General features: G+C 64.8%; 87 protein-coding genes, 1 tRNA gene and 1 other annotated feature. Of the genes, 35 read left to right on the top strand and 53 right to left on the bottom strand.

Annotation, left to right across the window (positions count from 1 at the left end; translation table 11 throughout):
* From B2V90_RS02470 to B2V90_RS02455, 4 genes are all read right to left on the bottom strand, one after another.
* Positions 1–483 (bottom strand): hypothetical protein (locus B2V90_RS02470; RefSeq protein WP_293919562.1); only part of this gene is annotated, 483 nt, incomplete at its 3' end.
* 157 nt (positions 484–640) lie between these two features.
* On the bottom strand, positions 641–1288 hold the full coding sequence (locus tag B2V90_RS02465; protein WP_228220488.1) for a glutathione S-transferase family protein: 648 nt from the start codon (positions 1286–1288) through the stop codon (positions 641–643).
* A gap of 64 nt (positions 1289–1352) precedes the next feature.
* The gene (locus B2V90_RS02460; protein WP_228220489.1) at positions 1353–2843 is read right to left on the bottom strand and encodes a SulP family inorganic anion transporter; all 1491 of its coding nucleotides are present in this window, start codon (positions 2841–2843) and stop codon (positions 1353–1355) included.
* 68 nt (positions 2844–2911) lie between these two features.
* Positions 2912–2967 (bottom strand) — a sequence feature (sul1 is cis-regulatory element that is thought to sense ions involved in sulfur or methionine metabolism; They are found in Alphaproteobacteria).
* A gap of 59 nt (positions 2968–3026) precedes the next feature.
* Positions 3027–3797 (bottom strand): sugar phosphate nucleotidyltransferase, encoded by a 771-nt coding sequence (locus B2V90_RS02455; RefSeq protein ID WP_228220490.1) that lies wholly within the window; start codon positions 3795–3797, stop codon positions 3027–3029.
* Positions 3798–3915: 118 nt separating this feature from the next.
* Between B2V90_RS02455 and B2V90_RS02450 the strand changes: the two genes are divergently transcribed.
* Complete coding sequence (locus B2V90_RS02450; protein ID WP_228220491.1) at positions 3916–5229, top strand: lipopolysaccharide biosynthesis protein; 1314 nt, start codon at positions 3916–3918, stop codon at positions 5227–5229.
* Here the strand turns inward: B2V90_RS02450 and B2V90_RS02445 are convergent.
* From B2V90_RS02445 to B2V90_RS02375, 15 genes are all read right to left on the bottom strand, one after another.
* The gene (locus tag B2V90_RS02445) at positions 5226–6008 is read right to left on the bottom strand and encodes a nucleotidyltransferase family protein (protein WP_228220492.1); all 783 of its coding nucleotides are present in this window, start codon (positions 6006–6008) and stop codon (positions 5226–5228) included. The genes B2V90_RS02450 and B2V90_RS02445 overlap by 4 nt on opposite strands.
* Positions 6009–6050: 42 nt before the next feature.
* Positions 6051–7619 (bottom strand): M23 family metallopeptidase, encoded by a 1569-nt coding sequence (locus B2V90_RS02440; protein ID WP_293919560.1) that lies wholly within the window; start codon positions 7617–7619, stop codon positions 6051–6053.
* 139 nt (positions 7620–7758) lie between these two features.
* Complete coding sequence (csgH, locus tag B2V90_RS02435; protein ID WP_228220494.1) at positions 7759–8091, bottom strand: curli-like amyloid fiber formation chaperone CsgH; 333 nt, start codon at positions 8089–8091, stop codon at positions 7759–7761.
* A gap of 26 nt (positions 8092–8117) precedes the next feature.
* Positions 8118–8861 (bottom strand): hypothetical protein, encoded by a 744-nt coding sequence (locus B2V90_RS02430; protein WP_228220495.1) that lies wholly within the window; start codon positions 8859–8861, stop codon positions 8118–8120.
* Positions 8862–8879: 18 nt separating this feature from the next.
* The gene (locus B2V90_RS02425; protein WP_228220496.1) at positions 8880–9536 is read right to left on the bottom strand and encodes a hypothetical protein; all 657 of its coding nucleotides are present in this window, start codon (positions 9534–9536) and stop codon (positions 8880–8882) included.
* 66 nt (positions 9537–9602) lie between these two features.
* Complete coding sequence (locus B2V90_RS02420; RefSeq protein ID WP_228220497.1) at positions 9603–11012, bottom strand: hypothetical protein; 1410 nt, start codon at positions 11010–11012, stop codon at positions 9603–9605.
* 71 nt (positions 11013–11083) lie between these two features.
* Complete coding sequence (locus tag B2V90_RS02415) at positions 11084–12676, bottom strand: beta strand repeat-containing protein (RefSeq protein ID WP_228220498.1); 1593 nt, start codon at positions 12674–12676, stop codon at positions 11084–11086.
* A gap of 224 nt (positions 12677–12900) precedes the next feature.
* The gene (locus B2V90_RS02410; RefSeq protein WP_009821190.1) at positions 12901–13911 is read right to left on the bottom strand and encodes a CsgG/HfaB family protein; all 1011 of its coding nucleotides are present in this window, start codon (positions 13909–13911) and stop codon (positions 12901–12903) included.
* Positions 13912–13933: 22 nt separating this feature from the next.
* Positions 13934–14356, bottom strand: coding sequence for a curli assembly protein CsgF (locus B2V90_RS02405; RefSeq protein WP_228220499.1), 423 nt, complete (start codon positions 14354–14356; stop codon positions 13934–13936).
* 150 nt (positions 14357–14506) lie between these two features.
* Complete coding sequence (locus B2V90_RS02400) at positions 14507–15445, bottom strand: helix-turn-helix transcriptional regulator (protein ID WP_228220500.1); 939 nt, start codon at positions 15443–15445, stop codon at positions 14507–14509.
* A 314-nt stretch (positions 15446–15759) separates the two neighbouring features.
* Positions 15760–16794 (bottom strand): tRNA preQ1(34) S-adenosylmethionine ribosyltransferase-isomerase QueA, encoded by a 1035-nt coding sequence (gene queA, locus B2V90_RS02395; RefSeq protein WP_228220501.1) that lies wholly within the window; start codon positions 16792–16794, stop codon positions 15760–15762.
* A gap of 26 nt (positions 16795–16820) precedes the next feature.
* Positions 16821–17567 carry a peptidylprolyl isomerase gene (locus B2V90_RS02390; protein WP_228220502.1) on the bottom strand — a complete coding sequence of 249 codons (747 nt, stop codon included), beginning with the start codon at positions 17565–17567 and terminating at the stop codon, positions 16821–16823.
* Between the two features lie 117 nt (positions 17568–17684).
* Positions 17685–18197: a pantetheine-phosphate adenylyltransferase gene (coaD, locus tag B2V90_RS02385; RefSeq protein ID WP_228220503.1), complete on the bottom strand. Its 513-nt coding sequence runs from the start codon at positions 18195–18197 to the stop codon at positions 17685–17687.
* A gap of 4 nt (positions 18198–18201) precedes the next feature.
* The gene (locus tag B2V90_RS02380; RefSeq protein ID WP_228220504.1) at positions 18202–19110 is read right to left on the bottom strand and encodes a polyprenyl synthetase family protein; all 909 of its coding nucleotides are present in this window, start codon (positions 19108–19110) and stop codon (positions 18202–18204) included.
* Between the two features lie 5 nt (positions 19111–19115).
* On the bottom strand, positions 19116–19367 hold the full coding sequence (locus B2V90_RS02375) for an exodeoxyribonuclease VII small subunit (protein ID WP_228220505.1): 252 nt from the start codon (positions 19365–19367) through the stop codon (positions 19116–19118).
* Positions 19368–19546: 179 nt separating this feature from the next.
* Here B2V90_RS02375 and B2V90_RS02370 point away from each other — a divergent pair, with 179 nt between their 5' ends.
* Complete coding sequence (locus B2V90_RS02370; protein ID WP_228220506.1) at positions 19547–19930, top strand: hypothetical protein; 384 nt, start codon at positions 19547–19549, stop codon at positions 19928–19930.
* Between the two features lie 82 nt (positions 19931–20012).
* Here the strand turns inward: B2V90_RS02370 and B2V90_RS02365 are convergent, their stop codons facing one another.
* Positions 20013–20447 carry a DUF805 domain-containing protein gene (locus tag B2V90_RS02365; protein WP_228220507.1) on the bottom strand — a complete coding sequence of 145 codons (435 nt, stop codon included), beginning with the start codon at positions 20445–20447 and terminating at the stop codon, positions 20013–20015.
* Between the two features lie 101 nt (positions 20448–20548).
* Here B2V90_RS02365 and purL point away from each other — a divergent pair, with 101 nt between their 5' ends.
* Positions 20549–22726: a phosphoribosylformylglycinamidine synthase subunit PurL gene (gene purL, locus B2V90_RS02360; RefSeq protein WP_228220508.1), complete on the top strand. Its 2178-nt coding sequence runs from the start codon at positions 20549–20551 to the stop codon at positions 22724–22726.
* Positions 22727–22847: 121 nt separating this feature from the next.
* On the opposite strand, the gene B2V90_RS02355 is transcribed toward purL, so the two are convergent.
* Positions 22848–23384 carry a GNAT family N-acetyltransferase gene (locus B2V90_RS02355; protein WP_228220509.1) on the bottom strand — a complete coding sequence of 179 codons (537 nt, stop codon included), beginning with the start codon at positions 23382–23384 and terminating at the stop codon, positions 22848–22850.
* Positions 23385–23421: 37 nt separating this feature from the next.
* Positions 23422–24198 (bottom strand): methyltransferase domain-containing protein, encoded by a 777-nt coding sequence (locus B2V90_RS02350; protein ID WP_228220510.1) that lies wholly within the window; start codon positions 24196–24198, stop codon positions 23422–23424.
* A gap of 57 nt (positions 24199–24255) precedes the next feature.
* On the opposite strand from B2V90_RS02350, the gene B2V90_RS02345 reads away from it, so the two are divergent.
* The 3 genes from B2V90_RS02345 to bfr all read left to right on the top strand — a co-directional run bounded on the left by B2V90_RS02345 (position 24256) and on the right by bfr (position 26334).
* Entirely contained in the window at positions 24256–25476 is a 1221-nt protein-coding gene (locus B2V90_RS02345) for a DUF418 domain-containing protein (RefSeq protein ID WP_228220511.1), read from the top strand.
* A 60-nt stretch (positions 25477–25536) separates the two neighbouring features.
* Positions 25537–25707 (top strand): (2Fe-2S)-binding protein, encoded by a 171-nt coding sequence (locus B2V90_RS02340; RefSeq protein ID WP_009821176.1) that lies wholly within the window; start codon positions 25537–25539, stop codon positions 25705–25707.
* Between the two features lie 147 nt (positions 25708–25854).
* Positions 25855–26334: a bacterioferritin gene (gene bfr / locus B2V90_RS02335; protein ID WP_009821175.1), complete on the top strand. Its 480-nt coding sequence runs from the start codon at positions 25855–25857 to the stop codon at positions 26332–26334.
* Positions 26335–26394: 60 nt separating this feature from the next.
* On the opposite strand, the gene B2V90_RS02330 is transcribed toward bfr, so the two are convergent.
* Complete coding sequence (locus tag B2V90_RS02330; protein WP_228220512.1) at positions 26395–26802, bottom strand: (deoxy)nucleoside triphosphate pyrophosphohydrolase; 408 nt, start codon at positions 26800–26802, stop codon at positions 26395–26397.
* 84 nt (positions 26803–26886) lie between these two features.
* Between B2V90_RS02330 and B2V90_RS02325 the strand changes: the two genes are divergently transcribed.
* Both B2V90_RS02325 and B2V90_RS02320 read left to right on the top strand, forming a co-directional pair.
* Entirely contained in the window at positions 26887–27072 is a 186-nt protein-coding gene (locus B2V90_RS02325) for a Flp family type IVb pilin (protein WP_228220513.1), read from the top strand.
* Between the two features lie 139 nt (positions 27073–27211).
* On the top strand, positions 27212–27397 hold the full coding sequence (locus tag B2V90_RS02320) for a Flp family type IVb pilin (RefSeq protein ID WP_228220514.1): 186 nt from the start codon (positions 27212–27214) through the stop codon (positions 27395–27397).
* A 70-nt stretch (positions 27398–27467) separates the two neighbouring features.
* Here the strand turns inward: B2V90_RS02320 and B2V90_RS02315 are convergent, their stop codons facing one another.
* The 5 genes from B2V90_RS02315 to B2V90_RS02295 all read right to left on the bottom strand — a co-directional run bounded on the left by B2V90_RS02315 (position 27468) and on the right by B2V90_RS02295 (position 32945).
* Positions 27468–28940 (bottom strand): M48 family metalloprotease, encoded by a 1473-nt coding sequence (locus tag B2V90_RS02315; protein ID WP_228220515.1) that lies wholly within the window; start codon positions 28938–28940, stop codon positions 27468–27470.
* Between the two features lie 76 nt (positions 28941–29016).
* The gene (locus B2V90_RS02310) at positions 29017–29961 is read right to left on the bottom strand and encodes an acetyl-CoA carboxylase carboxyltransferase subunit alpha (protein ID WP_009821170.1); all 945 of its coding nucleotides are present in this window, start codon (positions 29959–29961) and stop codon (positions 29017–29019) included.
* An 11-nt stretch (positions 29962–29972) separates the two neighbouring features.
* On the bottom strand, positions 29973–30905 hold the full coding sequence (locus B2V90_RS02305) for a tyrosine recombinase (RefSeq protein ID WP_228220516.1): 933 nt from the start codon (positions 30903–30905) through the stop codon (positions 29973–29975).
* A gap of 1 nt (position 30906) precedes the next feature.
* Positions 30907–32751 carry a hypothetical protein gene (locus tag B2V90_RS02300; protein ID WP_228220517.1) on the bottom strand — a complete coding sequence of 615 codons (1845 nt, stop codon included), beginning with the start codon at positions 32749–32751 and terminating at the stop codon, positions 30907–30909.
* A gap of 5 nt (positions 32752–32756) precedes the next feature.
* The gene (locus B2V90_RS02295; RefSeq protein WP_009821167.1) at positions 32757–32945 is read right to left on the bottom strand and encodes a hypothetical protein; all 189 of its coding nucleotides are present in this window, start codon (positions 32943–32945) and stop codon (positions 32757–32759) included.
* A 95-nt stretch (positions 32946–33040) separates the two neighbouring features.
* Here B2V90_RS02295 and B2V90_RS02290 point away from each other — a divergent pair, with 95 nt between their 5' ends.
* Both B2V90_RS02290 and aroB read left to right on the top strand, forming a co-directional pair.
* A complete protein-coding gene (locus B2V90_RS02290; RefSeq protein WP_228220518.1) occupies positions 33041–33589 on the top strand; it encodes a shikimate kinase in 549 nt (182 codons plus the stop codon).
* Complete coding sequence (gene aroB / locus B2V90_RS02285) at positions 33580–34692, top strand: 3-dehydroquinate synthase (protein WP_228220519.1); 1113 nt, start codon at positions 33580–33582, stop codon at positions 34690–34692. The genes B2V90_RS02290 and aroB overlap by 10 nt, the downstream gene beginning before the upstream one ends.
* A gap of 11 nt (positions 34693–34703) precedes the next feature.
* Here the strand turns inward: aroB and B2V90_RS02280 are convergent, their stop codons facing one another.
* Entirely contained in the window at positions 34704–35861 is a 1158-nt protein-coding gene (locus B2V90_RS02280) for a GNAT family N-acetyltransferase (RefSeq protein ID WP_228220520.1), read from the bottom strand.
* A gap of 150 nt (positions 35862–36011) precedes the next feature.
* Between B2V90_RS02280 and B2V90_RS02275 the strand changes: the two genes are divergently transcribed.
* Entirely contained in the window at positions 36012–37082 is a 1071-nt protein-coding gene (locus B2V90_RS02275; protein ID WP_228220521.1) for a fatty acid desaturase family protein, read from the top strand.
* Positions 37083–37246: 164 nt separating this feature from the next.
* Here the strand turns inward: B2V90_RS02275 and lptG are convergent, their stop codons facing one another.
* Together lptG and lptF are read right to left on the bottom strand one after the other, a co-directional pair.
* Positions 37247–38347, bottom strand: a complete 1101-nt coding sequence (lptG, locus tag B2V90_RS02270; RefSeq protein WP_009821161.1) for an LPS export ABC transporter permease LptG — start codon at positions 38345–38347, stop codon at positions 37247–37249.
* Between the two features lie 3 nt (positions 38348–38350).
* On the bottom strand, positions 38351–39559 hold the full coding sequence (lptF, locus tag B2V90_RS02265) for an LPS export ABC transporter permease LptF (RefSeq protein ID WP_009821160.1): 1209 nt from the start codon (positions 39557–39559) through the stop codon (positions 38351–38353).
* A gap of 129 nt (positions 39560–39688) precedes the next feature.
* Here lptF and B2V90_RS02260 point away from each other — a divergent pair, with 129 nt between their 5' ends.
* Positions 39689–40183: a DUF2141 domain-containing protein gene (locus B2V90_RS02260; protein WP_228220522.1), complete on the top strand. Its 495-nt coding sequence runs from the start codon at positions 39689–39691 to the stop codon at positions 40181–40183.
* Between the two features lie 9 nt (positions 40184–40192).
* On the top strand, positions 40193–41161 hold the full coding sequence (locus tag B2V90_RS02255) for a diacylglycerol/lipid kinase family protein (protein ID WP_009821158.1): 969 nt from the start codon (positions 40193–40195) through the stop codon (positions 41159–41161).
* A 9-nt stretch (positions 41162–41170) separates the two neighbouring features.
* Here the strand turns inward: B2V90_RS02255 and B2V90_RS02250 are convergent, their stop codons facing one another.
* The 7 genes from B2V90_RS02250 to B2V90_RS02220 form a co-directional block, all read right to left on the bottom strand.
* Positions 41171–41689 carry a DUF2239 family protein gene (locus tag B2V90_RS02250; RefSeq protein WP_228220523.1) on the bottom strand — a complete coding sequence of 173 codons (519 nt, stop codon included), beginning with the start codon at positions 41687–41689 and terminating at the stop codon, positions 41171–41173.
* A gap of 67 nt (positions 41690–41756) precedes the next feature.
* Entirely contained in the window at positions 41757–42533 is a 777-nt protein-coding gene (gene xth, locus B2V90_RS02245; RefSeq protein ID WP_228220524.1) for an exodeoxyribonuclease III, read from the bottom strand.
* A 76-nt stretch (positions 42534–42609) separates the two neighbouring features.
* Positions 42610–42936, bottom strand: a complete 327-nt coding sequence (erpA, locus tag B2V90_RS02240; protein ID WP_009821155.1) for an iron-sulfur cluster insertion protein ErpA — start codon at positions 42934–42936, stop codon at positions 42610–42612.
* 80 nt (positions 42937–43016) lie between these two features.
* Positions 43017–43745 carry a M23 family metallopeptidase gene (locus B2V90_RS02235; protein ID WP_228220525.1) on the bottom strand — a complete coding sequence of 243 codons (729 nt, stop codon included), beginning with the start codon at positions 43743–43745 and terminating at the stop codon, positions 43017–43019.
* Positions 43746–43851: 106 nt separating this feature from the next.
* A complete protein-coding gene (locus tag B2V90_RS02230; protein ID WP_228220526.1) occupies positions 43852–44661 on the bottom strand; it encodes a ferritin-like domain-containing protein in 810 nt (269 codons plus the stop codon).
* Positions 44658–45119: a thioredoxin-dependent thiol peroxidase gene (gene bcp / locus B2V90_RS02225; RefSeq protein ID WP_037542581.1), complete on the bottom strand. Its 462-nt coding sequence runs from the start codon at positions 45117–45119 to the stop codon at positions 44658–44660. The genes B2V90_RS02230 and bcp overlap by 4 nt, the downstream gene beginning before the upstream one ends.
* Positions 45119–47809 carry a bifunctional [glutamine synthetase] adenylyltransferase/[glutamine synthetase]-adenylyl-L-tyrosine phosphorylase gene (locus B2V90_RS02220; RefSeq protein ID WP_228220527.1) on the bottom strand — a complete coding sequence of 897 codons (2691 nt, stop codon included), beginning with the start codon at positions 47807–47809 and terminating at the stop codon, positions 45119–45121. The genes bcp and B2V90_RS02220 overlap by 1 nt, the downstream gene beginning before the upstream one ends.
* A 347-nt stretch (positions 47810–48156) precedes the next feature.
* Here B2V90_RS02220 and B2V90_RS02215 point away from each other — a divergent pair, with 347 nt between their 5' ends.
* Positions 48157–48510: a hypothetical protein gene (locus B2V90_RS02215; protein ID WP_228220529.1), complete on the top strand. Its 354-nt coding sequence runs from the start codon at positions 48157–48159 to the stop codon at positions 48508–48510.
* 49 nt (positions 48511–48559) lie between these two features.
* Here the strand turns inward: B2V90_RS02215 and ypfJ are convergent, their stop codons facing one another.
* Positions 48560–49432 (bottom strand): KPN_02809 family neutral zinc metallopeptidase, encoded by an 873-nt coding sequence (gene ypfJ, locus B2V90_RS02210; RefSeq protein ID WP_228220566.1) that lies wholly within the window; start codon positions 49430–49432, stop codon positions 48560–48562.
* A 147-nt stretch (positions 49433–49579) separates the two neighbouring features.
* On the opposite strand from ypfJ, the gene B2V90_RS02205 reads away from it, so the two are divergent.
* From B2V90_RS02205 to B2V90_RS02190, 4 genes are all read left to right on the top strand, one after another.
* The gene (locus B2V90_RS02205; protein WP_228220530.1) at positions 49580–50773 is read left to right on the top strand and encodes a patatin-like phospholipase family protein; all 1194 of its coding nucleotides are present in this window, start codon (positions 49580–49582) and stop codon (positions 50771–50773) included.
* Positions 50770–51561 carry a 3-hydroxybutyrate dehydrogenase gene (locus B2V90_RS02200; protein ID WP_009821148.1) on the top strand — a complete coding sequence of 264 codons (792 nt, stop codon included), beginning with the start codon at positions 50770–50772 and terminating at the stop codon, positions 51559–51561. The genes B2V90_RS02205 and B2V90_RS02200 overlap by 4 nt, the downstream gene beginning before the upstream one ends.
* Positions 51562–51923: 362 nt before the next feature.
* Complete coding sequence (locus B2V90_RS02195) at positions 51924–53432, top strand: S10 family peptidase (protein WP_228220531.1); 1509 nt, start codon at positions 51924–51926, stop codon at positions 53430–53432.
* A 77-nt stretch (positions 53433–53509) separates the two neighbouring features.
* Positions 53510–54877 (top strand): amidohydrolase, encoded by a 1368-nt coding sequence (locus B2V90_RS02190; protein WP_228220532.1) that lies wholly within the window; start codon positions 53510–53512, stop codon positions 54875–54877.
* Positions 54878–54911: 34 nt separating this feature from the next.
* On the opposite strand, the gene bdcA is transcribed toward B2V90_RS02190, so the two are convergent.
* Positions 54912–55625 carry an SDR family oxidoreductase gene (gene bdcA / locus B2V90_RS02185; protein ID WP_228220533.1) on the bottom strand — a complete coding sequence of 238 codons (714 nt, stop codon included), beginning with the start codon at positions 55623–55625 and terminating at the stop codon, positions 54912–54914.
* 72 nt (positions 55626–55697) lie between these two features.
* On the opposite strand from bdcA, the gene B2V90_RS02180 reads away from it, so the two are divergent.
* Positions 55698–56297: a TetR/AcrR family transcriptional regulator gene (locus B2V90_RS02180; RefSeq protein ID WP_228220534.1), complete on the top strand. Its 600-nt coding sequence runs from the start codon at positions 55698–55700 to the stop codon at positions 56295–56297.
* On the opposite strand, the gene B2V90_RS02175 is transcribed toward B2V90_RS02180, so the two are convergent.
* From B2V90_RS02175 to B2V90_RS02155, 5 genes are all read right to left on the bottom strand, one after another.
* Positions 56294–57283 carry a nucleotidyltransferase domain-containing protein gene (locus tag B2V90_RS02175; RefSeq protein ID WP_228220536.1) on the bottom strand — a complete coding sequence of 330 codons (990 nt, stop codon included), beginning with the start codon at positions 57281–57283 and terminating at the stop codon, positions 56294–56296. The two genes, B2V90_RS02180 and B2V90_RS02175, sit on opposite strands and share 4 nt — an antisense overlap.
* Entirely contained in the window at positions 57280–58143 is an 864-nt protein-coding gene (locus B2V90_RS02170) for an HprK-related kinase A (RefSeq protein ID WP_228220537.1), read from the bottom strand. The genes B2V90_RS02175 and B2V90_RS02170 overlap by 4 nt, the downstream gene beginning before the upstream one ends.
* Entirely contained in the window at positions 58140–58448 is a 309-nt protein-coding gene (locus tag B2V90_RS02165) for an HPr-rel-A system PqqD family peptide chaperone (protein ID WP_228220538.1), read from the bottom strand. The genes B2V90_RS02170 and B2V90_RS02165 overlap by 4 nt, the downstream gene beginning before the upstream one ends.
* A 43-nt stretch (positions 58449–58491) precedes the next feature.
* On the bottom strand, positions 58492–59652 hold the full coding sequence (locus B2V90_RS02160; protein WP_228220539.1) for a glycosyltransferase: 1161 nt from the start codon (positions 59650–59652) through the stop codon (positions 58492–58494).
* 115 nt (positions 59653–59767) lie between these two features.
* Positions 59768–60208, bottom strand: a complete 441-nt coding sequence (locus tag B2V90_RS02155) for a hypothetical protein (protein ID WP_009821139.1) — start codon at positions 60206–60208, stop codon at positions 59768–59770.
* 101 nt (positions 60209–60309) lie between these two features.
* On the opposite strand from B2V90_RS02155, the gene B2V90_RS02150 reads away from it, so the two are divergent.
* The 7 genes from B2V90_RS02150 (at position 60310) to phoB (ending at position 67635) form a co-directional block, all read left to right on the top strand.
* Complete coding sequence (locus B2V90_RS02150; protein ID WP_228220567.1) at positions 60310–61602, top strand: sensor histidine kinase; 1293 nt, start codon at positions 60310–60312, stop codon at positions 61600–61602.
* A gap of 102 nt (positions 61603–61704) precedes the next feature.
* Positions 61705–62757, top strand: coding sequence for a substrate-binding domain-containing protein (locus B2V90_RS02145; protein WP_414711569.1), 1053 nt, complete (start codon positions 61705–61707; stop codon positions 62755–62757).
* Between the two features lie 10 nt (positions 62758–62767).
* Complete coding sequence (gene pstC, locus B2V90_RS02140; RefSeq protein WP_228220541.1) at positions 62768–64162, top strand: phosphate ABC transporter permease subunit PstC; 1395 nt, start codon at positions 62768–62770, stop codon at positions 64160–64162.
* Positions 64159–65418 carry a phosphate ABC transporter permease PstA gene (gene pstA, locus B2V90_RS02135; protein ID WP_228220542.1) on the top strand — a complete coding sequence of 420 codons (1260 nt, stop codon included), beginning with the start codon at positions 64159–64161 and terminating at the stop codon, positions 65416–65418. The genes pstC and pstA overlap by 4 nt, the downstream gene beginning before the upstream one ends.
* 8 nt (positions 65419–65426) lie before the next feature.
* Entirely contained in the window at positions 65427–66215 is a 789-nt protein-coding gene (pstB, locus tag B2V90_RS02130) for a phosphate ABC transporter ATP-binding protein PstB (RefSeq protein WP_228220543.1), read from the top strand.
* 20 nt (positions 66216–66235) lie between these two features.
* Entirely contained in the window at positions 66236–66931 is a 696-nt protein-coding gene (gene phoU / locus B2V90_RS02125; protein WP_009821133.1) for a phosphate signaling complex protein PhoU, read from the top strand.
* A 2-nt stretch (positions 66932–66933) separates the two neighbouring features.
* Positions 66934–67635 carry a phosphate regulon transcriptional regulator PhoB gene (phoB, locus tag B2V90_RS02120; protein WP_009821132.1) on the top strand — a complete coding sequence of 234 codons (702 nt, stop codon included), beginning with the start codon at positions 66934–66936 and terminating at the stop codon, positions 67633–67635.
* 81 nt (positions 67636–67716) lie between these two features.
* On the opposite strand, the gene def is transcribed toward phoB, so the two are convergent.
* Complete coding sequence (def, locus tag B2V90_RS02115) at positions 67717–68247, bottom strand: peptide deformylase (protein ID WP_228220544.1); 531 nt, start codon at positions 68245–68247, stop codon at positions 67717–67719.
* 60 nt (positions 68248–68307) lie between these two features.
* The gene (gene recR, locus B2V90_RS02110) at positions 68308–68904 is read right to left on the bottom strand and encodes a recombination mediator RecR (RefSeq protein ID WP_228220545.1); all 597 of its coding nucleotides are present in this window, start codon (positions 68902–68904) and stop codon (positions 68308–68310) included.
* Between the two features lie 54 nt (positions 68905–68958).
* Between recR and fmt the strand changes: the two genes are divergently transcribed.
* Positions 68959–69867, top strand: coding sequence for a methionyl-tRNA formyltransferase (fmt, locus tag B2V90_RS02105; protein ID WP_228220546.1), 909 nt, complete (start codon positions 68959–68961; stop codon positions 69865–69867).
* 92 nt (positions 69868–69959) lie between these two features.
* Positions 69960–70700 (top strand): tRNA pseudouridine(38-40) synthase TruA, encoded by a 741-nt coding sequence (truA, locus tag B2V90_RS02100; RefSeq protein ID WP_293919533.1) that lies wholly within the window; start codon positions 69960–69962, stop codon positions 70698–70700.
* On the opposite strand, the gene B2V90_RS02095 is transcribed toward truA, so the two are convergent.
* Positions 70691–71419 (bottom strand): queuosine precursor transporter, encoded by a 729-nt coding sequence (locus tag B2V90_RS02095; RefSeq protein WP_228220548.1) that lies wholly within the window; start codon positions 71417–71419, stop codon positions 70691–70693. The genes truA and B2V90_RS02095 overlap by 10 nt on opposite strands.
* 67 nt (positions 71420–71486) lie before the next feature.
* On the opposite strand from B2V90_RS02095, the gene B2V90_RS02090 reads away from it, so the two are divergent.
* Positions 71487–71563, top strand: a tRNA-Arg gene (locus B2V90_RS02090).
* Between the two features lie 20 nt (positions 71564–71583).
* Here B2V90_RS02090 and B2V90_RS02085 read toward each other — a convergent pair.
* The 3 genes from B2V90_RS02085 to fsa form a co-directional block, all read right to left on the bottom strand.
* The gene (locus tag B2V90_RS02085; protein ID WP_228222000.1) at positions 71584–73497 is read right to left on the bottom strand and encodes a BCCT family transporter; all 1914 of its coding nucleotides are present in this window, start codon (positions 73495–73497) and stop codon (positions 71584–71586) included.
* 156 nt (positions 73498–73653) lie between these two features.
* On the bottom strand, positions 73654–73992 hold the full coding sequence (locus B2V90_RS02080) for an antibiotic biosynthesis monooxygenase family protein (RefSeq protein WP_228222001.1): 339 nt from the start codon (positions 73990–73992) through the stop codon (positions 73654–73656).
* A gap of 78 nt (positions 73993–74070) precedes the next feature.
* Complete coding sequence (gene fsa, locus B2V90_RS02075) at positions 74071–74724, bottom strand: fructose-6-phosphate aldolase (protein ID WP_021225378.1); 654 nt, start codon at positions 74722–74724, stop codon at positions 74071–74073.
* Positions 74725–74845: 121 nt separating this feature from the next.
* Between fsa and B2V90_RS02070 the strand changes: the two genes are divergently transcribed.
* From B2V90_RS02070 to B2V90_RS02060, 3 genes are read left to right on the top strand one after another with little or no spacing between them, the layout of a single operon-like run.
* Positions 74846–75493: a DUF2490 domain-containing protein gene (locus B2V90_RS02070; RefSeq protein WP_228222002.1), complete on the top strand. Its 648-nt coding sequence runs from the start codon at positions 74846–74848 to the stop codon at positions 75491–75493.
* 46 nt (positions 75494–75539) lie between these two features.
* Complete coding sequence (locus B2V90_RS02065; protein WP_228222003.1) at positions 75540–77711, top strand: primosomal protein N'; 2172 nt, start codon at positions 75540–75542, stop codon at positions 77709–77711.
* Positions 77711–77911 carry a DUF1289 domain-containing protein gene (locus B2V90_RS02060; protein WP_228222004.1) on the top strand — a complete coding sequence of 67 codons (201 nt, stop codon included), beginning with the start codon at positions 77711–77713 and terminating at the stop codon, positions 77909–77911. The genes B2V90_RS02065 and B2V90_RS02060 overlap by 1 nt, the downstream gene beginning before the upstream one ends.
* Here B2V90_RS02060 and B2V90_RS02055 read toward each other — a convergent pair.
* Positions 77847–79349, bottom strand: a complete 1503-nt coding sequence (locus B2V90_RS02055) for a hypothetical protein (protein ID WP_293919529.1) — start codon at positions 79347–79349, stop codon at positions 77847–77849. The genes B2V90_RS02060 and B2V90_RS02055 overlap by 65 nt on opposite strands.
* Before the next feature lie 69 nt (positions 79350–79418).
* A complete protein-coding gene (ada, locus tag B2V90_RS02050) occupies positions 79419–80474 on the bottom strand; it encodes a bifunctional DNA-binding transcriptional regulator/O6-methylguanine-DNA methyltransferase Ada (protein WP_228222005.1) in 1056 nt (351 codons plus the stop codon).
* 112 nt (positions 80475–80586) lie between these two features.
* Between ada and B2V90_RS02045 the strand changes: the two genes are divergently transcribed.
* The 3 genes from B2V90_RS02045 to atpA all read left to right on the top strand — a co-directional run.
* Positions 80587–82158, top strand: a complete 1572-nt coding sequence (locus B2V90_RS02045; RefSeq protein WP_228222006.1) for a S1C family serine protease — start codon at positions 80587–80589, stop codon at positions 82156–82158.
* Positions 82159–82333: 175 nt separating this feature from the next.
* Positions 82334–82888 carry a F0F1 ATP synthase subunit delta gene (locus tag B2V90_RS02040; protein WP_037542558.1) on the top strand — a complete coding sequence of 185 codons (555 nt, stop codon included), beginning with the start codon at positions 82334–82336 and terminating at the stop codon, positions 82886–82888.
* 10 nt (positions 82889–82898) lie between these two features.
* Positions 82899–83926 (top strand): F0F1 ATP synthase subunit alpha (gene atpA, locus B2V90_RS02035; RefSeq protein ID WP_293919528.1); only part of this gene is annotated, 1028 nt, incomplete at its 3' end.

The raw sequence follows: 83926 nt of genomic DNA, 5'->3' as shown, positions 1-83926 counted from the left end.
GGCGCTGTCCGGCCCGCTTCGCTTGCGCCCCTTGGCCGCGCGGATCTGCGTCACGCGGGCACGGTGATGCTGCAACAGCCGCAGCCCAACGGCAAGGTTCGGCGCGCGCTTGACCTTGCGGGTCTTCACAGCCCCATCGCCATCCATGACGATCTCCTCGCTCTCGCTGCCGAACAGCGACGCGCGCATCAACATCATCTCCAGCTCGCAATAGCCTTCCTCCAGCGCCGCGTCCCAGGCGCGGGCAAAGGCGATCCGGCGCTTGCGCCGCGCATAGGCGCCCTGCCGGCATTTGCCGATCGACCGCGCTGCCTCGCTGACATTGCAATATTCCGCCAAAGCCAACAGGAAGTCGCGCTCCTCTTCCAGCGTCCAGCTGTCCTTGCGCGCCTGTCGCTGCTGCACGCGCGCGCCGTCCGCCCTCGCCTGCCGCTGCGGCACCAGCCGCGTTTCGATCCCCGTCCCAGTCTCCATCCCCGCCATCGCCCGATTCCCCCACCCCATCCGCCCGGCACGAAAAAGGCCGGCCCCGCTTTCGGAACCGACCTGCTCTCGCGCCGCCCTGGCGACTCACATTTTCCCAATATCGACCTATCTGCCGGAACAGCGTGACGATGTCAAGAGAAAAGTGCCATATAGGTTAATTCTCCAGCATGGCGCGAACCGCCGGCGCTTCTTCCTCCAACGCCGCCGCCATGCTCGGCCGCGCCTTCACCGCCGCCAGCCACGCCGCGACCCTGGGCCAGCGCGCCGCGTCCAGCCCGTCCGAACAATAGCCCACATTGATGATCGGGCACGCCGCCGCCAAATCCGCCAGGGTGAAGCGATCCTCCACCAGCCAGCCGCTCTCCGGCAGCACCTTCTCCAGATAATCGTAGATTTTCGGCATTTCCTCGGCTTCTGCCAAGTCCGCCGCCGCTAGGTCCGGTTCGCGCTTCAATCGCTTCGCCACTGCCCGGTTGAAGAATATCTTCTGCCCCACCTGCTGCGCGATCGTATCGCCAAATTCCTCGAACCAGATTGTGCGCGCCCGCGCTTTGGCCTCGGTCGGGATCAGATTGGGTTCGGGATGCAACGCATCCATATAGGTTATGATCGCGGTCGAATCGCACAGCAGAAAGTCGCCATCCTCCAGCGCCGGGATCTTGCCAAAGGGCGACCCGTCCAGATAGCCCGGATCGCCGCGACCGAACCCGGCCATCCGCGCCTCCGTTTCGATCCCCTTTTCGCTCGCGAAAACAAGCACTTTACGTACGAAGGGCGATACTCTGGCGCCATGAATGATCATCGGTCCGACTCCTCTCTTGCTTGGAGCCGGACCATGTCACATCAGTAGTTGAACGCAACCCTGTTCAATGCGGCACAACGCCCATCTCCACCCCGGTCTTGTCGTGCAGCGCGAACCGGTCGATGAGGTCGGCGCTCGCCCGGTTATAGCCGACCACCTCCACCGCCACGCCTTGCGCGCGCAGCTTCGCCACCACCTTGTCCAGCGCGCCCACGCCCGAAATGTCCCAGAAATGCGCGGCTGACACGTCGATCAACACTGCTTGCGTCCCGCTCTCGTCCTGAAAGGCGCGGGTGAAGCGATCGACCGACGCGAAGAATATCTGCCCCGTCACCCGATAGGTCGCCCGGCCTGCGTCCTCGCTCCGCTCCACGCCGAACATCCGCTGCACCTTGCCGGCAAAGAAGATGCCCGACAGCAGCACGCCCGCCAGCACGCCCAGCGACAGGTCGCGCGTCGCTACCACGACCACCACCGTCACCAGCATGACCACCGACGATGTCGGCGGATGCCGCCGCAAATTGGGGATCGAATTCCAGCTGAAGGTGCCGATCGACACCATGATCATCACCGCGACCAGCGCAGGCATCGGCACCCGCCCGACCCACGGCCCCAGCACCGCCAGCAGGAACAGCAAAAACGCGCCCGCGACGAATGTGGACAGCCGCCCGCGCCCGCCCGACGTCACATTGATGACCGACTGCCCGATCATCGCGCACCCGCCCATGCCGCCCAGCATGGCCGACACGATGTTCGCGCCCCCCTGACCGAAACATTCGCGCTTCTTGTCGCTGTCGCTGTCGGTCATGTCATCGACTATCTGCGCGGTCAGCAGCGATTCCAGCAGCCCCACCGCCGCCATCGTCACCGAATAGGGCGCGATGATGCGCAGCGTTTCCCAGGTCAGCGGGACTTGCGGCAGCGCCAGGCTCGGCAGCCCTTCGGGCAGCTTGCCCATGTCGCCGACCATATTGACCGGCAGGCCCAAGGCAATGCTGATCGCGGTCAGCACCAGGATCGCGACCAGCGGCGACGGCACCGCCGCCGTGATCCGGGGAAACCCATAGATGATCGCCAGCCCGCCCGCGACCATGGCGTAGGTTTCCCAGCCGACATTGGTCAGCTGCGGCAGCTGCGCCAGGAATATCAGGATCGCCAGCGCATTGACGAAGCCGGTGATGACGGATCGCGAAACAAACTGCATCAGCAGGTCCAGCCGCAACAGCCCGGCAACCGCCTGCACGATGCCCATCAGGATCGTCGCGGCAAACAGATATTGGACGCCATGCTCGCGCACCAACGGCGTCACCAGCACGGCGACGGCGGCGGTCGCGGCCGAAATCATGCCCGGCCGCCCGCCGATCAGCGCGATCGTCATCGCGATCGCGACCGAGGCATAGAGGCCGACGCGCGGATCGACGCCCGCGATGATGGAAAAGCCGATGGCTTCGGGGATCAGCGCCAGCGCGACGACGATGCCCGCCAATATGTCGCGGCGCGCACCCGCGCCGCTGCTGAACCACTCCTGCCGGTAGCGGATGAGATTATCTGTCATGATGTCTGAATGTCCACAACAAGGCACATGACGCGGATCGCCCGCGCAGTCTGAAAAATCATGTGTGATGTTGTCCGGCGGATCGGCGGCCGGAATAGCCACCCGGAATTGCACCGGGTCCATGCGAATGCGCGCCCCTTAACCCAGCGCCCTGCCGCAGGCAAGCCCGCCGGCCCCCGCCCGTTATCGCGCGTAACGTCCTTCCGCGATCCACTTGGCCGTCAGCGCCTGCGCCGCTTCCACATCCTGGGGGAAGTCGACCTCCTGCCACTCCAACCCCTCGATCGACACGGTGCCCACGCGATTGCCCTTGGCGATGATGTCGATCGCGCGCAGATACCAGCGTTCGACGCCCTCGGGCGTGCGCATCATCTGGTCGATCTGGTTGCGGAATATCGCCGGCCCTTCGCCGGTGAAGGCCAGCATGCCGATCGATTCCGCATTGGTGTCGGGCGGCAGCAACCGCTTGCCGATCGCGTGCAGCCGCCCATCCGCGTCGCGGCTGACCTTCATGTCATCGTCGTCATAATCGCCCTGCGGCTTCACATCGACGGTGACGGTGATCGCGTCCTTCGCGCCGGTGACCAGCTTTGCGACGATCTCGTCCGACACGATGGTGTCGCCGTTCAGGATGATGAAGTCCCGGTCCATCTCCTCCCGCACGATCCAGCAGGTGCCCAGATTATCGGCCACCTGGAAAAAGGGGTTGAACACGGTGCGGATGCGCGCGCCGGTGTCGCGATACAGCTGCAACGCATGGTCCTCGACGCGCTCGGTGCGGAACCCAGTCACCACCACGATATCGGTCACGCCATTGGCGACCAGCGCGGCGACCTGCCAGCTGATGAGGCTCCGCCCATTGAAATCGATCATGCATTTGGGCACGTCGCGCGTCAGCGGCAACAGGCGCGATCCCTGGCCGGCGGAAAGGATGATGGCTTTGCTGATCGTCATGGCGCGCGGCTTTAGCCCGCAATTGGGCCGAAAAAAAGGCGGCTTCAAACCGGCCGCCTCAGCCCCTAGATAGGCTCCGCCGGACGACCGGCTGGGGACAGGAAGGGCCGGCACTCAAGTGATATTCAAGCGCGGATCAGGCGCGGCGGCCGACGCCTTCGCCCGCATCCTGGCCAATACCGGCTGGCTGCTGGGCGGCAAGGGCGTGGGCGCGGTCCTGAGCCTCGCCTATCTCGCCATCGTCACCCGCACGCTGGGCGTCGCCGATTTCGGCCGTTTCGCCCTGGTCTTGAGCGCTGCCAACGTCATCAAGACGCTGGTCAGCTTCGACAGCTGGCAGATCGTCGTGCGCTATGGCCAGCCGCATCTGGCCTCGGGCGATGGCGACGCGCTCAACCGCGTGCTGCGCTTCTGCATCCTCATCGACCTGGCCTCGGCGGCGGCGGGCGCGGCCATCGCGGCGAGCGTCATCCTCTTTGCCGGCCCGCTGCTGGGGCTGGAGCCGGACATGGGGCTTCAAGTCTGGCTGTTCGCACTTTTGATGATGATCACCATCCGCTCCAGCCCGACGGGCGTGCTGCGCCTGTTCGATCGCTTCGATTCCGCCGCCTTTGCCGAAACCATGATCCCGGTCGGTCGCATGGTCGGCGCATTGGTCGCCTGGGCGGTCGCACCCGGCATCACCGCCTTCCTGCTGGCCTGGGCCTTTGCCGAACTGCTTTGCGCGGCAAGCTACTGGTTCCTTGCCCTGCGCGTGGGGGGAGCCCAAATCGGAAGCTGGCGCGCCGGCCGGGCGCTGGACGCGCGCGCGGAAAATCCCGGCATCGTCGGCTTTCTCACCGCCACCAATCTCCAGACGAGCCTGTCCTCGGTCGGGCAGCAGGTGGCGGTGCTGATCGTCGGTGCCTTTGTCGGCCCGGCGGGCGCGGGCCTTTATCGACTCGCCAACCAGCTCGCCAATTCCCTGACCAAGATTTCCAGCCTTCTCTCGCGCAGCATCTTTGTGGAACTCTCGCGCACCACGGCGCAGGGGACCGAAGCGCTGGGCGCGCTGTTCCGCCGCACCAACCGGCTGGCGCTGATCGCAGGCGCGGTGATCATCGCCATCATCCTCACCATCGGCCGCCCGTTGCTCGGCCTCATCGCGGGCGAAGAATTCCTGCCCGCCTATCCGCTGCTGCTGATGCTGGGCGTTGCCGCCTGCATCGACCTGGCCGGGGTCAGCTACCGCCCGCTGCTCATGGCCACCGACCGCACCGGCCTGTCGCTGCGGATCAGCGTCGTCGCGACGCTGCTGCTGCTCGGCCTGCAATCGGCGCTCCTGCCCCTCTACGGCACGCAGGGTGCGGCGATGGCGAACATCCTCTCCTCGCTCGCCGCCTTCACGATGATGGGCCTCGCCAGCCGCCGCGCGGTCGCTACCAAAGATTAGCGCGCGGCCAGGATCGCCTCGATCAGCGTCACATCCTCGGCCTTGTCCGCGTCGATGCACGCCTCCGGGCTCGCCATCGCCACCAGCCGCGCCTCCAGCCCCAGCCGCCGGCCCGCCCGCGCCATGCCACCGCGCAGCGTCGATATCCGCAGCAATGCGCCGATTAGCGCCAGCGGCCCGAACGCCGCCAGGATCTTCCACCCCTTCTTGCGGTCCTGCTCCACCTCCTGCCACAGCGCGATCGCGCGGCGCGCCCGATCGCTGCCGATCCAGAAGAGGTTCGCGCCCGACCATCCGCCGTCCCGGAATTTGAGCCAGGTTCGCCGCGACTGCGGATAGCGCGCCACCAATGTCGCCCGCTCGACCATGGCGACGGCGATGTCCGCCCCCTGCGCCTCCCCGACAAACTGGTCCAGCATCGCCCGGTCCAGCAGCACATGGTCCGCCGTCGTCAGCAGAACCGGGAAGGCCAGCGCCCGCGCCTCCATCATCGCCAAGAGCGACGATGCGATCCCCTGACCGCCCGTCTCGAACCGCACACGCGGATGATCCGCCAGCCACGCGGTCGCCGGCTCTGCGGCATAGGCATCGGGCCGCTGCGTCAGGATGATGACCTCGCCGATCGCGGGATGATCCAGCAACGCCCGCGCCGGGCGATTGATCATCGGTTCGCCCGCCACCGGGACCAGCGGCTTCACCGCAACACCCGCGGCCTTGGCCAGCGGATCGGGAATGGGACGCGCGCCTGCAAGCAGGATGGCGGTAACGGTGCCTGTCATCCCCGCCCGTTAGCGGAAGGACGCATCGGCGAAAAGATCAGATTACCGGCCCCTGCCCACTGGCGCGGCAGCCTGCGCCGGGTCCTGCTCCGCACCTTGGGCGAAGCGTTGATGCGCACCGACCGCCAGCCCCTTATAGGCCGCGAGTTTCGCCCGGAACTCCGTCAGCTCGCGGCCCGCCAGCTGCGCCGTCGTCGTGAACTTCACCGACAGTGGATTGACCGTCTTGCCATTGCGATACAGCTCATAATGCAGATGCGGCCCGGTCGACAGGCCGGTCGATCCGACATAGCCGATCACCTGCCCCCGCCGCACCCGCTGCCCGGATGCCGCCGCGATCCGGCTCATATGCGCATAGCCGGTCGCCAGGCCGCCGCCATGCTGGATGCGCACATAATTGCCATGCCCGCCATGCCGCCCGGCAAAGGATACGACGCCATCGGTCACGGCATAGATAGGCGATCCGTAGCGCGCAGCGAAATCAACGCCGGCATGCATCCTTGTATAGCCCAATATCGGATGCCGCCGCTGGCCATAGCCCGACGACATGCGCCCGGCGACCGGCGCCGACAACACGCCGCGCCGCTCGCCCACGCCTGACGCCTCATACCATTCGGTGCGGCCATTGCTGGTCCATTTCACCATGTCGATATCCTTGCCCCGCGCGCGCTTCAGACCCGCATAGAGCAATTCGCCCACTTCCACGTCGCCGGTTTCGGCCTGCCGATATTCGGTGACGATGTCATAGCGGTCGCCCGCCGCGATGGAGCCGAGATCGACCTGCTTGGCGATCACGCGCAGGAACGCCTGCACCGCCTTGGGCGGCGCGCCGGCCGCGCGGGCGGAACGATAGATGCTGTCCCCCACCACGCCCTGAATGCGCAGCGGCGTATTGTCGACGCGGATCGGCACGCGCTGCACCGACAGCACGCCGCCCAGCCGCTCGAACGTCATGTCCAGGTCCAGCCGCGCGCGAAACGCCAGTTTGTCCAGCGGCCGCGGCCGATCCCGGCTCGCGCGGCGGCCCAGCACGATATTGAGCCGCGTCCCCGGCTTTACCCCGCCCGCAATGTCCGCGCCCGCCATCCCGACGACGGCGGCGACATCGGCGCTGCTGACGCCCGCGCGCGACAAAGCGCGCGCCAGCGTATCGCTGCTGCCGACCTGGGCGCTCAGCTCAATCTGCGGCCGCTCGGGCGTCTCGCGCAGCGGCTGCACCGCGTCCGTCGATCCCATGCGATGGCCGCTGTCCCCGCCCAGCGCCAGCGGCGTGATCATCTGGCTGCGCACCTCGTCATATTGCGCATCGCTCAGCGTCGGGCCGGGTGCGCCGGGCACGGGCTGGAAACCGGGCGAGAGGTATAGCGCGCTGGCGCAAAGCCCGAAACAGGTCGCAAGGCCGCGAAACCAGGTGCGACTGCCGATCCGCTGGCCAAGGTCGGGGACCAGTTCCACATCCTCGGCCCAGTCGCGCAGGCGCATGCGCCAGTCGCGCGTCGGGATGGGCACGCCGCGCCGCAGCGACTCCGCCATCCACAGCGACATGGGCGCGCCGCCCTGCTGAAACCCGACCTGGTTATCCTGAAACAAACCCGCGACCCCCAAGGGCATCTGTCCGCCGCGACGCCCGCCAACCGCATATGCGCCCGCACCGCCCTTGTGAAGCAAGTGAGGTTAAAGCCGCCTTAAGATGCCATGACCCGGCCCGCATCCGCGACGAACGGCGCTTGAAACGGTCTTTTCCGGTTGGTCAACGCTCGGGCGTGATCGCCTGCTCGTAGGGCGGCTGGCCATCGATGCTGATCCTCAGGCGCGCCGTTCGAAACTGGTTGACCCGCAACGTCACGAATGTCGCGGGCCTGTTCGCGGCCAGGTGAATACGCCCCTTCTGCACGGCATGATTGCCCGACCGGGCGCCTGACACCACGTCCAGTTCATACGAGCCCGAAACCGCGACCGGCGACAGGCCGCGCACCGTCAGCACGTCCGCACCATCCGCCGCCGTCAGCACCGCTTCGACCGGGTGATCGGCCATGTCCTGCGCCTGCATCGGCGTCCCTCCCATCGCAGCCAGCATCATCATCAGGCTTCCTGGCATCACCACCCCCGTCATCGCGGCGTCAGGATGTCGACGACCGCGCCGATCGCTGCATTCTGCAATGCCTCGGCCTGCGCGTCCTTTTCCTCATCCACCGGCTTTTGCGCCGCACTGGCGGGCGCGTTCTGCAAGGCAGCGGCGGCGGCAATCCGCTGATAGTCGGGATCGTCCGCATCGGATCGCGTCGCGATCCGGCGATCCGCAGAGACCGGCTCGCCACGAATGCGCCCGTCGACCAGCAACTTCTGCTCGGGCGACAAGGCGGTAGGGGACGGCTTGGCAAATTCGGCGGAGCGCGTCTCGATCACCTGCGCGCAGCGCCCCGGCGTCTCCCTATCGGCCGCGCCAGGATCGCAACGGTCCCGTCCCTCGACTGCCTCGACCGCGCCAGTGCGTCCTTGGGCGGGCGAAGACAAAGGCGCGCTGGGCTGGGCGGTCCGCCCGCCGCGATAGAGTTGCGTGACCGGCTCATCATCCTGCACTGGGCCGAGCTGGCGTACGGATTGCACCGAATCCCGGCGGTCCTCCGTCCGCACCGGGTCCGCCAGCACGCCCGCCCCCTCATCACGCCAAGTCACGATATCGTCGGGCGGCAGCAGCGACCCCGCCCGCGCATCCTTGTCCCCGATCTGCTCAACCTCTCCGGCCGCCCGCGCGGGTTCGCCATCGATCACGCTCACCTGCGCGGCCACGCCAGACCCAACCAGCATCAGCGGCGCGATCAGCATCCCGGATAGTATTCGACAGCCCATCATCGCCGCCTCTCCATGGCGTTATTTGCCGCCGACGCCACCGCTCTGATGGATGGCGATGGCGCTGCCGCCCTGCTGCTGCACGCCCAAGTCGGCATTGTAATTGCCCTCCTGCGTCCAGGTCAATTGATTGCCCGCGCCGGTCTGGCTGGCGGTCATCGCATTATTGTCGCCGGTCTGCGCCAGCGTAGCCTGATTGTCGCCGCCATCCTGCGTCAGCGCGACCTGATTGCCATTGCCCGTCTGCGCGATCGTCGCCTGATTGCTGCTCGCCGCCACCGCACGCTGCTGCACCACAGCGCTGTTGCCATGGCCGATCTGCGCCAGCGCCAGCATATTCTGTCCTGCGCCCTGCTGCGTCACCCGCGTAGCATTGTCGTCGCCCCGCTGCGTCACGGCTGCGGCGGCCGCTTCGCCGCGCTGCTCGACATGGGCGATATTACGTGCGCCATCCTGCGCGATCCGGGCCGCCGCGCGCGGCGCGCTCTGCACGGCCGTGACGCGATTATAGGAGCCAACCTGCTCGATATAGACGCTGCGGCCATTCGATGCCGGCACCTCCAGCATATAGGGCAGGCTGGGGGCAGGGATGCCGGGTTGCGCTTCGCTGGCCTGCGCGGCCATCGCGCCTGCCAAAGCCAGCGCCAGCAGCGCCGCCATGCCGAATTTGCCCATCATCGCCTCCTTCACACAAAAAGATACCCGCCGGCCCGCCCGTCTGGGGCGGGCCGGCGGGCCGTGCGCTTACATCGCGCCGGCCGAACCCTGGACGACCGTGGCGCTGTGGCCATTGCCGCTCTGGTTGACGAAGCTGTTGTTGAGGTCGCTCGTCTGCGTAACGGTCGCGCTGCTGCCGCTGCCCGACTGGATCACCGACGAATAATTGTCGGTGCCGTCCTGCGTCACTTCAGCCAGATGATCCGATCCCGACTGGTCGATGAACGACTCGTTCGACAGACCGCCCTGCGTCAGCTCGGCCCGCTGATCCTGGCCGCGCTGGGTGATGGTCGACATGCCATCGTCGCCATTCTGCGCCACCGACGCATATTGGTCCGATCCATTGAGCGCGGTGCCCTGGTCGATCGAGGACGTGTTGCCATCGCCCACCTGGTCGACATAGGCGGCCTGGCTCCAGCCATATTGCGTGACGGTCGAGCTGTTGTCGTTCCCGCTCTGATCGACATCGGCCAGATGCGATCCCAGCACGCCCTGCGTGACCGTCGAATCATTGTCGTTGCCGCTCTGGTCGACCAGCGCGTCGGACAGAGCGCCCGCCTGGCTGATGACCGATCCGTTGCCATTGCCGCTCTGGTCGACATCGGCATAATGCGCCGCGCCCAGCGATCCGCCCTGGGTGATCTGCGAATCATTGTCGTCGCCGGTCTGGCGCACCGCCGCATCCTGCAAGCCGCCCGACTGGCTGATCTGCGAGCTGTTGCGATCGCCGCTCTGGAACACGCCGCGCACGGTCGCATCGTCGCCCGCGTCATTCGCGATGCCGCCCTGCGTGATCTGCGAGTCATTATCCTCGCCGGTCTGCTCGACATTGGCGGTGTTGAGGCCAAGGCCGTTCTGCAAGATCGACGATTCGTTCAGCGACCCTTCCTGCGTCACGATCGCGACATTGGCGCCGGAGCTCTGGATGATGCCCGACTGGTTGGTATCGCCGCTCTGGCTGACATTTGCGTCATTGCTGTTGCCCGACTGCGCGATGGTGGACGTCAGGTCGCTGCCCTGCTGGTCCACGAATGCGTCGTCATTGTCGCCGGTCTGCAAGATGTCGGAGCTGTTGCCATCGCCATTCTGCGTCACCTGCGCGTCGGCATTGTCATTATACTGGCGGACGCGCGAATAGGAGTCGCCGGTCTGGTCGATGGTGGCGCTGTTATTGTCGTCGCTGGCATTGCTGCCGCCGCCCGTGCCATTGTCCTGCAGAACGATGGATTCAGCGCCATTGCCCGACTGGGTCACGGTCGCGGCATTATTGTCCCCACCCTGGGTCACGGTGGAGGCCGCGGCGGAGCCGGATTGGGTCACGGTCGCGACGGCGTCCGTGCCGGTCTGCGTGACGGTGGAGTCATTGTCCTGGGCCAGGGCCGGAACCGCGGCCAGGAAGGCAAGCGCCGACGCGCTCGCAAGAAGGATGCGCTGCATGATCTTATCCCTTTATCTTGTGCGAAAGGGGGACCAGCGCCGCCGTGAAGCAGCGCTGATCCCCTTTCCAATCACATGCCCTGCGTGACAGTGGCCGTGTTGTTCATGCCGGTCTGGTTGACGACCGAATTGTTCATGTCGGTGCTCTGCGTGACGGTGGCGGAGTGACCCGAACCGGCCTGCGAGACCCAGGACTCGTTGCCGTTACCGCTCTGATCGACCATGGCCTCGTTCAGCGCGCCGTCCTGCATCACAGTCGAGATGTTGTCGTTACCACCCTGGTCGACGCTGGCGAAGTTACCCGAGCTTGCACCCGCAACCAGCGTATTGGTCTGCGAGATGGTGCTCTGGTTGTTGTCGCCGCCCTGGCTGCTGCTCGCTTCCATCAGACGCGCGCTGATGGTGGCGCTGCCGCCGAACTGGTCGATTGTGCTGCTGTTGTTGCTGCCATCCTGCGAGATGGAAGCGGTGGCAACGCGCGGATCGGGACCGCCCGGAGGGTTGGGCGCATTGCCGACGCTCTGATCGATCGACGCATAGTTGTCGTCGCCGATCTGGTCGATCATGGCATCGGACAGCTGGCCCGCCTGGGTCACATAGGCTTCGTTGCTGTTGCCCTCCTGATTGACACCGACCATGCCGGTATTGTCACCGGCCGAATTGTCAAAGCCCGACTGGACCACATCCGACAGGTTGTTGTCGCCTGACTGATTGACATTCAGGTCGCCCGACGAGCCGCTTTGGGTCGCATAGGACTGGTTATTGTCGCCGCCCTGCGTGATCAGCGCCTGCTGGCCATTGGTCTGGAACGGATTGCCGTCATTGCGTCCCTGGTTCAGCACCGACAGGTTGCCCGAGCCGGACTGATCGACGGTCGCGATCGAACCGTTCGACGTCTGATTGACGGTCGAATCATTGCTGTCACCGCTCTGCGTGACGGTTGCCGTGCCACCGGCGTCGTCAAGCTGAGACACATCCGACGTGTTGAGATTGCCGCTCTGCGTCACATCGGCAATGCTGTCGGCGCCTTGCTGATTGACCGAGGAATAGTTGACATAGCCGCTCTGAGTAACGGTGGCGTCATTGCCGCCGGTGCCGCCCTGCGTGACATAGGAGGTATTTTCATAAGTGGTGCCGGCCGAACCGCCTTCAGGCGCGCCGTCGACGCCCTGGCTCACATTGGCGATATTGTTGTCCGACGTCTGGTAGAGGCTGGAAAACTGGCCATCATCCGCCTGCGAAACCGCAGCGACGTTGCTGCTGCCCGACTGGACGACCGTCGAATCGTTGGTCGTGCCCAGGAAGGACGAGGTCTGCGTCTGCGTGACGGTCGCATCATTGTCGCTGCCGGTCTGCTGGACTTCGGACGTCTGCGTCGGCGCTACGCCAGTGCCATCGTCATCCTGCGTCACCGAAGCGGTGTTGCCCGCGCCGGTCTGAAGGACGTTTGAATAGCTGCCGGTCGCCCCGGCCTGCGACACGGTGGCGTCGTTATCCGCGTTTTCCTGCGTCACGAACGACACGTCGTTGGCGCCGCTCTGCGTCACCGATGCGGTCTGGCTGTCACCCGACTGGGTCACGGTCGAATCGTTGCTTTGCGCGAAAGCCGGGGCTGCTGCCAGCAGCGCCAGGGCCGAAACCGAAGTATAGATGGTCCGTTTCATGGTTGTCATTCCTTTTGAAAAGGGCGATAACCATGCTGTCCCGAAGTAAGCTTACTTCAGGGCCGCATGATTGGTGGCACATTCATTCACTCATGCTCGCCCGTCGGAGCTTCCACCTCCGGCGGGCGACTGTTCGCCTGGTTCTTGTCATGGTCCGGGGAACACCAGGCGGTCCTCCGAACCTTTTGAAACGCTGACTGCCTGATGGCGGTCAATCGTTTCGTTTAACGACCCACGCCCGGCCCTCCCTGCTTGGCTTTACTGGAGGATTTGGGCATTTCCGTCATCGGCACCGCGCGTGGCTTCATCTTCATGGGCGCAGCCTTGCGCGCGGTATCCATTGCCGCTTCCACCTGCTTGGGCGTGAAGACGCCATCGCGCTCCTGACGGTAGCGCCACAGCATCGGCCAGCCCGCCTGGGTGTCCGCGAAATTCCACAGGTTCAGGTCAATGCCCTCCATCACGAGGCCATAGACCGCCTTCTCAATCGCCTGTTGCAGGGCGATATGATCCGGCTCGTTCGTCGTCATGCCGACTTCCGCCTCCAGCAGCTCCTTGAAGCCGACAAAGCGGAAGGCCGACGCGCCCAGCGACTGGGACGCGATCGTCTTGGACGCAGTGACGGTCGTCAGCACCTCGCCGGTGCGCACCGAAATGGCGCGCAAATAGACCGTCACTGTATCCTGCCGATATTGCGTGCTTGCGCCGATCCCCAGGAAGGATGCACCCGCGCCGCCCGTCACCGTATTGGTGTCGAAACTGATGATCCCGCCTTCCAGCAGCACGCCGGCGAACAGCATCGCCGGCAGCGCCTGCGGGTTGACGTTATTTTCACCCAGATAGCGTTCGCGCATCTCGCGGATGATCTGCCGTTCGTTCAGCAGGTTGCGCAGCTGCTCGCGCTCGACGATCGTGAACCATTTGCGGTTGCCCGCATCCTGCAACGCCCGCACCAGGATCGACGCCGCGCCCTGCGTCACGGCGCGCGACAGCGTCTGCGTTCCCCCTTCGCCGACGCGATACTGGCCGGTCTGGTCGGAGAAATTATAGACGGCGATCGCCACCGGCCGCTGCGGCGGCGGCAAGTCCATCAACTGCCGCTGGGCCTGCGTATAGCGGGGATAGACCGCCATCGGGTTCATCGAGGGGATATCGTCCCGCCCCGTCGTCGCCAGCGAATTGCATCCGCCCAGCAGCAGCGCCGCGCCCGAAGCCAGGAAAATCTGCCGTATCATGCAAAGAGCCCCCGCCCCTTCTTCAGTTCACATCGACGAAGGTCGGCACCACGATCGTCGTGGTTTCGCCTGTCGCCTCGGTGAAGATGTTGATCGTCACCTCTTCCAGCCCGCGCACGAAATCGATCGTCTGCCCGCCAAAGCTGATCGTCCCGCTTTCCTGCGGGTTTTCGCCAAAGATCGCGTCGACCAGTTGCGAAGACAGGGCCGACAACAGCCGGGACTGCAACTGGCGCGCGAAAATATCCGCCTGTGACGAGGATGACGTCGCCTTTGGATCGCGATAGTCATTCTGCGCGTTGGCCGTGCCCAGTATATGGGCCGAATTGAACGGATTACCCCCGAAGGTTGGGCTGATGGGCGAATGAACCAGATCCTGTGCGAAAGACGCACAGGGATACCCCAGGCACAATAGTGCCAGTGTCGAGACTACTACCTTATACACGCCCCACTCCCACGAAAGGCTATGAAGTAACTCGACCCTGTTATTAAGGCTTCGTTAAGCCTCTGCGGCGCGAGTCGCATCTCCCATTTGGTATATCCCTCTTGAAATGTGGCGAGCTGTTTCAGCTTGGGGCAGTTTGTTCCCAGATATTTAACTTTTCTCGGTTTTGCGGGGCGGGCAGATGATCGGGATGGACAGAATGCGCCGGACGATGTCGATCTGCCGCGTGCAATCCATCTTGGCGGCGATCGACTTCACCTGATTACGGACCGTCCCGATGCTGGTGACGCGAAGCTCGGCAATAGCTTCCAGATCCAGGCCCTTCGCCAGCGCGACAGCAATCTCCGCCTCCGCCCGGCCCAAGCCATATAATTCGCGCAGCATGTCACCGGCGACCGTCACGCGCTGGTCAGGATCGCTCACCAGCGCAACCAGCGCCTCGTTGCGTCCCAGCAGACATCGCGTCAGCACCATCACATAGGCCGACCCACCCTGCCGCTCGATGCGCGTCATGCCGACGGATTGCACATCCGCCGACGCCATGCGCCCGAAGAGATGGCTGATGCGCGCGACATTATCGGGCCGACTGGCCGACAATTTGCCGCCTCCGATCTGCAAGTCGCCGCCTTCCGCCAGCATGTCCTCCCCATAGCGATTGGCGAAGACCAGATGGGCGTCGATATCGAATATGAACATGCCTACGCACGTCATGTCGAGTATGCCCAGCAATGCCTCATGGCCTTGGCAGATCGCCTCAAGGCCCTCCAGGACCGGTGCCCAGTCTTCATGACCCGGTGCCATGCGCCCCCCAGTGTCCTCAGCCCCGCCATCCTCGATCGGCATCGCCAGGGGCAAGGCCATCGGATCGGGTGGCACGCGACCGAAGAAAAGCCGGTTGATGCCGCGCGGTTCGCTTACATATTTGCTGTCGACCGAAGGCCTGTCGGCGGCGGTGTCCCCACGCCGAGCCGAAAATTGATGCTCCAGCAAATCTGCCAGATCGCCAATACCAAAATGCGCCTTGTTCGCAGACGCCGCGCGCGCAGACGCGTCCGCCAAAAGGCGCCCGACCCTCGACATGTCAGGCACGCCCACTTCTCCCCTAAATCTGGATCAAGACTTGTCTGCCACCTGCGCCCGCAGCGGAAAGTCTTGACGAGAACCGACCCCACCGGCCCCTCTACTGTCGAAATCTTCTACATCGCCAAGACGAATCGTCAATTGTTCCTTTCGACAGCACGATTTTACTGATCGGGAACCATTGTCGCTCATCCGTTTGCGGCCACGGCCATATTGCCGGCCGCACCTGCATCTATCAGGACGCCGCGTCGGCACGTGATCCCAGCAGGCGGTGTCGGATCCCTGTTAGCAGCAGGGATGGCAAAAAACGGAAACGGCTTTCCCTATTTCTCGGGCAGCAGCAGGCTCGAATCGCCATAGCTGTAGAAACGATAGCCCTGCGCGATCGCATGGGCGTAGATCGCCTGCATCCGCTCGCGGCCCATCAGCGCGCTGACCAGCATGAACAGGGTCGACTTGGGCAGGTGGAAATTGGTCATCAGCCCATCGACGGCCCGGAAACGGTAGCCCGGCGTGATGAAGATACGGGTTTCGTCGGCGAAGGGGCGGATCACCCCATCTTCGCCCGCCGCGCTTTCCAGCAGCCGCAGCGACGTGGTGCCCACCGCGATCAGCCGCCCACCCGCCGCGCGCGCGGCGTTCAGCCGATCGGCCGCCGCCGCGTCGATCCTTCCCCATTCGGCGTGCATGCGATGATCGTCGGTATCCTGCGCCTTGACCGGCAGGAACGTGCCCGCCCCGACATGCAGCGTCAGCGTCTGAGTCAGCACGCCGGCCGCCGCGATCGCGTCCATCAGTTCTGGCGTGAAGTGCAAAGCCGCGGTCGGCGCCGCCACCGCCCCATCCTCGCGCGCGAACATCGTCTGATAATCGCTGCGATCCTGCTCGTCGGTCGGTCGCTTGCTGGCGATATAAGGCGGCAACGGCATGGTCCCTGCGCGCTCGAGCAGGATTTCGACGGGCTCCTCGCCTTCGAATTGCAGCGTCACGCCGCCATCCTCGTCGCGCGCGTCGGCGATTGCCGTGACGCCAGCGCCAAATTCGATCCGGTCGCCTTCCCGCACCCGCTTGGCGTTGCGCAAAAAGGCCTGCCATTGCCGCAGCCCGATTCGCTTGTGCAACGTCGCGCCGATCCGCGCCTCGCCCCGGCGCCCTTCCAGCTGCGCCGGGATCACGCGCGTGTCGTTGAACACCAGCATGTCGCCAGCCCGCAACAGCGACGGCAGGTCGCGCACGGTGCGATCCTCAATGCCGCTCGGTCCCGCCGCCGCCAGCAACCGCGCCGAATCGCGCGGCGACGCGGGCCGCAGAGCGATATTGTCCGGCGGCAAATCGAAATCGAACAGGTCTACGCGCATGGGAACGCCTCAGGCGAAGGCGTCGCTTATTGCGCCGGCGGCGTCAGCGCGCCGGACGGCAGCGCGTCGGGTGCTGCTGGCGCGGCTGGCGCAACCGGCGCCGTCACCGGCGGCTTGCCGTCGCTCTCGATCGACGCCTGCAGGATCACTGTCGGGTTGGCGGGCGGTTCGCCCTGCGCGATCGCATCGACATATTGCATGCCTTCGATCACCCGGCCGAAGACGGTATATTTCTTGTCCAGCTGCATGCGCGGCAACAGCACGATGAAGAACTGGCTGTTGGCGCTGTCCTCACTCTGCGCGCGCGCCATCGACACGGTGCCGCGCAGATGCGGCATCGGATTGAACTCGGCCTTCAGGTCGGGCAATGGCGATCCGCCGGTGCCATCGCCCTTGGGGTCGCCGCCCTGCGCCATGAAGCCGGGGATGACGCGATGGAATTTCAGGCCATTGTAAAAGCCCTCCCGCGTCAGCGTCTTGATCCGTTCGACATGGTTGGGCGCGATATCGGGGCGCAGCTGAATGCGCACCCGCCCGCCGCTCGACAGGTCCAGGTCCCACACATTTTGCGGGTCCACCGGCACGGTCGCGGGCGGCAATTGCGGCGTGTCCGACCCTTCCAGCGACTTGGCATTTTCCTGCGCGCGCGCAGCGGTTTCGGCCTTTTTGAAATCCTCGCCCTGGCCCCCGCCGCCGCCTTGGGCAAAGGCCACGCCGGACGCGGTCAGTGCGACAGTGATCGCCACGGTCTTGAGCGCGCAAGTGAAACGCATGAGGCAGAACTTCCTTGATCGTGTGAGCCGAAACGGGGCTGTCATTCCCCGCCCTGATAGCGCGCTGATCGCGATTGGCAACTGAACCCAGGCTGAAACGACGCCGGGATGGCCGCGTCAGCCCGCGCCCTTGCGGCCATTGCGCGCCACCCGCGCCTCCACTTCGGCGCGGACGCAAGGGCTGACGAATTTATGGATCGGCCCGCCATAAAGCGCGATTTCCTTGACCAGCCGCGATGCGATCGGCTGCAGGGACACGTCCGCCATCAGGAAGACGGTTTCGACCCTGCTGTTGATCTGCTGGTTCATCCCCGCCATCTGATATTCATATTCGAAGTCCGCAACCGCGCGCAGCCCGCGGATGATGACGCTGGCGCCCTGCGATTCGGCGAAATCCATCAGCAACGAATTGAACCCCACCACGCGGATGTCGCTGTCGATGTCGGCGCATTCGCGGCGCACCATCTCCAACCGTTCCTCGTCGGAAAACATCGGCGACTTGGCGATATTGGTGGTGACGCCAATGACCAGCGTATCGACCAGCGTCGCGCCGCGGCGGATGATGTCCATATGCCCCAGCGTGATGGGATCGAACGTGCCGGGATAGACGCCGATGCGCTGCTTGCTCATGATATTAGCGGTCCCTCTCCACGATATAATCGGCGATCGCGCGCAACAGGTCGGCCTCCGCGCCATGGCTGCGCAAATGGTCCTTCGCCTGATCGACCAGCATATGCGCCCGTTCGCGCGCGGCCTCGACGCCCAGCAAGGACACGAACGTTTCCTTGCCCGCCGCCGCATCCTTGCCCAGCGCCTTGCCCGCCAGCGCCACGTCGCCCTCCACGTCCAGCAGATCGTCGGCAATCTGGAAGGCCAGGCCGATGTCGCGGGCATAGCCGTGCAGACCCGTGCGCGCCTCCTGCGGCAGCCGCGCCATGATCGCCGCGGCCTCGACGCAAAAACAGATCAGCGCCCCGGTCTTGAGGTTCTGCAATCGCGTGACCGTCGCCAGGTCGAACCTTGTGCGTTCGGCTTCCAGGTCCATCATCTGTCCGCCGGCCATGCCCGCCGGCCCGCTGCATGTTGCCAGCGCCTTCACCAGTTCGATGCGCACGAACGGATCGGGATGCGTTTCCGCGTCCGCCAGCACCTCGAACGCCAGGTCATGCAGGCAATCGCCCGCCAGGATCGCCGTTGCCTCGTCGAACGCCTTGTGCACCGTGGGCTTGCCCCGGCGCATATCATCGTCGTCCATCGCCGGCAGGTCGTCGTGAATCAGCGAATAGACATGGATGCATTCGATGGCGAGCCCGACGCGCAGCGCCGATTCGCGCGAAATGTGGAACAGATCGCATGCCGCTTGCACCAGCAGCGGGCGCAATCGCTTGCCCCCGCCGATCGCCGCATGACGCATCGCGTCATACAGCCGCGCGCGCGCATCGTCGGGCACGGCCAGCAACCGGTCGAAGCCCATATCTATATGCGCCGCAACATCGCGCGCCCGCGCCAGCATGTCCGTGACCGCGCCCCCGCTTTCGGTCATCAATCTCAGTCCGCGCCGAACGGCTGGGCGCCGTTGACGGCGCCATTGGCGTCAACCGTCAGCTTGGCGATGCGCGCTTCGGCCGCCTGCAATCGGTCGGCGCAGCGCTTGCGCAATTCCTCGCCCTTGGCATAGAGCGCGATCGATTCATCCAGCGGAACGTCCCCGCTTTCCAGCCGGCGCACAATCTGCTCCAGCGCGCGCAGGGCATCCTCGAAGGACAAAGACGACGGATCGGGGGACATTTCCTCAGCCATGGCCCTGCATTGGCCGCGCCCAACGCCCCGGTCAAGTGCGCAAGGGCCTGCGGCCTGCACAGCACCGCTTTCGACATCCTTGTCATCACCGCGTCATGACGTCATTTCAGGGGAGATGGCGGTTATCCGATGCTTTTGCGTTGACGGGACATGTTGCACATGCACATAAAAGGATCGCTATGAAACTCTCTCTCCCCATGATCGCCCTGGCCGGCGTCGCCCTGCTGTCGGCCTGCAACAAGAATGACGAACCCGAAGTCGTGGGCGGCCCCGCCGACCCGATGGCTGACCAGCTCGCCAACGCCGCGCCCGTCGAACTGCCGCCTTCGGTCAAGGCGACCAAGCAGTATCGGTGCAAGGACAACAGCCTTTATTTCGTCGACTTCATGACCGACGACAAGACCGCCAATTTCCGCATGAAGAAGGGCGGCGAACCGACCCAGCTGAAGGCGGCCGAAGCGGGCCAGGCTTTCACTGCCGAGGGCGGCTATGAAGTGTCGGGTCAGGGCGACGAAGTGCAGATTGCCGTGCCCGGCAAGAAGGCGCAGAGCTGCCACGTCTGATCGCCTGGCGATCCAGTTTCGAAAAATTCAGGGCCGGTCCTCGCATGAGGCCGGCCTTTTCCTTGTCTGGCTTCGCCTAGCCCTATGTGGCGCCTTCGCCCACTTCGACCGGGTCGGGACCAAAGCGGTTCGGCCCGCGCGTGCCGCCGATGATGAAGAAGATCAGCAGCACCAGGCCGCCGAGCAGCGGCAGCAATCCCAGCAGCAACCACCAACCGCTGCGATCGGTGTCATGCAGCCGCCGCACCATCACCGCCAGATGGGGAATGAGGATGCCCAGCGCGAACAGGCCGGTCAGCGGCCCGCCATGGGTGCGATAGATCGCACTTGCGCCCCATGGCCCGGTGCGCACCCATTGTTCCGTCACAGCAAGACCCAATGCCGTCTCCAGGATCGACAGCGCGACAAGTGCCAACACCACCAACAGCACGAACATCCAATATTCGCGTGGCCGCGCCCGCCCGTTGAACCGTGCATAGCGACGCAGCGGTAATATCATCCAGTCCAATATGGTCATGGGCGCTCCTCTTTGCGGCATCCGCCGCGACCCTAGCATGAAATGCAACCGGCGCAGCCTTCCCATTGTGAATCCGCGACGCCCTCGCTAAAGGCGCGGGCATGTCCAGCACCGCCACCCAGATCACCCCGGAAGTCGTCGCCGAACATGGCCTCAGCCCGGAAGAATATGACCGCGTGTTAAAGGCTATCGGCCGCGAGCCGAACCTGACCGAACTCGGCATCTTTTCGGTGATGTGGTCGGAACATTGCAGCTATAAAAGCTCCAAGATCCACCTGATGAAGCTGCCGACCAAAGGCCCTCAGGTCATCTGTGGCCCCGGCGAAAATGCGGGCGTCGTCGATATCGGCGATGGTCAGGCCGCCATCTTCAAGATGGAAAGCCATAATCACCCCAGCTACATCGAACCCTATCAGGGCGCGGCGACGGGCGTGGGCGGCATCTTGCGCGACGTCTTCACCATGGGCGCGCGTCCGGTCGCGAACATGAACGCGCTGCGCTTCGGCCGGCCCGACCACCCGAAGATGAAGCATCTCATCGCCGGGGTCGTCCACGGCATTGGCGGCTATGGCAATTGCGTGGGCGTGCCGACCGTGGGCGGCGAGGTGAATTTTCACGCCGCCTATGACGGCAACATCCTGGTCAACGCGATGACCGTGGGCGTCGCCGATACCGACAAGATTTTCTACAGCGCGGCTTCGGGCGTCGGCAATCCGATCGTCTATGTCGGGTCCAAGACCGGCCGCGACGGCATCCATGGCGCGACCATGGCCTCGGCCGATTTCGGCGAGGACAGCGAGGAAAAGCGCCCCACCGTCCAGGTCGGCGACCCCTTCACTGAAAAGCTGCTGATCGAGGCTTGCCTTGAGCTGATGGCGTCGGACGCCATCGTCGCCATTCAGGATATGGGCGCAGCCGGCCTCACCTCCTCCTCGGTCGAAATGGCGTCCAAGGGCGGCGTCGGCCTCCACCTCAAGATGGACGACGTGCCGCAGCGCGAAACCGGCATGACCACCTATGAAATGATGCTGTCGGAAAGCCAGGAGCGGATGCTCATGGTATTGAAGCCCGGCCGCGAAGCCTTTGCCGAAGCGATCTTCAAAAAGTGGGAACTCGACTTCGCCGTCATCGGCCATGTCACCGACACTGGCCGCATGGTGCTGGAGCATAAGGGGGAGGTCGTTTGCGACATCCCGCTCGCCCCGCTCGCCGATGACGCGCCGCTCTATGATCGCCCGTCCATGCCGAAGGAAGATTATAAGGCATGGGCGAAGGTCGAACCGCTCGGCGACCTGCCGACAAGCGCCGACCTCGGCGCGGACCTCGTCACGCTGATGGGCAGCCCCGACATTGCCAGCCGCCGCTGGATCTGGGAACAATATGACCATATGGTCGGCGCCGACACGGTGCAGCGCCCCGGCGGCGACGCGGCCGTCGTGCGCGTCCACGGCACGCAAAAGGGCATCGCGATCAGCACTGACTGCACGCCGCGCTATTGCTACGCCGACCCCTATGAAGGCGGCAAGCAGGCGATCGCAGAATGCTATCGCAACCTCTCCGCCGTCGGCGCCACCCCGCTCGCCGTCACCAACTGCCTCAATTTCGCCAATCCGCAACGCCCCGAAATCATGGCACAGCTGACCGGCTGTCTGGAGGGGATGGGCGACGCCTGCCGCGCGCTCGACTTCCCGATCGTCTCAGGCAATGTCAGCCTCTATAATGAATCGAAGGCGACGGGTGGCGGCTCCGCCATCCTGCCTACGCCTGCCATCGGCGGCATCGGCCTGCTCGCCGATGTGGACGTCATGGCGACCGTTGCGTTCAAAAATGAAGGCGACGCGATCTGGCTGATCGGCGGCGAAGGCACGCATCTGGGCCAGTCCATCTGGCTGCGTGAAGTCGCTGGCCGGGAAGCCGGGGACGCGCCTGTCGTCGATCTCGCCGCCGAACGCGCCAATGCCGACGCCGTGCGCGGCCTGGTCGCCACGGGGTCGATCAACGCCGTCCATGACATTTCCGATGGCGGCCTGCTCGTCACGCTCGCCGAAATGGCGCTTGCCGGCAACAAGGGCGCGACCCTCGACATCGCGCTTACCGCCGCCTCGGCCTTCGGCGAGGACCAAGCCCGCTACGTCGTCACCGCGCCTGCCGGGACCGACATCCCCGGCGCGACGCGGATCGGCACGGTCGGCGGTGACACTGTCGCGGACGTCGCCCTCGACATGCTCCGCAAGGCCCATGAAGGCTTCTTCCCCGCCCTCATGAACAACGAACTTTAACCGTCATCACTGCCGTGACGAATAACGAACCCTGACCCGATCCGTCGTCCCCGCGCAGGCGGGGACCCAAGCCCGCGCTAGGCGCCTTTTCCGCTAAATCGCGCGACGCGACCGCCGCCAACTACCCCCGCCGATAGATGAACTCCGCATCTGTCCAGTCGCCGACCTTGAAGCCATAGTCGCCGACCTTCTCAAAGCCGCGCTTGGCATAGACTGCCTGCGCTTGGCTATTACCGGACCACACGCCCAGCCATTGCGGGCCGGGAAAGGTCTGCGCTAGCCAATCGAGCGCCGCATCCATCAGCGCCCGGCCGACGCCCTGCCCTTGCGCGGCCTTCAGCGCATAAAGCTGATATAATTCCCCCTGCGCCGCCGACGCCTGCGGATGCGGCAATTTGCACGGTCCAGCATGGGCATAGGCGACCAGCCGCCCGTCCCCCTCTACCGCCACCCAAGTCGCATGATCGGGCGCGGCCAGTTCCGCCGCCACCGTCGCTTCGCCATAGCTTTCGACCTCGAATCGCGCCAGGTCGGCGGGCGGATAGGGAATGGCGAAGCCATCGAGAAACGTCTCGCGAAACGCGGCGAGCTTGAGCGCGGACAGGGCGGCGGCATCGGCCGGCCCAGCGCGCCTGATCGTCAGATTATCATGCACCATGGCCCGTGGATGGCATCCCCCGCGTCGCCGCGCAACCTCAGCGCCCATCACCCGCGCGCGTGATCCGCCCGAACAGGATCTGATAGGCATCCGCGCCACCCGCCGCCTCGAACGCCGCCATCACGCTGCGCAATTGCGCAGGCGTCAGCGGCCTGCGCCCCGCCCCCGGCACCACGGCGCCAATGCCCTTCAAATGCGTGATCAACCCGCGCGCACCGCCACTGTCCAGCGCCACCGTCTCGTCAAAGGCGAAACTGTCGTCATACGCCGCCAGCATCGCCCGAACCGCCGCCAGCGAGGGATAATCCGGCACGCCGGCCTCCAGCCCGCACGCAGCATGCGCCGCGCGCCATTGGCCAAAACTCCTCTCCCCCATGGTCGAGAAAATGAGGCTGCCGCCCGGCGTCAGCAGATTCACCAGCTTTCGGATCGCGCCGGACAAATCATCGAACCACTGAAAGGCGAGACTCGACAGGATCAGGTCGAACCATGCGCCTTCGAACGGCGGCGACTCCCCGTCCATCGCCAGGAATGTGCCGCCGACCAGCCCCTGCGCCGCCGCCCGGTCCAGCATTGCAGGCGACAAGTCGGTCACGACCAGCTGCGCGCCCGGCCAGCGCACCTGAATGTCGCGCGTCAGCAACCCGGTGCCGCAGCCAATCTCCAATATGCGCGCAGCATCGCTCGGCCCCTGCCGCTGCGCCAGGTCCGCGACCAGCCGCGCGGCGAAGCGCTGCGGCCCGGCATGATCGTCATAATGCGCCGCCGCCGCGCCGAATGCGTCGCTTATCCGTTGCTTGCGGCCCTCGTTCATGGCTAGGCCCCTTGGCAGAGCCGTTCGCCGCTGGCCAGCATCTTCAAGGATTTTCCCATGCCCCCCTCTTCCCGCATTCCTGCCATGGACGTTCTGCGCGGCTGCGCGGTCATGGGCATATTGTGGATGAACATCACCGCCTTCGCCCAGCCGCAAAGCGCCTATATCAATCCGGCCGCCGCTGGGCCGCTCACGACAGGCGACATCGCTTTCTGGGCGATCAGCCTCATCCTGGTCGATGGCAAGATGCGCGGCCTGTTCGCGATGCTGTTCGGCGCGTCGATGCTGCTGCTGATCGACCGGGAGGAAATGGCGGGGCGCGATGGCACCCGCACCCAGATGGTCCGCGCCGGCTGGCTGTTCGCCATCGGCGCAGCGCATTATCTGCTGCTCTGGTGGGGCGACATATTGACGCTCTATGCGCTGGTCGGACTGGCCGCGCTGCGCTTTGCCCATCGCGATCCGATGCAGCTGGTCAAGGCGGCCTTCCTGTTCTTCCTGCTGCATTTCCTGCTGGTCGCCGGCTATGTCGCGTCCTTCTACGCCTGGAGCCACGCCAGTGGCGGGGCACAGGGTTTCGCATCCTTCGCGGCCAGCCTGTCCGATCCCGCCAGTCCCGCCATCCAGCGTGAAATCGCCCTCTATCGCAGCGACTTCCTCTCCATCCTGCTGCACAAGATCGTCGATCTGCCGCGCAACTGGTTCTTGGGTTTCACGCTCAGCGCGCTCGAATCGCTTGGCTTCATGCTGCTTGGCATGGCGATGCTCAAAAGCGGCTTTCTGACCGGGCGGTGGGATGCGGAGCAATATCGCCGCACCGCCCGCCATTGCTTCCTGATTGGTGTGCCGCCGATGGGCGCGCTGGCGATCTGGGTCTGGGCCAGCGGCTTTGCGGCTCTCCCCGCGCTGGGTACCGCACTTGCCTGGTCCTTCCCCTTCCGCGTACCACTAAGCGTGGGCTGGGCCGCGCTCATCCTCTGGCTCTTCTCCCGCAACCCCGATCATCCGCTGGCGTCGCGCCTAGGCGCTGCGGGCCGCCTCGCGCTCAGCAACTATCTGGGCACCAGCCTTGTCATGACCGCCATCTTCTACGGCTGGGGTCTTGGCAATTTCGCGCATGTCCCGCTCGGCGCGCTGCCGCTGTTCGTCGCTGTGGGCTGGGCGGCCATGCTGCTCTGGTCACAGCCCTATGCGGATCGATTCGCGACTGGCCCGGCCGAATGGGTCTGGCGCAGCCTCGTCCGGGCAAAGCCGCAAAAGATTCGCAAGAGCAGCTGATTACTATTGCGACCTATTATCATATCGACTATCTCTGCAAGGCACAGGAGAGCGTCGCATATGGTCGTCTGCGTTTGTAATGCCATTCGGGAAAAGGACGTGCGGGAAGCCGCGCGCAACGGCGCGGATACGCCCTGCAGCGCCTATGCCCATTATGGTCGCCGTCCCAAATGCGGCCAGTGCGTGTCCTTCGCGCGCACGATTATCGCGGCCGAACGCGCCTCCGCCTGACAAGATTGCAAATCATGCGCAGCCCCTGCGCGCGACCCCGAAGCAATAGCAGAGCTATAAATGGCTGATTTCAAGGGTTTTCGCGCTTAACAGCCACCGCCCTCGTCGCTATACTCCGCCCGTTCCCGCAATCCGGAGTATAACGCCATGAAGGGCGACCCAAAGGTCATCGATTATCTGAACGAGGTCCTCAAGAACGAGTTGACCGCGATCAACCAATATTTCCTCCATTATCGCATGCTCGACCATTGGGGCGTCAAGAAGCTCGCCAAGTTCGAATATGAAGAATCCATCGACGAGATGAAGCATGCCGACAAGCTGGCGGAACGCATCCTGTTCCTCGACGGCCTGCCCAATTTCCAGCTGCTCGGCCGCCTCAAGATCGGCGAAACGGTGGAGGAAATCCTCAAATCCGACCTTGAACTCGAATATGAAGCGCTACCGGTCCTGCGTGACGCGATCGCCTATTGCGAATCGATCCGCGACTTCGTCAGCCGCGACCTGTTCGACTATATCCTCAAGAGCGAGGAAGAGCATGTCGACACGCTGGAAACCCAGTTCGAAATGATCGAGCGGATGGGCATCCAGAATTATATCCAGCTGCAAAGCCAGCCCGCGCAGGACTGACGACACGCAGTGGCGCATGGACAAGGGGGCGTTCCTGATGAAGGAGCGCCCCCTTGTTCGTTATAGCAGCGCGTCGAGCAGTCCGATCAGCGGCAAATCCGCGGGCGGCATGTCGAGCGCATACATTTGCGCGGGCCGCTTCCACGCCAGAGCCGTCGCATGGCGCGCCTCCGGCACCCCTTGCCATTTGCGGCAGACATAAAGCAGCAGCAGCAAATGCCGGTCGCCCAGCGCTTCGCTGGCGAAACTCGCCGGTGCCAGGCAGCTTTCCTGCGTGGCAATGCCCAGTTCCTCTTCCAGCTCGCGCACCAGCGCCGCTTCGGGCGTTTCCCCCGCCTCAACCTTGCCGCCGGGAAATTCCCACAGCCCCGCCATCGGCTTTCCCGGCGGGCGCTGCTGCAACAACACCCGCCCCTCGGCGTCCACCAAAGCGACCGCGACCACCAGCAGGGGAGAAAAAGACGTCATTTCAGAAGGCACCGAGGGCTATTTGTTAACCCTCCCCGCTTTACACATCTGCCCGGGACTGTCTGTAGCGAACTGGGGGAGCGCATGCGCGGGCTTATCGACATCATCGCCCGACAGGGGCTAATCAAATGCGAACGGGGGGCAACGGCGGTCGAATATGGCCTCATCCTCGCGATGATCGTGCTCGCCATGATCGTAGCGCTGTCGAACGTCGCCAGCCGGACGATCCATATGTGGGACGATGTCGAAAACAAGGTTACTGATGCTTAACCATAAGTTTTTTACAGTCGGTTCCACCATTAAGCAAATTTCAACCGAACGCCGGTAAATCCATTTTCGCTGACCACGAACAAGTCAAACGGGGGCGGCGGGGTAGTTTTAGTGCGTATGTCCATCAAGGAGACATGAAATGCAGTTCGTCCGTAAGATGCTGAAGAATGAAAAGGGTGCCACCGCGATTGAATACGGCCTGATCGCCGCGCTCATCGCTGTCGCCGCCATCGGCGCCATGACCAGCCTGGGTGGCAATCTGACCAACACCTTCACGAAAGTGAGCGACAACATGGCAACGCCTGCGGCGTCGGGCGACGAATAATAGGTCAAATATAAAAAAAGGGCGGCGGACACCAAGTCCGCCGCCCTTTTTTTTGCGTTACCGTTATCCGTCAGATGACGATCTTGACCTTCTGCCCCGGCCGCAGCGTCGCATTGGCGTCCAGCGCATTGATCGTCAGGAACCGCTCCAGCTGCAAGTCGCCATAGGCCATGCGCCGGCTCAAGGACTGAACCGTGTCGCCCGCCTTCACCGTCACCACGTCGATCCGGCGCGGCTTGATCGCCGCCGCGTCCTTGGCCGACAGCCGCTGCACTGACTGAACCATCGACGTGAAGGGGCCGATGCCCCTGCCCGCCGGCGTCAGCAGCAGGAAATGATAGGCTTTGCCGCCGCCAAAATCATAGGCGAACACCGTCGCATCGACCTGACTCGACTGGCTGGTTGCCCGCACCGTGCGCCATGCGGCCGGAATACCGTTGATCGTCGTGCGGCTCACCGCCCCGCCCGGCACGCCCTTGCCGTCACCTAGGGCCGAAAACACGCTGTCGATATAGGCGCTCAGATCGCCGCGATAGGCGGCCGTCCCGAACTGCGCCTGACCGCCCGATCCGGTGATCGACACTGCATCGCTGCCATTTTCCATTCCGAACCCGCTGGGCGCGGCAAAGCTCAGCCGCAAGTCGGGGTGTCGGAACCGGCTGCCGTCGATCACGCCCTGCTTGGGGTCGTCGCCATAGAGCACGCCATCCAGCGCCGCCAGAAACACGTCGCGATTGCGCGTCGTGCTGGTCGACCGCGTGGCCTGCGCCTCGCGTGCGGCCCTGTCGACGCGCGACGCGGGGTCGGGGTGCGTACTCGCCCATTCGGGCATCGACCGCGCGCTGCCGGCAACCTGCGCGTCGAGATTGCTCTGCGCCGCCAGCGACGCCAGCATGTCCGACAGGGCGCGCGGATCATATCCGCCCGACGCCAGATAGCGGATGCCCAGGTCATCTGCCTCATATTCCTGGCTGCGCGAAAATTTGAGCGTCAGCAGCTGGCTGCCCGTGCCGATGCCGCGCTGGATCAGTCCGGCAAAGCCCGAATCGCCCAGCAACGCGCCGGTCAGCACCTGCAACAATGCGCCGCCAATCGCGTTCCGCTGCGCCGTCTTCTGCCGCCGCTGGCCATGCTGCGCGGCGACGTGGCCCACTTCATGGCCCAGCACGCCTGCCAGTTCGGCCTCGTCGTTCATCAGCGCCATCAACTGGCGCGTCACATAAACATAGCCGCCGGGAATCGCGAAGGCGTTATTGACCGGGGAATTGAGCAAGGTGACGGTAAAGTCGCCCTGCGCATTGGACAGGCCCGATTGGACCGCAATCCGCCGCCCCACCGTCTCGACATAGCGCGCCTGCGGCCCGGCATAGGGGCCGCCAAATTCCTTCAACAATTCAGGATGTTGCTTGGCACCCGACGCCTTGTCCTGCTGGCTGATCGAAGACACGGTGCGGATCGCCCGCTGCTGCCCGATCACCGCCGGTGCGCTCATCGCAATCGCCAGCGCAGCGCCGGTGCCGCCCAGCGCCATCTTCCAGTTCATAAACCTCACCCTTTGCCGTTACCCTGACGTAACAAGCAAAACCGGCCGGACGTTCCGTTAAAAATCCTCCCGGCGCTCAGGCGCCGATGGCTAGAAACTTGTCGGCCCGGTCGGTGCGCAACGCATCGGCGTCCATCGAACCCAATGACTCCAGTTCGGCCTCGATCGCCGCGCCCAGATTGGCGATCGCCTCGACGGGTTCGCGATGTGCGCCGCCTACTGGCTCGGCAACGATCCGGTCAATCACGCCCAACCCTTTGAGATGCTGCGCCGTCACCTGCATCGCGGTCGCCGCATCGCTCGCCTTGTCCGCCGTGCGCCAAAGGATCGACGCGCAGCCTTCGGGCGAAATCACCGAATAGACAGCATGCTCGAACATCAGCACACGGTTCGCGGCAGCGAGCGCAATCGCGCCGCCCGACCCGCCTTCGCCCACCACCGCGGCCACCATCGGCACGCCCAGCTTCAGGCACGCCTCGGTCGACCGCGCGATCGCTTCGGCCTGGCCGCGCTCCTCCGCCTGCACGCCCGGAAAGGCGCCCGACGTGTCGACCAGCGTCACCACCGGCAGGCCGAACCGGTCGGCCAGTTCCATCAAGCGGATCGCCTTGCGGTATCCTTCGGGCTTGGCCATGCCGAAATTATGGCGCACGCGGCTTGCCGTATCATCGCCCTTTTCATGGCCGATCACCATGACCTTGCGCTCGCCCAGCGTCGCGAACCCGCCCAATATCGCCTGATCGTCGGCAAAGGCGCGGTCGCCGGCCAGCGGCATGAAATTGTCGAACAGGCCGGCGACATAATCCTTGAAGTGCGGGCGGTCGGGGTGACGCGCCACCTGCGTCTTCTGCCACGGCGTCAGCTTGGCATAGGTGTCGGCCAGCAGCTTGGCCGCGCGCTGCTCCAGCGTCGCGATCTCGCCGTCGATATTGATGTCGCCCACGCTCGCGGTGGCGCGCAGATCCACGATGCGCGCTTCCAGCTCCGCGATCGGCTTTTCGAATTCCAGAAAGCTTACCATGGGCGATGGCGTTAAGGCGATGGCGGCGCGTCGTCAACGCGGCGTTGCGGCTGGCGCACCGCCATGGTCGCCAGCGGGTGGCGCTGGTTCACCAGTTCGACCAGCCGGCGGCTGTCGACATGGGTATAGATTTGCGTTGTCCCAATATCGACATGGCCCAGCATCGCCTGCAAAGCGCGCAGGTCCGCGCCGCCTTCCAGCAAATGCGTCGCAAAAGCATGACGCAGAACATGTGGGCTGACCCTCTCCGGCGCGATCCCCGCCGCCCCGGCCAGCGCCTTCACTAGCTGATACAGCCGAATGCGGCTCAAATGGCTTTTGCCCGATGGAAACAGCCAGGCGCTGTCCCCCGGCACATGGACCAGCCAGGCGGATACCGCCGCCCGCGCCCGGTCCGAAATCGGCACCAGCCGCTCGCGCGCGCCCTTGCCTTTCAGGATCAGGAACGGGCGATCCGCCGCCAGCGCGCGGCGCGGCAGCGACACCAGTTCGGTCGCGCGCAAGCCCGATCCATATAGCAGCTCGATCAGCGCGGACAGCCGCAGGTCCAGCGGTGCGGGATGCGCCACCTCCAGCCGCTCGGCAATCAGCGCGAACAGCCGATCGACCTCGGTAGTGGACAATATCTTGGGCAGCGGCCGCCGCGTCACCGGGCGCGGCAGCGCGACCGATGGATTGTCGGCGCGCAGCCCTTCTTCCTCCAGAAAACCGTAGAAAGCCCGAAGCGCCGATGCCTTGCGCGCTACCGAGGACCCCGCCAGGCTCGCCCAATGGGTCGCCAGCGTCCCCAGCCCCTCCTTGCTCGCGCCCGCCAGTCCGCCCAGCAGGCCGCCCGCGCCGGTCAGGTCGGTGCGATAGGCCAGCAACGTGTTACGCGACGCCCCGCGTTCCGCCGCCATCATCTCCAGAAAGCGGTCGATCAGGGCGGCATCCTCCTGCCCCATATCAACTGCGGCTGATCGCCTCTGCCGCGATCATGCGCGCTTCAGGGTCCAGCCCCACCTGATGCAGCGCCGCCACCACATGATAAAGATGCGTCGCGGGCAATCCGCTCCAGTCCTGGCCTTGCATGCCCACGGCCGCCAGCAACGCCACCGTCGCCTTTTCGCCACGCTGCGCCGCCGCGCCGATCGCACGCGCCCAGCGGCTGCCCGCCGCCAGCGACAGGCCATTATCTTGCGCCAGCGATCCCGCCTCCTGCGGCGACAAGCGCGACAGCCCGGCCAGCGCCGCAATTAGCGCCCGGCCTTTGTCCGCGCCCATGACGTCGATATAGGACGACACCCGGCTGCTACCGATGTCCACGACCGGGCTCGGGGCACCCACTGCCAGTAAGGCCCAGACCTGGCTGGCGCCATCGCCGTCCAGCTGCCCGATCGCACGCGCCCAGCGCGCGGCATTGCGATCATAGCCGGCGGTCAGCATCGACCCGACCAGATTGGCGGCATCCTGCCCGTCCGCCTGCGCCACCGGCAACGCGGCCGCCGCCCGCGCCGTCGCGATCAGCCCGACATAATCGGGCCGCGCCCCATCGCCCCACCATGTCCGCATCGCGCCGATACGGTCGCGCACCGTGTTGCCCGCAAAGGCGGTGCGCAGCGCATCGATCCGATCCGCAACCTCGCCGGAGCTGTCGCCTTCGCTGTCCAGTTGGCTATAGAAGCCCACCAGCGCCGCGCTCGAAAACACGCCAAGCCGCGCTGCAATATCTGCGCCCGGCCGGCGGCGCATGGGGCTGAGCGCCGGCGCGCGCGCCTCCCATGCCCGCACATGCGGCCCGACCGTGGCATAAAGGTCGTTGGGTATCTCGACATTGAGCGCGGTCGCCAGGCCAAAGCGCCAGGCGGTGAGCCGATCGACCCCGTCCCACTCGATATTGACCGACCGCCGCGCGTTGAACCCGGTGCCGACGACCTTCTCCGCCAGCCGATAATCGATGCCGCGCACCACGTCGCGCCGCTGCGCCTGGTTGAGCGCGCCGCTCGCGCTGCCCTGGTCGCCCGACAGCGCCGGGCAGATCGCCCGCGTCATGTCCCATCCCGGCGCCTTGCTGGTGCGCAACGCCCCGGCCGACAGGGGGCACAGGCCAGCCGGATCGGCGGCCGCAAGATAGGTTTCCATCGCCACGGCATAAAGGCGCGGCGTGAACTGGTCGGCGTCGACGCTCTGCACCATCAGCCGCGCGCTATCGGCCTCGCCCATGCGCAACAGCAGCCAGGCGCGCTCCGCCGCCCAGTCTGCGCCATTGATCCCGCGCGGCGTATCGGTCGCGCTCAGCAGCGCGCGCCGCAGGAGGATGGAGGCCCAGCGCGACACGATCGGCGCATGGATGCTGCGCATCAGCGCGGCGAGATATTGGCCCTGTTCATTGCCAAAGGCGTCCGGCTCGAACCCCCGCGTCTGCGGCGTCAGCGGGCCAATGCGGTCCAGGGACCGGCGCGCGCTGTCGGGCAGGTCATATTTGGCCTTTTCCGCCGCGATTTCCTCGGGCGTCAGCTCGTCTTCGGCCGCATTACCGGCATTGTCGCCCAGCGCCGCGCTCAAGGCGGGATCGAGCGGCTGCACCATCGGCACGGGCGGAGGAGCCACTGGCGTCGTCGGCGTCGGCGCAGGCGTGCCGCTCGGCGCTGGCGGAGCAGGCCGCGACGGCCGGGGCGCGGGCGTCTCGGGCGCATCGCCAAATCCCGGCGGCAGTAGCGATTCGGGCGCCTGCTGCGCGACCACGGGCAAGGTCAGGGCGAGCGCGAAGCTGCCCAGCGCCCATTTGGCGTTCCCCCGCGGCCAGCGCATCGGCCTTACTGACCCAGCTTCTCGGCGGGGATGACCTTTTCGACGCGCTGCTGCGGCTTTTCGCCACCGCGCGACCAGAAGAAGGCGAGCAGCGCGACGACCAGAATGACGATGACGATGGGGATGATCGGCAAGCGGCCGCCACGGCGACGCGCACTGCCCTCGAAACTGCTGAAGGTGCGATTATTCTTCATGGGTCCTTGGCTTGGCTGTCCGGGCCTGCAAGGCCGGGTGACTTGGAAAGATGCGATTTGCCTCAGTGACGGCTGGCTGTATAGCCCCGCCTGCCATGCAACGAAACAGCAAAATCCCGCACAGCCCCGGCAGGCTTGGTCCTATCGTCCTGGTGGGCATGATGGGCGTGGGCAAATCGACGGTCGGCCGCCGCCTTGCCGCGCGCCTGGGACTCGCCTTCGTCGACGCGGATGAAGAGATTGAGAAAGCGGCTGACATGAGCGTCAGCGAGATTTTCGAACGCTATGGCGAAGCCTATTTTCGCGATGGCGAACGGCGTGTGATCGCCCGCCTGCTCGATGGCGCACCCAAGGTGATCGCAACCGGCGGCGGCGCCTTCATGCAGGATGAAACCCGCCGGCTGATCCTGGACGCCGCCATCGCCATCTGGCTCGACGCCGACATCGACATATTGGTCGATCGCGTGTCCCGCCGCGACAGCCGCCCGCTGCTCAAGGATCGCGATCCGCGCACCGTGCTCACCGAACTGGCGGCAATGCGCAACCCTGTCTACGCGCTCGCCCCCATTCATGTGAAAAGCATCGCGGCCCCGCACGAAGTCGCGGTCGACCGCATCATGGAGCAATTGACGCAATGGCCTTAGTCCAGGTCGCGCTGGACGCGCGCAGCTACGACATCCTGATCGAACAGGGCGCGCTCGATCGCGCCGGGGACCAGCTTGCCCGCTTCGCCCGGGGCGGCCGGCTCGTCGTCGTCACGGACGCCAACGTCGCCGCCGCGCAGTTGCCCCGGCTGGACGCCAGCCTGCGCGCCGCCAATGTCGGGATCGAACCCATCATTCTGCCGCCGGGCGAACAGACCAAGAGCTGGCGGCATCTGGAGCAATTGCTCGACACCCTGCTCGCGCTGGAGATCGAACGCGGCGACCATATCGTCGCGCTGGGCGGCGGGGTCATTGGCGACCTCGTCGGCTTTGCCGCCTCCATCCTCAAGCGCGGCTGCCATTTCGTGCAACTGCCCACCACCTTGCTGGCGCAGGTCGATTCGTCGGTCGGCGGCAAGACCGCGATCAACACCCGCGCGGGCAAGAATCTGGTCGGCAGCTTCTACCAGCCCGCGCTGGTCCTGATCGACCCCGCCACGCTCGACAGCCTGCCGCCCCGCGAAACCCGCGCCGGCTATGCCGAAGTCGTCAAATATGGCCTGATCGACGACCCGGATTTCTTCGCCTGGTGCGAAAGCGATGGCCACCGCCTGCTCGCGGGCGATCCCGCAGCGCGTACCCATGCCATCGACAAAAGCGTGGCGGCCAAGGCGGCGATCGTGGCCGACGACGAACGCGAAACTTCCGGCCGCCGCGCCTTGCTCAACCTTGGCCACACTTTCGGTCACGCGCTGGAGGCCGACACCGGCTTTTCCGACACGCTGCTGCATGGCGAAGCCGTCGCTGCGGGCATGGCGCTCGCCTTCCGCTATTCCGCCCGCCTTGGCCTGTGCCCGGCCGAAGATGCCGTGCGCGTCACCGCGCATTTGAAGGCGGTCGGCCTGCCGCATGATCTGGCCAGCGCCCACGTCACTGCCGATGGCGCCACGCTAGTCGGGCATATGCTGCATGACAAGAAAATGGCGGCCGGCACCCTGCCCTTCCTGCTCGCGCACGGCATCGGCCGGACATTCCTGTCAAAGGATGTCGCGCTGGCCGATGTCGCCGCCTTCCTCGATCAGGATCGCGCGACGGCGCTGTAAGGCCCTCTGGCCTACAGCGCCTTCTCGTAGATCTGATAGATTTTGTTCACCTGGCTATCGATCGCGTCGGCGATCGCGTTCATGCCCTGATTATCGTCCAGTACCCAGCCGATCTCGCCACGCGTCGCGCCATATTCGGTGATTGCGGCGCGGCGGATATATTCGATCATCATGAAGGCCAGCTGGCTCGCCATGCGCGAACTTTGCAATCGCTGCACCACGCCCATCAGCGGCACGCGCATCGTGCGCACCTGCGGTTTCTTGAGCCAGCGCAGCAGCTTGATCCAACCGAACGGAAACAGTGATCCATTAAGCGGGCCAATCGCTTCGTTAAGGTCGGGCAGCGTCATCATGAACGCCACCGGCTCGCCATCCAGCTCCGCGATCATGATCAGATCCTCGAACACGATCGGCTTCAGCTTCTTGCCGGTATGCGCGACTTCGGCGTCGGTGATCGGCACGAAGCCCCAATTCTGACCCCACGCGTCGTTCAATATGGCAAGGATGATCGCCGCTTCCTGATCGAACTTCGCCTTGTCGACCTTGCGGATGTGGATCCGGCCATTTTTCTCGCCCGACTGGACGATGCGCTGGATCAGCGGCGGAAAATCCTGCGTGATGTCCAGCTCATAGGTCTTGAGCTGCTTGACCGGCACATAGCCCGCGCCTTCGATCATCGCCTGATAGGCCGGGCTGTTATGCCCCATCATCACCGTGGGCGGATGATCATGGCCCTCGACCAGCAGCCCCGGCTCTTCCCATATGGATAGTGAGATCGGCCCCAGCACCCGCGTCATGCCCTGCGCGCGCAGCCATTGCTCGGCCGCCGCGATCAGCGCCTCGCCCACTTGCGCATCCTCCGCCTCGAACAGGCCGAAATTGCCCGTGCCCGGCCCCATGCCCTGTTCAGGCGGCTGGCGAAGGGCAAGCTCGTCAATATGCGCCGACACCCGCCCCACCACTTGCCCGTTGCGCCGAGCCAGGAAATATTGCGCCCTGGCATGGCCGAAAAACGGGTTCTTTCCCGGCGTCAGCAGTTCCTTCACCTCAGCCTTCAGCGGCGGCACCCAGTTGGCGTCCTTGGCATAAAGCCGCCAAGGCAGGTCGATGAAAGCCTTCATATCGGCCTTGCCGGAAACAGGAGTGATAACCAGATCAGTATGCGCCACGGATGCCGCCTTCGAAAATATCAGGGATGCGGTGCAGTTCGGCGCTTGTTTGCGCAATGTCAATCATGCGCATCATAGCTGCGGCTATGAAGACAAACATGACATGGTGCTGCCATGAATCGAGCGTATTTGGAGATTAGGACGGCCCGCATGACAGTGCATGATCCCATACTTGCCGCCGCCCAGCGCGCGCGCGCGGCCATTCCCGACGATACGGTGATGCTGCGCGCGGCGGCCGAACTGGCGCGCGACTATGCGCATGCCGACCCGCGTATCTACTGGCCCGACCTGCTGGCCTCCGCGCTGATCGGCTGGAGCGCGCTGGCGGGCGCGATCCTGATCGACAATCTGGCGATCGCGCTGGCCTGCGGCCTTGTCTCGATGCTCGCCCTCTATCGTGCGGCAAGCTTCATCCATGAACTGACCCACATCCGCAAGGGCGCGCTGCCGGGGTTCCGCCTGGGGTGGAACCTCGTCGTGGGCCTGCCGCTCATGATCCCCTCCTTCATGTATGAGGGGGTGCATACGCAGCATCATGCCCGCACGCGCTATGGCACGGCGGAGGACCCGGAATATCTGCCGCTGGCGCTGATGAAGCCCTGGTCGCTGCCGCTGTTCATATTGGTTGCCGCGCTCGCCCCTGTCGGGCTCATTCTGCGCTTTGGCGTGCTGACGCCGCTGTCGCTGCTGATCCCCGCGCTCCGGCGCAAGGTGGTTGCGGAATTTTCCGCGCTCTCGATCAATCCCGCCTATCGCCGCCGCACGCCCGAAGGCGCCTTTGCGCGGCAATGGGCATGGCAGGAAGCGGGTGCCTGCATCGTTGCGCTGGCGCTGGTGGGCAGCGTCTTCGCCTTCGGATGGAAGCCATTGCTCGTCTATATGGCCGTCCATTCCGCGATGACCGTCATCAACCAGTTGCGCACGCTGGTTGCCCATCTCTGGGAAAATGAGGGCGAGGCGATGACCGTCACCGCGCAATATCTCGATTCGGTCAACGTGCCCCCGCCCGCCACTTTGCCCGCGCTCTGGGCGCCTGTTGGCCTGCGCTATCATGCGCTGCATCACCTACTGCCCAGCGTGCCCTATCATGCGCTGGGCAAGGCCCATGCCCGCCTGATGGCCATGATCGACGCGGAGTCGCCCTATCATCGGGGCAATTACACCGGCATGATTCCGCTGGTCGGCAAGATCGCGCGCAGCACCATGACGCGTCGGGCCTGAAAAGCGCGAAACTGCAAAATTTTTCGGTTGCAGCTTGAAACGGGCAATCTCCTGCCCATATCGCGGGTGTTCCGGTCCTACCCCTCCCCCTCATGAGGGCCGGGACGCCCCCTAGAGGCGAGGCCCCGCGCGACACCCCTTGGTCGCCGGGGCCTTTTTCTTGCCTATTCCTCGGTGCGGAACAGCACTGTCTCACCCACCAGCAGGAACAGAAAAAAGGGCGCCCAGGCCGCCAGTACCGGGGGATAGGCGCCCAGATTGCCCATCGCGAGCGAGAAATTGTCCGCGACGAAATAGGCAAAGCCCAGCGCCATGCCCAGCACTGCGCGCATGAACAACTGCCCCGACCGTGCCAGGCCAAAGGCCGCGACCGATCCCAATATCGGCATCAGCAACGCTGACAGCGGCCCCGACAGCTTGTGCCACAAACTGCCCTCCAGTTCCTTGGTCGGCCGGCCTGCGTCGCGCAGGTCGCCGATCGCCGCTTCCAGTTCATGGAAGGTCAACGCGTCGGGATCGACCCGCGCCAGCGTGAACTGATCAGGCCTGATATCGCGCCCGAACCGGACCGTGCCGATATTGCTGACCGTTCCTCGCGCGACGTCGAACTGCCGCGCGCCTTCCAGCACCCAGCTTTTCGACGCGACATCATAATGGCCCTTTGGCGCCTGGACGATCGTCGTCAGCCGATTGTTGATGCGGTTGTAGATTTCCACCTGCCGCAACTGCACCGCAGTGCCACGCCCTGCCACAATGGCCGCGTTGACCAGATTATTGCCGTCGCGCACCCAGGGGTTGGACTTGACGCCGCTATCGGGGGGCACCGGGCCATAATCCACCGCCTCCCACGCGCTCAAAGCCGCGGTCGATCGCACCACGATCCGTTCGTTGAAAACAAAGCTGATGATCGACACGCCCAGCGCCGCCAGCACCAGCGGCGCCAATATCTGGTGCGCTGACAGCCCCGCCGCTTTCATCGAGATGATCTCGCTATTCTGGTTCAGCGTCGCCAGCATCACCAGCGTGCCCAGCAGCACCGAAAAGGGCAGGAAGGTGGCGATGATCTGCGGCGCGCGCAGGCCGACATAATGCCATAGCTGCGCGTCGCTATTGCCGGGATAGGCCAGGATATCGCCCGAATTGCCCAGCAGGTCGAGCGTCTGGAGCACGACCACCAGCATCGCCAGCACCGCGAAGGTGCGGGTCAGGAACAGCCGCGCCATATACAGGCTGATCTGGCGCGAGGGGAAGAAGTTCACATGCATGGCTCAGGCGGCTCCTTCCGCCGAAGCACGTCGCCGGCCCAGCCGGATCAGCCGGCCCACCTGCTTGCCGATCTTGGCAAAGGCGAATTCCAGCGCGGCGATCGGCTGCCCGCCCGGACGATGGGCGATCACATGATACATCCAGAGCACCAGTCCTGACGCCAGCAGGAATGGCCCCCACAAAGCGATGATCGGATCGATCTTGCCCAAGGCACCCACACTTTCGCCATATTGATTGACCTTGTGATAGGTCACGATAAACACGATAGACAGGAACACGCCCAGCGCGGACGTCGATCGTTTGGGCGGAATGGCGAAGGCCAGCGCCGCCAGCGGCAGCAACAGCATGAACACCACCTCCACCATGCGGAAATGGAAATTGGCGCGCACCTCGTTGCGCAGCTTAGGGGGCGTCGCCTGATTCTTGCCGATCACCACCAGTTCGGGAATCGTCTTTTCCCGGTCATTGTCGCGCCCACGGAAACTTTCGATCTGTGGCAGGTCGATCGGCAGGTCATGGCTGGAAAAGGACAGGATGCGCGGCGTCTTATATTTGGGCGCGTCGTTGACCAGCACGCCATCGCGCAGGCGGAAAATGATGACATCGGGGTCGTCCGTCGCCAGGAATGTGCCCTGCGCCGCCGTCACCGCGACCGACTGCCCGTCGCGACTGGTTGCGCGCACGAAAATGCCCTGCAAATTGCGCCCTTGGTCGCGGCTGCGCTCGATGCGCAGCGTCATGCGCTTGCCCAGATTGGTGAACTCCCCGACCTTGATCGACGCGCCCAGCGCGCCCGACCGCAGCTCGAACCGCAGCGCTTCATAAGCGTGGCGCGACAGGGGCTGGACGAAGCCCACTATGCCGAAATTGATGAGCGCCAGCGCGATCGCATACATATAGGGCACGCGCAGCAAACGCCCGTATGACAGGCCGACCGCGCGCATGACATCCAGTTCCGATGACATGGCGAGCTTGCGGAACGCCAGCAATATGCCCAGCATCAGGCCGATCGGAATGCCCAGCGACAGATATTCGGGCAGCATATTGGCCAGCATCCGCCACACCACGCTGACCGGCCCGCCCTCCGCCGCGACGAAGTCGAACAGGCTCAGCATCTTGTCGAGCACCAGCAGCATCGCTGCGATCACCAGCGTGCCCAGCATCGGCACGGCGATCAGGCGGGCGAGATATCGGTCGGTGGCGGTCAGCATTCTCTAAGTCGTCGTCCCATCACCATGTTTTGGCCGCAAAGCCCGCCCATATCCGGACAGGTAAGTTTGTGGGGCGAACAGGGGCTCGCCATCCGATCCATGCGGATGGCTATAGCTTCCAGGAGTCTGATGGTCATGGTAAAAGTTGCAATGGGTCTGATGTCGGTGGCGGCGATGGTGATCGCCGTGCCGGCCATGGCCCATGGGCAGGAAATCCCGAATAATCTCGAACGCTGCGCGGCCGATGCGAAGGGGCCGGCGGTTCTGGTTGATGTGCGCGGCTTCGTCGCGCCCACCGGCAAGGTGCGCGTGCAATCCTATCCGGGCACGAAGGCGGCCTGGCTGGAAAAGGGCGAATGGCTCTATCGCATCGACGTGCCGGTAAAGCCCACCAATGGCGGCATGCGCTTCTGCATGCCGGTGCCGCATTCGGGCACCTACGGCATTGCGGTGCGGCATGATCGCGACGGCAATGGCAAGACCGACATTTCGCGTGATGGTGGCGGCTTTTCCAACAATCCGTCGATCAACATCTTCAACCTGGGCAAGCCGAGCATCAGCAAGGCCGCGTTTCAGGCTGGCCCCGGCGTGACCAAAATCACGATCAACCTCAAATATATGTGAACCATTGCCATGGTCTGCGTCGCGCTTCTGTCCAACCCCAAGTCTACGGGCAACCGTCAGACACTCCCGCGCGTCCGCAGCTATTGCGCCAGCAACCCCGATATCTTCCATTATGAAGTGGAGCATGTCGACCAGATCGGCCGGGCGTTCCAGACGATCGCCCGCGTCGATCCGGCCGTCATCGTCATCAATGGCGGCGACGGCACGGTGCAGGCGTCGCTGACCGAACTCTATCAGGGCGAACATTTCACCGGACGGGTGCCGCCGATCGCGGTGCTGCCCAATGGCAAGACCAACCTCATCGCGCTCGACCTTGGCATCCATGGCGATCCGATCAAGGCGCTGGAGCGCATCGTCGCCATCGCCAAGTCAGGCGTCGACGATCATGTCGTCGCTCGCGAACTCATCGCCCTTTCTGATGGCGCGGCGGGCAGCCGCCCGGTGCTCGGCATGTTTCTGGGCGGGGCGGGCCTGGCCGACTATATGCTCTATTGCCGCAACCAGATTTACCCGCTGGGCCTTTCCAATGGCCTCAGCCATTTCATCACTGCGCTGGCGGTCATCGTGTCGCTGCTGTTCGGCATTCGCGCGCGGTTCCTGCCGCCGTCGGGCAAGCCGGTCAGCATTTCCCTGATTCGCGACGGCCAGATCGCCGGGCGCTTCGCCGTACTGATCGTGACGACACTTGAACGACTGCTCCTGGGCGTCCAGCCCGGCGACAGCAGCCGCGGCAACATGAAACTGATGGCGGTGGACCAGAATATTCCCGCCCTGCTCCGCCTGGTATGGGCCAGCCTGTGGGGCCGCGTCGGCAAGGCCAAGATGCACGGCATCCATCTGGAACAGGGCGACATGATCCGTATCGAGGGCGATCATAGCAGCGTCATCCTGGACGGCGAACTGTTCGAAGCCTCCGAGGGCCGCCCGATCGTCCTGCGCTCGACCGAGCCGGTCCCCTTCCTCCGCCTCGCGGCCTGACGAGCCCCGTCAGGCGAAGGCCGGTGCCGCCAGCGCCAGCGCATGGTCGCGAATGCCGGACGGCCAATTTCTTGAAAGCGCCGTGAATCGCTCGGCATCCTTGGCATAGAGCGCCCGGATCGCCTCCTCATAGCCGGGCCGGTCGCCCGCCATCGCAGTCGTGAAATGATAAGCCGCGTCCATCGCCGCGCGCGGTGACGTCGGCCCGGCTTCCGCCTTGCGCGCGTCGTCCACCAGCCGTCGCAACACCGCAGAAGCGCCGCCTAGCTGCTGCGCCAGCCAGTCCCACTGGCGGGGCAGCAACGTGACCTCGCGCGCCTGGACGCCCAGCTTGGGCCGTCCCCGCCCGCGCGGCGCCTGCGAGACGGAATTCTCCAAGTCTATATCGACCTGCCGGCCGGTCCGGTCGTCGAACAACAGGATATTCTGCGCGTCATCGCCCATCGCCTGGAGCGCGGCGCGGATTTCGCCCTGGTCGCCCGTAGCGATCCACAATTCGCCGGCGAAGGCCGTTAGTGTCCCATCCATCCCGAATCTCCTTCGGTGGGGACATTATTACCCGGATTTTATTCCGTCAATATAATCCGGCTAATATTCAGGCTGGCCGCAGTTCGACCCAGGTCGGGGCGTGGTCGCTCGCCTTTTCGCGCCCTCGGAAATCGCGATCGACCTGCGCATCGATCAGGCGGTCGGCTGCTGCCGGGCTCAGCAGCAGGTGGTCAATGCGAAACCCCGCGTCGCGCGGCCAGCTATTGGCCTGATAGTCCCAGAAGGTCCACACCCCGCCGGCGGGATGACGGCTCAATATCGCGTCGGTCCATCCGTCGTTCAGCATTCGGCGATAGGCCGCCCGGCTTTCGGGCTGCATCAGCGCATCGTCGGCCATCGCCTTGACCGAAAATGTGTCCACGTCGCGCGGGATGACATTATAGTCGCCCGCCAGCACAGCCGGCACTTCTTCGGTCCAGATTTCCGCCGCGCGTCGGCGCAGCCTGTCCATCCAGCGCAGCTTGTAATCGAATTTCGGCCCCGGCTGCGGGTTGCCGTTGGGCAGATAGATGGAGGCAACCCGCACCCCCTTCACATCGGCCTCCAGATACCGGCTATGTTCGTCCTCGGGTTCGCCTTCCAGCCCGCGCCGCACTTCGACCGGCGCGTCCCCCCGCGCCAGGATGGCGACGCCGTTGAAGCCCTTCTGCCCGTGCCAGATCGCGCCATAGCCGGCGTCCTCGATATCCTTGATCGGGAAGGTCTCGTCGCTGGTCTTGATCTCCTGAAGGCAGGCGACATCGGGCCGCGTTTCGTCCAGCCATTCCAGCAGACGCGGCAGACGCGCTTTAATGCCGTTGATATTGAAGGTCGCGATGCGCATGAAGAAGGCCATCCGTTCAGAAAGGAATAGGCCTCTGCCTACGCAGCCGCGCCCGCCTTTTCAAACGGAAGAAGCGTCAGACCGAGAAGCTGGTCCCGCATCCGCAGCCGGCGGTCGCATTGGGGTTCGTCACCTTGAACGCCTGCCCGCCCAGATCCGACACGAAATCCACCGCCGATCCGCGCACCAGATCGATACTGACATCGTCCACCACCAGCGTCACGCCATCGCGCTCCACCGCCATGTCCTCCGGCTCGACCGCCTCGGCCAGGCCGAAGCGATATTGAAAGCCAGAGCAACCGCCGCCTTCGACCGACAGGCGAAGAATGGCGGGCTTGCCCTGCTTGGTGGCGATCGCCGCGACGCGGGCGGCGGCGGAGGGGGTGAGGTCGATGTCGGCCATGGCGCCTAGATAGGATCAGGCAAAAGGCCCGGCAACCCATTGGGCGCCGGGCCTTTGCGAAAGTGCCGGAAAAAGGGGGATCAATCGGCCGCTTGTTCTTCTGCCTTGGTCGGGCCGCCCATGGCGACCGGCGGCTTGGTGTTCATCGCCACCAGATAATCGGGGCCGGACACGAAGGGAATGGGGTTGATCGCCGCGCCATCGACGCGCACTTCATAATGAAGATGGCTGCCGGTCGAACGGCCGGTCGAGCCCATCAGGCCGATGATCTGGCCGCGCTTCACAGAGCTGTTGGGCGACACCAGCAGCTTCGACATATGGCCATAACGCGTTTCCATGCCGCTGCCATGCGTGATCTGGACCAGATTGCCATAGCCGTTCGCCCATCCGGCGCGGCTGACGACGCCATCGGCGGTCGCGTAGATCGGCGTGCCGACCGGACCGGGGATGTCGATGCCCTTGTGCATCCGCGCGCCGCCATTGAACGGATCGGACCGCACGCCGAAATTGGAGGTCAGCGACAATTTGGAAACAGGGCGACCCGACGGGATATAGGCCGATGCCTTGGTCACGCCGTCCAGGCGCTGAAGGCTGGCGAAGAGATTGGCGAAGCCCGCGTCATTCTGATCGGCCTTGGCCGCAGCGGCGGGCACATCGCCATAGGGGTCATCATCATCGGTCGTGGCCTGCGCCGGGGCGGCAACGCTCAATGCGCCTGCAACAGCCACCCCTCCTAGCAATGTGAAAAACTTCGAAGCGGTCTGGAACATCATCGAACCGCGCGCATTGACCATGTGAAGAACCGACATGCAGACCCCGACTATCAGCCGGAGACTATGTCTCTCGGCGCTTCCCGTGTTGTATGTTTGGCGACAGATGCCGCCCCCGCTGGAAATGCAGACTGCAAATCACCGCTCAGCTTGCAAGCGCCACGTAAAAATCTTCGGTTAAACCGGCCTGTCGACGCGCCGAGTCGTTGAAAGGCGGCTTCAGGCACCCACGAAAATGCCGTTTCACAAGCATTTGATAGTGATCGGGCGCGTGAAGTCCTTTTCGGTTCGTCGCCCAGCTGAACCACCCCGTCCCGGCCGCGACATGCCGAATCTCGTCCTCGACAATCCGGCGCAGGATACGGCTCGTCACAACATCGCCTGCGCCTTCGAACCGCACCACGGTCGCGGGCGTGATGTCGAGCGCGCGCGCCTCGAGCACCATCGGCACGATCGCCAGCCGCGCCAGCGCATCACCCGCCGTCTCGCGCGCCGCATCCCAGAGGCCGTCATGCGCGGGGAGCGCGCCATAATGGCTGCCCATCTGCCGTAGCCGCCGGTCGAGCAGCGCGAAATGCATCGCCTCTTCAGCGCCCACCTGCATCCATTCGCCGGTAAAAGCCGCGGGAAATTCGCTGCCGAACCGCCCGATCAGGTCGAACGCCAGGTCGATCGCCACAAATTCGATATGCGCCAGCGCATGGATCATCGCGATCCGCGATCGCTCCGACCCAATCCTGCCACGCCGTGGCATCTGGTTGGGCGGCAACAGGGCGGGCGCGGCCGGGCGTGCTGGCACGTCGGGCATCGCCGTCTCGAACCGATGCGCCAGCCGCCCCAGCCGCCAGGCGCGCGCCACCGCCCGCGCCGCCATCAGCTTGGCGGGCGGATCAGGCGTCGTCAGCACATGCGCGCACGCCGCGCCGACCGTCTCGATATGCGCGGGAAGGGTCAAAGGGCCCTTGCTGCCTCCAGCACTTCGGCCGCGTGGCCCTTCACCTTCACCTTGCGCCAGATCCGCTGCACCTTTCCTTGGGCGCCGAACAGGAAGGTCGCTCGCTCGATCCCCATATAGGTGCGGCCATACAGGGATTTTTCGACCCAGGTGCCGAACGCCGCGCAGGCGTCGCCCGGTTCGTCCGAGGCCAATATGACGCTCAGCCCATATTTTTCGGAAAATTTCTTAAGCTTGGCCGGCTTGTCGCGGGAAATGCCGATCACCGGCACGCCGGCGGCGGCATATTCATCCGCAAGCGCGGTGAAGTCCTTTGCTTCATTGGTGCATCCGGGCGTATCGGCCTTGGGATAGAAATACACCACCAGCGGCTTGCCGCTATAATGGTCCAGCGCGAACTCCACGCCCTCCATATCCATCAGCGTCACTGCGGGAATGGCGTCTCCTGGCTCCAGCATCATGCGTCCTCCTGATAGGGCGCGGCGATCGCCGCCCATGTGTCGCCCACGCATTGCCGCGCCTTGGCATAGCTTGCAAGCAGCGCATCCCAATCCGCCTGGCCGCAGGCGCGCGCCATCAGCGGCCGTGTGGCTTCGGGCGGTTCGGTCGATCCGGGCGACACCAGTCGCGACACGATCAGATAGCGGGTGATAAGGTCATGCGCCTCGATCAGCGCAGCGGGAAGATGCCCCGCCTCCACCAATTGCGACAACGCCACCGACAGGTCGGGATCGAACGCCATGCCGTGGCGAAACTGGCTGACATGGATCAGAAATTCCAGGTCGATAAGGCCGCCGGGCACCAGCTTGACGTCCATGTCGCTGGCGGGCGGCTTGTGGCGGGCGATGTCGCCGCGCATCTTGACCGCCTGCCGCGTCAATTCCTCCGTGTCGCGCGGCCGCTCCAGCGTCTCCTTGAGCACTGCATCCAGCGCCGCGCGCGCCTGCGCCGAACCAAAGACCGGCCGCGCCCGCGTGAGCGCCAGATGCTCCCAGGTCCAGGCTTCCTCGCGCTGATAGCGGGCGAAACTGTCCAGGCTGACCGCCAGCAGCCCCTGCGCGCCCGATGGCCGCAGCCGCGTATCAACTTCGTAAAGTGGCCCCGACGCTGTGTGCACCGACAGCGCGTTCGTGATCCGCTGCCCCAACCGGTTGAAATATTGCGTCGCGCCCAAAGGCTTGGGACCATCGGATTCGGCCAGGAAATCCCCCGTGAACAGATAGACCAGGTCCAGGTCCGACGCATGGGTCAGTACCCCTCCGCCCAGCCGGCCCAGCGCCAGAATCAGCATCTCTCCGCCCGGAACCTTGCCATGGGCCGCCTCGAACTCTGCGACCGTGGCCGCGCCCAACGCCTCGATCGCCGCCAGCGCGACGCGGCCATAGCCCCTGCCCACCGCCATCGGGTCGCCGCCCCGGATGATCTGCACGCCCAGTGCGAAACGGCGATCGCCCACGCGCTGCCGCACCCGGTCGAGCAGCATCTGATAATCCTCGCCCGGCTCCAGCGCGGAAAATTGCGCTGCCATCTGCGGCACGGATGGCGGCGGATCGAACGCGCTGGCGTCGATCAGTCCGTCCAGCAACTCCGCTCGTCGTCCCAGCGCGTCGGCCAGCGTCGGCGCATGGCTCAACACCTCCGCCAGCAATTCCACCAGCGCCGGGCGCGCCGCCAGCAGCTTGAAGAAATTGATCGCGCTCGGCAGGCGACCGATCATGTCGTCCAGCCGGTTGAGCGCGCGGGTCGGGTCGGGCGCCTGCGCCAGCGCGCGCATCAGCCCCGGCAGCAACTGCTCCAGCGCCTCGCGAGAGGCCGCGCTGCGCAATGCCCGCACCGCGCCGCCGCGCCAGCGACCGATCCGCGCGAGCGGCGTGTCAGGATCGGCGAAACCCATGTCGGTCAGCTGCGCCTTCAGCTTGTCTCCGTCCTGCGACATGGACGCGTCGTCGCTGTCCGGGCTCAGCCGGTCATAATTGCGCCCGACCCATTCCACCTGCGGCCGCAGCAACTCCAGCAGCGCCGCGCCATCCTCCAGCCCGTGCAGCCGTGCGACATTATCGACCCCGGCCATCGTCGGCGGCAATTCATGCGTCTGGCGGTCCTCCACCATCTGCAACCGGTGCTCGATCGTGCGCAGCAGGACATAGGCTTCGTCCAGCCGCGTCGCGACCTCCGGCTCGATCACCCCGGCCTCAGCCAGCGCGCGCAGCGCCTCGCGGCTGTTGCCCGAACGCAGCGACGGGTCGCGCCCGCCATGGATCAGCTGATGCACCTGCGCGAAAAACTCGACTTCGCGTATGCCGCCGCGCCCGCGCTTCAAGTCATAGCCCGGCCCGAAGGCCTGCCCCTGCGCATAATGGTCGCGGATGCGGCGGGAGATATCGACGATGGCGTCGATCGCGCCGAAGTCCAGGCTGCGGCGCCAGACGAACGGGCGGATCTGGCGCAGAAAGTCCTCCCCCAGCGCCCTGTCCCCGGCCGCTGCCCGCGCGCGGATGAAGGCGGCCTGCTCCCATCCCAGGGCCGTCGATTCATAATAGCCGATCGCCGCGTCCACCGGCAGCGCGATCGGCGTCGCCTCGGGCGATGGGCGCAAGCGCAGATCGACGCGAAAGACATAGCCATCGCCGTCCCGCGCATTGAGCAATTCGCTGACCCGTCGGCCGATCCGCACCGCGGCGTCCGCCACATCCTCCCGCGCGCCATGCGGCAGGGTAGCGGGGTCGTAGAGCAAGATCGGATCGATATCGGATGAATAATTGAGTTCTCGGCTGCCATGCTTGCCCAGCGCAAGCACGACGAAGCCCCTATGGTCGGCATCGGGATAGCGTTCCTGCATCGCCGCCGCGATGGCTTCCTCCAGCGCTTGATCGGCAAAATCCGACAGCGTGCGCGTCACCCGATCCAGGTCCCACGCGCCAGACAGGTCCGCGCCCGCCACCGCGAGCGCGATCGCCCCGCGCCGCCGCCGCAGGGATCGCGCGACTCCGTCCTGCGGATCGGCGGCGGCATGGGCAGCCGCCAGAGCCCCGTCCATATCCCCTTGCGCCATCTGCGCCACCACGGTGGGATAGCGCTCCATCGCCCGCGCCAGAAATGGCGAATGCGCGCGGATACGCGCCTCGATTTGTGGCCAGTTCGACACCATCTTCTCCTTATCGGGCCGGGCTATCGCGCGCAAAGGCGATGAATTCCAGAAACTTTTGCGCGCCTCGCCCGTTTCCCCCCCATGGAGATGCAGCGCAAAATGACTGGCCAACCAGCGTTGGGGCGAGACGGCGAACTTGGCCGTATTGTCACCGTTGGCCTTCCCGCGCCCTATGAAGGGGTAGGAAAAGCGCTGCGTTCCACATACGCGCCGCCTCGCGATGGCTTGCCCGACGATATGATGGATTTGCTTGGAAAACTTGATCGACATTAAGATTAAGTTTTTGTTTACGGGTAGGGGCGTATGATGGCGTGACGTTCGGGCATTAGGACCGGAGTGATGTCGCCATGATGTATCGCAGTTTCGCCATCGCGACCCTGGTTGCTGCACCCGTGATCGTCATGGCCGTACAGAACTTCTTGCCTGCCCCGCCATCGGGCGTGCAGGACCAGCCCGCCACGCCCGCCCCTGCGCCGCTCGTCGCGCCCAATGCAGCGCCAGCGGTTCCAGCACCCTCCCCGCCTTCCGCAGCCTTTGCGCCTCCTATGCCCGCAGCGGGCGAGCCGCTCCCCGGCGCGGGGCAGCCCATGCTCTCGCCGGGCCAGGGATTACCCCAACCGCCCCTGTCGACCAATGGCGGAGCCAACCCCTATTCCACCCCGCAGCAGGCCCCACCGGGATCGCCGAACGCCGAATTTTGACGCGACGATCCGGCACTTGGCAGCTGTTGGGCTAAGCCGCCGCTTCCCCTCAGATCGAACCGCCAAATGTGTCGCATTGCGCCGGGTCGCCTGTATCCAACCCCTTGCGCAGCCACTCCATTCGCTGGGCGCTCGACCCATGCGTGAAGCTTTCGGGCACTGGCCGCCGCCCGGCCGCTTTCTGCAACGTGTCGTCGCCGATCGCCTCAGCCGCGCGCAAACCTTCCTCCAGATCGCCGGGCTCCATCAGATTATCGTCACGCGCTGCCCATACGCCGGCATAGCAGTCGGCCTGCAATTCCATCTTCACCTGCAAGGCGTTGCCCTGCGCCTCCGATGCGCGCTGCTGCGCCTTGCGGATGCGGTCGGCCTCGCCGGTGATGGTCTGGATATGGTGGCCCACTTCATGCGCGATGATGTAGCCGATCGGAAAATCGCCGGGCGCGTTGAACCGCGTTTCCATCTCGCGGAAGAAATCAGTGTCGAGGTAGATGCGCTGGTCGGCCGGGCAGTAGAACGGCCCCATGGCCGACATTGCTGCGCCGCAACCCGACTGCCCGTTCTGGCTGTAGAAGACGAGCGTGGGCGGCGGATAATTCTGCCCCTGCGCCCGGAAAATCTCGGTCCAGCGGCGCTCGGTTGATCCCAGCACCTTGAGCGAGGTGCGCTGCACGTCGGTCAACTCTGCGTTCGACGGCCGCTCCGTCTGGACTGGCTGGCCACCGCCACCGCCACCCAGCAGGCTGAGCGGATTCATCCCCATGACGACCATGATCACCAGCACCACCACGATGCCGCCGCATCCGAACCGGCTGCCGATCAGCGGCAGCAGCATGCCCAGCCCGCCGCCGCCAAATCCACCGCCGCCGCGCCCGTCCTGCACCTCGAAATGGCTGCTTTCCTGTTCGTCGTCCAGCCGCATCATGTCCTCCCTGTTGCCCGCGCCGTTCCTACGCGATTCATCGTGGCGCGAAAACCGCCGGTAATCGGGAAGGTTGCGCCAACGGCCTGCCTTCTTGCGAGACATTGAGTTGGAACGCGCGCGACAATGCCTATATTGCACTGCGACATGGCAGACATTGAACCTACGGCTTCACAGCACCGTCCGCACCGGCGCGCGCGCACCTCGCTCTCGCTTCCCCGCGAAGTCGCGCTGTTGCTTCAAGGCGGCGGCGCGCTTGGCTCATTCCAGTCCGGGGTATTTGAACGGCTCGACGAACTGGGCATCGACATCAGCTGGGTCGCGGGCATTTCGATCGGCGCGGTCAACGCCGCCATCATCGCGGGCAATGAGCCGCATCGCCGGCTCAGCCGCCTCAAGAAATTCTGGTACACCGTGTCGGGCGGCATACCCAATATGATCCTGCCCGAAATCGACCAAATCCGCGAAGTCGCGCATTTGGGCGCCGCCGCCACCGTCGCCAGCTTCGGCGTGCCCGGCATGTTCCGCCCGCGCCTCTGGCCGGCCACGCTGATGCCCGAAGGATCGCCCGGCGCGATCAGCTTCTATGACAGCGCGCCGCTCAAGGACATGCTCGACAGCTGTGTCGACTGGGACCTGCTCAATGACGGCCCGGTTCGCCTGTCGGTCGGCGCGGTGGAGGTCGAAAGCGGCAATTTCGCCTATTGGGACACACGCGGCCCTGGCGGCAACACCCGGATCGACGCGCGGCATATCATGGCGTCTGGCGCGCTGCCGCCCGGCCTGCCGCCGATCGAGATTGACGGGCGCTGGTACTGGGACGGCGGCATCGTCTCCAACACCCCGCTGGCCCATGTCCTGACGCATCAGACCGAAGACATGCTGGTCTTCCAGGTCGATCTCTTCCCCGCCGAAGGGCCGATGCCGCGCCAGATGACCGATGTCTATTCGCGCATGAAAGACATTCAGTATAGCAGCCGAACCCGCCAGGTGACAGACCAGTATCTGCGCCTGCGCCGCGAACATGGCGCGATTGAGGCGCTGCTCAAGAAGTTGCCGCCCGACCTTCAGAATTCGTCCGAGGCCCAATCCCTGCGCCAATGCCTGGACCAGGGGTCGGTCAACATCGTCCACCTCATCTACCGGTCGCGCAACTGGGAAAGCGGCGCCAAGGATTTCGAATTTTCCCGCTCGACCATGCTCGACCATTGGAGCCAGGGCCGCGATGCGGTGGAGGAAGTCATGCACAAGGGCGATCTCATCGCCCGCAACATCCTCGACGGTAAAAGCGCGACCTTCGATCTCGACGCACCCGATCATCTGAAGGAGAAAACCGCATGAGCAAGTTCCTCACGGGCAAGACGGCGCTGATCACCGGATCGACCTCCGGCATCGGCCTTGCCTATGCCAAGGCGCTGGCCGGGGAAGGCGCAAATATCGTCATCAACGGTTTCGGCGACGCGGATGCGATCGAAAAGGAACGCCAGGGCCTTGAAAGCCTCTCCGGCGCCAAGGCGCTCTATTCGGGCCATGACCTGACCAAGGTCGACCAGATCGAAGCGATGATGAAGGACGCCGCCGACGCCTTTGGCGGGGTGGATATCCTCATCAACAATGCCGGCATGCAGCATGTCGCCCCGGTCGAGGAGTTTCCGCTCGACAAATGGGACCTCATCATCGCGCTCAACCTCAACGCCGCCTTTCATACGACGCGCCTTGCCGTGCCCTATATGAAAGACAGGAAATGGGGTCGCATCATCCAGACGGCGTCCGCCCATTCGCTGGTCGCCTCCCCCTATAAAAGCGCCTATGTGACCGCCAAGCACGGCCTTGCGGGCTTCACCAAGACGGTGGCGCTGGAAGTGGCGACCTTCGGCGTCACCGCCAATTGCATTTCGCCCGGCTATGTCTGGACCCCGCTGGTTGAAAACCAGATTCCCGACACGATGAAGGCGCGGAACATGACGCGCGAGCAGGTCATGAACGACGTGCTGCTGGCCGGTCAGCCGACCAAGGAATTCGTGACGGCAGAACAGGTCGCCGCCACCGCCCTCTACCTGTGCAGCGACGCCGCCGCGCAAGTCACCGGCGCCAACCTGTCCATCGACGGCGGCTGGACCGCGCAATAAGGTCAGGCGGCCCCCCGGCCTAGCGCCAGGGTCCCGCTCTCCGCTTGCCGGCAGGGTAGCGCCCGGTTCGCAAAAAATCCTTCCAAAATAGGATTTTACCTGATCTACCCTTCGGGATGCCGGTCCCGGTCATTCACGCGCGCCCTGTTCCTGTTCATAGCCGCCCGCGCCGTCCTGCCCCCCTTTCGCTTCGCGGTCGCGTTGTGGTCGCTTCGGCGTCGCCTTGAGGTCGCTTCCGCGCGAAAATTGGAAAAGCGCGTGAACTTTGCCCGATAGCGTCGCTGTCGCGTCGCCGGCGCGTCGCCTCTTCCCTCCGGCTCTGCCCTCCGCTAGCCAGACGCACATAAGACAAGGGGATTATCATGCGTTTGACGTCCAGCCTCGCCGCCCTGGCGCTGGCCTTTTCCGCCACCATCGCTCATGCCCAGGACGAACCGAAGAAAAAGGACGAGGCAGCCGAAGCCCCTGTTCCGGCCCCAAATGTCTCGGTGACCCGGCACAAGGGCGTGTTCGGCGGCAAGGCGATCAGCTATACCGCGACCACCGGGGAAACCTACCTCAAGGACAAGGATGGCAAGCCGCTCGCCGCGATCTTTGCTACCTCCTACGTTAAGGATGGCGGCGACGGGAGCCGCCCGATCACCTTCCTCTATAATGGCGGCCCCGGCTCGGGCTCGCTGTGGCTGCACATGGGCGCTTTTGGTCCCAAGCGGGTCGTCCTCCCCGACGCGCAGGATGATGGCGCGCCCCCCTATCCACTGGTCGACAATGCCGAATCCCTGCTTGACGTCACCGACCTTGTCTTCATCGATCCTGTCGGCACCGGCTTTTCTCACGCCCTTGGCGACAGGGACCCGAAGGATTATTGGGGCGTCTCCGCTGACGCCAAATCGATTGCCCAGTTCATCCGCCTGTGGCTGAACGACAATGGCCGCTGGTCCTCGCCAAAATATATTGGCGGCGAAAGCTACGGCACGACGCGATCGGTGGCGCTCATCAACGAACTGGAAGGCACCTATAATGATGTCGCGGTCAACGGCATCATTCTGATCTCGACCATCCTCGACTTCGGGGCCACGGCCGAGGTCCAGGGTAATGAAATGCCCTACATCATCAACCTGCCTTCAATGGCGACCACCGCCTGGTATCACAAGAAAATGGGAAATCCGCCGGCCACCGTAGCGCAGGCCGCGCAGCAGGCGCGCGCCTTTGCCATCGGCCCCTATGCGGCCGCCTTGCTCAAGGGCAATCAGTTGCCCCCGCAAGAGCGCGCGAGCGTCCGCGCTGAACTCTCCCGCCTGACGGGGCTTTCCGAAACCTTTGTCGATCATGCCGACCTGCGCGTATCGCCCGGCCGCTTCTACAAGGAATTGCTACGCGACCAGGGAGTCAGCATCGGCCGCCTCGACACCCGCTATACCGGCAAGGATTATGACGCGGCGGGCGAGGAGCCGGATAACGATCCCAGCTTTTACGCAATCGACGGCGCCTATACCGCCGCGATGAACAGCTATGCCCGCGACACGCTGAAATATCGCACCGACCGTTCGTATGTGACGATAGGAGGGGTCAGCGGCTGGGACTGGAAACTGGAGGGCAAAAATGGCCGGGCCAGCGAGGTCTACACAAGCGTCGCACCGTATCTTGTCAAAGCGCTGCGGGAAAATAGCGGGCTAAAGGTGTTTGTCGGCCAGGGCTGGTATGATTTCGCCACACCCTTCTTCGGTGCCGAATATGCCATGAGCCGCACCGGTTTCGATCCTGCGCGCATCCGCTATCATTATTACGATGCCGGCCACATGATGTATGTCCGCCCCGACGACCTGCGCAAATTGAGCGCCGATATCCGCGCCTTCATTTCCGAGCGGTGATCGGGATGGCGAAAACTTGGCTCTTCAACCGCGGCAAATTGCCCTTATGCTGCGCGCCAGCAAGGGAGATTTTGAACATGCGTCACACGCTCGCGGCCCTGTTGGCCGTCGCCAGCCTTACGTCCGCCGCCGCCGCCCAGACGGAGCCCGCCAGCACCGCCGCACCCGCCCAGGCCACCCCGCCCGCGCAAAGCGAGATCGGCGCGGCGGTCGCCAAGGATATGGACGCGATGATGACGCTCTATCGCGACCTGCACGCCAATCCCGAATTGTCGCTTAAGGAAGTCAACACCGCCGCCAAGCTCGCCAAGCGGCTGAAGGCCCTCAAATATGACGTGACTGAAAAAGTCGGCGGCACCGGCGTCGTCGCGGTGATGAAGAATGGCACCGGCCCAACGCTCCTGATCCGCGCCGATATGGATGGCCTGCCCGTGGTCGAACAGACCGGCCTCGATTTCGCGTCAAAGGTTCGCACCAAGACGCCCGAGGGCGTTGAAACCGGCGTCATGCACGCTTGCGGCCACGACACGCACATGACCGCGTTCATCGAAACCGCCAAGCTGCTCGCCGCGCGCAAGGATGACTGGAAGGGCACGCTGGTCATGATCCTCCAGCCCGCCGAGGAAGTGGGCAAGGGCGCGCGGGACATGCTGGAAGACGGGCTTTACACCCGCTTCCCGCGCCCGACGCACGCGCTCGCCTTCCACGACGCGGCCAATCTGGAGGCCGGCGTCATCGGCTATACGCCCGGCTATGCGCTGGCCAATGTTGACAGCGTCGATATCGACGTGAAGGGCGTGGGCGGCCACGGCGCCTATCCGCAGACCGCGAAAGACCCGATCGTGCTGGGATCGCGCATCGTGGGCACGCTCCAGACGCTGGTCAGCCGCGAACAGGACCCGCAGGATCCCGCCGTGGTCACGGTCGGCAGTTTCCAGGCCGGGGCCAAGCATAATATCATCCCCGATGAAGCCAAGCTGCTGCTGACGGTGCGCAGCTATTCCGACGAAACGCGGCAGAAGCTGATCGACGGGATCAAGCGGGTCGCGCGCGGCGAGGCAATCGCGGCCGGCATGCCCGACGACAAGATGCCGGTGGTGAGCGTGAAGGACGAATTTACCCCCTCCACCTACAATCCGCCCGAATTTGCCGAACAGATGGCAGGCCTGCTCAAGGCCAATTTCCCCGAAGGCCGCGTCGTCCAAACGAGCGCGGTGATGGGGGGTGAGGATTTCGGTCGCTTCTACCGCGCCGACAAGTCTATCAAGAGCTTCATCTTCTGGGTCGGCGGCGTGCCGGCCGACAAGATGGCGGCGGCCAAGGCAGGCCAGATCAGCCTGCCCTCGCTCCACAGCCCCTTCTGGGCGCCCCAGGCCGACAAGGTCATCGCCACGGCTAGCGAAGCGATGACCGTGCTGGCGCTCGACATATTGAAGAAGGATTGACAAACGGGGCGCCTTCACCGGCACCCCGCGCGCATCAGGCGCCGAAGCCGCCGTCGATCGTGTGCATCGCGCCGGTCATATAGGCGGCTTCGGGGCCGGCCAGAAAGGCGGTCAGTCCGGCAATCTCGTCCGCCTTGCCATAGCGCTTGATCGCCATGAACGGCATGACCATGCCTGCGATTTCGCCGTCCGCAGGGTTCATGTCGGTATCGACCGGGCCGGGCTGGACGACGTTGACGGTGATGCCGCGTTCGCCCAGATCCCGCGCCAATCCGCGCGCCATGCCCTGCAACGCGGACTTGGTCATCGCATAGGCCGCTGCCCCGGCAAAGGGCACCGCATCGCCGTTTACCGATCCGATGACGATGATGCGCCCGCCATCCGTCATGGTTCGCGCCGCCTCGACCGCGGCATGATAGGGCGCACGCACATTGATATCGATCATCCGGTCGACGGCGTCAGGATCGAAGGTCAGCGGATCGCCGATCATCGCGACGCCGGCATTGACGATCAGGATATCCAGCGGACCCTGCTGCGCCACCACGTCGATCACCTGCTCCCGGTCTGCCGCGTCGGAGCGGATCGCGCTCGCCCCTGTTTCCTGGCTCAGCGCCTGCGCGGCGTCATGCGACCCGGAATAGGTGAAGGCGACCTGCGCGCCGTCCTTAACGAAACGCCGCACGATCGCCGCGCCAATGCCTCGGCTGCCGCCGATGATCAGGGTCTTTTTGGAAGTCAGGTCAGTCATGTCGGTCTCCCTTGAGAATTATGTACCGACCACTATATATAATGAGGAAATCTTGGTTCAAGGATTATTATAGTGGTCGATACAGAAAAAATCCGCAAGCGTGGTCGACCCCGCGCGTTCGACCGGGAAGCGGCGCTGGCGACGGCAAGTACGCTGTTCCACGCGCACGGCTATGAAGGCGTCGGCGTCGCGGCCCTGGCCGATGCGATGGGCATCAATCCGCCCAGCCTTTATGCGGCCTTTGGTTGCAAGGCGGCGCTCTACGACGAGGTGTTAAGCCGCTACGATGCCGCCGCGGCGCCGCTCCACGCGTTGATGCAGCCGGGTGCCGATCCTGCTGTCGCCCTCCCCCAATTGCTGCGCGAGGCCGCGCATATCTATGCCGCCGATCCGCAGATGGCGGGATGCCTGGTGCTGGAGGGCGCGCGCAGTGCCGACCCTGACGCCGCCTGCCGCGCGCGGACCTGGCTTGACCTGGGACGCGGCCGCATCCGCGACTTCATCGCCTGCACCCATCCGCAAAAGGCGGACGTCGTCGCGGACTATGTCGCGGCGGTCATGTCCGGCATGTCAGCCGATGCGCGCGCGGGTCATCCGCCCGAGCGCCTGGCCGCTGTCGCGGACATGGCCGCCCTGGCGATCCGGGCAATGCTGGAGCCGACGCCCGCCTAACGCGGCCTGTGCCCCTTGCGCCACTTGGTCCATAAATGCCGCGCCAGCATCAGGGGCGGCATCCGCAGCCAATGCGACCGCAGATAAAAGGCGAAAACGAGCAGCTTTCGCGTCTCCCGCCCCCAGTTATCGCGTGCGAGCAGGCGAGCATGCACAATGCGATCCCATAGCGTCAGCGCGGCGCCGCCGCCATAAAGCGCGCCAGCCAGACGCTGCGCCTGTCGCACATGCCGCCGTAACCCTTGCCGCGCCGCCCGCTGATCGAGCGCGACGGGATCGACATCGTTAAGCAGACAATGAATATCCCATAGGTTGCGTAATCCACCCTGCAAATCGCCGTCGGCCAGCATGTGGGCGGCGGCGTGGATCACCCGGTCTTCGGGCGACAGCGTCCAGACATTCTCCCCCGCCGGCACCGCGTCGGCCAGCAGGGCGTCGGCATCGGGCTTGGGCCGCGCCGTCAACGGCAGGATGGTATGATGCACGTCAATCATCCGGTCACGCTCGACATGGATCATCGGCGGCAGTTCATGCATCCACTGGCGATAATAGGCATCGTCATAGGCGTCTTCCTTCACCCATTCCCAGCCCGCCGCCATCAGCGCCGGCTCGACCTGCGACATTGTCGAACGCGGCACCAGAATATCCAGGTCGCCGATGAAGCGGCCCTGCCCCGCCACCAGTCCAGCGGCTGCATAGGCCGTGCCTTTGAGCACCACCAGCCGCACGCCGAGCGGCGCCAGCGCCGCCGCCGCACGATCCGCCTCCCACAAGGCCTGGCGCGCCTCCCGCGCCGCGTCCATGCGCGCGTCGCGCAGGATGGGCTGGACCGGTTCCGGCAGCCGCATTCCCTCGACCCGCCACGCCAATGTCGCGATCAGCCGCTCCGCCTTCGCCGCCGCGATCAGGCCGTTCCACTGCGCTGCATCCAGATGCTCGACAGTTGCGGGTTGACGCAGCGCTCGCACCAGCAAGGCCGCGCTCATGCGCCGTCCTCCCACAGCCGGTCGATCATATCGAACGCTACCTCCCCTGACGGGAAATCCATCGCGCAGGCGGGTACATCCGTTACGAAGCGCGTCAGCGCAGCGAAGCCCGGTTCGCCCAATGCGACATAATTGGTCGAAGCCTGGGTCAGCCGCATGAAGGCTTCCCCCTGCCCCACGGGCCGGATCGCCGCATCATGGCCAAAGCGCGGGAACAGCAGCATCGCGGGCATCGCCCCCTGGGCCATTCGCGCCACGGCATCGGGTCGCGGCACTAGATGGCGAATGTCGCCCTTGGCCGTGGCTTGCAGCATCGGCCCCATACGCTGCGCGCCCACGACGTCCTTGACGACGCCGATCGCCTGATTCTTGAGTGAAACGAGGCGGGGAAAGGGCAAGATCGCGCCACTGTCGAGGTCCAGCAGCGCAAACTCGTCACCCATCAACCGCCAGCCCCGCTCCCCCAGCAATGCCGCCAGCGTCGATTTGCCGGACCCCGATTCCCCGGTCATCACCAGCGCCCGGCCGTCCTTCTCGACGCTCGACGCATGCAGCAGCAAATGCCGCCGCCATCCCAGCGCCATCTGCAAATTCATGCCCATTTCCGCTGCCAGCAGCCCATGCGCCAGACTCATGGGTGCAGCGTCGGCCAAGCCATGGTCGCCGGTAATGAAGATCGACGGCCGCACCCATCGGCGCAACGGACCGGCCGGTTGCAGGCGTACCGTAAAGTCGGCGATCGCGTCATGACGATCGGGGTAGCCGGCATAGAGTCGCGTCAGTTCCTCAACAGGCTGACGCCATGCCGACCCGATCCGGAACGTCGCCGGGCCGATTTGCAGGGTCAGACTATGCCTCATGCCGCACGCACCAGACCAAGCGCCTCCAGCGCTTCCAACTGCGCGCCGATCTGCGCCAGCGCTTGGCCGCGATCACCCAGATCATAGGATTGCGTCAGGCGATCCCACAGGTCATCCGCCGTCACAGATGCGCCGTCCTCCATCGCAGCCAGTATTTCGGGCACCGGGCTGATCACCATGTGCGTCTGCCCCGATCGAGCATGATAGAGCAGCGTCAGATCGTCGAGCGCGCACGCACGGCACGCGTCGCGCGGGTCGATCCGGTAACGCTTGATCGGTTTCAAAAATCGGTCTTCCTGCGGCATGATCCCACCCATAGCGGGCGAGGGTAGCCAAGACGCTAACGCATCAGGGCAATGCAGGCGAGGGCAGCATGACTGGCGTCGGAGAAGGGATCAGTTCAGCAAAAGCAGCGACATAGGCGTCTAGCGCGCGCGCCGCGCCATGGTCACGTATCGCCGCCTCCAACAAGGGAACGGGCGCAGGAGACGCCAGAGTCCGCTCGATCGCGCGCGCCAGCGCCGCGCTGTCGCCGATCGGCACTGGGGGATGCTGGCCAGCGGCGGCCAGGACCGGACGGATATTGGGCGTACTGTCGGTTGCCACGACGCCCGCGCCGCAGGCCAACGCCTCGATCAGAGTTGCGCACAACCCTTCCCAGCGGGATGGCTGCAACAGCAGGTCCGCCTGTCCCATCAATTCGGCAAGCCTTTCGGGATCGGCAACATACCCGGCGAGGATGACGCGATCGGCGATGCCGAGCGCGTCCGCTTGCGCTGCCAATGCCGCGCGCAACGGCCCGTCCCCCGCGATCGTCAATCGCCAGTCAAGATGCGACAGCCGCGCCAGCGCCTCCAATGCCGTCGCATGATCCTTCTGCTCGACCAGTCGCCCGACCATCAGCATTTGAACCGGCGCGTCGGCGTCTCGCGGTGGGCGCTGCCTGCGCACCCTGTCCATGACCGGGGTCACCGTCGGCCGCGGCAGCAGACGCACCGCGCCGCTACGAGAAAGCAGCGCGCGATCATATTCGCCCATGACGATTGTCAGGTCGCTGATCCGGTTGATTGCGCGAAAGCGCTTCAGCCTGGTCCAACTCGCCAAGTCACCCATGCCCGGGCGCAGGATCGGATTGGAGATGCGCGCGACCGATCGGGTCGCCGTCCCCACGCAAGCCAGCGCCACCAGCATGTTGCTCTGGTTTCCCGCGGAATAGAGAATGTCGGGCCGGTGCCGCCGAACCATCGCGGCAAGCGCAGGGAACTGTCCGATCATCGACATGCGCCGATTGCCGCCCAATGCGGCAACGCGCCGCACGGGTACATGGGGATCTATGAGATGTGCGCTGACACCATCGAGGTGCGCCATCCACAGCTCGACGGCCATGCCCCTGCGCGCCATATGATTGGCCAGCAATATGGCAACCCGATCCAGCCCGCCGTCGCCCGGCCGATATAAATAGATCGCTGCTGACAGGTCGGTATGTGACCGAACGCCATGATGAAACATTGTGTCTCCACCGCCTGAACCAGTATTGCTGGCTTGACGGCATCAACGCGCCTGTTCCGTATCGGCTCCCCTGCTGCCGTCACGCCCCGCGTTTCCATCGCGTTGGCGGGTCGGCTTATCGCGGCATCTGTAGTGATGCGTAACAGGTGAAGCCGCTCGTTCCCGACTGGAGCCGGCGGATATAGTTGAGATAGGCCTGGTTCTGATCGTAACTGGTGCCCGGCAGCGGCCGGCCGCGCAGCGCCTGCTTCACCTGCTCGCCGGTATAGCTGCGCCCGGTGCCGGGAAATGCGCCCGGCGTGCCTGGCGGCACCACCTGGCCGTTGGGGGCGATATATTTGCCGGCCCGGCCCTGATCGGGCACGGGGATCGTGCAATTGAGGACCGACGCCGCGGTATTGGCAAGGGCCGGCCGGATGGACACGATCGTCGACGCGGCAACTGCCCCGCCCATCAGCAACTGGCGACGCGACGCGACCCCGCCCTCGGCCAGGCCATCGGCGGCGGAGGGCTGATGCTGGACATCCCTGTCCTGATCGGGCTTGGGATCAGTCATATCGCTCCATTTCGCATCGGGCACTTGCCAAAGCGTAAAGATTGCACGCTATTGGAACAAGACATTCGCAGCAAATGCGCGACAATTCCAGTGCGGTAACCATGAATCGGCTCAGTATCTCGCAAATCACCGCCTCGCTTGCCATGCTGCTGCTGGGCACGGGCGGCGCCCTGATGATGGGCGCGCACCCCCTTCATATCGCCTTGCCGATATTGGCGGGCGTCGTGGTCCTCATCATCACATCGGGCGATGCTGGCCTGCGACCGGCTGACCCGCCGCTTGCAGCCCCGCCCGAACAGATTGATTTCACAGCGCATCCTGACTTTCCCAGCCTGCTCGAAGGCATTTCCGATCCGCTGATGCTGGTGGAAAAAGGCCGCATCGCCCGCGCGAACCGCGCTGCCATGCGGCTGCTTGGCGCCCATATCGAAGGCGAGGATGCGCGCATCGCGATCCGTCACCCCGCCGCAGCCGAACGGCTGGCGAGCACGGCCCCGCTGGCGGAACCGATCATGATCGAACTGGTGGGCCTGGGCACGCGCGATCAACGGTGGCAGATGCGGGTCGCGCCCGTCGGCGCGGTCGCCACCATGCGGCGGCTGGTCCATCTGGTCGATCACAGCGGCACCCATGCCGCCGAACGGATGCGCGTGGATTTCGTCGCCAATGCCAGCCACGAACTGCGCACGCCCCTGGCGGGCATATTGGGCTTTATCGAAACGCTCGCCGACCCCGAACTGGGCAAGGACGTCGAAACCCGGCAGCGCTTTCTCAAGATCATGGATGGCGAAGCCCGCCGGATGCAGCGGCTGATCGACGATCTGATTTCGCTGTCCCGGATCGAGGCCGAGAAATATCGCACGCCCGACAGCGCAGTGGATCTGAGCGAACTGGTGGCCGAAGTCGTCGGCGTGTTCCGGTCGAGCCATGGCGATCGTGGCCGCGACGTCGAAATGGAGATCGCGCCTTCGCTGGCACCGGTGCTGGGCGATCGGGCGCAATTGTCGCAACTCATTCACAATCTGATCGGCAATTCGGTCAAATATGGCCGGCCCGGAACGCCGATCCGCGTGACTCTTTCCGAAGGCTCCAGTGGCATGGCGAGGCTCTGCGTCGCGGATGAAGGCGAAGGCATCGGCCCCGATCACCTACCGCGCCTGACCGAACGCTTCTACCGCGTCGATTCGGGCCGCAGCCGCGCCATGGGCGGCACGGGCCTGGGCCTGGCCATCGTCAAGCATATCGTGGAACGCCATCGGGGGCGTCTGGACATTGCCAGCACGCTGGGCAAAGGCACCAGCATCACCGTGTTGCTGCCCCCGCCAGCGGATGAGACGCCAGGCAGGATGGACGAAAAAAAGCGCCCATCGGCGCTATCGCGCACGATGTCATGAAAATGAAATGGCAATGTCACAAAGGCGCGACTGTCCGCGACTAAGGCCGGCTTCAAGGGGGGCGGCGACACGGGATTCGCGGCTTCGACGATGGAGATAGACGTGAAGACATTCGCCTTGCTCGCTGCTGCTGCCACGGGCGTTCTCAGCCTCGCCGCCTGCGGAGACCAGTCGAGCGGCGCCGGTGGCACCCGCGACCAGATTCGCGCGGTCGGCTCCTCCACCGTCTATCCCTTCGCCACCGCAGCCGCCGAATTGTTCGTCCAGAGCAACCCCGGCATGAAATCGCCGATCATCGAATCGACCGGCACGGGGGGCGGCATGAAGCTGTTCTGCGCCGGCGTCGGCGCGCAGCATCCCGATATCGAAGACGCCTCGCGTCGCATGAAGAAGTCCGAATTCGACCAGTGCCAGGCCAATGGGGTCAAGGATATCATCGAAGTGCAGATCGGCGTCGACGGTCTGGCCTTCGCGGAATCGAAGGAAGGCCCCGGCCTCTCGCTGACGCCCAAGATCGTCTATGAAGCGCTGGCCGCCAACCCCTATGGCAAGGATGCCAACAAGGCGCAGACATGGAAGGATGTCGACGCCAGCCTGCCCGCTATCCCCATCTCCGTCTTTGGTCCGCCATCGACCAGCGGCACGCGCGATTCGCTGGCTGAACTGATCCTCGAAGAGGGCTGCCGGACCGATCCGGCCATGGCGGCGCTCAAGGAAAAGAATGAGGATGAATATAAGGCGACCTGCACCCGTATCCGGGAAGACGGCAAATATGTCGATTCGGGCGAAAACGACAATCTGATCGTGCAGAAGCTGGGCGCCAATCCCAACGCGGTCGGCGTCTTCGGCTTCAGCTTCCTCGAAGAGAATAAAAACACGCTCAAGGATGTCCCGATCAACGGCATCCCGGCGACCTATGACACCGTATCGACGGGCCAATATCCCGGCGCGCGCCCGCTCTACATCTATGTGAAGAAGGCGCATATGCAGGCGGTGCCCGGCCTTCAGGCCTATCTCAACATCTTCGCGTCAAACTGGGGTCCCGGAGGCGTGCTCGCCAAGCGCGGCATGGTTCCGGCGCCCGATGATGTACGCAAGGCGAATGCAGAGACGGTCAAATCGCTGACCGTGCTCGACGGCGCCGACCTTAAATAAGCGAACCCCCATGACCGGACCTGCCATCATTCTGCTGCTTGCAGGCCTGGGCGCCATCGCCTGGGTCAGCGCCCGCGCCCGCGCCATGCGGTTGCAAACCGCCGCGCGCGCGACCGGGCGACGCGACGCCGTTCATTCGCTTCCCGGCTATCATGGCTGGTATGTGGCGCTATGGGCGCTGATCCCCGCCGCCATCTTCCTGGCCGTCTGGGCCAATGTCGCGCCAGGCCTCGTCACGCAGAGCGTGCTGGCCGACCCCGCGGCGCAGGCCCTGCCCGCCGATGGCTTCGCCCGATCCGCGATATTGGGGGAAGCGCGCGCCATCGCCAGCGGGCTGCAAGCCGGGGCCTTCAATCCTGCGAGCGAAGCGCTGGTCGACCCCTATCGCACCGCGATCAGTGAATATGGCATTGCCGGCGCTGTCCTTGCGCTGATCCTCGCCTTTGCCGGCGGCGCCTATGCCTTCACGCGTATCCGGCCGGATTTTCGCGCCCGCACCCGCGTCGAGCGGCTGGTGATGATGGCGCTGCTGCTGGCGTCCTTGCTGGCGATCGTCACGACGCTGGGCATCGTCGCTTCGCTGCTGTGGGAAAGCTTTCGCTTCTTCTCGATGGTCAATCCCATCGACTTCCTGTTCGGCTTCAAATGGTCGCCGCAATCGGCGGCCATGGGCTATGGCAATGACGATGCGTTCGGTGCGATCCCGCTTTTCTGGGGCACGATCTTCATCGGCGCCATCATCGCCATGATCGTCGCGATCCCGCTGGGGCTGTTGAGCGCGGTCTACCTGACCCAATATGCCAGCCCAACGGTGCGCAAATGGATGAAGCCGCTGCTGGAGGTGCTCGCGGGCGTCCCCACGGTGGTCTACGGCTATTTCGCGGCACTGACCGTCGCGCCGGCCCTGCGCGATTTCGCCGTGTCGATCGGCATCCAGGGCGCATCGTCCGAGAGCGCGCTCGCCGCCGGCCTCGTCATGGGCGTCATGATCATCCCCTTCGTATCCTCGATGGCGGACGACAGCATCGCGGCCGTCCCCCAGTCGATGCGCGACGGCAGCCTGGCGATGGGCGCGACAACGAGTGAGACAATAAAGCGCGTGCTCGTCCCCGCCGCCCTGCCCGGCGTTGTCGGCGGCGTTCTGCTGGCCGTCAGCCGCGCCATCGGCGAAACGATGATCGTGGTGATGGCCGCCGGTCTTGCCGCCAACCTCACCCTCAATCCCTTCGCCAGCGTGACGACGGTGACCACGCAGATCGTCCAGTTGCTGACCGGCGACCAGGAGTTCGACAGCGCCAAGACGCTGGCCGCCTTTGCGCTTGGACTTGTCCTGTTCATTGTCACCTTGCTGCTCAACATCGTGGCCCTGCGGGTCGTGAAAAAATATCGCGAGGCCTACGAATGAGCTCTCCCCTTTCTCCTGCCGAACGCCTTCCCACCGACTGGAAGTCCGACGCCATGCGCAAGCGGATCGCACGGCGCTATGCTGCCGAACGGCGCTTTCGCCTGCTGGGGCTAGGCGCGGTTCTCTTGTCCGCCGCCTTCCTCGCCTTCCTGCTGGTGACGATGATGGGCAACGGCCTGCGCGGCTTCACCCGGACCGAAATCGCGCTCAAGGTCGATTTCCCGGCATCGCCGCTGCTGCTCGACCCCCAGGCGATCACCGACGAAGCACTCGCCAACGCCAATCTGCCCATGGTGACCAGCACGGTCGCGGAAAAGACGCTGGGCAAGGAAGCGGATGCATGGCTTGCCCCGACCGCATGGATCAGCGTGCGCGACGCGATCAAGGCCGATCCGACGATCCTCAATCGCACGGAGGTCATCCGCGTCCCCGCATCGACGGACATCGACCTCGCCGCCAAGAGCGATGGAACGCCCGCCGCAGAAGCCGCCGTCAGGCGCCTCAAACAGGCGGGGATCCTGTCGACCGGCTTCAACTGGAGTTTCCTGTCCTCGAGCGATGGTACAGACCCGACGCAGGTCGGCATCTGGGGCGCATTCAAGGGATCGTTGCTCACGATGCTGGTGACGCTGGTGCTCAGCTTCCCGATCGGCGTTGCGACCGCCCTCTATCTGGAGGAATATGCGCCCAAGGCCTGGTGGACCGACATCATCGAAGTGTCGATCAACAATCTGGCGGCGGTGCCTTCAATCATTTTTGGCCTGCTTGGCCTTTCGATCTTCCTCAACTTCCTGCACCTGCCCCGGTCCGCCGCGGTGGTCGGCGGCATGACGCTGGCACTGATGACGATGCCGGTCATCGTCATTGCCGGGCGCAACGCGATCAAATCGGTGCCGCCCAGTATCCGCGACGCCGCACTCGGCATCGGCGCGTCGCCGGTGCAGGTGGTGTTCCAGCATGTCCTGCCGCTCGCCCTGCCCGGCATCCTCACTGGCACGATCATCGGCATGGCCCGCGCACTCGGCGAAACCGCGCCGCTGCTGATGATCGGCATGCGCGCCTTCATCGCGACCCCGCCGGGCGGCGTGACCGATCCGGCGACAGTGCTGCCGGTGCAGATATTCCTGTGGTCGGACGAGGTGTCCAAGGGGTTCGTGGAAAAGACATCCGCTGCGATCATCGTGCTGCTGGTCTTCCTGCTCGCGATGAACGGCCTCGCCATCTACCTGCGCAACAAGTTTGAAAAACGGTGGTAATCAACCCCATGACTGACGAACAAAAGAACCTGGCTCCGGCCAATCCCAAGATGACCGCGCGCGACGTCAAGGTCTTCTACGGCCCCAAGCAGGCGATCAAGGGCGTCTCCATCGACGTCGACATGGACAATGTCACTGCGTTCATCGGCCCGTCGGGATGCGGCAAGTCCACCTTCCTGCGGACGCTCAACCGCATGAACGACACCGTGGCGTCGGCGCGGGTCGACGGAACGATCACGCTGGATGGCGAGGATATCTACGCCCCGTCGATGGACGTCGTCCAGCTGCGCGCGCGCGTCGGCATGGTGTTCCAGAAACCCAATCCCTTCCCCAAGTCGATCTACGAAAATATCGCCTATGGCCCGCGCATCCACGGCCTGGCCGCGTCGAAGGCGGACATGGACGTGATCGTCGAAAAGTCGCTCCGCCGCGCGGGCCTGTGGGAAGAAGTGAAGGACCGATTGCAGGACAGCGGCACCGCGCTGTCGGGCGGTCAGCAGCAGCGCCTGTGCATCGGCCGCGCCATCGCGGTCGAGCCAGAAGTCATTCTGATGGACGAGCCCTGTTCGGCGCTCGACCCCATCGCGACCGCCAAGATCGAGGAACTGATCCACGAATTGCGCGGCCGCTACGCCATCGTCATCGTGACCCATAATATGCAGCAGGCCGCCCGCGTGTCGCAGCGCACCGCCTTCTTCCACCTGGGCGAACTGGTCGAATATGGCGTGACGTCCGACATCTTCACCAATCCGAAGGCGGAGCGGACCAAGGATTATATCACGGGTCGCTACGGCTGATCCGCGCGGAGAGAAGCATCATGGCAGAACATACAATCAAGGCGTTTGACGACGAAATCGACCGGCTGCGCGGACTGATCGCCGAAATGGGTGGCCGGGCCGAAGCGGCGATCGAAAATGCGATGCTCGCGCTGCAACGCCACGACAAGGTCTTGGCCGCCGAGGTCGTCGCCGATGACAGGCGTATCGACGCGATCGAAGCCGAGGTCGAGAAGCTGGTGGTGGAGGTGATCGCCCTGCGCGCGCCGATGGCCAACGACCTGCGCGACGTCATCGCGGCGTTGAAGATCGTCAGCGTCGTCGAGCGGATCGGCGACTATGCCAAGAATATCGCCAAGCGCGTGCCGCTGGTCGCGACCAACAGCCGGACCGTCGAGCCGATTTCGCTGTTGCCGTCGATGGGGCAGGTCGCGGGCGAGATGGTGCATGACGTGCTCAACGCCTATGCTGCGCGCGACGCTGATCTGGCGCTGGCGGTGGTCGAGCGCGATACGGTGGTGGACGATTTCTACAACAGCGTGTTCCGCACGCTCGTGACCTACATGGTCGAAAATCCCAAGACGATCAGCGAATGCGCGCATCTGCTGTTCATTGCGAAGAATATCGAACGCATCGGCGACCATGCAACCAATGTCGCTGAAATGGTCTATTATGCCGCAACGGGCAAGACATTGCCCGAACGGGAACGCGGCCCCGACATCCAGATGGAGGATTGAGCATGCCGCGGGCCAAGATGCTGCTGGTGGAAGATGACGCGGCGCTCGCCGAACTGTTGATCTGGCATTTCAAGCGCGAGGACTTCGACGTGTCCCATACCGTCGATGGCGAAGAGGCGCTGCTGATGGCGCAGGAAACGGTTCCCGACATCGTCCTGCTCGACTGGATGGTGGAAAGCCTGTCGGGGATCGAAGTGTGTCGCCGCCTGCGCCGTATGACCGGCACCGCCAATGTGCCGATCATCATGCTGACCGCGCGCGGCGAAGAGGAAGATCGCGTGCGCGGGCTGGAAACGGGCGCGGACGATTATGTGACCAAGCCCTTTTCCCCGCGCGAACTGGTGGCGCGCGTCGGCGCGGTGCTGCGCCGCGTGCGCCCGGCGCTGGCGGGCGAGACGCTGACCTTTGCCGATGTGGAAATGGATACGGTCGGCCATAAGGTCCGTCGCTCCGGCCAAGTCATCCCGCTTGGTCCCACCGAATTTCGGCTGCTCAAGCATTTCCTGGAGCATCCCGGCTGGGTCTTTTCCCGCGAGCGGCTGCTCGACAGCGTGTGGGGCCAGGATAGCGACATCGAGTTGCGCACGGTCGACGTCCATATCCGCCGCCTGCGCAAGGCGATCAATGCCGATGGGCAGTATCAGGACATCATCCGCACCGTGCGATCGGCCGGTTATGCGTTGGATACCGATGGCGTGGCCTAACGCTCACGCAAAGACCGGATCAGTATGAAAAAGCCTCTCCGGCCAGACCGGAGAGGCTTTTTTTTCATTAGCCTGATGATTTCAGGCGGCGCGGCGCGCCTTATTGAGTTTCTTCATCAGCATGTCGCGCTTCAGCCGCGAGAGATGGTCGATGAAGAGTATGCCCTCCAGATGATCCATCTCATGCTGGAGGCAGGTGGCGAGCAAACCCTCCAGCTGTTCCTCATGAATGCGGCCTTCGCGGTCCATCCAGCTGGCGCGGATGACGGAAGGCCGTTCGACCTCGGCAAACTGGTCCGGAACCGACAGGCACCCCTCATTATAGACGGACAGATCGTCCGACCCCTTCAGGATTTCCGGGTTGATGAACACCATCGGATTTTTGACCGGCGGCGCACCTTCCTCATCCGATTCGGGTTCCTGCAGGTCGATGACGAGCACCCGCTTGGGCACGCCGACCTGAATGGCGGCAAGGCCGATGCCGGGCGCGTCATACATGGTGTCGAACATATCATCGATCAGCGTCTGGAGATCGTCGTCGATCGCCTCGACACGGGTCGAAATGGTGCGCAGCCGGGGATCGGGCGCTTCGAGAATGGGACGGATTGCCATGCGCCGAACATAGGCGGAACGTGCGGCATTATCAAGCCGTCCGCGACGCGTCTGCGCGCCTCAGCCTACCGGCCGTCGCGCCCGCAGCGCCTGCGCCAGCGTGCCTTCGTCCAGATAATCCAGTTCCCCGCCCACCGGCACGCCATGCGCCAGTTGCGTCAGCCGGATCGGAAAACGCTCCAGCCGTTCCGCCAGATAATGGGCGGTGGTCTGCCCCTCCAGCGTGGCGTTCATCGCCAGCACGACTTCATCGATGCCGCCCGCTTCAACCCGGCCGACCAGCGCATCGATCGTCAAATCCTCCGGCCGGACGCCGTCCAGCGCGGACAGCCGGCCGCCCAGCACATGGAAGCGGCCGGGGAACAGGCGTGACTTGTCGAGCGCCCACAGATCAGACACATCCTCCACCACGCACAGCGCGCGCGGATCACGACGCGGATCGGCACAAATGCCGCACGGATCCACGGTATCGACGTTGCCGCATAGATGACAGGTCACCAGCCGCTCATTCACCGCCTCCAGCGCACGCAGCAGCGGCTCCATCGCGCCTTCGCGGCGCTTGAGCAGGTGCAGGACCGCGCGCCGGGCCGAACGGGGGCCAAGGCCGGGCAAGCGGGACAGGGCCTGCGTCAACGTCTCGATTTCTGGTGAAGCCATAAGGTGAGATAAGGGGTTGCATGTCCCAACGACAAGGGGTTTGAGGAGCCGATCATGCGTATCATCTATATGGGCACCCCTGATTTCGCCGTCCCGGCGCTCGACGCGCTGGTAGCGGCCGGTCATGAGATCGCCGCCGTCTACAGCCAGCCGCCCCGCCCGGCTGGCCGGGGCAAGGGGCTGCGCGCCTCGCCCGTCCATCAGCGCGCCGAGGCGCTGGGCCTGGAGGTGCGCACCCCATTGTCGCTCAAGGATGCCGAAACGCAGGCGGCTTTCGCGGCGCTGGATGCCGATGTCGCCGTGGTGGCGGCCTATGGGCTGATCCTGCCGCCGGCCATATTGGCCGCGCCGCGCCAAGGCTGCATGAACATCCACGCCTCGCTATTGCCGCGCTGGCGCGGGGCGGCGCCGATCCAGCGCGCGATCCTGGCGGGCGACAATGTCACCGGCGTCACCATCATGGACATGGAGGCGGGGCTGGACACCGGCCCGATGCGCGCCAAGCATGTCACCCCGATCGAAGACAAGACGGCGGGCGCGCTGACGCAGGAGCTGGCGCAGGCCGGAGCGGACCTGATGGTGGAGGTGCTGGACGACCTGTCGCTGCATCCGCCCGTGCCCCAACCGGACGAGGGCGTCACCTATGCCGCCAAGATCGACAAGGCGGAATCGCACATCGACTTCACCCAGGACGCGCATGCGATCGAGCGGCAGGTGCGCGCCTTCAACCCGTTTCCCGGCGCTTTCTTCGCCTATCAGGGGGAGCGGTTTCGCATCCTCGCCGCGCATGTCGAACATCATGCCGGCGCGGCCGGGCAATTGCTGGATGACAGTTTGCTGATCGGGTGCGGCCATGACGCGATCCGCCCCACGCTGATCCAGCGCGCGGGCAAGGGCGCGATGAGCCCGGGCGAATTGCTGCGCGGCTATGACATGCCGGCGGGGAGCCGGGTGGATGGGTAAGAACCGCCCCGTTCGCCTCCTCCTCGTCGAGACGCGGAAAACGCATCCCATGCCGTTTCTCGACTCCGCTCGAAACGAACGCGGCTAGCATCATGCCCCGCTTCGCCTTCACCGTCGAATTTGACGGCCGGCCCTTCATGGGCTGGCAACGGCAGGCGCATGGCCCCAGCGTCCAGCAAACGATCGAGGATGCGATCGCGGCCGTTACAGGCGAGGCGGCGGTAATCCATGCTGCCGGGCGAACGGATGCCGGGGTGCATGGCCTCGCCATGCGCGCCCATGCCGATATCGCCAAAGACATCGCCCCCTTTCGCCTGATGGAGGCAATCAATGCGCGAATGCGGCCCGCCCCGGTCGCCATCCTGGCGTGCGAAACGGTGGCGGACGACTGGCACGCCCGCTTTTCCTGCACCGGGCGGTCCTATGTCTATCGCATCGCCAATCGCCGCGCGCCGCTGACCTTCGATGCGGGGCTGGTGTGGCGCGTCGTCCAGCCGCTCGATACCGATGCGATGCAGGCGGCGGCGCAGCATCTGGTGGGGTGCCATGATTTCACGACATTCCGGTCCGCCCATTGCCAGGCGCACAGCCCGTTAAAAACGCTCGACCGGCTGGATGTGGAACGGCAGGACGACCGCATCGCCATCCATGCCGCCGCGCGCTCCTTCCTGCATCATCAGGTGCGGTCGATGGTGGGTTGCCTCGCCATGGTGGGCATGGGGCGCTGGACCGCAAACGATCTGCGCGACGCACTGGCGGCAAGGGACCGCGCGGCGCTGGGCCTCAATGCGCCGCCCGATGGCCTCTATTTCGTGCGCGCGACCTATCCCTGAGAGATGCTGGCGCGGAAGGGCGTGAAATTCGTGCCCTCGTCGTAGATGTCCAGCCCTTCCCGCCGTTTGACGAAGCCTACCACCGCATAGGTGACGGGCGTCAATATCGCCTCCCACCCGACCTTCATCGCCCAGTTCGTCACCATGACGGTCGCCACCTGTGCGTTGGTCCAGTCGCCGTAGAAAGCAAGTGGGTAGAAAAGCAGGCTGTCCACCCCCTGCCCCACGATGGTCGATCCAATGGTGCGCATCCACAAATGCCGCCCTTGGGTGAGCAGCTTCATCCGCGCCAGCACGAAGCTGTTGGCCAGTTCCCCCGCCCAGAAGGCGATGAGCGAGGCAAAGACAATGCGCCAGGTGCTGCCGAACACCGCCTCATAGGCCGCCTGGTCGGGCCAGCCGGCGGCGGGCGGCAAGGCGACGACGACCCAGCTCATCAGCGCCATGAACAGCATCGCGGCAAAGCCGGCCCACACGCACCGGCGCGCACGGGCATAGCCATAGACTTCGGTCAGCACGTCGCCCAGCACATAGCCCAGCGGAAAGAAGAGGATACCCGCGCCAAATGTCACGCCGCCCAGCGTCGACAGCTTTGCCGCGCCGATCAGGTTCGACAGCAGCAGGATGGCGACAAAGGCCGCCATGAAAAAATCATAATAGCGCAGCGGCCGTGCGCCGAGCGCCCCCGCCCCGATCCTTTGCACCGCCCCGTCATCCATGACTTCCTGCTTATCGGGCGGACAGGCGATTGCAAGCGGCCTTCCCTGCGGCTATCGCGCAAGCCACGGCCCCGTAGCTCAGTTGGATAGAGCATCCGCCTTCTAAGCGGATGGTCGCAGGTTCGAATCCTGCCGGGGTCGCCACCCTAACGATCGGCTTGCGTTCAGGGCGTGGCGGGACGCCAGCCCTCCAGATGCAGCAATATGTCGTGCGTGATCTGCTCGGTCGACAGGCCGGTCAGATCGCGTTTGCGCTGTTGTCCTTCCGATCCGCCGGACATGATCCAGCCGTGGCTGCGGCGGCTTTCCGACGCCTCCAGCGCGGTATAGGCGGCGAGCGGACGGGACCGAGGGGTCAGATGATAGCGAAAGACGCGCTCAGGCGCGAAGCGGATGGTCAGCACCGCCGCGCCATCGTCTCGCCTTTGCACATCGCTTTCCGCCCAGCCCTCTTCCAGCATTGCGTCGCGCACCGTTTCCAGCGCGGGCACGCCATTGGCGGCAATCTGGCGCGCGATATCGCTTCGGCTTGCCGGCACGAACAGGCGCTTGAGCCGTTCGGTGACGGCGGGCGCATCTTCGCTGATGGCGACGCCTTCCAGATCGGCCGTCGTCTGGCGCACCAGGCCCACGGCCAGCAACAGCATGATGATGCAGAAGGGGAGCGCGGCGAGCAGGGTCGCGGTCTGCAAGGCGCCGAGGCCGCCCGCCAGCAACAGCAATGTCGCTGTCACGCCCAGCAGCAGGCACCAGTAGACGCGCTGCCAGCGCGGCGTTTCGTCCGCCCCGCCCGATGCCAGCGTGTCGATGACGAGCGCGCCTGAGTCGGCGGACGTGATGAAGAAGACCGCGACCAGCGTGATGGCAAGCGCGGAGGTGAAGCCGGCACCGGGCAAATAGGCCAGGAACTTAAACAGCGCCGTCGACAGATTGGCGTCGACCGCCTTGGCGATCGCCCCATGCGCCGCGCCAAGATCGAGCGCGATCGCGGTGTTGCCGAACACCGTCATCCACAGGAAGGTGAAGCCCGCTGGCACGAACAGCACACCAACGACGAATTCCCGGATCGTGCGCCCGCGCGAAATGCGGGCGATGAACATGCCGACGAAGGGCGACCAGGCGATCCACCACGCCCAGTAGAACAGGGTCCAGTCGGCCATCCAGGCGCGCGGTTCATAGGCGTAGAGGGTGAAGGTACGCTGGACGAAATGATCGAGATAAAGGCCGAAATTCTGCACCAGGGCATTGAGCAGGAACAGGGTCGGCCCCCACAGCATGACGAACAGCATCAGCAGGACGGCCAGCGTCAGGTTGAGTTCCGACAGGCGGCGCACGCCGCGATCGGCCCCGCTCAACACCGACAGGGTGGCCGCGCCCATGACGACGACGATGACGCCCACCTGCAAGGATATCGTGTCGGCCAGACCATAATTATAGGCAAGGCCGGCGGTCATCTGCGACACGCCAAAACCTAGCGAAGTCGACACGCCAAAGACGGTGCCACACACGGCGAATATGTCGATCGCATCGCCCATCGGGCCATGGATGCGCTTGCCCAGGATCGGATGCAGCCCCGACCGCATCGTCAGCGGCAACCCGCGGCGATAGGAGAAATAGGCAAGGCTGAGCCCCACCAGTGCGTAGATGGCCCAGGCATGAATGCCATAATGGTGGAAGGTGATGGCCATTGCTTCGCGGGCGGCCAATATGGTGCCGGGCTCCGCTTCAGGCGGGGAGATATAATGCTGGACCGGCTCGGCCACGCCAAAATACATAAGGCCAATGCCCATGCCGGCTGCGAACAGCATGGCAAGCCAGGACATATAGGGGAAATCGGGTTCGGAATCGTCGGGGCCAAGGCGCAGGCGGCCAGCTGGTCCAAATCCCAGGACGAGGACCACCACCACAAAAGCGGCGACCGAAGCCACGTAGAGCCAGCCGAATGTGTCGATGGCCCAGCTTTGCGCGGCGCTGAATATCTGGTCCGACGCGCCGGGCGCGATCAGCGTGCTGGACAGCATCAGGGCGACGATGATCGACGCCCCCCAGAATACACGCGGATTCATCTGTGTCTTCATCCGCTTCCCCCTAATCTATGTGAAGGCGAAAATCAGCCGCGCGGGCGGATGTTCCGCCGATCATCCATAGAAAAGCATCAGCAGCAGGCCGATGGCGGTCAGCAACAGGGAGAACCAAAGGAAGCCGAGGTCGGGCTTGTCGGGATCGCGCATGACTCAGTCCTCGGCGCTGGCGACCGAACGGACGAGCAGGTCGTCGGTTACGGTCATAGTGAAAATGGGGTCGGCATCGGCCGGCACTTCGGCAATGGCGTCGGAAAAGGCGGCGCGGGTGGCGGGATCGTCATAGACCATTTTCTGGTCGAAGGCCGCGCGCCAAGTCGCTTCGTCGGGCCATTCGGCATAGCCGACGAAGCGTCCATCCGCATCGCGATGCAAGCGCGACCCCAGGCTGCCATATCTTTCGCGGATGAGGTCGGTGCCGCGCCGCCAGGCGGCGCGAAACTGATCCTCCTTGCCCGGATGGACCCGCCACCAATAGACAGCGACGAACATGCAGCGTGCCTCCTTGTTACGAAGACACAATGAGCCGGACCGGGCAGCGGTTCCGGTCGCGGCCCATCCGATGCCGCTTTAGAGGATGGTCTGGCCGGTCTTGGCCCAGTCGGCGGCGAAGCCTTCCAGCCCCTTGTCGGTCAGCACATGCTTGGACAGCATCTTGATGACGGCCGGCGGGGCGGTAATGACGTCGGCGCCGATCTTCGCGCATTCGAGCACATGGATCGGATGGCGCAGCGAAGCTGCCAGGATTTCCGTGTCGAACTGATAATTGTCGTAGATCAGGCGAATATCCTCGATCAGCTTCAGGCCGTCGAAGCCATTGTCGTCATGGCGACCCACGAAGGGCGAAATGAAGCTGGCGCCGGCCTTCGCCGCGAGCAGCGCCTGGTTGGCCGAGAAGCAGAGCGTCACATTGACGAGCGTGCCTTCGTCCGTCAGCGCCTTGCAGGTCTTGAGCCCATCGATGGTGAGCGGCACCTTGATGCAGACATTGTCCGCGATCTTCCGCAGGATCTCTGCTTCCTTCATCATCGTTTCATGGTCGAGCGCGACGACTTCGGCGGACACGGGGCCATCGACGATGCCGCAGATTTCCTCCACGACTTCCATGAACTTACGGCCCGACTTGTGGATCAGGGTCGGGTTGGTGGTGACGCCGTCCAAAAGGCCAGTGGCGGCCAGTTCGCGGATGTCGGCGGTGTCGGCGGTGTCGACGAAGAATTTCATGGGGATGCTCCGGGGCAATTGGCGATTCGGCTCCCTTTAGCCTTTGGGGCCGGGATTCGCCATCGGTTGCCCGGACGCCGCAGGACGGGTAACGGCGCGATACCTTTCCAAAGGATCACCGATGCGTTTCCCGATATTGCTGTCCGCGATGGTGCTGCCCCTGATCACTTCTCCCGCCCGCGCCGCAGACGACACGCAGCTTTGGGTGTCGGAGGCACTGACCTTGAAGGCGGACGGCAATGACAGCGTCACACTGGACTTCAGCCAGCGCGCGCGGTCCGATGCAACCAGCGGCGGGGAACAATCGCTCAGCCGCATCACCTGGGATCACAGGATAGCCGGCGGGGTGCAGGTGGGCGGCGGTTTCGCCTATCTCAAAAGCGAAGTCGATCAGGAGCTGCGCTTTCACCAGCAACTGACCGTCAGCCATGGCATATTGCAAAGCCGCACCCGGCTGGAGCAACGCTTTTTCGACAATGCCGACGAAGCCAGCTGGCGTCTGCGCGAACGGATCCAGGCGACGGTGCCACTGGATGCCGACAAGAAATGGGCGCTGGTCGGGGCGAGCGAATTCTTCTTTCATTTGAACCGGGCAAAGCCCGGCGACAGGACGGGCCTTGCCGTGATGCGCCTGCAAGGCGGCATTCGTCGATCCTTGAGCAAATCCGTCGATATCCAGCTGCTCTACATGCGCCAGCAGACCTTTCGCGACAATAAAGCCGACACATTCAACCATGTACCCTGGCTGTCGCTCAACTGGCGGATTTAGCGGCGGGGCTGTTTGCGCGGGACGCGCCAGGGGCTAAGGACGCACCATGTCCTCCCGCGCGCGCGTCCTGCTCCTTAATGCCGCTCTTGGCCCACTCGACTATCGGGTGCCGCACGGCATGCGGGTCGAGCATGGCAGCATCGTCGTCGCGCCATTGGGGCCGCGCCAGATCGTCGGCGTGGTGTGGGAGGAGGATCGCTTTCCCGATGTCGAGAGCGTGGGCGACAATCGCCTGCGCAACCTGCTAGAGGTGGTGGACGCGCCGCCTTTGCCCGAACCGCTGCGCCGGCTCATTGAATGGACGGCGGACTATTATCTCAGCCCTCCGGCCGCGGTGTTGCGGATGGCGCTGTCGTCCATGTCGGCGTTGGAGGGGGCGCGCACGGTCATCGAATATCGCGCCACCGGCGCGATGCCCGAACGGATGACCGAACAGCGCGCGCAGGCGCTGGAACGGATCGGCGAGCGGCAGGGGCTGATCCGCGAGCTGGCGATGATCGGCGGGGTGAGCGACGCGGTGATCCGCGGCCTTATCAAGCAGGACATATTCGAGCCGGTAGAGGTGAGCGTCGATACGCCCTTCCCCATGCCCGATCCCGATCATGCCCCGCCCGCCCTGTCGGAGGCGCAGCGCGCCGCCGCCGGGCAGATGGCGGATGCGGTGCGGGCAGCGGACTTCGCGCCTTTCCTGCTCGACGGCGTTACCGGATCGGGCAAGACCGAAGTCTATTTCGAGGCGATCGCGGCGGCGATCCGGGCGGACCGCCAAGTGCTGGTCCTGCTGCCCGAAATCGCGCTGACCGAGCCGTTCCTGGAGCGGTTCGAAAAACGTTTCGGATGCGTTCCGGTTAACTGGCATAGCGGCCTGCGGCAGAGTGAGCGGCGGCGGGCCTGGCGCGCCATCGCCAGTGGCCAGGCGCAGGTGGTGGTGGGCGCGCGGTCGGCGCTGTTCCTGCCCTATCCGAAGCTGGGCCTCATCATCGTCGATGAAGCGCATGAGGCGAGCTTCAAGCAGGAAGACGGCGTCCATTATCACGCCCGCGACGTGGCGGTGATGCGCGGCCTCATTGAAAAATTCCCGGTCGTGCTGGCGTCGGCCACGCCCGCCATCGAGACGCGGCATCAGGTGGAATTAGGGCGCTACGCCGAAATCAAGCTGCCGTCCCGCTTTGGCGGCGCGGAAATGCCGGACATTCACGGCATCAACCTACTGACCGACCCGCCCGAGCGGGGCCGCTGGATCGCGCCGCCGCTGGTCCAGGCGATCGACGAGACGATGGCGCGGGGCGAACAGAGCCTGCTGTTCCTCAACCGGCGCGGCTATGCGCCGCTGACCCTGTGTCGCCATTGCGGCTATCGCTTCCAATGCCCCAATTGCACTGCCTGGATGGTCGAGCATCGGCTGACGCATCGGCTGGCCTGCCATCATTGCGGCCATGTCATCCCCGCGCCACGCCGCTGCCCGGAGTGCAAGGAGGAGGACAGCCTGGTCGCGTGCGGTCCCGGCGTCGAGCGTATCGCCGATGAGGTGAAGGCGCTCTGGCCGCAGGCGCGCACCGCCATCGCCACATCCGACACGCTTTGGTCGCCCGCGCGCGCCGCCGAGTTCGTGAAGTCGGTGGAAGGGGGCGATGTCGACATCATCATCGGCACGCAATTGGTGACGAAGGGCTATCATTTCCCCAATCTGACGCTGGTGGGCGTGATCGACGCCGATCTGGGGCTGGAGGGCGGCGACCTGCGCGCGGCCGAACGCACCTTCCAGCAAGTGATGCAGGTCGCCGGGCGCGCGGGACGCGGGGAAAAGCCGGGCCATGTCTTCATCCAGACGCGCATGCCCGAAAGCGAGGTCATCCAGTCGCTGATCGATGCGGACCCGGAGCGTTTCTACGCCGTGGAAACGGAAAACAGACGGCGCGCCAACGCCCCGCCCTTCGGCCGCTTCGCCGCGATCATCGTGTCGAGCGAGGATGCCGACGAAGCGGCGCAGACCGCACGACTGATCGGCAAGTCCGCGCCGGTGATCGAGGGGATGCGCGTCTATGGTCCGGCCCCCGCCCCATTGGCCGTGCTGCGCGGCCGGCATCGCCATCGCCTGCTGATCCACGCCAGCCGGCAGGTCGATATTCAGGCCGCGATCCGCGAATGGCTGGGCAATCTGGCGTGGAAATCGGGCACACGGGTCGCGGTGGACGTCGACCCCTATAGTTTCATGTGATGGCGACGCCCATTGCCAGCCCCTGCCGCAACCTGTGCGCACTCGACCGGGATCGGGCGACATGCACGGGCTGCGGGCGAACCATCGAGGAGATTGTGCACTGGCGCAGCATGAGCGATGCGCAGCGCGCCGCCGTCATGGCGCGGGTGCAGGATTTTGCGCCCCCTTTTCCGCCACCTGCGCATCATACTGCGCCTTGAGCCGCAGCGCCGCGTCCCGCATGCCGGACCCGTGCGGCGAATAGGCGATGGGATCGAGCAGGATGGAGGCGGCCGCATATTCCCCCCGGATCGCCAGCGCATGCGCCAGCCTGAACCGATAATTGGGATTTTGCGGCAGGAGGGTATAGGCCTTGTACAGGCCGTCATAACCAAGTTCGGGCATCTTGCCGCCGCGCGTCGCATGATATTGGTAGAATAGCGCCAGCGGCACCGGATCTTCGGTATCCGCGCGGTTGGCGCGCACGATGGCGGTGAGCGCCGCCTTCCAGTCGTCCGCCCTGTCACTGTCATGGGCGCGTTCCAGCATGGCTTCCGCCCGCACCGCATAGGCCCGGGAGGATTGCGGGTCGATGGCGATGGCGCGGTCGGCATCGACCAGGGCGGCATCGTGCATATCCGCCTTCCATTCCGCCTCGACCAGCAATGCCAGCGCATGGGGGCTTTGCGGGAATTTCGCCGCCGTCGCGCGGATCGACGCCACGATGCCCGGCAGGTCCTCGGTCCGCGGCCGATGGATCAGACGCAATTCATCCTCGATCAGTGCGCCGTCAGCCGCATCGACGGGGCTGACGGTGATGGCGCCCAATTGCATCTCGCCGGGCCTCAGCACCAGCATATTGGTCCGATGCCGCATATAGGCCTTGAGATCCTTTTCCAGTCCCTCCAGCCCGCCTGCGAAATAGCTGTCCGGTTCGCCCGCCTCCCCGCGCGCAAGATCGTTCAGATAGGCCGACAATTCAGCGCTGCGTCCGGTCTTGGCATTGAAATAATAATGGGTCAGCAGCCAGGCGGTGCCATAATAGCGGTCGCCATCCGCGCGATTGAGCCCATCGGTGGTCTGCGCGAAAAGCTGCTTGAGCGGATAAGGCTGGCCCAGCACCAGTCCGGGGACGCGCGCCATCGGCACCTGCGCGAAGCGGATGGACCCGTCCTTGGGAAAATCGACGACCGAAAAATATTCCGCGAACCCTTCCACATACCAGGCCGGATACGCAGCGGGAAAATAGTGTAGCATGAAATGATGGGTATATTCGTGGAATAATATTTGTTCTGCGTCGAACCCGAACGTGCCGCCCTTCGATGAGCGGGACAGGAAGGCATAGGCGCTGCGATCGGACGTCGTGTAAAAGCCAGCGATATTGGGATTGCGGGCAAGGTCCTTGACCTTTGCTTCGCTGGACAGAAGATAGACCTTCACCGGGCTGCCCTTTTCCGCCGCGGTCTTGCCCGTCATCTTGCGCAGCAGATAGTCGAATTTTTCCAGCCGCTCCGCAAAGTCGCGCAGCTTGTCGTCGCTGCCTTCGCTATAGACGGTGAAATGGTCGGTCTTTGCCTGCCACCAAGCCGCCTGCGCGCTGCCCGCGCCAGCCAGCAACAGGCCCAATGCCACCAGCAGCCGTCCCCACAAACGCACCATGCCACCCCCCTCAAGTCCCCGCATCACGGTGGCGCAAAAGGGAAGCGGACGAAAGCCTAAATCTTTCCGCTACTTGCCCTTTTCCCGAGCGAGCAGCGCCTGCTTGCGCTCCAGCCCCCAGGCATAGCCGCCCAATGCGCCGTCGCTGCGCAGCACCCGGTGGCAAGGGATGAGAACAGCCAGCCGGTTGTCGCCGCAGGCGCTGCCCGCCGCGCGGACCGCGCCGGGGCGACCGATGGCGGCGGCGATTTCACCATAGCTGCGCGTTTCGCCCGGCGGGATCGCGCGCAGCGCCGCCCAGACGGCTTGCTGAAAGGCGGTGCCCTGTACATCGGTCGGCAATGCCACATCGGCGCGCGGGTCCTCGACCAAAGCGGCGACGTGGCTGGCCATGGCGTCGAGCGCCGCGTCGGCCGGGCACAGCCGCGCATGGGGGAAGCGCGCGCGCAAGTCCGCCTCGCCCTCGCCAAAGCTGATGCGGCACAGGCCCTTGTCCGTGGCGGCGACCAGCACTGGTCCCAGGCTGGTGTCGACGGTGCCCCAGCGGATGGTGACGCCGCGCCCGCCATCCTTCCAGGCCGACGGCGTCATGCCCAGATGACGCTGCGCATCGGCATAGGCGCGGCTGGGCGCGGCATAGCCCGCTTCGTAAATGGCATCGGTGATTCGCGATTCCACCCCAAGCGCCGCTTTCAGCCGCTCGGTTCGCAGCGCGCGCGCCCAGCCGGCGGGCGTCATGCCGGTTTCGCGCTTGAACAGGCGATGGAAATGATGCGGCGCATAGCCGACATGGGCGGCGATCGCGTCCAGCCGGGGCGGGTCCTCCGCCCCTTCGATCATCGTGATGGCCGCCTCCACCGCCAACCGGTCGCGCCCGACCTCGTCCGGGCGGCAACGCAGGCAGGCGCGAAAACCCGCCGCGCGCGCGGCTGCGGGATGGGGCAGAAAGGACATATTTTCCCGCCGTGGATGGCGCGCGGCGCAACTGGGCTTGCAATAGATGCCGGTGGTGGACACGCAGCCCACGAACCGCCCGTCCATCGCCCGGTCGCGGCGCAGGAAAGCGGCCCAGCAGGCATCGGGATCGGGCATGGTGGCGTGGGCAGGGCGAGTCATGGGTGTCATGGATATAGGACATAAATCTCCCCCGCGCGCCCTGCTTCCCACGCCTTGCCGTCAAAGCATTTCGCCTTTTCCCGATTGCACCGCGCCCGGCATTGCATATGAATGCGCCACGATGGTCGCCCTACTCCGCCGCTTCGCCCCCCTTCTTGGCCTTATCCTCGCGCTGCTGGCGCCGATGCCGCTCCATGCCGAACAGCAGGACATTGCCGCCGCCGCGCGCGGCGTGGTGCGCGTGGCGCTGGTCGCGACGGACGGGGCCGACGCCTATTTCGTGGGCCATGGCAGCGGCTTTGCGGTCGCGCCGGACAAAGTGCTGACCAACGCCCATGTCGTCGAACTGGCGCGGGAAGAACGCAATCTGGTGATCGGGGTCATCCCGTCCGAAGGCAGCAAGACCTATGGCGGGCGAATCATCGCCTATTCGCCCGGCAACGACCTGGCGCTTATCCAGCTGGAGGAAGGGAGCCTGCCGGTCAGCACCTTTTACGCGGGTGCGGTGGCCGATGGTCAGCATGTCACCGCGATCGGCTATCCCGGCACGGTCGACCGCGCGCAGGGGCTTGGCCTCAAGCAGATGGTCGAACCGCTGGCGACGGTGAAGACCAGCGGCAATATCTCGTCGGGGCGGGCGAGCCAGAGTTTCGACACGATCCTGCACACCGCGCCGCTTGCGGCGGGCAACAGCGGCGGGCCGCTGGTCGATGATTGCGGCCGGGTGCTGGGGGTCAACAGCTTCGGGTCGATTTCCGATGGCAATGACGCGGAATTCGGCTTTGCCGTATCCTGGCGTGAAATCGCCTCCTTCCTCCGGCAGGCGGGCGTGGCATCGCTGCATACCGTCGTCCCGTGCCGGTCAATGGCGGAGGCCGATGCCGCTGAAGCGTCGCTGACGCAGCGCGAGGCGCAAGCGAGCGAACAGAAGGACCGCGCCGTCAACCAGGCGCGCGACGCGGCACTCGCCAAGGCGCGCGACGATGCGGAGCGCGACATCATCACCGCGCGCGAAAATGCGATGGCGGGCGCGGCGGTGCTGCTGGCGATCGCGGTGCTGGGGCTGGGCGCGGGCGGCCTCTTCTACACGCAAGGCAAGGAACGGCAGGCGACCTGGCTGCTGGCGGGCGGCGGCGTGGCGTTGCTCGGCGCGCTGGGCCTCTTCGTCTTCAAGCCCAGTTTCGATGGCATCGACGAGCGGGTGAAACTGCCGCAAGACAAGGGCGTGACCGCCAACAGCGCCTTCGCCTGGGCCGGCGACAATATCTGCAAGGTCGACCTGCCCCGCAGCCGCCTGACCGTGTCGCAGCCCAATGACATCGCCTTCAACTGGGCCGAAGGCGGCTGCGTGAATGGCGAGACGCAATATGGCGCCGACGGCACGGCGTGGCAGCGCACCGTCGTGCCTGCCGAGGGCAATTATGTCTCCTCCAGCCGATTTGACCCTGCCACCGGCACCTTGCGGGTGGAACGCTGGCTGCCTGACCTTGATACGATGGAAAAGCTCCGCGCGCTGGTGAAGGACAAGCCGATCAAGGGATGCGGCAGCGACGCCGACCTGTTGCGCAAGATTGCCACGCTGCGGTCGGACGCCGCCGCGCTTTTGCCGGCCCAGCCCAATGAACGCATCGTCTATCATTGCCAGAAGGGACGGCTCGCGCCAGCCGACGAAGCCGGACGAGCTGATCGCTGAGCGATAAAAACTCAGGCAAATAGTCCCCCGTCCGACCTTAGGCCGGAATCGTGTCACATGACTTGCATAGTCATATGGGCACTGCTAACCGGCCCGCGACAGGGGTTCGGGACGGCATCACACCGCGCCCCTCTTTTTTGCACGACCTGCAAATCAAGTGGAGGACGGAAAGCGCGTGGAGACTAGCGGCGGGATACAGGCCAGCCTCAGCGGCCGCTATGCGGTGGCGCTGTTTGATCTGGCGCGCGACGCACAGTCGCTCGACACCGTGGCCGGCAGTCTGGCCGCGCTGAAGGCGGCGCTGGCCGAATCGGCGGACCTCAAGGCGCTGATCAACAATCCGGTGTTGAGCCGCGACGCATCGGGCAAGACGATCGCCGCCGTCGCATCCACCATGGGCATCGACGCGCTGACCACGAAATTCCTGGGCGTGCTGGCGCAGAACCGTCGCCTGGCCCAGCTGCCCGCGGTCATCCGCGCCTATGAAACATTGCTGTCGAATCACAAGGGCGAGGCCCGCGCCGAAGTTACCAGCGCCCATCCGCTCGACGCCGATCAGGTCGCCGCGCTCGCCCGGAACCTGCGCGCGCGCGTCGGCCGGGACGTGGCGGTCAGCACCAAGGTCGATCCCGCGATCCTGGGCGGCCTGGTCGTCAAGATCGGCAGCCAGATGATCGATTCCTCCATTCGTACCCGTTTGAACACGCTCGCCCACGCGATGAAAGGCTGAAAGGCTGAACATGGATATCAACGCCGCAGAAATTTCGAAGGTCATCAAGGACCAGATCGCCAATTTCGGCACCGAAGCGCAGGTGAGCGAAGTCGGTTCCGTGCTCAAGGTCGGCGACGGCATCGCCCGCGTCCATGGCCTCGACAATGTCCAAGCGGGCGAAATGGTCGAGTTCGCCAATGGCGTGCAGGGCATGGCGCTGAACCTGGAAGCCGACAATGTCGGCGTCGTGATCTTCGGTTCGGACTCCGAGATCAAGGAAGGTGACGTCGTCAAGCGCACCGGCACCATCGTCGACGTGCCCGTGGGCAAGGGCCTGCTCGGCCGCGTGGTCGATGGCCTCGGCAATCCGATCGACGGCAAGGGCCCGATCCAATACACCGAGCGCAAGCGCGTGGAAGTCAAGGCGCCGGGCATCATCCCCCGCAAGTCGGTGCATGAACCCGTGCAGACCGGCCTCAAGGCGATCGACGCCCTCGTCCCCGTCGGCCGTGGCCAGCGCGAGCTGATCATCGGCGACCGTCAGACCGGCAAGACCGCCGTCGCGATCGACACCTTCATCAACCAGAAGGGCATCAACGCGGGCGACGATGAGAGCAAGAAGCTCTACTGCATCTATGTCGCCATCGGCCAGAAGCGCTCGACCGTCGCGCAGATCGTCAAGCAGCTCGAAGAAAATGGCGCGATGGACTATTCGATCGTCGTCGCCGCGACCGCATCGGAACCCGCGCCGCTCCAGTATCTTGCGCCCTACACCGGCGTCACCATGGGCGAATTCTTCCGCGACAATGGCATGCACGCCGTCATCGTCTATGACGATCTGTCCAAGCAGGCCGTCGCCTATCGCCAGATGTCGCTGCTGCTGCGTCGTCCTCCGGGCCGCGAAGCCTATCCCGGCGACGTGTTCTACCTGCACAGCCGCCTGCTGGAGCGCGCGGCCAAGATGAACGACGCCAATGGCAATGGATCGCTGACCGCGCTGCCGATCATCGAAACGCAGGCGGGCGACGTGTCGGCCTACATCCCGACCAACGTGAT

It is taken from the genome of Sphingobium sp. UBA5915, assembly GCF_002431195.1.
GTDB lineage: Bacteria > Pseudomonadota > Alphaproteobacteria > Sphingomonadales > Sphingomonadaceae > Sphingobium > Sphingobium soli.
Note: the sequence above shows the minus strand (reverse complement) of the source record. Positions and strands in the feature narration are given on the sequence as shown.

Coding starts and splice junctions, on each gene's coding strand:
- B2V90_RS02465 (WP_228220488.1), bottom strand. CDS start 1,288: ATGATCATTCATGGCGCCAGAGTATCGCCCTTCGTACGTAAAGTGCTT.
- B2V90_RS02460 (WP_228220489.1), bottom strand. CDS start 2,843: ATGACAGATAATCTCATCCGCTACCGGCAGGAGTGGTTCAGCAGCGGC.
- B2V90_RS02455 (WP_228220490.1), bottom strand. CDS start 3,797: ATGACGATCAGCAAAGCCATCATCCTTTCCGCCGGCCAGGGATCGCGC.
- B2V90_RS02445 (WP_228220492.1), bottom strand. CDS start 6,008: ATGACAGGCACCGTTACCGCCATCCTGCTTGCAGGCGCGCGTCCCATT.
- B2V90_RS02440 (WP_293919560.1), bottom strand. CDS start 7,619: ATGCCCTTGGGGGTCGCGGGTTTGTTTCAGGATAACCAGGTCGGGTTT.
- csgH (WP_228220494.1), bottom strand. CDS start 8,091: ATGATGATGCTGGCTGCGATGGGAGGGACGCCGATGCAGGCGCAGGAC.
- B2V90_RS02430 (WP_228220495.1), bottom strand. CDS start 8,861: ATGATGGGCTGTCGAATACTATCCGGGATGCTGATCGCGCCGCTGATG.
- B2V90_RS02425 (WP_228220496.1), bottom strand. CDS start 9,536: ATGATGGGCAAATTCGGCATGGCGGCGCTGCTGGCGCTGGCTTTGGCA.
- B2V90_RS02420 (WP_228220497.1), bottom strand. CDS start 11,012: ATGCAGCGCATCCTTCTTGCGAGCGCGTCGGCGCTTGCCTTCCTGGCC.
- B2V90_RS02415 (WP_228220498.1), bottom strand. CDS start 12,676: ATGAAACGGACCATCTATACTTCGGTTTCGGCCCTGGCGCTGCTGGCA.
- B2V90_RS02410 (WP_009821190.1), bottom strand. CDS start 13,911: ATGATACGGCAGATTTTCCTGGCTTCGGGCGCGGCGCTGCTGCTGGGC.
- queA (WP_228220501.1), bottom strand. CDS start 16,794: ATGCGCGTAGACCTGTTCGATTTCGATTTGCCGCCGGACAATATCGCT.
- B2V90_RS02390 (WP_228220502.1), bottom strand. CDS start 17,567: ATGCGTTTCACTTGCGCGCTCAAGACCGTGGCGATCACTGTCGCACTG.
- coaD (WP_228220503.1), bottom strand. CDS start 18,197: ATGAGCAAGCAGCGCATCGGCGTCTATCCCGGCACGTTCGATCCCATC.
- B2V90_RS02380 (WP_228220504.1), bottom strand. CDS start 19,110: ATGACCGAAAGCGGGGGCGCGGTCACGGACATGCTGGCGCGGGCGCGC.
- B2V90_RS02375 (WP_228220505.1), bottom strand. CDS start 19,367: ATGGCTGAGGAAATGTCCCCCGATCCGTCGTCTTTGTCCTTCGAGGAT.
- B2V90_RS02370 (WP_228220506.1), top strand. CDS start 19,547: ATGAAACTCTCTCTCCCCATGATCGCCCTGGCCGGCGTCGCCCTGCTG.
- B2V90_RS02365 (WP_228220507.1), bottom strand. CDS start 20,447: ATGACCATATTGGACTGGATGATATTACCGCTGCGTCGCTATGCACGG.
- purL (WP_228220508.1), top strand. CDS start 20,549: ATGTCCAGCACCGCCACCCAGATCACCCCGGAAGTCGTCGCCGAACAT.
- B2V90_RS02355 (WP_228220509.1), bottom strand. CDS start 23,384: ATGGTGCATGATAATCTGACGATCAGGCGCGCTGGGCCGGCCGATGCC.
- B2V90_RS02350 (WP_228220510.1), bottom strand. CDS start 24,198: ATGAACGAGGGCCGCAAGCAACGGATAAGCGACGCATTCGGCGCGGCG.
- B2V90_RS02345 (WP_228220511.1), top strand. CDS start 24,256: ATGCCCCCCTCTTCCCGCATTCCTGCCATGGACGTTCTGCGCGGCTGC.
- B2V90_RS02340 (WP_009821176.1), top strand. CDS start 25,537: ATGGTCGTCTGCGTTTGTAATGCCATTCGGGAAAAGGACGTGCGGGAA.
- bfr (WP_009821175.1), top strand. CDS start 25,855: ATGAAGGGCGACCCAAAGGTCATCGATTATCTGAACGAGGTCCTCAAG.
- B2V90_RS02330 (WP_228220512.1), bottom strand. CDS start 26,802: ATGACGTCTTTTTCTCCCCTGCTGGTGGTCGCGGTCGCTTTGGTGGAC.
- B2V90_RS02325 (WP_228220513.1), top strand. CDS start 26,887: ATGCGCGGGCTTATCGACATCATCGCCCGACAGGGGCTAATCAAATGC.
- B2V90_RS02320 (WP_228220514.1), top strand. CDS start 27,212: ATGCAGTTCGTCCGTAAGATGCTGAAGAATGAAAAGGGTGCCACCGCG.
- B2V90_RS02315 (WP_228220515.1), bottom strand. CDS start 28,940: ATGAACTGGAAGATGGCGCTGGGCGGCACCGGCGCTGCGCTGGCGATT.
- B2V90_RS02310 (WP_009821170.1), bottom strand. CDS start 29,961: ATGGTAAGCTTTCTGGAATTCGAAAAGCCGATCGCGGAGCTGGAAGCG.
- B2V90_RS02305 (WP_228220516.1), bottom strand. CDS start 30,905: ATGGGGCAGGAGGATGCCGCCCTGATCGACCGCTTTCTGGAGATGATG.
- B2V90_RS02300 (WP_228220517.1), bottom strand. CDS start 32,751: ATGCGCTGGCCGCGGGGGAACGCCAAATGGGCGCTGGGCAGCTTCGCG.
- B2V90_RS02295 (WP_009821167.1), bottom strand. CDS start 32,945: ATGAAGAATAATCGCACCTTCAGCAGTTTCGAGGGCAGTGCGCGTCGC.
- B2V90_RS02290 (WP_228220518.1), top strand. CDS start 33,041: ATGCAACGAAACAGCAAAATCCCGCACAGCCCCGGCAGGCTTGGTCCT.
- aroB (WP_228220519.1), top strand. CDS start 33,580: ATGGCCTTAGTCCAGGTCGCGCTGGACGCGCGCAGCTACGACATCCTG.
- B2V90_RS02275 (WP_228220521.1), top strand. CDS start 36,012: ATGACAGTGCATGATCCCATACTTGCCGCCGCCCAGCGCGCGCGCGCG.
- lptG (WP_009821161.1), bottom strand. CDS start 38,347: ATGCATGTGAACTTCTTCCCCTCGCGCCAGATCAGCCTGTATATGGCG.
- lptF (WP_009821160.1), bottom strand. CDS start 39,559: ATGCTGACCGCCACCGACCGATATCTCGCCCGCCTGATCGCCGTGCCG.
- B2V90_RS02260 (WP_228220522.1), top strand. CDS start 39,689: ATGGTCATGGTAAAAGTTGCAATGGGTCTGATGTCGGTGGCGGCGATG.
- B2V90_RS02255 (WP_009821158.1), top strand. CDS start 40,193: ATGGTCTGCGTCGCGCTTCTGTCCAACCCCAAGTCTACGGGCAACCGT.
- B2V90_RS02250 (WP_228220523.1), bottom strand. CDS start 41,689: ATGGATGGGACACTAACGGCCTTCGCCGGCGAATTGTGGATCGCTACG.
- xth (WP_228220524.1), bottom strand. CDS start 42,533: ATGCGCATCGCGACCTTCAATATCAACGGCATTAAAGCGCGTCTGCCG.
- erpA (WP_009821155.1), bottom strand. CDS start 42,936: ATGGCCGACATCGACCTCACCCCCTCCGCCGCCGCCCGCGTCGCGGCG.
- B2V90_RS02235 (WP_228220525.1), bottom strand. CDS start 43,745: ATGTCGGTTCTTCACATGGTCAATGCGCGCGGTTCGATGATGTTCCAG.
- bcp (WP_037542581.1), bottom strand. CDS start 45,119: ATGCTGGAGCCAGGAGACGCCATTCCCGCAGTGACGCTGATGGATATG.
- B2V90_RS02220 (WP_228220527.1), bottom strand. CDS start 47,809: ATGGTGTCGAACTGGCCACAAATCGAGGCGCGTATCCGCGCGCATTCG.
- B2V90_RS02215 (WP_228220529.1), top strand. CDS start 48,157: ATGATGTATCGCAGTTTCGCCATCGCGACCCTGGTTGCTGCACCCGTG.
- ypfJ (WP_228220566.1), bottom strand. CDS start 49,432: ATGCGGCTGGACGACGAACAGGAAAGCAGCCATTTCGAGGTGCAGGAC.
- B2V90_RS02205 (WP_228220530.1), top strand. CDS start 49,580: ATGGCAGACATTGAACCTACGGCTTCACAGCACCGTCCGCACCGGCGC.
- B2V90_RS02200 (WP_009821148.1), top strand. CDS start 50,770: ATGAGCAAGTTCCTCACGGGCAAGACGGCGCTGATCACCGGATCGACC.
- B2V90_RS02195 (WP_228220531.1), top strand. CDS start 51,924: ATGCGTTTGACGTCCAGCCTCGCCGCCCTGGCGCTGGCCTTTTCCGCC.
- B2V90_RS02190 (WP_228220532.1), top strand. CDS start 53,510: ATGCGTCACACGCTCGCGGCCCTGTTGGCCGTCGCCAGCCTTACGTCC.
- bdcA (WP_228220533.1), bottom strand. CDS start 55,625: ATGACTGACCTGACTTCCAAAAAGACCCTGATCATCGGCGGCAGCCGA.
- B2V90_RS02175 (WP_228220536.1), bottom strand. CDS start 57,283: ATGAGCGCGGCCTTGCTGGTGCGAGCGCTGCGTCAACCCGCAACTGTC.
- B2V90_RS02170 (WP_228220537.1), bottom strand. CDS start 58,143: ATGAGGCATAGTCTGACCCTGCAAATCGGCCCGGCGACGTTCCGGATC.
- B2V90_RS02165 (WP_228220538.1), bottom strand. CDS start 58,448: ATGCCGCAGGAAGACCGATTTTTGAAACCGATCAAGCGTTACCGGATC.
- B2V90_RS02160 (WP_228220539.1), bottom strand. CDS start 59,652: ATGTTTCATCATGGCGTTCGGTCACATACCGACCTGTCAGCAGCGATC.
- B2V90_RS02155 (WP_009821139.1), bottom strand. CDS start 60,208: ATGACTGATCCCAAGCCCGATCAGGACAGGGATGTCCAGCATCAGCCC.
- B2V90_RS02150 (WP_228220567.1), top strand. CDS start 60,310: ATGAATCGGCTCAGTATCTCGCAAATCACCGCCTCGCTTGCCATGCTG.
- pstC (WP_228220541.1), top strand. CDS start 62,768: ATGACCGGACCTGCCATCATTCTGCTGCTTGCAGGCCTGGGCGCCATC.
- pstA (WP_228220542.1), top strand. CDS start 64,159: ATGAGCTCTCCCCTTTCTCCTGCCGAACGCCTTCCCACCGACTGGAAG.
- pstB (WP_228220543.1), top strand. CDS start 65,427: ATGACTGACGAACAAAAGAACCTGGCTCCGGCCAATCCCAAGATGACC.
- phoU (WP_009821133.1), top strand. CDS start 66,236: ATGGCAGAACATACAATCAAGGCGTTTGACGACGAAATCGACCGGCTG.
- phoB (WP_009821132.1), top strand. CDS start 66,934: ATGCCGCGGGCCAAGATGCTGCTGGTGGAAGATGACGCGGCGCTCGCC.
- def (WP_228220544.1), bottom strand. CDS start 68,247: ATGGCAATCCGTCCCATTCTCGAAGCGCCCGATCCCCGGCTGCGCACC.
- recR (WP_228220545.1), bottom strand. CDS start 68,904: ATGGCTTCACCAGAAATCGAGACGTTGACGCAGGCCCTGTCCCGCTTG.
- fmt (WP_228220546.1), top strand. CDS start 68,959: ATGCGTATCATCTATATGGGCACCCCTGATTTCGCCGTCCCGGCGCTC.
- truA (WP_293919533.1), top strand. CDS start 69,960: ATGCCCCGCTTCGCCTTCACCGTCGAATTTGACGGCCGGCCCTTCATG.
- B2V90_RS02095 (WP_228220548.1), bottom strand. CDS start 71,419: ATGGATGACGGGGCGGTGCAAAGGATCGGGGCGGGGGCGCTCGGCGCA.
- B2V90_RS02085 (WP_228222000.1), bottom strand. CDS start 73,497: ATGAAGACACAGATGAATCCGCGTGTATTCTGGGGGGCGTCGATCATC.
- B2V90_RS02080 (WP_228222001.1), bottom strand. CDS start 73,992: ATGTTCGTCGCTGTCTATTGGTGGCGGGTCCATCCGGGCAAGGAGGAT.
- fsa (WP_021225378.1), bottom strand. CDS start 74,724: ATGAAATTCTTCGTCGACACCGCCGACACCGCCGACATCCGCGAACTG.
- B2V90_RS02070 (WP_228222002.1), top strand. CDS start 74,846: ATGCGTTTCCCGATATTGCTGTCCGCGATGGTGCTGCCCCTGATCACT.
- B2V90_RS02065 (WP_228222003.1), top strand. CDS start 75,540: ATGTCCTCCCGCGCGCGCGTCCTGCTCCTTAATGCCGCTCTTGGCCCA.
- B2V90_RS02060 (WP_228222004.1), top strand. CDS start 77,711: ATGGCGACGCCCATTGCCAGCCCCTGCCGCAACCTGTGCGCACTCGAC.
- B2V90_RS02055 (WP_293919529.1), bottom strand. CDS start 79,349: ATGGTGCGTTTGTGGGGACGGCTGCTGGTGGCATTGGGCCTGTTGCTG.
- ada (WP_228222005.1), bottom strand. CDS start 80,474: ATGACACCCATGACTCGCCCTGCCCACGCCACCATGCCCGATCCCGAT.
- B2V90_RS02045 (WP_228222006.1), top strand. CDS start 80,587: ATGGTCGCCCTACTCCGCCGCTTCGCCCCCCTTCTTGGCCTTATCCTC.